This is a genomic window from Pseudomonas sp. FP2294 (assembly GCF_030687625.1).
Taxonomy (GTDB): domain Bacteria; phylum Pseudomonadota; class Gammaproteobacteria; order Pseudomonadales; family Pseudomonadaceae; genus Aquipseudomonas; species Aquipseudomonas shahriarae.
The window spans coordinates 1,997,330-2,112,672 of record NZ_CP117441.1 but is presented as its reverse complement, the minus strand read 5'-3'; the positions used below and the strand labels follow the sequence as shown (position 1 = coordinate 2,112,672).

Genomic DNA, 115,343 nt, shown 5'->3' with positions numbered 1-115,343 from the left:
CTGAGCCTTGAGGCATCCGATGAAATGCTGGGATTGTTTATCAACACCTTGCCGATCATTCAGACCCCACAGCCACAGCAGACCGTGACCGATTGGTTGCGAAAACTGCAAACCTACAACCTGGAAGTACGCGATCACGAACATGCATCGCTGGCCGACGTACAACGCTGGTCGGGACAAGGCGGCCAAGCGCTGTTCGACAGCATCATCGTGTTCGAGAACTACCCGGTGGATGAGCGCCTGCAAGAAGCCGAGCAGGATCACCTCAAATTCGGTGAAACCAGGACTCAGGGTGTTACCAACTTCGCCATGGACCTTGCGGTTAACCTGGGCGATCGCCTCACCGTTGAGTTCATGTACCTGCGCAACTGTTTCACCGCCGAGGCCACCGCGCAACTGCGCCGTAGCTTCGAAACTCTGCTGCTGGCCATGCTCGAAAATCCGACAGCCACCCTCGGCAGCCTATCCACGCTCAATGCCGGTGAGCAACGGGCCTTGCAGCAGGATAACGAACTGGTAGCCGAGGTTTATGACCTGCCCTTGCTCGTGACACAGATCCGCAACCATGCCGTGACCAACGCGGATGCCGTGGCAGTGATCTGTGACCAGGAGCAACTGACCTATGGCCAACTGGAGCAGCGCGCCAACCACCTGGCCCACTACCTGATCGCACAGGGCGTTGGGCCAGAGATCTTCGTTGGTGTCGCCCTGGAACGCTCAGTGGATGTGGTCGTCGCCTTCTACGCCGTGATGAAGACGGGCGGCGCTTACGTCCCGCTGGATATTGACTACCCGCAAGACCGAGTGAAGTGGATCGTCGAAGACTCGGCGATGGCAGTAATGCTCACCCAGGGCTCGTTGCGCGAGCGTTTCAGCCAGCCATGGGCGCCTGCACTGATCGAACTGGACACTCTGCCCCTGACAGCTCTGTCCGATCGCCACCCGCAAGCGCTGATGGATGCGGACAACCTCGCCTACCTGATTTACACCTCCGGCTCCACGGGCAAACCCAAGGGCGTGGCGGTCAGCCACGGGCAGATCCGCATGCACTGCCAGGCGATCGGCCAGCGCTATGAAATGGACAGCAGCACCCGCGAACTGTTGTTCATGTCGTTTGCTTTCGATGGGGCCCAAGAGCGCTGGCTGAGTACCTTGGCCCACGGAGGCCAGTTGGTGGTGCGCGAAAACCGCCTGTGGACCCCCGAGGAAACCTGGCACGCCTTGCATGCCCACCGGATCAGCATCGCCTGCTTCCCACCGGCCTATCTGCAACAGTTGGCAGAGTACGCCCGGGACTGCGGCAAGGCACCGCCTGCTGTGCGCATTTACTGCTTTGGTGGGGATGCGGTGGCCGAGGCCAACTTTGAGCTGGTCAAGCACACACTCAAACCTGTTTATTTGACCAATGGCTACGGCCCGACCGAAACCGTGGTCACGCCACTGCTATGGAAAGTCCCCGTCAGTGAAACCTGCGGCGCAGTATACGCACCGATTGGTACGCGGGTTGGCGAGCGCACGCTGTATGTTCTCGACGAACACCTCAACCCGTTACCCGAGGGTGTGGCCGGCGAGTTGTACATTGGCGGTGAAGGTGTGGCTCGGGGTTATCATCAGCGTCCGGGGCTGACGGCCGAACGGTTTGTGCTCGACCCATTTGCCGCCAACGGCTCGCGCCTGTACCGCACGGGTGATCTGGTACGCCAACGTCCCAATGGCGTAATCGATTACCTGGGACGCCTGGATAACCAGGTAAAGATTCGCGGATTCCGCATAGAGCTTGGTGAAATCGAATCCAGGTTGCGAGATATTCCGGGGGTACAGGATGCAGTGGTGGTCGCTCGTGAGGCGGGCGTCAGCAAACAGCTGATCGGCTATGTCGTCACCCCAACTGATGATGCGCCAGGAGAACGCTTGCGCGCCTTGCTCCAGGCTGACTTGCCTGACTATATGGTGCCCACGCAGATCATTCGCCTGGCCGCATTGCCGCTTAATCCCAACGGTAAGATCGACCGCAAGGCACTACCTGATCCCGACTTCAAGGGCCGTGAATTCGTAGCCCCTCGCAATGCTGTGGAACAAGCCCTGGCAATCATTTGGCAACAGGTTTTGGAGCTGGAAAGCGTGGGTGTGACCGACAATTTCTTCGAGTTGGGCGGCGATTCGCTGCGCATCCTCAAAGTGCTGTCCAAGGTCCGTAACCAGCCTGAGCTGGGGTTGGAACTGAAACTGCGGGACATGATCGGCAAACCGACCATTGCCGAACTGTCGGGCTTCGCCCCTGCCACCGACCTGGACCCTTTGCTGTTGCTCAATAGCCGCGTGCCCCATGTGCCGCCGCTGTTCTGCCTGCATGCCGGCTTTGGCACGGTGTTCGACTACGACACCCTCGCACGTCGCCTGGAAGGCCAGCGCAGCGTCTATGGCCTGCAATGTCGCATGCTGCTCGACCGCGACTGGCAGGACGAATCTCTGGCGTCCATGGCTATCGACTATGCCCAGTACATTCGCCAGAAACAGGCCCAGGGACCTTATCAACTAGTTGGTTGGTCGTTGGGGGGCACCCTCGCAGTACTGGTCGCTCAGGAACTGGAAAAGCAGGGCCAGGAAGTAGAGTTCCTGGGATTGGTAGACAGCTTTATCCCGTCCACCGTACCCGCTGCTCGCGATCTGGATTGGGGCGATGACTTGCGCGGTTTCCTTGCCGTGATCTTCGCTCAAGCCTGCGAGCACCTACCGGTAGTGGAACTCCCAGCCGACAGCCCCCAAGCGATGCTGGAACGGTCGATCACGGATATCCGCCAACAAGTCGCCGGCACTTCAGCGTTCAGCAACATCAGTGTCGAAGAGCTAGCCCATACGTTCATGGTCGCGATGAAACTCAAGGGCCTGTCCCTGGATCTGAAAACACTGCCGCAGACACGAGCGTCTGCCTGCTGCTGGTGGGCCTGCGACGCCAATTCACCGGACTTCACCAATCCGGTGGCGGGCAGCATTCTGGACGAGCGAATCGTCGCCGGGCATTACCAGATGCTTAACAACAGCCAGCTTCTGCACAGCCTGCTCCAGCAATTACCGCAGCGCGAAGCGGTCACCCGTTAATCCTGCCATCACCCCAGGCCTGTGGCCTGGGGCATTTTTGTTGGGCAACCACCTGATAAGGAACACGCAATGCCTCTGGACCCTGACCTCGAAGGTTTTCTGGAACTGGCCGAGATGGGCCGCCTAAGCGGCAAAAGCCAGCCGATGCACCAACTCACACCACAAGCCGCACGAGCCGAGTTCGACCTGACGTCGCAGATTCTCGACCCGAGCCCACCCGGCGCGATCAATGTCAGCGCATTACAGGTCCCCACTCGCGACGGTCAGCTACTGGCTGCCCGTCTCTACCGCAAGATCGGTACAGAGCAAAGCGTGCTGCCGGTGATCCTGTATTTCCATGGCGGCGGTTATGTCCTCGGCAGTCTCGACTCCCACGACTCGATCTGCCGGCGCCTGGCCGCCAGCGGGCGCCATGCGGTGCTGGCACCGGCGTATCGCCTGGCGCCCGAGCATCCATTTCCCGCGGCTGTGAATGATGCCGTGGACAGTGCGAATTGGCTCGCCCGTGAGGGTGCCGTGCTTCAACTGGACCCGCTCAAAGTGACGCTCGCCGGTGACAGCGCAGGCGCAACCCTGGCGACTGTTCTGGCTATCAGTGCCGTGCAACACCCTGAGGAGATGGTGCTTAAACCTCAGGCTCAGTTGCTGTTCTACCCGGTCGCTGATACCCAGCGTACTCGCCCTTCCCACCAGCGGTATGCCGAAGGTTTCCTACTGGAGAGCAAGACACTGCAATGGTTTTATCGACACTACACGCCTGACGCTGAGCAACGTGGCGACTGGCGTACCTCGCCATTGCTGACCCAGGGACTGACCGCCTTGGCACCGGCCTATATAAGCCTGGCCGAATATGACCCGCTTTATGACGAGGGCCTGGAATACGCCGATCTGCTAAAGAACACCGGAACCAGCGTGACCTTGCTCACCCAGAACGGCCTGACCCATGATTTCCTGCGCATGTCAGGAATTACTGGGGATATCGTAAATATTTACAGCGCCGTGGACAGTTGGTTAGCCCTGCATTGATCCAGATATAAGCGGTGCAAAAAAAAACCACCTCATATCGAGGTGGTTTTTTGTGCATCACGAAGCTCTAGAACGTGCCACGCACCGTCAGCATGTAGTTACGCGGTTCACCGTAGTAGTTGCCGTACTCAGAAGTTCTCAGCGTTTCGAAGTACTTGCGATCAAACAAGTTTTTGCCGCTAAGGGCAACAGTCCAGTTTTCATCGACCTTGTATTCAACCATGGCATCCCATACGGCGTAGCCGCCCTGAACCATATCAAAAGGCCGTTCATCGTAGACATCGTAGTAATTTTCCGTCGGGTTCTTTCTAACCCGATAGGCCGTCCCACTGGCATAGCTGGCACTCTGCACATTGACACCCCCGCCAATTTTCCAGTCAGATAGTCGATCTGGCAGCGTGTAGACAGTCCATAGCTTTGCCAGGTGCTTGGGCGTAACCGTGGTGAGGAAAGTGTCTTTAGTGCCATTGTCTATGATGTTTAGGGTGTACCCCCCCATCACCATCCATCCTGGCGTAATCTCACCACTGGCTTCAAGTTCGATACCTTTGCTGATGATCTCGCCTTGGGCAAGGAAGCAGCAACTGCCGCCATACAGGACTGACTCACGTGTATATCGGGGATCTTGGATCGCCTCTTTCTCCCGCTTGGTGTAGAACACTGCGGCCGACACATTCAGCGTCCCGTCATACAGTTCCCCTTTGATACCGGTCTCATAAGTCTTGCCAACCATGGGTTCCAGCCCCTTGCCGGAACTGCTTGGACCTTCCAGTTGCTGCGCCTGGGGCTTGAAGATTTCCGAATAACTGGCGTATACAGACCATTCGTCATCAAGGGCGTACACTAGGCCACCAAAGGGCACCACCTTGGTCGGCTCACGACGATCAGTGTCGGATTCAACTTTCCACACACCCTTCGCGTCATCATCAGTTGTGTAGACCTGTTCAAACTTATAACGCTGGGCCCTGGCACCAATGATCAGCTTGAGCGGATCAGTCAGTTGTAAACGCAAGGTGGAGTACAAACCATACTGCTTGCGGGTATTGGGGCTGTAATCACGTACAAGCCTATTGCCAATACTGTCAGCAGGCAGAGGCGTTGCGTCCGGGTTGTAGATATCAATGGGGTAGAACGCGGTCATGCCCTTCGTCGAGCGCCAACGGCTGGTCACTTTTTGGGCGTCGGCACCAATCAGTAGTTCATGCTCGCGATCAAATGCGGTGAATTTTCCAGACACGTTGGCATCGAACAGTGTCTGCTCACTGCGACTTTTAATGTAGCTGCCGCCCCAGGTAGCGCCCTCAAGGGTTACCGGGTCAGGAGAGCCATAAAGAAACGCACCCTTCGTTTCGGATTTATCGAAGGTGCTGGTCAAGGAGACGTTGAGCTTCCAGTCGTCAGCTAACTCCTGATCGTACTTGGCGAAGACTTCCTGGGAGCTGTTATCGCTGTAGGCCCAGTTCGGCGAGTACCAAGTGCTGCGCTTGAGCTTCAAGTCCTGCCCCGTGCTATAACGCGGCAAACCGTCGCCAGTCCCATTTTCATGAATTTTTTCGTAGCGCCCCCCGACGGTAATCCGGGCCGTGTCACTCACGTCGGCCTCCAGCACGCCATAGATAAAGGGCGTCTGGGTGCTGCGGTTATCCATGAAGTACTGACGGTCGGTATTGGCTACTACTACGCGCCCGCGCAGCTTGCCGTCAAAGGCCATCGGCCCCGTCACGTCGACTTCAGTACGGTAGTTATCCCAGGACCCTGCCGAAGTGTTGAACTTGAGTTGGAAGTAATCCAGCGGACGTTTACGCACGGCGTTGATGATACCGCCCGGGTCACCGGTGCCTCCGAACAAGCCGGACGCCCCTTTCAACACTTCGATATGGTCGAACTCGGCCAAGTCATAAGTTTTGTTGGCATAGAAGGTACCGATACCAGAACCGATGTCCATCGGCGAGGCGCCATCAATCTGGATGTTGTCGATACGAAAACCACGAGAGATGAACTGTGGCAGACGGTAGTTGGCGCTTTTAACGGTAATGCCCGGCGTGCGTCTCATCGCATCGGACAAGTCAACCATGCGCTGATCTTCAATAAGCTGTTGGGTGATAACAGAAACGGACTGTGGCGTGTCCTTCAGGCTGGTAGGGGTTTTTGAACCCGCACTGACCAGGCCGGTGGTATAGGAGCCGGAGTTTTCCGTCATCTGTCCCATACCCTGGCCCTGGATGGTGGTGGCGCCCAACTCCAGGGCTGAACTCGCGCCACTTTCAGGGCTGAGGATAACCGTATTGTTTTCAATCCGAAAACTCAGGCCTGCACCTTTGAGCAGCGCCTCAAGCGCAACTGCAGGTTCGAGGCTGCCATTGACGGCGGTGGACTTCTTGCCCGCGACCATATCCGGCCCGAAAAGCACTTGCAGGCCGGTCTGCTTGCCCAGTTCGGTCAGCGCCTTGTCCAGCGACTGGGCTGGTACATTCACCTGTATGGGTTGGGCAAACGCCCCGCCGCAGACACTGAGAGTCAACCCCAGGACCGCCATCGACACGCAACTGCGGCAGGAAGAGAGGGGAGCATTGAAGAGTTTTTGCCTGAACCTTTTACTCTCGCGTTTCATTGTTTGGTTTAGCCCCAGATATGTCATTAATGTCGAAGGCCTTCCACTCTTGGGGCGGAATGGCCTGAATATAGTTAAACCGTCCGGACTCCACTCCCTGTTGCAGAGGGAAGGTTTTGACTTGAATCGGTATCGAGCCATTAATGAACGTTCGGGATAAAAATAATTTAGACGGATTCTCAATCACTTTGTAACAGAAACAAAAAAGGACATCTCACGATGTCCCTTTTCATTTAAAGCCGTGCTTACCAGAAGGTACCGCGCAGGGTCAGCATGTGGTTGCGAGGGTCGCCGTACCAGTTACCGGAGTAGGAAGACCCCACAGCCGTGTAATAGGTTTTGTCGAATACGTTATTGAGGTTGTAGGCCAGCGTCCAGTTCTCGTCCAGGCGATACTCGGCCATCGCGTTCCAGACTGCATAGCCTGACTGCTTGTAATCAAAGGGAATGGATAGGTCTTTATCATCGGCATCCTTGACCGGATTCCCCATTTTATCCAGGACACCAGCAGATCCGCTGACGTAAGTGGCGCTTTGCAGATTGACCCCGCCTCCCAGCTTCACATCATTGAAAGCACCTGGCAGGCGGTAAGTGGACCAAAACTTGACCATATGCTTGGGGGTGATAGCGCTGAATGCAGCATTTTTCGTTCGGTCTTGATTGTTGTTATAGGTATAGCCGGCAATCAGCATCCAGTCAGGCATCACTTCACCCGACACCTCAATGTCGAGGCCTTTACTGACTACTTTGCCTTCTGCTAGATAACAGCAGTTGCCGCCGAACTGGACATCGGTCGATGGGTAACGGGAGTCACGTACCGCTTCGTTTTCCCGCTCGGTGTAGTAAATGGAGAAATTGGTGTTCACCGCCCCGCCAAGCAGTTCGCTCTTCAACCCAGCTTCATAGGCGCGGCCTTTCATTGCCTCAAGTGGCGAACCTGGTGCGGGGCCCTGTAATTTCAACTGCTGAGGCCTGTACTGCTCGGAATAGCTTGCGTAAGTCGACCACTCATCATTCAGGTCGTAGACCAGACCGCCATAGGGTGTGAGCTTGGTAGGCTCACGGGACGACACGTCGGATTCCGGCTTAAACCCGCTCCCATCCCAATCAGCCATATAGGTCTGGTTGTACTTAACACGTTGGACACGGGCACCAACAATCAGATGCAGAGGTTCGGCGAGTTGCAAACGCAAGGTTGAATACAACCCGTACTGAACTTGGTCATTGGGGTTGTAATCACGGAAAAAGTCCTTACGGGTTGCCGGCTGAGGCCAAGGTGTGGAGTCTGGATCAAACACATTCAGGTCACCACCTGCCCCTTCGCTTTGTCCCGTTCCGCGCCACCGACTGGTGATTCTCTGATGATCCATACCGAGCAAAAATTCATGCCGTAAACCGAACGCATCAAACTTCCCGGCAAGGTTGATATCTGCCGATCCCTGTTCGCTGCGATACGCAGTGGTATTACCGCCCCAATGAGTACCTTTGAACGTGATCGGATTGAGTCCATTGCTGGCAAAAGCGCTTTTCGAAAGCCCGGACTCCAGAGTCCTGGTGTAGGTCGCGTTTACTTTCCAATCGTTGTTGAACTCATGGTCGATCTTGGCAAACAGCTCTTGTGACCGGCCGTCCTGATAGGCCCAACCCTGTGTAAGACTCGTACGCCTGGATAAACCCAGGTCATCGCCGGTGATGTACCGCGGTAAACCAATGCCGGAGCCATTCACATGGATTCGCTCGGAGCGGCCGCCAAAAGTCACCCGGGTATCTGGCTGAATGTCAGCTTCCAGCACCCCATACACCGTTGGTTTCTCGTCGCTTATATGATCCTGGAAAGATCCATTGTTGCTGTAGGCCGCCACCAACCTGCCACGCAACTTACCGTCAAAGCCCATAGGCCCGGTTACGTCGAACTGGGTACGATAGTTGTCCCAGGAGCCTGCCGAAGTGTCGATCTTCAACTGGTAGGCATCCAATGGACGCTTGCGCACCAGGTTGATCATACCCCCCGGATCCCCCGTGCCGCCGAACAACCCTGACGCTCCGCGCAGCACCTCTACGTGGTCGAACTCCACCAGGTCGTAATTTTTGTTGGAGTAAAAACTTCCCGCCGAATTACCCAAGGCCATGGGCGCGGCGCCGTCAATCTGGATGTTCTGGATCATGAAGCCGCGAGAGTAAAAATCAGTGGTGCGAACACTGGTTTTTTTCAAGGTAATCCCAGGCGTCAGCTTCAACGCGTCGGTCAGGTCCACCCCCCTGCTATCCTGAATCGCCTGCGCTGTCACCACCGACACCGACTGCGGCGTCTGCCGTAACCGGGTCGGAGTCTTCGAACCGATACTGGTCAACCCCGTGGTATAGGACCCCGAATTCTCCGTCATCTCCCCCATCCCCTGCCCCTGAATGGTGGTAGCCCCCAACTCCAACGCCCCACCCTGTACCGGTGCCTTCTCAATCAAAATCACATCATCACTCAATCGGGCGACCAAGCCGCTGTTCAGCAACAACCGATCAAGCCCCTGCTGCACCGGGTAGTTCCCCCTCAACCCGTCCGACTGCTGACCGGCCACCAATTCGCTGACAACCATCAACCGCAACCCGGACTGCTCGGCAAAGCGCGTCAATACCTGGTCAAGTTGACCGGCCTCGATAGCGTAGGTCCGGCTGTCGCTCTTCTGCTGCTGCGCCGCCTGTGCCGGCAGGCTCATACCCACGGCACTGGCCGTGGCAAGTGCCAGGCTCAAGGCAGTGTGCCTGATCAGATGCTGCATAACGCTCCCCTTGCTGAAATCAGCCAAATAAAAATCAATCTCAACAAGAAAGACGCCAGCCCTCTGAACACCGACAGTGGCTATATGCATTTATTTTTGCCATAAATCGCTTTCACGGCGAATCGTCACATTCAGCCAAGACAACATCCGCACATATAAAAAGCCCGCAATCACGCGGGCTTATTTTTTATCTGCGACTTACCAGAAAGTACCGCGCAGGGTCAGCATGTGGTTGCGCTCATCGCCGTACCAGTTGCCCGAGGAAGGCGTCCCAAGTTTACTGTAGTAGTGCTTGTCGAACAGGTTATTGACGTTGTAGAGCACACTCCAGTTCTCATCCAATTGATACTCGGCCATGGCGTCCCAAACCGCGTATCCGGACTGGCTGTATTTAAAATCGTAATACCGCTGATGAGGGTCAAACCAGGTCGTCCCACTGACATCAGTAGCACTTTGTAGATTCACGCCGCCGCCCACGTTCAGGTCACTGAACAGACCTGGCAGACGGTAGGTAGACCAGAGTTTGACCTGATGCTTGGGTGTCACACTGCTGAACACTTTGGCTTGAGTGCGATTGCGGTTGTGGTTATAGGTGTAACCGGCCAGTACGTTCCAGTCCGGCAATACTTCGCCGGTGAACTCCATATCAACACCTTTGCTGGTCACTTCCCCTTGAGGCAGATAGCAGCAACTGCCACCGTGCAACACACTCATCTGTTCATAGCGTGGATCCAGGACCGCCTCGTTTTTGCGGGCGGTGTAGTAAAGCGCAAGCGATGTATTGACGGCCCCTCCCCACAACTCGCCCTTGAGCCCGGTCTCGTAGGTCTTGCCGGTCATGGGTTCGATTGAGCTGCCGGGATACGGACCCTGCAGTTTGGTTTGCTGCGGTTTGAAAATCTCGGAGTAACTGACGTAGCTCGACCATTCATCCGTGAGGTCATAGACGATACCGCCGTAAGGAACAACCTTGGTGGCTTCACGAACCGATATATCCGAGTCGGTTCCCCAGACGCCCTGCTTATCGCGGGACCGATAGAGCTGATCAAATTTATAACGTTGTGCCCGAGCGCCAACGATCAAGTGCAGCGGCTCGGCCAGTTGCAGACGCAGCGTCGAATACAGGCCGTACTGCACCTGGGTATTGGGACTGAATCGGTGGAAAAAATCTTTGTTGGTGTCGGGCTGTAGCCAGGGCGCAGGGTTAAATACATCGATTGGTACACCCGATCCAGTGGCCTGGGCAGTCCCCGCCCATGAACTGGTGATTTTCTGGTGATCCATCCCCATAAGGAGCTCATGCTGCAACCCGATTGCCTCGAATTTACCCGCAAGATTCACATCAAACAGCTTTTGATCGCTGCGGTATTTGTTGTTGGAGCCCCCGGTATTGGGCCCTGTCCTGGACTCAGGATCGACTGCACCAAAGGAAAAGGCGCTTTTCGAGAAGCCAGAATCCAGGGTCTGGGTGTAAGAAACGTTACCCTTCCAGTTATCGTTGAACTCATGGTCGATCTTGCCAAAGATTTCCTGGGATCGACCATCCAGGTAGGCCCAATTCTGCGTCAGGCTGGCGCTTCGCGAGAGCCCCAAGTCCCGGCCATCGAGGTAACGCGGCAAGCCCGTGCCTGAACCCGTCTCGTGGATACGCTCAGAGCGCCCGCCCAGGGTCAGGCGCGTGTCATCCGTGATATCCGCTTCCAACACCCCGTAGAAAATCGGCTTTTCCAGGCCTCGGTCATCCGCCATGTATTGACGATCCGTGTAGGCCGCCACCATTCGCCCACGCAACTTGCCGTCGAACCCCAAAGGCCCCGTGACATCCATCTGGGTACGGTAGTTGTCCCAGCTCCCCGCCGAGACATCGACCTTTAACTGGTAAACGTCCAACGGGCGCTTGCGCACCAGGTTGATCATGCCGCCAGGGTCACCTGTGCCGCCAAATAACCCGGACGCACCCCGCAAGACTTCGACGTGGTCGTACTCCACCAGGTCGTAGCTCTTGTTGGAATAGAAACTGCCCGACGTGGTGCCCAGGGCCATAGGAGCGGCACCGTCGATTTGAATGTTCTCGATGTTAAAGCCGCGAGAGGAGAAGTCTGACAACCGGAAGTTGTTGTTCGTAACCGTAATGCCTGGCGTCATTTTCATGGCTTCGGCCAGGTCGGTCATGCGCTTTTCTTCAATAACCTGCGCTGTCACCACCGACACCGACTGCGGCGTCTGCCGTAACCGGGTCGGAGTCTTCGAGCCGATACTGGTCAACCCCGTGGTATAGGACCCCGAATTCTCCGTCATCTCCCCCATCCCCTGCCCCTGAATGGTGGTAGCCCCCAACTCCAACGCACCACCCTGTACCGGTGCCTTCTCAATCAAAATCACATCATCACTCAATCGGGCGACCAAGCCGCTGTTCAGCAACAACCGATCAAGCCCCTGCTGCAGCGGGTAGTTCCCCCTCAACCCGTCCGACTGCTGACCAGCCACCAATTCGCTGACAACCATCAACCGCAACCCGGACTGCTCGGCAAAGCGCGTCAATACCTGGTCAAGTTGACCGGCCTCGATAGCGTAGGTCCGGCTGTCGCTCTTCTGCTGCTGCGCCGCCTGTGCCGGCAGGCTCATACCCACGGCACTGGCCGTGGCAAGTGCCAGGCTCAAGGCGGTGTGCCTGATCAGATGCTGCATAACGCTCCCCTTGCTGAAATCAGCCAAATAAAAATCAATCTCAACAGGAAAGACGTCAGTCCTCTGAAACCCGACAGCGGCGGCAAGTGTATTTTTTGCAAGCTGAGTTACTGTCGCGGCGAGTCGTCGCGCTCGATCACGGTCAGCCACGGCAGCAAGCGCACTCGCAGCGGCAAGGTGCGTTGCAGCAGTTTCAATTGGGCGTCGGTGTCGTCGGTGGCGATGATGCCGGTCACGGGCAGGTCGCGCAGGCCGCTGTCACGGACCCAGATTACGCCGCGATGGTAGCGGCCAAGTTGCTCCAGCACATCACCCAGGGGCTGGCGGTTGAACACCAGTTTGTCGCGGCGCCAGGCCGTGGCGGTGCCGACGTCGACTGGCTGGGTGCGCGAGAGACCTTCCGGGCCGTATTGCACGGCCTGACCGGCCTCGACATCGGTGGTCTGTGGATCGTCGTCCAATGTCACGCGCACCGTGTGTTCGGTGACGACCATCCGCACCTGCTCGCCTTCGCGCCGCACGTCGAAGCCGGTGCCCAGCGCACGCAGGCTGCCACGGCCGGCGCGTACTTCGAATGGGCGCTGGGCATCGGGGGCGACCTGGACAAAGAGCTCCCCGGTATAGAGATGCAGCACACGACGATTACCGTGCATTGCGATATCCACACGCGTGCGTGGCGCCAGTTCCAGGTGTGAGCCGTCGGCCAGTGTCACACGGCGGTGCTCACCCAGGCCGGTCACCTGGTCCGCCATCCAGCCTTGTTGCTCCGCCTGCCAGGACAAACCGCCTGCCAGGCTCAACGCCACGACAAGTCCCAGTTGCAGCAAGCGGCGTGACGACGCGGGCGGACGCTCCAGTGCGCTGCCCAGGCTCTCCCACAACCGCTCCGCCGCCTGGGCGGCGCGTTGGTGCTCCGCGGAGGTTTCGCACCACTGCAGGTAGGCGTCCCAAGACGGTGCCTCGGCACCGCCCGAATGCAGGTCGACCAGCCACTGCAACGCTTGCTCGGTCAGCAGCGGCGAAGGTTTACTCGGGGCAGGGTCGCGTGTCACTCGGTCATCCCGAGGCGACGGGCACAGTGCAGCACGGCACTCATGATGTATTTGCTGACCATGCTGGGGGAAACCCCAAGCTGCTGGGCGATGGCGGCATGGCCCAATCCATCGAGGCGATTGAGTAACAAGGCCTGGCGGCTGTTCTCGGACAATTCACTCAACGCCTGATGCAACAGTTGCAACTGCTGGCGCATTTCCACCAGTGCCGCAGGCCCCGGGCACGGATCCAGCAGTTCGTGCTGCACATCCTCCAGCGAGTCCATCGGCCCGCGCCGCGTACGGCTGCGCCCAAGGTCAATGATCAGGTTGCGCAACACGCGAATCAGGAAAAACCGTGGGTTGATGATCGTATGGGTGCGCTGCTGTCGATCCAGGCCAACGTAACGCACGAATGCGTCCTGAGCGAGATCGGCAGCCATCTCCCTGTCGCCCAGGCGACGGTAGGCAATCTGCTGCAGTTCGCGATGATAGAGGCGAAACAACCGGTCCAGATTATCCAACGCACACTCCATGAGCATCCGTGTGCAGGGCACACATAGGGGGCGCTAGACTACAATTTATGAGAATCGTTCGCAACAGCATAAAACTTGCGAGCGCTGACTGACTGGCAGCGCCCGCAACCGTTTTAGCTCTGCACCGCCGCCTGTTGGCGCGCCTTCTCCAGCAGCGCGGCCTTTTCCTCTGGACTCATTGCGTCCAGCCGCAAACGTGCCTGGGCCAGTTTCTCCAACTGGCCAGGGCTATCTTCCTGGGCACGCAAGGCCTGGGCCAGTGCGCCGGGACTTGGGTGATCGAACACGATGCCGGGGTGGACTTCGCAGTGCAGCAGTTTGCGAATCCCGGCGACCAGCTTGATCACCAGCAGCGAATGGCCACCGGCGGCGAAGAAGTCGCGGTCGCGGCTCAAGCGTTCGCGCCCCAGCAACTGGGCCATGCGACTGGCCAGCAAGGTTTCAAGGGCGTCCAGGGGCTCGATGAAGGTGTCGTCTTCTTCGACCAACTCCAGATTCTGCAAGGCCTGGCGGTCGACTTTGCCGTTGCCCAGGCGCGGCATGTGCTGCACCACCTGGTACTGGTGCGGCACCATCACCGCCGGCAAGCGCTCAGCCATTTGCTGCTTGAGGTTTTGCAGCCAATCCGCAGGCGCGTCCTGGCTCGGCAGTACAAAGGCGACCGGCTCATCGTGCGCCAGCAGCACCACGGCTTCGCTCACGCCTGGCACGCGCAGCAGTTGTTGTTCGATTTCTGCCAGTTCGATACGGAACCCGCGCACCTTAACCTGATGGTCACGCCGGCCATACAGCGCGATACCGCCTTGTGGCAGGTAGCGGGCCAGGTCGCCGCTGCGGTACAACCGTTCGCCAGGGTTAAACGGACTGTTGATAAACGCTGCATCGGTCTGCGCCGGGTCGTTCAGGTAGCCACGGCACAATTGCTGGCCGCCGATATACAGCTCACCCAGTTCGCCGCAGGCCACCAGTTGCAGGCCCTCGTTGAGGACGAACAACTGGTTGTTGGGCAATACCCGAGTCAGGGGAATGGCCAGGTGTTGCAAGTCGTCCGGGCTGATTGTATGCACGGCGACGCCAACGGTGGTTTCGGTGGGCCCGTAGTGATTGAACAGACGGCAATCGGCGCGCAGGTTGAAGATGCGCGCAACCGTCCCCTGGCCGATGGCTTCGCCGCCAAGGATCAGGGTGGCCGGCACCTTCGGCTGCGGTGCTTCGAGCAAGGCGGCAAGATGGGACGGCACGATTTTCAGGCAATCAATGCCCTGGGTGTCGATGAAGGCTGCGAAGGCTTCGGGATCCTGCATCGTCGCCTCGTCAACGATATGCAAGGTGGCGCCGTTGTACAGCGCACCAAACAGGCTGGTGTTACCCAGGTCCGCCGCGACAGTGGAGCCTTGGGCGAAGTGCCGGCAAGCAGCCAGCTCCAGCTCACTGCTGACGCCCGCGACGTAATTGAGCAATTGCCGATGCTCGACCACCACGCCCTTGGGCACCCCGGTGGTGCCGGAGGTAAACAGTACATAAGCGGCGTCCTGGCCTTGCAGGGTTGCACTAGGTCCTTGCGCCAGCGGTTGCTGCATCTTTTGATCGAGGTCCAGTACTGCGCAACCGACTCCATCCAAAGCCATACCCTGGGTGACCAGTAGTTGCGCGCCGGCCTGTTCCACCAGTTGGGCCTGGCGCGCCACTGGCCAGTTCGGGTCCAGCGGCAGATAGGCAGCGCCTGTGCGCCAGGTCGCAAGAATAGTCAGCACCTGGGCCACGCCGCGCGGCAAGGCCAGGGCGACGATGCTGCCCGGGGCTACACCCTTTTGACGCAGACGGCTGGATAATTGACGCACGCCGGCATCCAACTCGGCGTAGGTCAGCGACTGCTGCCCCGCGACCAATGCCAACGCGTCCGGGGTGATTTCGGCCCAATTGAGAATATGCTCAGGCAACAGCACCCGCTCTTCCAGCACTTGCGGCGCGGGATTGAACGCCAGCAGGCGTTGGCGTTCCGCCTCACCCAACAGGCTCAGGGTTGCGATGGCCGCGTCCGGCTGCTCCAGCAGACTGCCCAATAGCACTTGATACTGCGCCAGCAGCGTCTGCATCGTGGCCTGGCTATAAACGGCAGCGGCATAGTCCAGCGACAGACCGGTGACAGCGCCGCCCTCCTCCATATCGACATTCAGCGCCAGTTCAAACAGCGGCCGAAGATCAGCACTGTAGGCGCCGCTCCAGGTGCATGTCCCCACTGTGCGCGCTGCCGGTTGCTGGCGCACACCAAAGCCATGGGTCAGCGGCAGGCCGGCGTCGAGCGGCGCATATTCTTGCCAAGTGCCATGGGTCTCCAGCACACCGGTCAGCTCAGCCAACACACGCGTGAACGATGCTGTCGGCGCCAGGTTCAGGTTCAACGGCAGGGTTCTTTCCAGCAGGCCCACGGTGGGTGCGAAGAACTCATAGTCCTGGCGCGCGTCATGCCGCAGGCCCGCGACAAAACCTTCGCGCCCACTGACGCGCGCCAGCAGCACCCACCAGGCTGCTTGCAATAGCGTGGTCACCGGCGTGTTGTGCTGGGCTGCCAGTTGGCTCAGGCGCTCCAGCACACGTGGGTCGAGGGCGGCAGTCAGTGTCTGCCCACCGGCCTTGCCCGGCGCAGTGTCCGCGTAGCGCACCGGCAACTCCGGTGCCAGCACCCCAGTGCTCGGCAGGCAGGCTTGCCAATAGGCCTTGGCAGTATCGGCATCTTCGTCGAGCACTACTTCGGCATGCCACTCCAGGTACTGGGCAAACTGCCCCAGCTCCTCATCCACGGCGCAACTGCCCTGCTCATACGCCGTACACAGGTCTTGATAAAGAATCCCCAGGCTCGCCTGATCCCCCACAAAACCCGCCAAGCCCAGGGTCAATTGCCAGTGTTGCGCGTCGATACGCTGTAACAGACCCTCGAAAAACACCCCGGACGCCAGGCTCACCGGGCGTTGGCACCACTGCACCAAGACCTGCGCGGTGTCGCTGGACTCATCCACCGCCAATGCCACATTCGCCGCACCGGCCTCAAAGAACTGCCGCAGGCCACGATAACCGGGCGCCGTCGCCAATCGGGCGAGCAGCGCGGTGTGACGCTGGCTCAAACCGTTTAAAACCGCTTGCAGGCGTGAAACGTCGAGCGTGCCCTTGATCTGGATATGCAACAGGTGCGCGATATCACCCCAACTCGCACCGTCCTGTGCGTCCAGCACCCGCTGTTGTTGTTCCGGGAGCAGCGCCAGGCCTGCATCGTTAAGCGTACTCATGCCTCAGTCCCTTCAGTTTGCATACGTGTATAGGGCGTTACCGTTTCCAGGTCGCGCCGCTCGATCATTTCACCCATGGCCACGACGATTTTGCGTGGGCCTTCAAAGGGGTCGCGGGCGTGGGCGGCAAGCATGTTGTCCAGCAGGATCACATCGCCCTTGCGCCAATCAAAACGCACCGCACAGGCCTCGTAGAGTTCGCCCAGGAGTTGCATCACCGCGTCTTCAATCGGGCTGCCATCGCCGTAGTACACGTGGCGCGGCATCCGCTCGGGACCGAACAGGCCCAGCAGGTCGTCGCGCACGTCAGGGTCCAGGCAATAGATGTGGTGCAGTTGCACCTGGTTGAAGAAGGTTTTCTCGCCCGTGGTCGGGTGGGTGATGATCGCCGGGCACGGGGTGCGGATTTGCAGTTCGTCGTTGTCCAGCCAGGTCCATTGAATGCCAGCCAGCGCGCAGCGCTGCTCGACCTGGGCGCGGTCTTCGGTCTTGAAAAAATGCTGCCAGGACACGTCGAGCTTATCGGCGAAGGTGCGCACATACAGCAGGCCCTTGCTTTCGAATGTATCGCGCAACGCTTGCGGCAAACGCAGGTACATCTGCCGGCAATCGACCACCGGCGTGGCACCGCCCACGGGCGACGGTTGCTCGCAGAAGAACAGTTGCTTGCGCGGCCAGCGATCCTGATGCGAGCTCTCGTTGTGGAACAGGATCATTTTCTTTTCCGGGTACGGCGTAGAGCGGTAGGTGTTCTTGCCGCCCTCTTTCTTCGGCAAGTCGCCGTACTGGCCGTACAGGCCCGGCTGGACTGCTTCGGCAAAGGCCTCGAAATCGTGGATATCACGCATGGCAAAGCCTCGGAACAGGATCCCCGCATGCCGCGCCAACTTCTCCTCGACCAAGGCGCGATTGGCCTGGACCCACGTCACCAGGTCGAGCCCCGGATCATTGGGCTCCATCAGCAACGGGAACACCTGGTCGGCGTTCAACAGCGATTCACGCATCGCCGGCAGCGGGACCTTGGCCACCGGGCTCGACGGTTTCTTGAGGAACTTGCCCAGTTTGTCGGCCTTCGGGCTAACAGGTGCGGCAGGAGCAACAGCGGTATTCGACGGCATGATGATGTCCCCTAATCGGATGTCTGGATCCATGACAATCTGTTGAAGAATTCCCATCCAGGCGCTCACAAGCTCGGTAATGCGCTCTTGTTTGAATAAGTCATTGGCGTACTGCCAGGTGCCTTGCCACTGCCCGGCTTCTTCGTCGATGAACAACGCCATGTCGAACTTGGAATAGCCGCCCAGGCTGGGCACCACCTCCACGGCAATGTCCGCCAGGCCAGCGCTGTGCACCGGCAGGTTGTTCATCACAAACAGCACTTGCACCAAGGGGTTGAAGCCCCTGTGCCGGGGCACGTTGCTGGCTTCGGCGATCATGTCCAGGGGCAGGTCCTGATGCTCGAATGCCGTGAGGGAGGTTTCCCGCGCAGCAGCGAGGAAATCACTGAACCGGGCCTTTGCGTCGAAGCGCGAACGCAGGGGCAGGATATTCACGAAGAAACCAATCAAGCCTTCCAGCTCGGCATGCTGGCGCCCCGCGACATCAGCGCCCACCAGCAAGTCGTCGCTGGTGCCCAGGCGATGCAGCAACACCTGGAATGCCGCCAGCAAGGTGGTGTAAGGCGTAACGCCGTGGCGGCCGGACAAGCCTTTGAGTGCCTCGCCCAATGCCGGCGGCACGCTGAACGACTCGCTGGAGCCTTCAAAAGACGGTACTGGCGGCCGTGGAAAATCAGTGGGTAACAGGAGTTGGCCGGGATGACCGGCCAGGGCGTCCTTCCAGTAGTGGGCCTGTTGCTGCAAGACCCCGGCCTGCTCCAGCGCCAGTTGCCATTGGGCATAGTCGCTGTATTGCACCGGCAGCGGCGGCAAGTCGATGCCACGGCCGTGCTTGAGCGCGGCGTAGTGTTGCACCAGTTCACCCACCAGCACCGCCATCGACCAACCATCGGAAATGATGTGGTGCATCGAATACAGCAGCACATGCTCATGGGCACCCAGGCGCAGGATCTGCCCACGCAACAGCGGCGCTTGTGCCAGGTTGATCGGGTGTCGGGTGTTGTCCAGCGTGGCCTGGGCGACCTGGGCTTCCTGTTCGATACGGTCCAGGTGCGACAGGTCGACCAGGGCGAAGTCCAGTGCCACCTCTGGCGAAATCACCGCCAATGGATCGCCGTCATCGTCTGCGACATAGGCGGTGCGCAGCACTTCATGACGCTGCACCACGCACTTGAGGCTTTCGATCAGCAACGGCACCGAGACTTCGCCACGCAAGCGCAACGCCAGCGGCATGCCGTACGCGCCGTTGCCGGCCGAGAACTGTTCGGCCACCCACAAGCGGCGCTGGGCCAGGGACAAGGGCGCAGTGCTGCGCGGGCCATGGGCGCGCAAGGCGATCTGCGCCGGCTGCGCGGCCGAACGGCCCGCCAACACGGCGGCAAAGTCTTCCAACACCGGAGCATTGAACAGGTCCCGCAAGCCAGGGTCGCTGGCCAGGGTTTGCTTGAGCCGCGCAATCACCTGGGTGGCCAGCAGCGAGTGCCCGCCCAGTTCGAAGAAGTTGTCGCTCACCCCCACCTGCGCCAGACCCAGCACCTGTTGCCAGACCTCGGCAATCTGCTGCTCCAAGACATTGCGCGGCGCGATGTAGTGCTGCTGCAAGGCACTGGCATCCGGCGCCGGCAACGCCTTGCGATCGAGCTTGCCGTTGGGAGTCAGCGGCAGGCTGTCGAGGAAGACCCAATGGTTGGGCACCATATACTCCGGCAGGTCGCCCTTGAGCTGACGCTTAAACGCATCACGTAGAACTTGCTCATCGCTCACCCCTTGCGCTGCGACCACATACGCCACCAACTGCGGATGGCCAGCGACGTCCCGCACCACCACGGCGGCTTCGCGCACTTGCGGTTGCTCCAACAGCCGCGCCTCGATTTCCCCCAGTTCGATCCGCAATCCACGGATTTTTACCTGGTGATCCACGCGACCGATGTACTCGATCACCCCGTCCGCGCGGTAGCGCGCCAGGTCGCCGGTGCGGTACAGGCGCGTACCGGGAGCGCCAAATGGATCGGGCAGGAAGCGTTCGGCGGTGAGTGCCGGGCGCTGGAAATAACCCCGCGCCAGGCCATCGCCGCCAATCAACAATTCACCCGCCACCCCGACCGGCACCGGCGCCAGGTTATCGTCGAGGATATACAGGCTGGTATTGGCAATCGGCCCGCCCAGCCACGGCTGCGGCTGAGTTGGCGTGAGCGGGTACTGCGCCGACCAGATGGTGGTCTCGGTCGGCCCGTAGAGGTTCCACACCTGGGGCGAAAGCGCCAAAAGGCGGGTCGCCAGTTCCAGGGGCAGCGCCTCACCGCCGCACAGCAGTTTGCAGCCCTTGAGCTCATCGGCCTGCGGGTGATCGAGCAGCATGCGCCAGGTCGAGGGCGTGGCCTGCAACACGCTGATGCGCTGCTGTTTGACCAGGGCAAGCAAGGCTTGCGGGTCGAGGTTGATGTCCTGCCCGGTCAGCACCAGGGTTGCGCCAGCCAACAGTGGCCCATAGATTTCCAGGCCGAAAATATCGAACGAAAAGGTGGTCAGCGACAGCAGCCGGTCATTGGCATCCAGGCCCGGCTGGCGGGCCATGCTGCACACAAAGTTGGTCAGGGCGCCATGGCGCACCATCACGCCTTTGGGCTTGCCGGTGGAGCCGGAGGTGTAGATCACGTAGGCCAGGTGTTCGGCCGTGGTGCGCGGCAGCGGGTTTTCGCAGCTGTAGCCATCGAACCACGCATCCGTTTGGTCCAGGGCCAGGGCACTGACCCCGGCCGGGATCGGCAAGCGCGCCAGCAACGGTGCCTGGGTCAGCAGCAGGGCCAGGCCGCTGTCTTGCATCATGTAGGCTAGGCGATCCTCGGGGTACGCCGGGTCCAGCGGCACATAGGCGCCACCGGCCTTGAGAATCGCCAGCAGCCCGACCACCAGGTCAACGCTGCGTTGCACCGCAATTCCCACCAGTACATCAGGGCCGACACCGGCCGCGATCAGGCGATGGGCCAGGCGGTTGGCCTGCTGGTTGAGTCGGGCAAAGGTCAATGACTGGGTGTGGAAGACCAACGCCACGGCATCCGGGGTGCGAGCGGCCTGGGCTTCGATCAGGTGGTGGATGGCGCTGTCGCGAGGGTAGTCGGCAGTGCTGGCGTTCCAGGTTTGCAACGCCAGGCGCTGTTCAGTGGCGTTGAGCATCGGCAGTTGACCGATGCGCTGCCGTGGATCATCGACCATGCCCTGCAACAATCTCTGCCAATGCCGCGCCATGCGTTCGACGGTCGAGGCGTCAAAGATATCGGTGGCATAGGTGAGGACCGCCGACAGGCCATCAGGGCCGTCGAAGGTATTGAGGGTCAGGTCAAACGGCGCACTGAGGTTCTCCGAGTCGACTGGCGTGCACAGCAATCCGCCCAGGGGTTGGCCATCGGCAAACCGGCCAGTTTCCATCTGATGGTTGAACATCACCTGGAACAGCGGCGTGTGCAGGCTGTTGCGCTCGGGCTGCAGCGCCTCCACCAACTGCTCGAACGGCAGGTCTTGCCAGGTCTGGGCCTCGTGGGCCGCCGCCTTGACCGTCTGCACAAAGTCCGCAAAGGGCTGCTGGCTGTCGAGCGTGGCCTGCATCACCTGGGTATTGACGAAAAAGCCGATGACCCGCTCGGTCTCGGCCCGGTTGCGGTTGGCGGTGGGTACGCCGACGCGAATGTCAGACTGGCCGCTGTAGCGGTGCAACAGCACCTGGAACGACGCCAGCAACAACATGAACGGGCTCACCCCTTGCTGCTGCGCCAGGCCCTTGAGGCCGTCGCTCAAGGCACGATCCAACGCCAGCGGCAGCGTCGCCCCACGCTGGTCCGGTGGCCCCAGGCGTGGGCGATCCACCGGTAGTTCAAGCAAGACGTGCTCGCTGCCCAATTTACCGCGCCAGTAATCCAGTTGCCGGCGCCCTTCCCCGGCCTCCAGCCATTGCCGTTGCCAGGCGGCATAGTCAGCGTATTGAATGATCGGTGCCGGCAACGCGCAAGGCGTGCCCGTGACCTGGGCAATGTACAGCGCCAGCAGCTCATCGATCATGATCTGCATCGACCAGCCATCGGTGATGATGTGGTGCAACGTCAGTACCAACACGTGCTCATCGTCCGCCAGACGCAACACTGCGGCGCGCAGCAGCAGATCGTGTTCCAGATCGAACGGCTGGCTGCTCTGCACCTGGACAAACGCCTTGATTACGGACTCGGGATCGCCTGCCGGGGCAGCCTGCACCGCAAGCTCCACGGCTTCGATGGGCCGCATGATGCATCGCACCTGCTCGCCTTGCTGCACAAATCCGGCGCGCAGCCCTTCATGGCGCGCCAGCACCTGCGACAGGCTGCGTTGCAGCGCCTCGACATCCAGCTCCCCCTTCAAATGCAGCGCCGTACAGATGTTGTAGGCACTGCCCGTTGGGTCGAACTGCCAGAGAAACCATTGCCGCTGCTGGGCATACGACAGTTGCTGGGGCCCGGTTTCGCTAGCCGGCACAATCGGGAAACGCGCGACGTTGACGCCCTGCTGCTCCAGCTTGCGGAACAGTTGCGCACGCTTGGGTGCGCTCAAGTCCTTGATGCGCGCCACCAGTTCTGCGGTTTTGGCCCCGCCTTGCTTAAGCATTGGTTTCCTCCAGGTTTTCCTGCTCCAGTTCATCAAGGGCATCAAAGATCAGGTCAAAGTCATCATCCAGGCCATCGTCCCGGGTCGCATCGACCAGCGATTGGGCCAAGGCCCCGAGGCTGTCCTGCGCGTAAAAGTCCTTCACGGCCACGTCTACCCCAAGCACTGCCCGCACACGGGACAGCATCACCACCACTTGCAGGGAGTGCCCGCCCAGGTCGAAGAAGTTGTCGCCAAGCCCCACGCGCTCGACCTTGAGCACCTCTTGCCAGATCCCGGCCAGTTGCTGCTCAAGTTCCGAAACCGGCGCCACATAGGCTTTTTGCGTCTGGCTGACATCCGGTGCCGGCAAGGCCTTGCGGTCCAGTTTGCCGTTGGGGGTCAAGGGCATCTGCGCGACGAATACCAGGTGCGCAGGGATCATGTAGTCGGCCAGATGCTGCTTGAGCCCGGCCTTGATCGACTCGCGCAACGCCGTATGTTGCTCGGTGCTGTCCGTCGATTCGGCGAGCACTACGTAACCCACCAGTTGCGGGCCGCTGGGTCCATCGAGGGCCACCACGGCCGCTTCGCGCACAGCATCCTGGGCCTGGATGCGCGCTTCGATTTCCCCCAGTTCGATCCGGAAGCCGCGAATTTTCACCTGGTGGTCCAAGCGCCCGAGGTATTCGATCACCCCTTCGGCGCGATAGCGCGCCAGGTCGCCGGTGCGGTACAAGCGCTGGCCGGGCGCACCGAACGGGTCGGGCAGGAAACGTTCGGCAGTCAGGCCTGGGCGCTGGAAGTAGCCGCGCGCCAGGCCATCACCGCCAATCAACAGCTCGCCGGGCACGCCGACCGGGGCCAAGGCACCGTCCTGGCTGACGATGTACAGGCCGGTGTTGTCGATCGGCCGCCCCAGCCATGGCTGGCCGTCGAGACGATGGGCGGCTGACCAAATGGTGGTTTCGGTTGGCCCATAGAGGTTCCATACCGCTCCACCGAGGGCGAGCATGCGTGCCGCCAGTTCATCGGCCAGGGCTTCGCCACCGCAGAGCAAGGTGCAGCCCTGCAACGCCGCCACCTGCGGGCTGTCGAGCAACATGCGCCAGGTCGAGGGCGTGGCTTGCAGGGTGTTGACACGCTGGGTAGCCACGGTGGCGAGGATCGCGTCCGGGTCGAGGGTGGTGTCTTTGTCCACCAACACCGCACAGGCGCCAACGGTCAGCGGCAGGTAAATCTCCAGGCCGAAGATATCGAACGAGAAGGTGGTCAGAGACAGGATCCGCTCTCCCACCGCAAGCCCCGGCTGGCGGGCCATGCTCGCAATGAAGTTGCCCAGGGCGCCATGGGGCACCATTACCCCTTTGGGCTTGCCGGTTGAACCGGAGGTGTAGATTGCATAGGCGAGGTTGCCCGGTCCGGCCGATGGCTGCGGGTTGTGGCTCGGATAGCCCGCGAACCAGCCCGCCTCACCGTCCAGCACCAGCGCCTCAACACCGCCTGGAATTGGCAGCGCCCCCAGCAGCGGCGCCTGGGTAATCAGCAACCTCAGGCCGCTGTCTTGCATCATGTACGCCAGGCGATCAGCCGGGTATGCCGGGTCCAGCGGCACATAGGCGCCACCGGCCTTGAGGATCGCCAGCAGGCTGATGATCATCGGCAAGCCGCGCTCCACCGCGATCCCCACCAGACGATCCGGCCCGACACCTTCGGCCAGCAACCGATGCGCCAGTTGGTTGGCCTGTTCGTTGAGCTCGCGATAGGTCAGCGACTGCTGGCCGAACACCAGGGCGACGGCATCGGGAGCGCGCTCAGCCTGGGCCTCGAACAGTTGGTGGATGCATTGCCCGCGCGGGTAATCGACCGCCGCCGGGTTCCATTGCGCGACCATCTGTTGTTGCCGCGCAGCGCCTTGCATCGACAAATCACCCAGCGCCAGCTCGGGCTGATCGAGCATACCCAGCAGCAGGTGGCTGAAATGCCCGCTAAGTTCGCTGATGGTGTCGGCGCTAAAGTGCCCATGGCTATAGCGGTAATGCACACTCAGGGTCTGCCCCAGACTGACCGACAGGCTCAACGGATAATGGGTCTGTTCATGACTCTGCACTTCGCCGAACACCAAGCCTTGCGGCGCGCCGCGCTTGAGGGTTTCGGCCACCGGGTAGTTTTCAAATACCAGCAGGCTGTCGAACAGTGCGTCACCGCTCTGCCCGGCCCAACGCTGGATATCGAACAACGGCGTGTGCTCATGCTCGCGCAGGGCCAGGTTTTGCCCCTGCACGACCTGTAACCATTGGCTGACGGTTTGCTCGGCGCGCGGGCTGGCAACCACCGGCAAGGTATTGATGAACAGCCCAACCTGCTGCTCGATACCCGGCAAGTCAGCCGGGCGACCGGCGACCGTGGCACCAAACGCCACGCAGTCCTGCCCAGTGTAGCGCTGCAACAGCAACAGCCACGCGGCCTGCACCAAGGTGTTGGAGGTGACTTTTTGCTGGCGGGCAAACTCGCTCAGGCGGCGGGTTTGCTCCCCATCCAACATCAAGTGATGGTCGCCGTGACCGGCGGCGGCCTGCCCCTGGCCACTGACCGTCTGTGCCAGCAGGGTCGGCTCCTCCAGTGCCGTCAGATTGGCGCTCCAGAATTGTTCACTGGCCTGTTGATCCTGGCGTTGCAGCCAGGCGATGTAATCGCGATAGCGCCCAACGGACGGCCCCGGCGCCTGGCCGTCATAACGCTGCAGCACCTCACCCAGGAGTTGGGAGTTGCTCCAGCCGTCCATCAGGATGTGATGGTTGGTGTAAAGCAGTTCGCAACGACGGTCATCCAGGCGCACCAGTACCAGGCGTAATAGCCCAGGCCGGTTCAAGTCAAAACCCTGGGCCAGTTCGGCAGCAGCCAGCGCTTGCAGCGCAACTGATTGATCGTCGCGCGCGCGCCAGTCGAGCACGGTAAAGGGCACATCAAGCTGCTTGTGCACCACCTGCATCGGCTGCGGCAAACCGCCCTGCCAGGCAAAGGCCGTGCGCAGAATGGCGTGCCCATCGACCACCGCCTGCCACGCTGCGCGAAAGCGTTCTGGGTCCAGGCCGTCCACCGATACTTGCATCTGATTGACGTAATCGCCGCCGCTTTGCTCCAGCAAGCTGTGGAACAACATGCCTTGCTGCATGGCCGAGAGCGGGTAGATGTCTTCGATGGCTTCAGGCGCGCCGGCAAGCACATCCACGTGGGCCTGTGTCAACGCCGCCAGCGGGAAGTCGGACGGTGTCACGCCGTGATGACCGGTTGTGGTGCAGTGCTCAATCACAGCCTTGAGCTCTACAGCCAGGGCGTCGGCCAGTAGCTGGATGGTCGCTGCGTCGAACATCTGCTGGCTGAACGTCCAGCCCAGGCACAATTGGCCTTCAAATACCTGGCCGTTGAGGGTCAACCAGTTACCCAGTGGTGCGTCCGGATGCTGCTCAACCCCGGCATGCTCGCCACTGGGCAAAAACAACGCCGTTTGCTCGCCTTCAACGGTGCTGTCGAATTGGCCCAGATAGTTGAAGGTGATACGCGGCGCCGGCAGTGCCGCCAGGGTTTGCTGCACGGCAGCGTCACCCAGGTAACGCAAGACGCCAAAGCCTGCGCCCCGGTTGGGAATGGCGCGCAGTTGTTCCTTGACCTGCTTGATTGAATCTCCCAGCGCCTCGGCAGGCGCCAGACGCACCGGGAACAGGCTGGTGAACCAACCCACGGTGCGGGTCAGGTCCTGGTTGTCGAACAGCTCTTCACGGCCATGGCCTTCGAGCTGGATCAGCACCTCGCTGCGTCCCGTCCAGCGCGTGATGACTCGCGCCAGCGCGGTCAGCAGCAGATCGTTGACCTGGGTGCGGTAGGCCGCTGGCGCATCCTGCAACAGGCGCCGGGTCAGCTCGGCATTCAGGCGTGTATCAAGCGTGACGCCGTCGCGACTGCGCAAGCTGGCATCCGGCTTGGCGCCCGGCAGATGGTTGTCGGTTGCGCCCAGTGATTGCCAAAACGAAATCTCGGCTTGCAGCGCGGGACTGCGGGCAAGACCTTGCAGTTGCTCGGCCCAGGTTTTGAACGCGGTGGTCTTGGCCGGTAAGCCCAGGGCGGGCTGACGGTAAGCGTCCTGCAGATCTTGCAAGAGGATGCGCCATGACACGCCGTCGACTACCAGGTGGTGAATCGCCACCAGTAAGCGCTGGCTGCCATCGGCACGCTCAAACAACACCGCGCGCAGCAGCGGGCCTTGTTGCAGGTCCAGGCTGGCCTGGGCCTGATCGGCCACCGCCTGGAGCTGGGCTTCATCGTTGACCCGATGCTGCCACAGCAGCTCAGGGTTCGACGCCTCGCCATGGCTGGCGACCCACTGCTCGCCGTCGCGGTAGAAATTCAGGCGCAAGGCATCGTGATGGGCGACCAGCGCCTGCAAGGCCTGGGCGAGTCGTGCGCCGTCCAGGGGTTGCTGGGGCGCAAGCAGCACGGATTGGTTCCAGTGATGGCGCTGGGGAACATCCTCCTCGAAGAACGCCTGCTGCACCGCCAGCAACGGCATGACGCCGGCCACCGGCCCTTGGTCGATGGTCGGCACGCCTTCACCGCTGCGCGTTACGCTGGCCAAACCTTGAATCGTTTGCTGCTCGAACAACGCTTTGGCAGTGAAATGCAGCCCCGCCTGACGGGCGCGGCTGACCACCTGCATCGACAGGATCGAATCGCCTCCCAGCTCGAAGAAGTTGTCGTTCAAACCCACGCGCGGCAGGTTCAACACTGTTTGCCAGATATCGGCCAGTTGCTGTTGCAGTGCCGTGACCGGTGCCACGTAGTCCTGTTGCAACAGGCTGGCGTCCGGTGCCGGCAGGGCCTTGCGGTCGAGTTTGCCGTTGGAGGTCAGTGGCAAGTGGTCGAGCACCATCCAATAGGTCGGCACCATGTAGTCCGGCATGCTCGCCTTGAGACTGGCCTTGAGGCGCTCGCACAACGAGCGCTCGGCCTGCGCCGGCACGATATAGGCCACCAGTTGCTGGGTACTTGCGCCTTGATGGGCCAGGACCACCGCGTCACGCACACCGGATTGTTGCAACAGGCGCGATTCGATTTCGCCCAGTTCGATGCGAAAACCACGGATCTTCACCTGATGGTCGATCCGCCCGCAGTAATGCACCATGCCCGCCGCGTCGCGGCGCGCAAGATCGCCAGTGCGATACACGCGGCTGCCGGCCACGGCGGCTAAAGGATCGGGAATAAAACGCTCGGCGGTCAGTGCCGGACGCTGGTGATAACCCTGGGCCAAACCTTCACAGGCGGCGAGACACAACTCACCCACCACGTCATCGGGCACCGGGTTGGCGTCGCGGTCGAGCACATACAGCGCTCGCCCCGGTAAGGCACGACCAATCGGTACGCCATTGGCTTCATCGACATCCTCGAGCTGGCACAAGTGGGTGCTGGACACTACCGTGGCTTCGGTCGGGCCGTAGGTATTGAGCAAGCGCACGCCGCCAAGGCCTGCGGCGTGCCAGAGCTTGAGCCCCTCCACCGACATCGCCTCACCCCCCACGTGCACCTGGCGCAGTCGCCCGCGACTGCGCTGCGGGTCCGCCGCCCAGTCCTGGGCCAGCAGGAACCAATAGGCTGCCGGCAAGTCGGCCAAGGTCACGCCGTGTTCGATGATCTGCTCGTACAAGGTCGCCGTGTCCCAGGTTTCATCGCCGCGCAGCACCAGGCAGGCGCCTTCGCACAGCGGCGGGAAGCACTGTTCGACAAAACCGTCGAAGCTGAATGTTGCAAATTGCAGTACCCGATCCTGGGACGTGAGTTGTGAGTATTCGGCGGCTATCGTGCAGAATTCGCGCAGCGCGCCATGGGCGATGGACACGCCCTTGGGCTGCCCGGTGGAACCGGAGGTGTAGATCACATAGGCCAGATGCTCGGCCTGCGCCAGGTTGGCCAGGTTGGTGCGTGGGTAGTCGCGCTCCGAACCGTCGAGCAGCAGGCACGGCACGCGTGCATCGGCCAGGACGTCGTCGAGTACGCCGGGTTGGCGCAGCAGCAGGTCCATTGCGCTGTCATCAATCATGTAGGCCAGGCGCTGGGCTGGGTAATCGGGGTCCAGTGGCACGTAGGCGGCGCCTGCCTTGAGGATCGCCAACAGGCTGGCAATCATCGCCCCACCGCGACGCACCGCCAGCCCGACGCGCTGGCCGGGCATCACGCCCTGCTCGCGCAAGCGATGGGCCAGACGGTTGGCGCGCTGGTTGAGCTCGGCATAGGTCCAGCGCTCGTCACCGCTGATCAAGGCCAGGGCATCCGGGGTCGCTGCCGCGCGGCGTTCGATACGCTGGTGCGCCAGCAGCGGGTCGAGTGCCGGCTGTACTGCGGTTTGCTCCAGGGTTGGCTCGCGCAGGCTCAGGTTGCCCAGTGCTTGCTGGTTATCCTCAACAAACTGCGCAAGCAGTTGCAGCAGGCTTGTGCCGATAACGCGTATCTGCTGCGGGCTGAAATCGGCCCGGGCGTAGCTGAAGTCCAGGCTCAGGGTTTCACCCAACTCGATGCCCAGGGTCAGCGGATAGCTGGTCTGTTCATGGTTGTGCAGCCCGCTGAAGCTCAAGCCGGCCGGCGCACCGGCTTGCAGCGCCTGGGACACCGGATAGTTTTCAAACACCAGTAAGGTGTCGAACAGCGCACTACCAGGCTGCCCGGCCCAGCGTTGAATGTCGTACAACGGTGTGTGCTCATGCTCACGCAGGAGCACACTGTGCGCCTGCACGTGCTGCAGCCAGTTGGCGACGCTATGGGTGGCATCCGGGCTGCAAATGATCGGCAAGGTATTGATAAACAACCCGACCTGCTGCTCGATCCCGGCTAAATGAGCCGGACGCCCGGCCACTGTGGCGCCAAAGGCCACGCTCGACTGGCCGCAATAACGTTGCAGCAAAGCCGCCCATGCCGCTTGCAACAGGGTATTGAAGGTGACCTTGTTGTGCCGGGCAAACTCACCCAGGCGCGCGGTGGTGGTTGCGTCCAGCAGTACGTGGTGACTGGCATGGCCACTGCCCTCGCGCGGCGCCGGCAAGGCGTTGCCAAGCAAGGTCGGCGCGGGCAGCGCTTGCAGTTGCACGCGCCAGAATTGCTCGCTGGCGTCGGCGTCCTGCGCCAGCAGCCAGCCCACATAGTCGGCATAACGCCCGGTGGCCGGTGGCGGCACTTGTCCGGCGTACCGCTGCAAGACCTCCCCCAGCAGTTGGGCATTGCTCCAGCCATCCATCAGGATGTGGTGGCTGGTGTAGATCAGCTCATAACGCCGGGCCGCCAGCGGTACTAGCACCAGGCGCAACAACGGCGCCTGATGCAGGTCGAAGCCTTGTTCGCGCTGTTCAAGGGCCAAACGATCGAGGTCGTCAGGAGCGCTCTCCAGCACTGTCAGCGGCAATTGCACCGAGCGCTGGATCGCTTGCATCGCCTGCGCCTGGCCTTCCCAGATACATCGTGCGCGCAGCACTTCATGGCGCTCCAGCACCGCCTCCCAGCACTGGGCAAACCGCGCCACGTCCAGGCCTTCAATGGTCAGGCGCAGTTGATTGATGTAGGCGCCGGGCTCGGCATCGTAGGCGCTGTGGAACAGCATGCCCTGCTGCATCGGCGACAGCGGATAGAGGTCCTCGATCTGCGCCAATGGCAGGCCCAGGCCTTCCAGTTGTGCCTGGTCGAGGCTGACCAGCGGGAAGTCCGAAGGCGTCGCGCCGCCCTGTTGTGGATCGAGGCAGTGTTCAATCAGTTCGTGCAAGGTGCGCGCGCAGCTGTCCACCAGGGCCTGGATGGTGTCCCGACGAAAGACTTCGCCACTGAAGCTCCAGTCCAGTTCCAGTTCACCGGCGTAGACCCGCCCTTCCACACTCAGCCAGTTGGCCAAGGGCGTGTCCAGGCTCTGGGCCTGGCCGCCGCCTTCGCTGGCCGGTACGAACAACGCATCCTCACCAAATTGCTGGTCGAACTGTCCCAGGTAATTGAAGGTAATCCTTGGCTGGGCCAGGACCGCCAGTTCATTGGCCGCCGCGCCGTAGCGCAACACACCGTAGCCAATGCCCTTGTTGGGCACCTGGCGCAACTGTTCCTTGATCGCCTTGAGGGTGGCACCCAGCTCAACGCTTGGCGTCAGGCGCAACGGGTAGAGGCTGGTGAACCAGCCCACGGTGCGAGTCAGGTCGATGTCATCGAACAGCTCTTCACGACCGTGGCCTTCCAGCTGGATCAGCGCCGAAGGGTGTCCGGTCCATTGACAAATCGTGCGCGCCAGGGCCGCCAGCAACAGGTCGTTGACCTGAGTACGGTACGCCGCTGGCGCCTGTTGCAGCAGTTGACGGGTTTGCTCGCGGTCCAGGCGCCAGCGGATATGCTCAGCCACTGCCTGGGTTTGCCGGCCCTGCGGGTTATCCCGGGGCAAGTCGTTTGCCACGCCCTGCAATTGTTCGCGCCAGTACGCCAACTCAGCCAGCAGCGCCGGGCTGCGGCTGTAGTCGTCCAAGCGTACTGCCCACTGCTGGTAGGCGCTGGTCTTGTGCGCCGTGGTCAGCGGTTGGCCGGCCACGCCTTGGCCGTAGCCGCGCTGCAAGTCTTCCAGCAACACACGCCAGGACACCCCATCCACCACGAGGTGATGCAGCACCAGCAACAGGCGCTGGCTGCCGTCGGCCATGTCCACGAGCAAGGCCCGCATCAACGGGCCGTGCTCCAGGTCCAGGCTGGCCTGGGCGAGATCACAGTGCTCACGCAATTCCTCGACGCTGGCGGCCTGGCGCTGCCACAACTCCACAGTTGCCGACGGGGCATGAGTCTGTTCCCAGCCCTCCCCGCGCTCGACAAAGCGCAGACGCAAGGCATCGTGTTGCGCCACCAGCGCCTGCAACGCGCCAGCCAGTGCTGTGACGTCTACCGGCTGACGCGGAGTCAGCAGCAGCGACTGGTTCCAGTGCTGGCGTGTGGGAATATCCTCGGCAAAGAACCATTGCTGCACCGGGGTCAACAGCACCGGCCCCTGGACCGGGCCTTGCTCGATGGCCAGCGCCGACACTTCACGCGCGGCAGCGGCCAGGCTGCGTAGGGTCTGGTGGCGGAACAGGTCGCTGGGCGCCAGTTGCAAACCGGCCTGGCGGGCACGGCTGACCACCTGGATCGACACGATGGAGTCGCCGCCCAGTTCGAAAAAGTTGTCATCCAGGCCAATCTGCGACTGCCCAAGAATGTCTTGCCAGATCCCGGCAAGCAGCAGTTGCCGTGGATCCTGCGGCGCACTGAACGCCTGCACCTTGGCCTCACCGGCCCGCGGCAGCGCCTTGCGGTCCAGCTTGCCATTGGGGGTCGAGGGAAACTGTGCCAAGGCCATGGTCACCGTTGGCAGCATGTATTCAGGCAAAGTTTCGGCCAGGTACGCATGCAACGTTTGCGTGAATACCTCGTGATCCTGGGGCATTGCTGTCGGCACCACGTAAGCCACCAGCAAGCGTCCATCCTGGGCGATCACCAGTGCTTCCTTGATTTGCGGGTGACTGAGCAGGCGCGCTTCGACCTCCCCCAGCTCAATCCGCAGACCACGGATCTTCACTTGATGGTCGATCCGCCCGACGTACTCGATCACGCCATCGGCGCGATAGCGGGTCAGGTCGCCAGTGCGGTACAGCCGTTCGCCAGTACTGGAGAACGGGTTGGGTACGTATTTTTCGGCAGTCATCGCGGCCCGGCCCAGATAGCCCCGGGTGAGCCCGGCGCCGGCCAGGTGCAGCTCGGCAGCGACCCCGGTAGGCACCGGTTGCAGGTCGGCATCGAGGATATAACCCTGGGTGTTGCTCAACGGCCGGCCAATGGACGGCTGGCCCAAGGCTTCGCGAGGGGTCCAGGTGGAATAGGTGGTGTCTTCGGACGGGCCGTACAGATCAAAGACCTGCTTGATCGACGGTTGCTGATAGAGGCGGTCCACCAGGGATTGCTTGAGCGGCTCGCCGGCCAGGTTGATGATGCGCACACTCTCGGGGATCTGCCCGGCACGCTGCAAGGCATTGATGGCCGAGGGTACGGTGTTGATCAGGCGCACCTGGTCACGGGCCGGCAGCTCGGGCAGTTCCAGGGCATTGCGGGCAAGGATCAGCGAGCCGCCGTTGGCCAGGGTGACGAAAATCTCCCACACCGAGAGGTCGAAACACACCGAAGTGGAAGCCAGCACACCCTGGATATCTTCGCGACTGTAGACCTGCTGCGACCAGTGGATCAGTGCCAGTACGTTGCCATGGGCAATGGCTACGCCCTTGGGCTTGCCGGTGGAGCCGGAGGTGTAGATCACGTAGGCCAGGTTGTTGGGCGCAACCTGGGTGACCGGTGCGCTCAACGGGTAGCCAGCCAGTTGATCCATCTGCAACACCTGGGCCTGGGTCTGAGGCAAGTCGGCGAGCAGCTCGGCCTCGGTCAGCAGCACCTGAGCGCGACTGTCTTGCAGCATGTAGGCGACGCGGTCAGCCGGGTAATCCGGGTCCAGCGGCACATAGGCGCCGCCGGCCTTGAGCACGCCAAGCAAGGCAACGATCAAGGCGTCGGTGCGCTGCATGGCCACGCCAACGCGCACTTCGGGGCCAACGCCCAGCTCGATCAGCTTGTGCGCCAGTTGATTGGCCTGGCCGTCCAATTGGCGATAACTCAGAGTCTTGCTGCCAAAGGTCAGGGCCAGAGCGTCGGGCTGGCGCTCCACCTGCTCGGCGATCAGTCGATGGATGCTGCGCGCTTGCGGGTACTCAGAGGCGGTGGCGTTCCAGCCATGAATTTGCTGCTGATAGTCGCTGGCGTCGAGCATCGGCAACTCAGCCACGCGCTGCTGTACGTTGTCGATCATGCCGCCGAGCAAGTGGCTCCAGTGGCGGGCCATACGCTCGATGGTGGCGGGCGTGAACAGGTCGGTGGCGAAGGTCAATGCAGCGCGCAGGGTGCCGCCCTTTTCCCAGGTGTCGAGGCTGAGGTCGAACTGAGTGGTGCGGCTCTGCCACTCGACCAGGCTCAGGGAGAGTCCGGATTCCAGCACCAGCGCTTCTAGGTCTGCCACTTGTGGCTGGTGGTTGTAGAGCACCTGGAACAGTGGCGTGTGGCTCAGGCTGCGCTCCGGCTTGAGCGCCTCGACCAGGCGCTCGAACGGCAGGTCCTGGTGGGCCTGGGCGCCATTGACCACATCCTTGAGCCCCTGCAACAGGTCGCTGACCCGCGCCTGCCCATCAACGTGGGCAGCCATGACTTGAGTGTTGACGAACAGCCCGATCAGGCCCTCGGTTTCACCGCGATGCCGGTTGGCAATCGGCACGCCTACCCGCAGGTCAGTCTGGCCGGTGTAGCGAAACAGCAGGATCTTGAACGCTGCCAGCAGCACGGTGAACAACGATACGTTCTGCTGGCGAGCCAACAACCGCGCACCGTCGGCCAAGGCTGCCGGCAAGGCGAACTCATAGCGCTGGCCCTGATGGCTGGCCACGACTGGGCGTGCAAAGTCCGTTGGCAACTCCAGCACCGGGTGTTCATCGCCCAACTGTTCGCGCCAGTAATCCAGCTGCCGCGCCTGCTCCCCCGCCTCCAGCCAGCGGCGCTGCCACAAGGCGTAGTCGCTGTACTGGATCGGCAGGTCTGGCAGTTGTGGCGACTGGTTGCGTTCAAAGGCGTCATAGCATCGGATGAACTCGTCGATCAGCACGTTCATCGACCAGCCGTCCGAGACGATGTGATGCAGGGTCAGCAGCAACACATGCTCTTGCTCGGCGAGTTTGAGCAATTGCACGCGCAGCAAGGGGCCATTGGCCAGGTCGAAGGGTTGCAGCGATTGCGCGGTGGCGGCAGCCATCACCGCCTGTTCGCGCTCAGCCGGCGGCAAGTTGCCAAGATCCAGTGGTTCAATCGCTAACGCAGGCTGGCAGGGCACTTGCACCAGGCGCTCATCGGCCTGGCGCTGGAACACTGTGCGCAGGGTTTCATGCCGCGCGATCAGGCTGGCAAACGCCTGCTCGATGGCCGGCAGGCTCAAGGTGCCCTTTAGACGCACCGCTCCCGGCAGGTTATAGGCTGCGCTGGCAGGATCCAGTTGCCAGAGAAACCACATACGCTGCTGGGCGTAGGACAACGCCTGGCGATCCTCGGCCTCGACCTGGGCCGGAATCGGAAAACGCGAGAAGTCGATCCCTTCCTTTTGCAGCGCCTGGAGGAACAACTGGCGTTTTTCCAGGGGCAACCCGATAAACCGGCGAGCAAGTTTCAAGGAGTCTTCAGCGTTCATTTCTTGGGATCCGGAGCAATAGGCAGGAAGCACAAAGGCACGTCGTCCCTATAAAACGAATCCAGGCGGGAAAAATTAGCGCAGGCGATTGCAGTCATCGGGCGTTACATCAAACCCGGGAGAAGTCCGCGAAGCGGCCCTATCATTGACGGAGCACTGTATTTGCAACTACATTTAGTTACACGCAGGGAACGCCGTGTCCAAAAATGAAAAGCTGCTCGCCAAACTGCTTAACCTGCAGATGGCATTTACCTGGCCCGAGCTCGTGACATTGTTAGGCTGGCTGGGTTACCGACAAATCGAAGGGGCTGGGAGCCGCGTCAAGTTCGACATAGGCGACCCGAGTGCAATGATCACCTTGCACAAGCCCCACCCTGGCAATGAACTGAAGTACTACATTCGGCGCCAGATCATTGAACAGTTGGAATCAGGAGGCTTGATTCAGTGAGCAACCAGTTGAAACACAAAGGTTACATCGGCTCCATAGAAGCCAGCGTCGAGGACAATTGCCTGTTCGGCAAGCTGCTGTTTATCCGCGCCCTGGTCAGTTACGAAGGGCAGACCGTGGCCCAGTTGGAGGCCGCCTTTCGCGAGGCCGTGGAGGATTATCTGGCTACTTGCCAGACCCTGGGCCAGGCACCGGAAAAGCCCTGCAAAGGCTCCTTCAATGTACGGGTCGGCCATGATCTGCACCTGGCTGCGGCCCTGGCGGCGACGCAGAAAAAGGTCACGCTCAACGACCTGACACGCCAGGCGCTGAACGAGTTCCTGCGCCATCACCGTACAGACAGCCACCCCGCCCTGGGGTGACTCATCCCAGGCGGCGGTAGCCCAATAAAGCGGACACCAGCACCACTGCCCCGGCCATCAGCGCCACCCAGAACCCGCTGGCGGCGCCAAAGTGGTCGATCATCCAGCCGGAACTCGCGGCACCGATGGCCACGCCGATACTCAAGCCGGTGATCAGCCAGGTCATGCCTTCGGTCAGGCGGCTGGGTGGCACGACCTGCTCCACCAGCGCCATGGACACAATCAAGGTCGGGGCAAAAAACAGCCCGGACACAAACACCGCCAATGCCAGCCCGAGGATATCCCCCACCCACAGCAGTGGCAGGGTTGTCAGGGCAGTGGCCAGGCCACAGAGCAGGAACTGCCGGGGCAAGGGCATGTTCAGCTTCAGCGCACCGAAGGCCAGCCCCGCGAGGCACGAGCCGATGGCATACACCGACAGCACGATACTCGCGGCAGCCGGCTGGCCCTGGTGCTGGGCGAACGCCACGCTGACCACGTCTACCACCCCGACAATGGTGCCCATGGCCATCAGTAGGATTATCAACACCAGCACCGACGGCTGGGTGATCAACCAACTGCCCTGGTGCTCAAGTTGCGCGTGAATGGCAGGCTCGGTCTGTTTTTGCAGGACAAAGGCGGTCACGCCAACCGCCAACAGGATCGCCCCCACCAGCGGCCCCGCCTCGGGAAACAGCAGCACACACAATCCCACCGACAGCGGCGGGCCGAGGATAAAGCACACCTCGTCGAGCACCGATTCCAGGGCAAAGGCTGTTTGCAAACGTGGCTGGCCACGGTAGATCTCGGTCCAGCGCGCCCGCACCATGGCCGACATGTTGGGCATGCAACCGGCCAGGGCGGCAAAGATAAACAGGGTCCAGTCCGGCGCCTGCAAACGGGTACACAGCAACAGCAGCAACAACGCCCCACCGCCGATCATGGCTGCCACCGGCAAGACGCGGCCCTGGCCATAACGGTCTACCAGTCGCGAAACCTGCGGTGCGCAAAAGGCCGTGGCCAGGGCAAACGTTGCCGCCACCGCGCCCGCCAACCCATAACCGCCACGCAGTTGGGACAACATGGTGATCAGCCCGATACCGGTCATGGATATCGGCATGCGAGCGAGCATGCCGGCCGATACAAAAGCCCTGGAACCTGGCGCCTGGAACAGCTCGGCGTAGGGGTTTGCCATGGTGCGTGACCTCTTGCTGGGAACCCTGGAGCTTGCCATTCAATGCAATCCGGGGAAAAGATATACGGTGCGTATGTGACAAATCATGAGTAACATACGCGGCGTATGTCAACCACTCACCCACAACTAGCGAGCGTTTTCCATGAGCCGAGCCCGCGCCGAGATGATTGAAGAAACCCGCGCCCGCCTGTTGGCCAGCGCCCGCCATGCCTTTGCCACCCAAGGCTTTGCCAATACCTCGATGGATGATTTCACCGCCCGCGCCGGCCTTACCCGTGGGGCGTTGTACCATCACTTTGGCGACAAGAAAGGACTGCTGGCCGCGGTGGTCGCGCAACTCGACAGCGAAATGGATGACCGTCTGCAACAAATCAGCACTCAGGCCGACAACCCCTGGGACGGTTTTTGCGAGCGCTGTCGCGCCTACCTGCACATGGCCCAGGACCCCGAGATCCAGCGGATCGTGCTGCAAGATGCACCGGCGGTGCTGGGTGCAGACCTGGGGGCCCAGCAGCACTGCATCGAATCATTGCGTCGGCTGCTGGATGAATTGATGCAGGCCGGGCTTATCGAGCATGCCCCCAGCCTGGCACTGGCCCGGTTGATCAATGGCAGCCTGGTGGATACGGCGCAATGGATTGCCCATGCCGAACGCCCGGACGAATGCCTGGAGCAAGCGCTGCAAGGCCTGGAGTTGCTGCTGCGGGGGCTGAAACCCCATCGCTGAGTTGCTCGCCACAACACGAACCCGCGACAGCCATCAAGTGCGACGAAGCAGCAATGCCGCCACCGCACACAAGGTCAGCGCCACACACGCCAGGTAGAACGCGTCGCTGTAAGCCATCAAAAACGCCTGGTGCCGCACGCTCTGGTCGAGCAACCCCAGCACTTGCTGCTGCTCCGGCCATTGCTCCTGCAACAAGCCGCCGCCCGGCAAATGTTGCTGCAAAGCCGGTTCGAAAATGCTCAGCGATTCACCGATGCGCGCCGAATGCACCTGCTCGCGCACCACCACCAGTTGCGCCAGCAGGGCCGTGCCCACCGCGCCGCCCAGGTTGCGCAACATCGAGAACACTGCCGAGGCCGAGCCGGACTGTGCCTTGGCCAGCCCATGCACCGCCAGCACCGACAGCGCCACCATGATCAGCGGCTGGCCAATGCCGCGCACCACGATCGAGGGGATGATCACGTTGCTGGCGCTGTCTGCCGACAAGTGCGCGCCCATCCAGCAGCCCAGGGCCATGATCGCAAAACCGGAGGCCACGAGAATTTTTGCGCTCAACCACTTCATCAGTCGTGGCAGGAACGGCGCCAGCACCAGTTGCACCAGGCCATAGGCAATCAGGCTGACGCCAATTTCGCTGGCGTTGTAGCCCTGCATCTGTGACAGGTAATTGGGCACCAGGAATACCAGGCCGTACGTGCTGGCACCGAAGATAAACATCGCCACACTGGCCACGCCAAAGTTGTAGTGCGCCAACAGCCGCAGGTTGATAAAGCTTTTGCGGCCCCACAATTGTCGGCCGACAAAGCCCACCAGGCCCACCGCCGCCGCCAGGCTCATCCAGCCGATAAACGCCGAACCGAACCAATCCTTGCGCCCGCCCTCCTCCAGCACGATCTGCAACGCGCCCAGGCCCAGGACCATGCAGGCGATGCCCACCCAGTCGCCCTGGCGCAACAGCCCAAGGTTCATCGGCTGGCGGTCAATGGACCAGGCCACTGCCGCCAACAGCGCGATACCGGGAAACAGTTGCAGGTAGAAGATCCAGCGCCACGAATACACATCGGTCAGCCAGCCACCAATGGACGGCCCTGCGGCCTGGGCCACACTGTTGGCCAGGCTGAACAGGGCCATGCCCAGGGGGATCTTGCTGGCGGGCAGTTCGGTGATGATCAACTGAAACGATAACGGAATCAGCACCGCCCCCGCCGCCCCCTGAATGACCCGGATGATGATCATCACCGGCAGGTTCGGCGCCATCGAACAGGCCACCGAGGCCACCAGGAAAACCCCGGAGCCCCACAGCATCACCCGCCGCAACGAGAACACCTGCACCAGCCACGCGGTGAGCGGGATCATGATGATTTCCGCCACCAGATAGGCCGTGGAAATCCACGAGCCCTCCTCGAACGTGGCCCCCAGCGCACCTTCGATTTCCGGCAGGGCGGCGCTGGTGACATGCACATTCATGCCGGCCATGAAGCAGCCGAACAAACCACCGATCACCGCGACCCAGGCGCGAAACGAAACGTTCGAGGTGCGCCCATCAGCCTCCATGGGAACCGTCCTGCTGGCTGGCCGGGCGGGTGTCCACCGTGGCGATCACGGACATCCCCGGCAAGATCACGGGCGCATTCGTCTCGTCGGCCACCAGGCGGATCTTCACCGCAAAGCGCTGCACGATCTTGGTGAAATTGCCGGTGGCGTTGTCCGGGGGCAACAAGGCGAACACCGCGCCGGAACCGGGGGCGATGCTTTCGATCTGGCCGCGCCAGTGCTGGCCGGAAAAACTGTCCACCGCGATATCGACCGCCTGCCCCGGCGCCATGTGCTGCAACTGGGTTTCCTTGTAATTGGCGATCACATAGGCCTGTGCCACCGGCACCACCGCCAACAAAGGCAGACCCGGCATCACATACTGCTGGCGGCGGACCTTGCGCTGGCCCACTACGCCGTCGAACGGCGCGCGGATCGCTGTGTCATTCAAGGCATTCTGGGCCAGGGCCAGATTGGCCTGGGCCTCGCCCACCCGGGCCTGGGATTCGGCGATCCGCGCCTTCGCCTGCTGGCGGCGCGCCTGCAGCACCTGGCACTGGGCCTGCTGCCGGGCCACTTGGGCACGGGCTTCGGTCACCGCTGCCAATGCCTTGGCCCGCCCGGCGCTGGCGGTTTCCAGGCGCTCGCGGGTGGCGATCTGTTGATCCACCAGATCGCGGTAGCGCTGGAAGTCCAGGCGCGCACGATGGGCCTCGGCCTCGCTGCTATGCAGGGCAGCCTGGGCCTGGGCGATACGTTGCTGCTGCTCGTCGAGCCGTGCGTCGAGGGTGGTCAGGCTGGACTGGCGGGCATTCGCCGCCGCCCGGGCTTGCTGCAACCGCGCCTGGGTGCTGCGCAGCTGCTCGACAAAATCACGCTCATCCAGGCGCACCAGCACATCCCCGGCCTTGACCGGCTGGTTGTCCTCCACCAGCACCTGGGCCACGTAGCCGGCAATCCGCGGGCTGACGGCGACCCAATCGGCGCGCACGTAGGCGTCGTCGGTCTCTTCCAGAAATCGCCCCAACTGCCACCAATACGCGGCAAACAGCCCCGCCCCCAACAGCGTCACCAGTGATGCGCCCGTCAGCAGGGCGCGGCGATGGCGCTGCATCAAGCTGGGAGTGGATGGCAGGATCGCGGGTTCAACAGCCTGGTTCATGGCTTGGCTCCAAGGGCAGCAAGGGGTAAGGGTTGAGGTTGATCATTGCGTTGCCAGCCACCACCGAGCGCCTGGAACAGGTCGATCTGGCGGTTGATCAAGCGCAGGTCGGCCTGGGCCACGCGGGCCTGGAGGTTGACCAGGTTGCGCTCGCTGTCCAGCAGTTGCAGGGCATCAAGGGCTCCGGCCCGATAGCTGCGGGTGGCCAGCTCATGGGCCTGCTGGCTGTTGTCCAGCGCGGCCTGCAGGGCTTGGCGGCGCTGTTGTTCGCCCTGGTACAGCGCCAGGGCTTGTTCGACTTGTTTCAAGGCACGCAGTACCGTGCCGTCGAAACGCGCCTGGGCCTCGCGCGCCTGGGCCCGGCGCTGGCTCACTTGGGCCTGGGCAACGCCGCGCTGGGGAAAGCGCCAGGACAGCAACGGCCCCACGGAGTACACCAGCGCTTCACTGGTCCCCAGCTTGCCCAGGCTGCTCGCGGAGGACTCCAGCGCGGCACCGAAGGTCACCCGTGGATACAACTCGGCGCGAGCGACACCAATGGCCAGCGTGGCCGCTTGCAGCTGGCGCTCGGCACGGCGGATATCGGCCCGCCGCTGCACCAGCGCCCAGCCATCGCCCACGGGCAGCGGCGCCTGCAATTGTGGGCGCCGGGCACAGGTTTGCCGGGCCACCTCCAGGGGCGGCACGCCACTGAGCACCGCCAGCTCATACAGCGCCGCCTGATAGCGCGCAGTCAACATCGGCAGCGGCGCACGGGTTTCTTCCAGCAGGCCATTGAGGCGCGCCAGGTCCAGCGCCGTCGCCGCGCCGGCCTTCTGCAGTCTGCGAGTGACGTCGACACTGCGCTCCAACACCTGCACCGAATGAAGCTGCACCTGGCGGCTGAACGCATAGACACAGGCCTGGCCATAGGCCCGGGTGGTCTGCGCGGCCACGGTCACCCGCCATTCGTCTTCCAGCGCCCGCGCCGCATCTGCATCGGCACGGGCGGCGGCCAGGCGATAACGCACCTCGCCCCAGAGGTCGAGGGTGTAGCTCAGGGAAAATCCAGGGGCGTGGCTCCACTGGGTCTCGACCTGCTCATCGCGGGCCTGGGCCAGGGTCTGGTCGTCTCGGCTGCGGCCGTAACCGACGCCGTAGGTCAGAAGAGTCGAGGGTTGGCGTTCACCATCTACCTGCTCCAGGTGCGCCAATAGCGCGTCGACATGGGCGGCGGCGGCGGCAAGGTCCTGGTTATGGTTCAGGGCCTGCGCTACAAGCCGGTCCAATTGCGGGTCACGGTAAAGCTGCCACCAGCGCTCGGGCAGCGGTTGGGCCGCTGACCCGCTGGACAATTGCGGCGCCGCCCGGGCCGTCAACTGCGCTGCGGGCTCGTCGGGCAGGCCACGGCATCCGGCTAGCGCACCCAGCAGAAGCAGGGTCAGGACTGCCGGGGGGCGACTGCTGGTGGAGGGATGAACGACAAGGCTGGGCATCACAAAGCTCGCTGAGGAATGAGCTTTGCAGATTAGGCATGCGCCCTGGCGGATTCGCCCGCGCCAGGGCCATGTATCGTCGCCAAACGGACAATTGGGTTACATGAAGCAACATCAGGCCTGGGGACGAAAATGACTCGGCGGATAACCCAGCGAGCGGCGAAACATCGCGCTGAATGCACTCGGGCTCTGATAACCATGTTCCAGCGCCACCTCCAGGATCGAGGCGCCCTGGGCCAGCAGCTTCAGGCTCAGGGCCAGACGCGCACGCTTGCGCCATTCGCCAAAGCTCATGCCCAGTTCCCGCTGGAAAATCCGGCTCAGGGTGCGCGCACTCATGTTCAGGGTGTCGGCCCAGGATTCCAGGCTGCTGTCATCGGCCGGGTTGCGGATAAACCGGGTACACAACCTGGCCAGGCGGGCTTCGCCAGGCACCGGCACATGCATGGCCACCACCGGCGCGGCCAGCAGCTCCATACGGATCACTTCCACCATGGCCTGCAAGCGTGGGCTGTTGACTTCACCGGCGATCAGCGTCGCCGCCACGATCAGCTCGCGCAGCAGTGCCGAGACCTCGATCACCTGGCAGGTGCGGCCCAGGCTCGGCTCGACCTCGGGCATCAGGAACAGGGTGCGCATATGCACTTCGCCGGCCATGCGAATCTCGTGGGGCGTCCCGGCGGGTACCCACAACGCATGCCCGGAGGGCACCAGCCAACTGCCCTGGGCCGTACTGACCACCATCACCCCGGTGACGCCGTGGATCAATTGCGCCTGGGTATGACAATGGGGATGGACCACTTCGTCGTTGCGGTAGTTGTCGGCATAAGCCTCAAGCCAAGGCCGGTGCACAGTTGTCATGGGCTGCGTCTCACGTCGTTAAGCCACTGATTCTAACTAAAAGCCCGTTGGCGAAAACGATAGATATAGACAGCCATCGTCGCATTCCAGACAGGCCACTGAACTTGTGCCCCGCGCCGTCAGTCAGCTGAATGGACTTCTGGAATAAAGGCTGGATGGACAATGCGCATCTCGTTGGAACAACAAGTCGCCGTAGTCACCGGCGCCAGCTCCGGCATTGGCGCGGGGGCCGCCAGGGCGCTGGCTGCGGCCGGCGCGGCAGTCGTGGTGAACTACAACAGCCAGGCAGAACCCGCCCAGGCCCTGGCCGCGCAGATCAACCAGGCCGGTGGCCGGGCCCTGGCGATCGGCGCCGATGTGTCCAGGGAAGCCGATGTCGAACGCCTGTTCGCGCAGACCCTCGACGCCTTCGGCCACCTCGACATCCTGGTGGCCAACTCGGGCCTGCAAAAAGACGCCGCCATCAGCGACATGACCCTTGAGGAGTGGAACGCGGTGATTGGCGTCAACCTCACCGGCCAGTTCCTCTGCGCCCGCGCCGCCCTGCGTATTTTTAACCGCCAGGGCGTGCGAGCCGGCGTATCCCGGGCCGCCGGCAAGATCATCCATATGAGTTCGGTGCACCAGTTGATCCCCTGGGCCGGTCACGTCAATTACGCGGCCTCCAAGGGCGGCGTCGAGATGCTGATGCGCAGCCTCGCCCAGGAAGTCAGCCACCAACGGATCCGCATCAACGGCATCGCGCCGGGGGCGATCCGCACCGCCATCAACCGCGCTGCCACCGAGGGCGATGCCGAACAGCAGTTGCTGAAATTGATCCCCTATGGGCGCGTCGGCGACGTCGAAGATGTGGCCAACGCCGTGGTCTGGCTGGCCAGTGATGCCTCCGACTATGTGGTGGGCAGCACCTTGTTTATCGACGGCGGCATGAGTCTCTACCCGGAGTTCAAAGACAATGGTTGATCTGAAAAACGAAGCGCAAAGCGCCATCGACGCCCACGGCATTATCGGTGACATGCGCAGTGCGGCGCTGATCAACGATCAGGGCAGCATCGACTTTTTCTGCTGGCCGGAATTCGACAGCCCGTCGATCTTCTGCTCGCTCCTGGACTCCCCCGCCGCCGGGATTTTCCAGTTGACCCCGGACCTGCCCCAGGCGCGCCGGGAACAGATCTACCTGCCGGATACCAATGTCCTGCAAACCCGCTGGCTGAGTGATGAGGCCGTGGTGGAAATCACCGACCTGCTGAGCATCAGCGATGACGTTGATGACCTGCCCCTGCTGATCCGCCGGGTGCGCGTGGTGAGCGGCAAGGCCACCCTGCACCTGCGCTGCGCGGTGCGCCATGACTATGCCCGGGCTCCCACTCGGGCCACGGCCGATAACGCTGATGTGTGCTTCGAGGCGCCGGGCCTGCCTGGGTTGCGCCTGGCCAGCAGCGTGCCGTTGCAGATCGCAGATGACGCCGCCGTCGCCTGCTTTACCCTGGACCAGGACCAGGGGGCCGAATTTGTCCTCGGCGGCCGGGACGATATACGCGTGGCCAGCGACGTTACCGACCTGCACCTGCAGCACACCCTGAAATTCTGGCGCGGCTGGCTGGCCCAGTCCAACTACCGCGGCCGCTGGCGGGAAATGGTCAATCGCTCGGCCCTGGCCCTGAAGCTGCTGACCTCGCGCAAACACGGCGCGATCCTCGCAGCGGCCACCTTCGGCCTGCCGGAAGCCCCCGGCGGCGAACGCAATTGGGATTACCGCTACACCTGGATCCGCGACGCCTCGTTCACCGTCTACGCCTTTATGCGCCTGGGTTTTGTCCAGGAAGCCAATGACTACATGCGCTGGTTGCGCGGGCGCGTCAGCGACTGTTGCGGGCAACCGATGAAAATCAACATCCTGTATGGCATCGACGGCCGCCAGCAATTGCCGGAAACCGAGCTGAGCCACCTCAGCGGCCACGGCGGCGCGCAACCGGTGCGCATTGGCAACGAGGCCTTTGACCAGGTGCAGCTGGATATTTTTGGCGAACTGATGGACGCGGTGTACCTGGTCAACAAGTACGGCGAAGCCATCTCCCATGAGGGCTGGAAACACACCCTGGAAGTGGTGGACCAAGTGTGCGAAACCTGGAACCAGAAAGACGTCGGCATCTGGGAAATGCGTGGCGAGCAACATCACTTCCTGCATTCGCGGCTGATGTGCTGGGTGGCACTCGACCGCGCGATCCGCCTGGCCTCCAAGCGCTCGCTGCCGGCACCGTTCGCCCGCTGGGACCAGACCCGCCAGGCGATTTATGAAGATATCTGGAGCAACTTCTGGAACGCAGAACGCGGGCATTTCGTGCAGCACATCGGCAGCACTGCCCTGGATGGTTCGATGCTGTTGATGCCGCTGGTGCGTTTTGTGGCGGCCACCGACCCGCGCTGGTTATCGACCCTGGACGCCATCCAGAAAAGCCTGGTGCGCGATGGCATGGTCTACCGCTACCGCAATGACGACAGTCAAATTGACGGTTTGCAAGGCACAGAGGGGGCGTTTACCGCCTGTTCATTCTGGTACGTCGAATGCCTGGCCCGCGCGGGGCAAGTAGAAAAGGCCCATCTGGAATTCGAGCAACTGCTGCGCTATGCCAACCCGCTGGGGCTATATGCCGAGGAATTCGACAGCCAGGCGCGACATCTGGGGAATACACCGCAGGCATTGAGCCATTTGGCCTTGATCAGCGCGGCGACGTTTCTGGATCGCAAGTTGAGCGGGGAGAAAACCGTGTGGCAACCTTGAGAATCGAGCAGCGAAGTGAAACCCTTGTAGGCGCTATCAGGCAACTTCAACATTGGCTGTACTGACGTCATCGCAGCCTCGCTAACGCTCGACAGCTCCCACCTTTGATCTTTGCGACCTTGAGCGAGCTATCTGTCTGCCTCCTCCTGTATTCAAGGAACGAATATGAACCCGCCCCTGGCGCCCGAAAATGTTCAGTCGATACCTATGCCAACCGCACCACACCACGTGGATACTTTCCCCACCCTGCACACCGAACGCTTGCGGCTCCGGGAGTTGCCCCCCCACGACGCCCCGGCGCTGTTTGCGATCTATCGCGATGCCGAGGCCATGCCTTGGTTTGGCATCGACCCCATGACCGACATATCCCAGGCCCACGCCCTGATCGCCACCTTCGCCCACTGGCGAACCCAGGCCAATCCGGGCACGCGCTGGGGCCTGGAATACGCCGGTGAGTTGATGGGCACCTGCGGGCTGTTCAAATGGAATCGCCAGTGGAACAGCTGCGCCCTCGCCTGCGAACTGGCGCCGTCAGCCAGGGGCAGCGGATTGATGAGCGAGGCTTTGCGCAGCGTGCTCGACTGGGGCTTTGCGCAGATGCAACTGCACCGTGTCGAAGCGCTGGTCCATCCGCGTAACCTGCCGTCCCAGGCACTGCTGGGCCGGCTGGGCTTTACCCGCGAAGGCGTGCTGCGCGAGGCCGGGTTTTGGGCCGGTGGCTACCAGGATCTGCACGTGTTTTCGCTGCTGGCCCATGAACACGTAAAGGTTTCGCGCTAAAGTCCAGGCTCCCTGCTGTGACCCGAACGGAGTCCCAATGAGCCCCTCGATCGCGCTGCTGTATATCCGCACTCCCATGCTCGATATCGCCTACGAAGCCCATGACCCGGCCGACGGTGAAGTGGTGATTCTGCTGCACGGTTTTCCCTATGACCCTCGCGGCTACGATGCCATCGCGCCGGTGTTGGCCGAGGCTGGTTATCGCGTGCTGGTGCCTTACCTGCGCGGCTACGGCCCGACCCGGTTTGTGCACGCCCAGGTGATGCGCTCCGGCCAACAGGCGGCGCTGGCCAAGGATCTGCTGGACTTCATGGATGCCCTGGCCATCGACCAGGCCGCCCTCGCCGGTTATGACTGGGGTGGGCGCGCCGCGTGCATTGTCGCGGCGCTTTGGCCCGAGCGCGTGCGCTGCCTGGTCACTGGCGACGGTTACAACATCCAGGACATCGCAAAGTCCATCCAGCCCCGCGCGCCAGTCACCGAGCATCGGTTGTGGTACCAGTTCTACTTCCACACCCAACGGGGTATCGATGGCCTGACCGCCAACCGCCGCGAGTTGTGCGAACTGTTGTGGTCGCTCTGGTCGCCCTCCTGGGCTGCGGGGCCGAGCCTTTACCCGCAGACGGCACCCTCGTTTGATAACCCGGACTTTGTGGAGGTGGTGATCCACTCCTATCGCCATCGCTTCATGTATGCCGAGGGTGATCCGGCGCTGAAAGTGATTGAACAGGCGCTGGTGCAACCACCGCCGATTTCGGTGCCCACCATTTCGCTGTGCGGTGCCGACGACGGTGTCGGCCCGGCTCCCGAGGTGGATGACGACGTGGGTAATTTCAGCGGATTCTATCGGCGCCGGGTGCTCGCCGGGGTGGGCCACAATATTCCCCAGGAAGCACCGCAGGCCACGCTCGATGCACTGTTTGAACTGCTTGAACAGACTCAGGCCGGCGCCGAAAACCGCTCGCGATAAAGCTGCGGGGTGATCGACAAGGCGCGGATAAAACTGCGGCGCATGGTTTCTTCGCTGCCAAAGCCACATTGCGCGGCGATGCGTTTGATTGCCACGGCGCTGTCGGCCAGTTGCCGGCGTGCGGTTTCCACGCGGATCAGTTCCACCGCCCGGGCCGGGGTCTGGCCGGTTTCGGCGCGGTAATGGCGTACGAAGCTGCGTTCGCTCATGCCGCACGCGGCCGCCAGGGTCGCGATGTTCAAGTCCAGGTGCAGGTGCTCGGCAATCCACCCATGCAATTCGCTGAAGCGGCTGCCGCCCTTTTGCAGGGACAGGGTGACGCTGAACTGCGACTGGCCACCGGGGCGCTTGAGAAACACCACCAGGTGCCGCGCCACTTCCAGGGCCACCGCGCGGCCCAGGTCCTGTTCCACCAGGGCCAGGCACAAGTCGATGCCGGCCGTGACGCCCGCCGAGGTCCAGAGCGAGCCCTGCTGGATAAAGATCGGGTTGGCCTCGACCTGCAACCTGGGGTATTTGCGCGCCAGTTCCTCGCAGCGCGTCCAGTGGGTGGCGACCCGACAGCCATCGAGCAGGCCACTGGCGGCCAGCAGAAAGGCGCCGGTGCACACCGAAGTCATGCGCCGCGAGTGCCTGGCTTTTTGCCGGACCCACTCCACCAGTTGCGGATCCTCGGCCGCCCCATACACGCCCCAGCCGCCAGCAATCACCAGGGTGTCGCAGGGCGTGTCGGCGCCAGGCAACGGCTCGGCCACCAGGGCCAGGCCGGCGGAGGTCATCACCGGCTCGGCCTGGGCGGCAATCACGTTGACCGCATAGGGCAACGGCAAGCCTTGCTGGCGCGCCAGGTCGTTGGCCGAGGCAAACACTTGCAACGGTCCGGTGACGTCGAGCACCTGCACATTGGCGAAGGCGAGCACATGGATGATTTTCGGCATGATTGGCGTGATTAGTGGGCTCAATGGCGTATGCGCCAAAGCCTAGGCCACTAGAGTGAAGCCGTCCATCCCTCTTCCTGGAGTTTGACCATGACCTTGCAGATCGGCTTTGTGTTGTTCCCCGGTATTCAGCAACTGGACCTCACCGGCCCTTACGACGTGCTGGCGTCGTTGCCGGAGGTGCGACTGCATCTGATTTGCAAAGACCTGGCGCCGATCACTTCCAGCAGCGGGTTGGTGCTGTCGCCGACCACCACCTACGACGACTGCCCTACCCTGGATGTGATCTGCGTGCCGGGCGGCTCGGGGGTTGGGCCATTGATGGAAGATGAGCCGACCCTGGACTTTCTGCGGGCGCAATCCCAGACCGCACGTTATGTGACGTCGGTGTGTACCGGCTCGCTGGTGCTGGGCGCTGCGGGTTTGCTGCGCGGGCGGCGGGCCACCACGCATTGGGCCTACCACGACATGCTGGCCACCCTCGGCGCCACGCCGGTGCAGGAGCGCGTGGTGCGCGACGGCAACCTGTTTACCGGGGGAGGCATCACTGCGGGGATCGACTTTGCCCTGACCCTGGCCGCCGAGCTGTACAGCGAGGTGGCGGCGCAGTTGGTGCAGTTGCAGCTTGAATATGCGCCGGCCCCGCCTTTCAATGCCGGCCGCCCGGACACTGCACCACAGCAGGTACTGGACGAGGCGAATAAGCGCACCGCTGAATCACGCAAGACCCGGGGCGAAATTGCCGCACGGGCGGCGGCGCGACTGGGCTGAAGGCCGAACTATTTTCCCCTGTGGGAGATTCTATGGTTTTGGGGAAGCCCCCAAAACCGCTTTTGACTGGTATTCGCTCAGGTTTTTCATGAGCGAAAAGGCGATGCGCGCCAGCTTGCGGCCAATGATGACCAGGGCTTGAGTCGTTTTCAGGCCCCTGGCTAGATAACCCTCGTATAAAGGTTTCCAGGCTTCTGACCTGATACCTGCTGACGCCGCGTTATGCAGCAATCTGCGTATCTCTGAATCTCCCTTCTTGCTCAATGAGCGGCGTCCGCTCATTTGCCCAGAATCGGATACTCTCAAGTCCATTCCCAAGAACGCGATGTAAGCGTCAGCACTTTCAAATTCTCCTCGCTGAAACGCCATTACCAGGGCAACCGCTGTCAGAAAACCAATGCCCTCGACGGTTTGGCAGCGCTTGACCTGATGCAAAAGCCCCGCCTCAGTAACAGCATCTAATATCCTTTTCTCAATGAGCCCCTCATGCCTATCAAGACACGCTGAAATGCTCTTGGACGAGGCCTTGAGTGATGGCTCGCCCGCCCAGCTCTGATTCAGTGCAACACGCATTTTCACCAGTGCTGCGCGTCGACGCAGCAAGCTTTGAAGCTTGGTATAAATCTTCGGCGGCGGATTCCAAGCGCGTAAATCAGCCTGTTCATTCTTCAAGTAGCGAGCCAGCAACTGCGCATCACTGAAGTCTGTTTTAGCGCGACCACCTGTGCCTTTGCGGTAATGGCTAAGGCGATATCCATCAATCACGTAAACGATATGGCCCATCGAATGAGCCAAATTGACGGTATCCACGTGATAGATATTGGTGGCTTCAATTGCGATGGCGCTGCCCGCAGGCAAAGACTTCAGCCATGCCTTCAGCTCGTTTTTCTTGTTCGATACGATCTTTGTTTCAGCAGTTTCACTTTGATAAACAACTACTTCGGCTTTAGCGACATCCACTCCAATGATTGATTGCGAGACAGTCATTGCCATGAGAAAAGCTCCGGGTTAGGGTTTACGGGCTTGTCGGGGCTTCACCGTTGCGCTGGCTTGCTTCTATCGTCGGTCATGGCCGATGCATTCCTTATCGGCGCTTTGGTGAAGGGGTGGGACGAAGTCTCCCACGGTCTGTACTGGCTAGAGTCAGATGCTGGCTTTTAGTCCCACCACCCCTACAAGTCTAACCATACAAGCTGGCTTGCCTGCGATGGCGGTGTGTGAGCTAGCAGAAATGGTGCCTGAACTACCGCTATCGCGGGCAAGCCCGCTCCCACAGGGAGGGGCTCTGCCGGGCATAGAGTTTTGGCCATACCACAATGCGAATGTGGGAGCTGGCTTGCTCCCACCGGGGATAGTGGGCAGGTCTAGAAGTCGTACTTGACGCTGGTCATCAGGTTGCGCGGCGCACCATACATCCCATGGTTACCGGCATAGCTGAAATACTCACGGTCAAACAGGTTGTTGAGGTTGACCGACGTACTCAACTGCGGCGTCACGTCGTAGCGCAGCAGCAGGTTGGTGATGGCGTAGCTGCCCTGGCTGAATGTGTGCAGGTCCTCACCAACCTTGCTCTGCCAGTTCACCCCGCCGCCAACCGTCACTTTGTTCAAGGCCCCCGGCAGACGGTAAGTGGTGAAGGTTTTCAGGCTCTGGCGCGGCAAGGTGGTGACGATGCGTTTGTCGTCGGCATCGGTGCTGACCGCATAGGCGTAGCCCGCAGAGGCTTGCCAGCCTTCAGCCAACTCACCGTTGAGTTCCAGCTCGACGCCCTCGGTAGTGGTGCCCTTCTCGTTGCGATACGTATTGCCGCCCGGGGTGTCGATCCAGATCGCGAGGTTGTCCTGTTCCAGCTTGAACAGCGCCAGGCTGGTGTTGAGTTTTTCGTCGAAGAAACTGCCCTTCAATCCCAACTCGTAGCCCTTGCCTTCCATGGGCTCCAGGGCCTTGTTGTTGATATCGCGCACCCAACTGGCCTGGGGATTGAAGATCTTGGTGTAGCTGGCATAGGCCGACCAGTTGTCGGTCAGGTCATAGACCACGCCGGCATAGGGAATGTACACGCCGGTTTCCGACTCATCGGTGCGGGTGACGACGCCGCCGTAGGGGCTGTCTGCGGTTTCGCGCTTCCAGTCGATGACACGGCTGCCGAGGATCACGCTCAGGTCGTCGGTCATGCGCAGGCGGGTGCTCAGGTAAGCGGCGTATTGGCTTTCATCCACCGAGGATTTGCCGGTCACCGGGAAGTCCGGCTTGGCCGAGTGCCCGTCCCAGTTGAACAGGTTGTCGATGGCGCCCGCCGGGGAGCCGGAATACGCGTAGTTCCAGCCGCCATGGCTGGGCACGTTTTCCTTGTATTTGGACAGAGTCACGCCGGCGATCAACTCGTGCTCGCGGCCCAGCAGGTCGAACGGCCCGGTGGCGTACAGGTCGAGGTTGTCCTGGCGCGGCGTACCGGAGAAGCGCACCGGCAACTGCGTGGTGCCGCTGCCATCGCTGTCGAGGCTGCCGTTGACGTAGTTGAACACCTCATCGAACTTGTTTTGCGAATGGGTGAACTCGGCCTTGGCGCTCCAGCCGCTGTCGAACTTCTGCTCGATGGAGGTAAAGAAGCTGGTCTGCTCATGGTCGTTATAGGACCAGGCCGGCGCGGTATTCAGGGAGCGGCTGAGGTTGCTGCGCGAACCGTCGGTAAAGCGCGTAGGCAAACCGGAGCGCGCCGGGGCATCGACGTCGGTACGCAGGTAGCTGAAGCCCAGGGTCAGCAAGGTGTCTTCGGTCAGGTCGAATTCAGTGATGCCCTACAGCAATTGGGTCTGCTGCTTGTAGCGGTCGACCCAGGCATGTTCGGTCTTGTAGTCGGCCACCAGGCGCCCGCGCACGTTGCCGGTTTCGGTCAGCGGGCCGGACACGTCGAGGCCACTGCCGTAGCGGTCCCAGTTGCCCGCTTCAGCGGTGACACTGGCCCGCGCCTCGGCCGTCGGGCGCTTGCGGATCAGGTTGATGGTGGCCGAGGGGTTGCCCATGCCGCTGATCAAACCGGTGGCGCCGCGCACCACTTCCAACCGGTCGTACATCGCCATGCTCTGGGTGTAGTTGTCCATGCGCGCAACGGTAGGCACACCGTCGATTTCGAAGTTCTGGATCTGGAAACCACGGGAGAAATAGCTATCGCTTTCCGACCCCAGGCCATCACGCAACACGATGATGCCGGGGGTGGCATCCAGGGTATCCGACAGGTTGGTCAGGCGCTGGTCGGGGCTGTAATTCACATCGACAGCGGTGTCGGTATTGAGCTGGATTTCGCTGTTGTCCGCCAGTTCGATGCGCCATTGCTCACCGACCGAGGTGCTGAAATCGCTGGTCCAGGGTTGCAGCAGGCCGGCGTCCCTGGCGGTCCACGCCACACTGCCGGCCGCCAGCAACAGGGCTAGGTTTTTAATCACCCGACGCCGGGATATCGTCGGCAACAGGGTGGCGCTGACCAGCGCCTGATGTGCCGGGTCGCGCACCTCGTGCATACGCTGGAAAAATCGCTGGGAATGCTGCCAGACCTGCTCGTTGAGCGGATCCAATTGGCGCCACGCCAGCCACTGGGCGCGGGTCTGTTCGGTGACATCCGGCGCCTGCAACTCCAATTGCCCCGCCAGGGCTTGCAGGTAGGCCTTTTCCAGCTTTTGCCGACGAAAGTGATTGGACAACACGCTTTGTGCGACTTTCGCCAGAAAGCTGCGGGGCGCCTGGACTTCAAGGGGTTGGTTCTTGGCCAGCAAACGCAGGAACGTGTCCTGGGCCAGGTCGGCGGCGCTCTGCGAACAGTTCAGGCGACGCCACAGCCAGTGCTGCAGCCAGCGATGTTGCTGCTGATACAGCGTGGCCAGGTCAGTAGGGCTTGTCGCAGGGGTCGGGGGCATGGAGGGCGCGCGCAGAGGGCAAGCCGCAAATGATAACGGTTATCACATGCTTCATGACGCAATGCCCGCAAGTGCCACACGACTTGTAGGGTTCGCTGGCCCCTCCCCTGTAGGCGCCAGCGAGGAGCATCAATCTTCCAGCGGTTGCGGCGCGTGCTTGCCAGGCTTGCCCGCTGCCGGGGCGGCGGGTTCAGGCTCGGCGGGGGCGGCGGCTTCTTTTTCTGCCATGGGCATCTTGTCGACAGCCGCAAAGAACTCTGCAAGGTCAAGGGTATCGGGCGGCACGGTCTTTTCGACTTTCTTCTCGCCGTCCTTGCCCACCAGGATCACTTTGGTGCCGACACTGGCCCCCAGCTTCAAGGCGCGGATCAACGCGTTGGTGTCCTGGGCGCCGAGGTCCTTGCCGTCACGCTGGCCGACGGTGCCGATGCTCGTGTAGTTCACGGTGTAGAGCACCATGTTGCGCTCGGTGAACTTCTGTTTGTTCTCAGGCTGTTCAAGATCTTTCTTGAGCTGGACCTGAGTCGGGTCGATGGAGCTGGGTGCAATCACGATCAGCGGGCGGAATTTGCCTTGATCCTGTTCCAGCGGGCCTCGGTTATCCGCAGCCAACAACGGCCCCGTAAACGCCATCAAGGTAGCCAGGGTCAGCGACCGGACGAGCATGCGTACCTCCTTCCAATTCCATGCAGAGTTTTTGAGTTTCATGTCTGCGACAGTCAATTTCAAGGATGATTCCTACGCGACTATCAGAAAGAGTAGGCCAGGACGCCCGTGACGCAAGGGCTCGAGGTGCTTCGAGGCTCATTGTTTCTTCTGATTGCCAAGGCTCACTCCTCAGGCCAATCCGGCCAGTGCCGGGCGAACACCGGGGCCACCTGCGGGTCGGCGTCCACCTGCGCCAGGGCCTGGGCGCATGCAGGGTGGGAGTGTCGCAGGACGTCGCGTACACCCTCCCAGCGGGACACCGCCGCCGCCATGATACCCAGGGCATTGGGCAACCCCTGCGGGGTAAAGAGTTGCCCGGCAAATTGCTCGGCAAATACCTGCCAGGTCCGGTGCAGTTTCTGCTGGGTGCCCGCGATCAGTTGCGCCTGCACCGTCTCGTCGGCGTCGGCGAGAAAGCGTTGAGGGTAGTCGATGATGGTGATCGCCGAGTAGCAGTTGGCGGCGATATACACCAGGCCGCGAATGATCTGCGCACGGTGACCGGACAGCAAATCGCTGGCCGGATACGCCAGGCCCAGGTGAATCAGGATCGCCGCGCTTTCCGTCAACACGCTGCCGTCGGGCAGTTGCAGGGTGGGGATCTGCCGCAGCGGGTTGATCTGCCCAAGGGCCTCCATCCCCGCCCCGTCACCCCAGGGGCTGGCATCGACCTGCTGCCACGGCACGCCGCAGCGTTGCAGGGCGATTTCGATGATGCATGAACCAGAACTTTGCGTGCCGTAGAGCGTGTACATGGGCATTGCTCCTGGAGATTCAGCGTCCAGAGTGAAACGTTTTCCCAGGGTTAAAACAAGCCCATCTGACCACCGACCAGGGTGCTGAAATCATCATCGACAAACGGCAGGATCGCATCGGCCACCGGCTGTAATTGCCGGGTGACGTAGTGGTCGTAGTCAATTGGCGCCTGGCGCACTTCCAGGGGCTCGGGGCCGTTGACGGTGATCACGTAGCGAATCCAGCCACCGTTCTGATACTGGCGTGGGCGGCCCTGGCGGTCGTTGTATTCATCCGCCAGGCGCGCGGCCCGCACATGGGGCGGCACGTTGCGCTCGTAGTCGCCCAGTTGCCGGCGCAGGCGTTTGCGGTAGATCAGCAGCTCATCGAACTCGCCACTGAGGGTGCGGCGCACATAGTCACGCACATAATCCTGGTGGGGCTGGCGGTGGAAGATGCGCTGGTACAACTCCTGCTGGAATTGGCGGGCCAGGGGCGACCAGTCGCTACGCACAGTCTCCAGGCCTTTGTAGATCATCTCTTCACTGCCATCGGCACGGGTCACCAAACCGGCATACCGTTTCTTGCTGCCCTCCTCCGCCCCACGAATGGTCGGCATCAGGAAGCGGCTGAAGTGGGTTTCGTATTGCAGTTCAAGGGCGCTTTGCAGGCCGAATTCGTTGTGCAGGCGTTCGCGCCACCATTGGTTGACGTGTTGCACCAGGTCCTGGCCGATGCGCGTGGCATCCTCCTGGGAATGGGCACTGCCGAGCCAGACAAACGTAGAGTCGGTATCGCCATAGATCACTTCATAACCCTGGGCTTCGACCAGTTCGCGGGTCTGGCGCATGATCTGGTGGCCGCGCAGGGTGATCGACGACGCCAGCCGCGTATCGAAAAACCGACAGCCGCTGGAACCGAGCACGCCGTAGAAGGCATTCATGATGATCTTCAGGGCCTGGGACAACGGCGCGTTATGCTCGCGTTTGGCCACCTCGCGGCCTTCGGAAACCCGCGCCACAATCGACGGCAGGCAATGCCGGGTGCGGGAAAAGCGCGCACCGCGAAAGCCTTCCACCGACTCGTTGTCGTCGGGGTGGCGCAGGCCTTCGATGAGGCCCACGGGGTCGATCAGGAAGCTGCGGATGATCGACGGATACAGACTTTTGTAGTCCAGCACCAGCACCGACTCGTACAGCCCCGGCCGCGAGTCCATGACAAAACCGCCGGGGCTGGCCTGGGGCGGCTTGTCCCCCAGGTTGGGCGCGACAAAGCCCTGGCGATGCATCAGCGGCATGTACAAGTGGGTGAACGCCGCCACCGAACCACCGTTGCGATCCGCCGGCAGGCCGGTGACGCTGGCCCGCTCCAGAAGGAACTTGAGCAGCTCGGTCTTTGCGAAAATCCGCGTCACCAGCTCGCAGTCCTTGAGGTTATAGCGCGCCAGGGCGGGCTTGTCCTCGGCGAACATGCGGTTGATCTCGTCCATGCGCTGGTAGGGCGTTGCGATCGACTTGCCTTCCCCCAGCAGGGTCTGGGCGACATTTTCCAGGCTGAATGACTCAAAGGTCCAGGTCGCCGAACGCAGGGCCTCGATACCATCAATGATCAGCCGGCCGGCAGCGGCGGCGAAGTAATGGTTGCGGCTGCCGTGCTCGCGCCAGGCCATGGCCTCGCCGCCACGGCCGAGCAGCAATGGCACGTTAAGCCGTTGGGCATGCTCGTGGAGGACCCGCAGGTCGAACTGCACCAGGTTCCAGCCGATGATCGCGTCGGGGTCGTGTTGCGCCAGCCACTGGTTGAGGCGCTCCAGCAGTTGGGCGCGGCTGTCGCAGTATTCGAGCTTGAAATCCACCGCGCAGGTTTTGTTCGGCGGGCCGAGCATGTACACCTGGCGCTCGCCACAACCTTCCAGGGCGATGGAGTACAGCTCGCCGCGCGCGGTGGTTTCGATATCCAGCGACACCAGTTTCAATGCCGGGCGGTAGTCGGGCGCGGGCTTCATCTGCGCCTCCAGCAACATCCCGCCCTCGCCGGGGGTGCCGTCAAATGCCACCGGCGCGGTGATGAAGCGCTCCATCATATAGCGCTCGGGCGGGCGCACATCGCCTTCGTAGACATCCACGCCGGCCTGGCGCAGGCGTTTTTCCAGGTCCATCGCCTGGCGATGCTGACGGGTATAAAGGCCCAGGACCGGGCGGTGGTGGAAGTCACACAGTTGCAGCGGGCGCAGTTCCACGTCGCGCTCGCCCTTGAGCACCCGTTGCGCGTGCTCGCGGTGGGCCAGCGGAATAAACATCACCGAAGGCTGTACCGGTAGACGGATATACCGCGGCCCCTGGTCGGTCGCCAGCCAGAAGCTGACCTCCGTGCCCGCCGGGGTGTCGCGCCAATGCCGGGTCAGGACAAAACCCTGCTGTAAATCCACCTTGCCGCACCTCAGGAATCGCTTTCAGGGCGCGATTCTACTCGGCATCCGCCATCAGGCCTTAATAGAAATTTCTGGCCTTCAGATACGTCGTACCTCACGCACTAGTTTGTAAAGCGCCATTGAGCTGACCCAGGGCGATCCACGGGTGGCCAAGCTGTCGGCGAGCATCGAGTTCTAACCGGCACTTTACTCAAGGCAGCAAAGGTCAAAGGTGGGAGCTGTCGAGCCCCGGCGAGGCTGCGATGGCGGTGGGTCAGTCACCATCAATGCTGGCAGTGCCGCCGCCATCGCAGCCTCGCCGGGGCTCGACAGCTCCCACAAAGGATCGGCGGTGCCTCCAAAGTTGAGTCAACAGCATATGTCCAATGTGTGAGGGGCAGATGATTGGACAGTCCTGCCCCAACTGCGTAGTTTTCACAGACCGCGCACAAGGACTCTGGTATGGCCCCCGATCTCACTTCCATCGAGCTGTTCCTCAAGACGGTCAAGCTCGGTAGCCTGTCCCGGGCGGCCGAGCAGTCGCACCTCTCGCTGTCTGCGGCCAGCCGGCGCCTGTCGTTGCTGGAGCAACACTTCAAGGTCGCCCTGTTGCACCGCTCCTCCACCGGCGTCTCGCCCACGGCGGCCGGCGAGGTGTTGGCCGAGCATGGGTTGGCGATTTTGCGCGCAGTGGATGTGATGCACGCTGACCTCGCCGACTACGCCAAGGGCGCCACCGGCCGCGTGTGCCTGTATGCCAACAGTTCGGCGATGAGCCAGCAACTGCCCAGCCAATTGACCCAGTGGAACGCCCAACATCCCGGTATCCGCCTGGATATCCGCGAGGAGCGCAGCCGTGAAATCCTGCAGGCGGTGCGCGATGGCGTGGCCGATGTGGGCATCGTCACCACCCAACCGGGCGGCGAGGACTTGCGCTTTGCCCCTTACTGCCAGGACCGCCTGTGCCTGCTGGTGCCCGATGATCATCCGTTCAAGATGCGCCATGCGCGCTTTGCCGATTTGCTGGGCTATGACTTCGTCGGCCTGGAGGACAACGCCGCCATCACCGCACTGATCACCGAAGCCGCCGCCGCGATTGGCATGCCGTTGCGCCTGCGGATCCAGGTGCGCAGTTTTGAAGCCGTGTGCCGGCTGATTGCCGCCGGGCAAGGGGTTGGCGTGCTGCCCCAGGGCGCGGTGCAGATCTTTCGCAAGGAAATGGCCTTGCGCTTTATCGAAATTGACGACCCGTGGGCCGACCGCCAGATGTACCTGTGCATGCGCCAGGAACAGCCTTCTCCTACAAGCCTGGCATTATTCGACTACCTCGCTGCCCGCCACTGCGCCTAACCGCGAGCCTTCGAATTTTGCGAAGGCCACTTCCATAATCAGCAATTCCACCACCGTGGCACCTGTGCCAAGAATGTCCCCGCCTCACTGACAACAACAAAAACAGGAGACACGGCGTGTCCAATTCCACGACCAGCACCCCCCATCGGATTGCCGTGATTCCCGGCGACGGTATCGGCCGCGAGGTAGTGCCCGAAGGCCTGCGCGTACTGCAGGCGGTCAGTCGGCGCTTCGGCATTGCCTTTGAGTTCGATCACTTTGCCTGGTGCAGCGAACACTACTTGGCCCACGGCACCATGATGCCGGACGATTGGGCCGAGCAGATCGGTAGCCATGACGCGATCTTCTTCGGCGCCGTGGGCGCCCCGGACATCATCGCCGACCATACGGCGGTGTGGGAGTCGCTGCTGAAGATCCGCCGTCAGTTCGACCAATACGTCAACATTCGCCCGGTGCGCCTGATGCCCGGCGTGCCCTGCCCGCTCGCCGGCCGTGTGCCGGGGGATATCGACTTTATCGTGGTGCGCGAAAACACCGAGGGCGAATACTCCAGCGTCGGCGGGCGGATGTGGGAAGGCACGCCGCGTGAGATCGCAGTGCAGGAGTCGATCTTCTCCCGCGAAGGCGTGGACCGGGTGGTGGACTATGCCTTCAAACTGGCCCAGCAGCGACCGCGCAAGCACCTGGTGACCGCCACCAAATCCAACGGTATCTCCATCACCATGCCGTTCTGGGACGAGCGGGTGAACCTGATCGCCCAGCGCTACCCGGACGTCAAGACCGCCAAATTCCACATCGACATCCTCTGCGCACACTTTGTGCAGCACCCGGACTGGTTTGACGTGGTGGTGGCCTCCAACCTGTTTGGCGACATCCTCTCCGACCTCGGCCCGGCCTGCACCGGCACCATCGGCATTGCGCCGTCGGCCAACCTCAACCCCGAGCGGCGCTACCCGTCGCTGTTCGAGCCGGTACACGGTTCGGCACCGGACATTGCCGGGCTGGGCGTGGCCAACCCCATCGGACAGATCTGGTCGGCCGCATTGATGATCGAGCATCTGGGCAATGGCGACCCGCTTTACCAAGAGGCCGCAGCAGCCATTGTCTCAGCCATCGAGACGGTGCTTGCGCAAGGCCCGCGCACCCGGGAAATGGGCGGCAGCGCCAGTACGATTGAAGTGGGCGTGGCCATCGCCGAATGCATCGCCGGGAACAGGAGCTGAACATGATCAACGCACATTACATCGCCAACCAATGGCAAGCCTCGACATCCCTGGAAGACATCCCGGTGATCGACCCCAGCAGTGGCGAAAGCTACTCCAGCATCGCCCGTGGCACCGCTGCCGATATCGACGCCGCCGTCAGCGCCGCGCGCCTGGCCGTGGGCGAGACCTTCGACGGGCCATGGGGCTCGTTGTCGGCACTGGAGCGTAGCCGCCTGCTGGCCAGGCTGGGCGCAGCGGTGTTAGCGCATCACGAAGAGCTGGCGCAGATCGAAGCGCGGGACACTGGCAAGGCGCTGAAAGTGGCACGGGCCGATGCCACCGCCCTCGCCCGTTACTTCGAGTATTACGCCGGCGCGGCCGACAAGTTGCACGGCGAGACCCTGCCCTATCAAAACGGCTACACGGTGCTGACGGTGCGCGAGCCCCATGGGGTCACCGGGCATATCATCCCGTGGAACTACCCGATGCAGATCTTCGGGCGCAGCGTCGGTGCGTCCCTGGCGGCAGGCAATGCCTGTGTGGTCAAGCCGGCGGAGGATGCCAGCCTGTCGTTACTGCGCCTGGCGCAGATTGCCGCCGAGGTGGGCTTCCCGGCCGGCGCGATCAATGTGGTGACTGGCTACGGCTACGAGGCCGGAGCGGCGTTGTGCAGCCATCCGGGGATTGATCACATTTCGTTTACCGGTTCCACCATGACCGGCACGGCGGTGTCCAAGGCCGCTGCTGAGCGGCACTGCCCGGTGACCCTGGAGCTGGGCGGGAAATCGCCGCAACTGGTATTCGCCGATGCCGACCTGGACGAAGCCTTGCCGGTGCTGGTCAACGCCATTGTGCAGAACTGCGGGCAGACCTGTTCAGCGGGCAGCCGGTTGTTGGTGGAACGCAGTATCTATGAGGCCCTGGTGGAGCAACTCAGCCAGCGCTTTCGCGAACTGCGCACCGGGCCTTCGGCGCTGGACCTGGATATGGGCCCGCTGATCAACCAGAAGCAGCAACGCCAGGTGCGTGAGTTCGTGCGCGAGGCCGAACAGGCCGGGATCACCGTAGCCGCCCGCGGCCAGGTGGTGGCCGAAGCCGGCAGTGGCGGCTACTTCCAGGAAGCAGTGCTGTTTCGCGATGTGCCGCCCGACAGCCGCCTGGCCCGGGAGGAAGTCTTCGGCCCGGTGTTGGCCGTGATGCCCTTTGACGATGAAGCCGAGGCCATCCGCCTGGCCAACGGCACCGAATTCGGCCTGGTCGCCGGCGTGTGGACCCGCGATGGCGCCCGGCAGATGCGCCTGGCGCGCAAGCTGCGCTGCGGCCAGGTATTCATCAATAACTACGGGGCCGGCGGCGGGGTTGAACTGCCCTTCGGCGGCGTCAAGGCCAGCGGTTATGGCCGGGAAAAAGGCTTCGAGGCCCTGCTGGGCTTTACCACCTTGAAGACCATTGCGATCAAACACGGCTAAGCCATTACAACAACAAGAAAGGAGCACACTCCATGCGTCTAGCAAACAAAGTTGCCATCGTCACCGGCGCTGGCTCCGGGTTTGGCGAAGGCATCGCCAAGACCTTTGCCCAACAGGGTGCGCGGGTTATCGTCGCCGACATGAACGCAACCGGCGGCCAGCGGGTGGTCAATGAGATCGCCGCCAGCGGCGGCCATGCCCATTTCGTTGAGGTCAATGTGGCCAACGACGAAAGTGTGGGCGCGCTGCTGCGCGCCACCCTGGAGCAATTCGGCGGGCTGGATATCGTCATCAACAACGCCGGCACCACCCACCGCAACCGGCCGATGCTGGAAGTGGACGAGGCCGAGTTCGACCGAGTGTTCGCGGTCAACGTCAAAAGCATCTTCCTCAGCGCCAGGCATTTTGTGCCGCATTTTCGCGGCCAGGGCGGCGGCGTGTTCGTCAATATTGCCTCGACCGCAGCGATCCGCCCGCGCCCGGGACTGGTCTGGTATAACGGCAGCAAGGGTGCGGTGGTGGTCATGAGCAAAACCATGGCGGCGGAGCTGGGGCCGGACAATATCCGCGTCAATTGCGTGAACCCGGTGGTCGGCGCAACCGCGTTGCTCAGTGAGTTCATGGGCGTGCCGGACACCCCGGAAAACCGCCAGAAGTTCATGGCGACCATCCCCCTGGGACGTTTTTCCACCCCGCAGGACGTGGCCAATGCCTGCCTGTACCTGGCCTCGGACGAAGCGGCCTTTATCACCGGCACCTGCCTTGAAGTCGACGGTGGGCGCTGCGTGTAACTCAACGACCAAAGGGATCGGAGTCGATATGTGTGACTTACATAACAAGAACGAACCGAACACCAGGCAATTACTCGAAGGCCTGCCCAAGAACTGGGGCAAATGGGGACCGGACGATGAAGTCGGCGCCCTCAACTACCTGACCGAAGCCGAAGTACTGCGCGGTGTCGCTTCGGTGCGCCAGGGCAAGACCTTCACCCTGCAAGTGCAGATCGGCCATCCGGGCGGTGACCCGATGTGGCCGGCGCGCAACCCGTCGATGCGCTTCAATACCCTGGATCACAGCCACTATCACTTCGGCAAGCAACCCGAAATGACCGGCGGCGCGGCGTATTGCGACGATGTGATCTTCATGCAGTTGCAAGGCTCGACCCAGTACGACGCCCTCGGGCATGCCTGGTACGACAATCAACTGTGGAACGGCTACGACGCCATGAGCACCGTCGGCGGCATGGCCAAGGCCAGTGTGCTGGCGATTGCCGAGCGCGGCGTGGTCGGGCGTGCGGTGTTGATCGACATGGCCCGCCATCGCGGCAAGAAATACCTGGGCCGTGGCGAAACCTTCAACCACCTGGACTTGCTGGCCGCCGCCAAGGCCCAGGGGGTGACCATCGAAAAACGCGACATCCTGATCATCCGTACCGGCTCCATGGGCGCGTTCTACGAGTATGGCAAGACCGAGTTCTTCAAGGACCTGGTGGAACCTGGCCTGACCTACAGCCGGGAACTGGTGGAGTGGTTCCACGCCATGGAAATCCCCAACCTGGTGACCGACACCATCGCCAATGAGGTGATCACCGATCCGGTGTCGGGGGTGCAGATTCCATTGCATTGCGCGCTGATGCGCAACCTCGGCATCGCCTTTACCGAGATCGTGCTGCTGGAGGATCTGGCCGCCGATTGTGCCGACGACGGCCAGTGGAAGTTCCTCTACACCGCCGCGCCGTTGAAGATTGTCGGTGGCAGCGGCGCGCCGGTGAATCCGGTGGTGATCAAGTAGCTCACCAATCGTAGGACACGGCCAGGGACGCGGTGCGCTCCTGGCCGTAATAGCAACCAAAGGAGTAGTTGCAGGACGAAACGTACTCGCGGTCAAACAGGTTCTGCACGTTGAGGCTGGCTTCGGCCCCCTTGAATGTGGGGCTGACGCGGCTCAGGTCGTAGCTGACGGTGGCGTCAAAGACCACGAACGACGGGGTCTTGAAGGTGTTGGCCGAGTCGCCGTACTTCTTCCCGGTATACCGCGCACCACCGCCTACGGTCAGGCCGGCCAGGGCATCGCTGGCAAAGTGGTAGTCGGCCCAGGCACTGGCGCTCCACGGCGCCTGCGCCTCGCTGCGGTTGCCCTCGTCGCCGTAGTTGCTCTTGGTATAGATCGCGTCCAGGTACGACAGCGCACTGATCAACTCCACCTGGCCAAACCGGGCCTTGCCTTCAAATTCCACGCCCCGCGAGCGCACTTCGCCTTCCTGCAACTGGTATTCGCGATAGATCAGATCGCCGGTCAGGACGTTTTTCTGTTTGATCTGGAACACCGACAAGGTCAGCAGCGACTGGTCGTTGGGCTGGTATTTGAGGCCTGCCTCATACTGCTCGCCCTCCACCGGTTTATAGGCGCCGCCGCCACGCGCCGGGGCCAGCCGGCCGACGCTGGGCAGAAACGACTCGGCATAACTGACGTAGGGCGCCAGGCCGAAGTCGGTGAGGTAAGTCAGGCCGACGCGACGCGTGAGCTGCTTGTCTTTCTGCGACACCGTGCTGTGGTCCAGCAGGTCGCGATTGATTACTTCGGCCCAGTCTTCACGCAGGCCCATGGTGAGGATGAAACGGTCGAACTTGATCTGGTCCTGGGCATAGAGGCCGGTCTGCTTGACCGTGTTGTTCCACTTGGTGGTCAGTTGCGGCTGGCCAAAGGTGTGGTAGTTGGACGGCTGGTAGAGGTCGATGATTTCTGCGCCGTAAAGGTTGTAGCCCTGATATTTACGGGTGAACTCGCGGTGATCGAAGCCCACCAGCAAGGTGTGTTCCAGGGCACCGGTGGCGAACTTGGCCTGCAGGTTGTTATCGAGGGTGTAGGCGCTGTTGTGTTGGCGCCAGTCGAGCTTGGTGCGGCTGGCGCGGGTGTCGTCGGTGCTGCCATCGGGCAGCTCGACGAAGCGGTTCAGGTAGAAACCTTTGTAGCGGTCGTTGACGTCGGTAAATCGCGCGGTCTGGCGGTATTCCAGGTTGTCGTTGAAGGCATGGGAGAAGTCATAGCCCAGCACATACTGATCGCGAATATAGTTGTTCCAGTCGGAGTCGCCGAGGAAGGTATCGCGGTCGATATGCTGGCCTTTGGAGTTGCGGTACAGGGTGCCGATGGCCGGCAACGCCTGGTAGTCGGCCAGGGATTTGTCACGTTGGATCTGCGCATAGATCGTCAGGGCAGTGTCATCCGTGGGCGCCCAGGTCAGGCTGGGGGCCAGCAAGGTGCGGCTGTCGGTGGCATGGTCGACCATCTCGTTACCGTCGCGGACCAGGCCGATCAGACGGTAGCTCAAGGTTTTTGCCTCATCGAGGGGGCCGCTGAAATCGAGGGCGCCATTGACCCGGTCGTAACTGCCCACGCCAAACTTGACCTGGTGCCGGGCTTCAGTGGTGGGCCGCTTGGACACCAGATTGATCATGCCGCCCGGCTGGTTCTGCCCAAACAGCACTGAGGCCGGGCCCTTGAGCACTTCAATGCGTTCCAGGGTGTAGGGATCAATCTGTGGCGCACCACCGAGGCTGCCGGCGTAAGGCAGGTAAGCGCCATCGAGATACAACAAGGTGGGCGCGAAGCCACGGCTGGTCAGCTCGTCGGCGATGGTGTTGCGATCGGTGTAGCCGTTGGTGTCGACGCCTGGGGTGTAGCGCAGGGACTGGGTCAGGTTGCGTGCGCCCTGGACCTTGACCTGGTCGGCGGTGACCACGTTGACGGTCTGCGGGATCTCCAGGATCGGTGTATCGGTCTTGGTGGCCGTGGCGCTGCGAGTGGCCACATAGCCATCCACCTGGCCCCAGGCATCTTCCGCGACCAGGCCGGTGACGGTGGTGGCGCCAAGGTTCAAGGCGCCGCCTTCGGGCAGCAGGTACAGGCTCCAGGTGCCATTGTCGGTGACGGTCAGGCCCAGGCCGCTGCCGGTCAGCAAGTGTTGCGCGGCCTGTTCGGGGCTGTATTGGCCCTGCAACGCCGGCGCGCGGCGGCCTTGCAGCAAGGCCGGGCTGACCGACAGCGTGCGTCCGCTTTCCCGCGACAGCCGGCTCAGGCTATCGCCGAGGGCTGCAGCGGGCAGATTGAAATATTGCTGGGTGCTGGCGGCCGTATCGGCCAGGGCGGCCACGGGGTGGCCGACCACAGCCAGGGTTACGGCCAGGGTCAACAGGCAGGGACGGATCATCGAGGGTGCCATAGGGTGAGGATGCTCATTGTCAGGTTGGCGTTCCCTAACCTTGACTCGCGAGATCGGCGACCCCCTCACGCTGAGTGAAAATAATTCCCATTGGCTGCTCAGCGCACGTCAATCAGGGTCAACCAGGGGCCGTAGTGACTGATGCGCAGAGGGAAGGTCTGGGCCAGCGACTCCAGGGTTTGCTCCGGATCATCCAGTGGGTACACGCCATAGACGCGTACTTTTGCGGCTTGCTCACTGACCCGCAGCACGCCCCGGCGATACGGCCGCAGGGCGTCGATCAGCAGGCCCAGGGGTTCATCACGGATATCCACGCGACCGTCGCGCCAGTCCGTGCGGCTGCGTACCGAGAGCGGTACCGGGCGCACATCGACATCGCTGAACCACGCGGCCTCCCCCGCCTCTACACGGCGCTGGCTGCCGCCGAGCGTGGTGACCTGGACGCTGTGCAATTGCACCGAGGTCAGGCTGCCGGTGGCCTCCTGGCGCACCATGAATTGCGTGCCCAGGGCCTGGACTTCGCCCTGGGCGGTGGCGATCACAAACGGCCGGCGCGGGTCGGCGGCGACGTCCACGAACACTTGGCCCTCACGCAGGCGCACCAGGCGACGGCTGTCACTGAAGTGGATGTCCACCGAACTGCGGGCATTGAGACTCAGGCGGCTGCCATCGGCCAAAGCGAAAGTCTTGCGCTCACCGGTGGCGGTGTGGCGGTCGGCCCACAGGCCATTGAGCGGCTGGGCGCGATCAAAGATCGCCGCACCGCTGACACCGAACAACACCAGGGCCAGGCCACCGCGCAGCACCTTGCGCCGCGATTCGGAATCCGGCGTCGCCAGGGCCTGGGTAACGGCGCGCAATTGGCCGGGACTGCGGGCTTCGACGCGCTGCAAATCAGCAATCGGCTGCTGCAGCAAACTGCCCACACGCTGCCAGGCAACGGTGTGCTGGGGGTTGGCCCGCAGCCAGGTTTCGAAGGCTTGGCGCAGCACAGGGTCGTCATCCCCAGCCTCAAGGCGTAGCAGCCAATCCACGGCGGCGCGAGTGGTGGCGTCCACCTTGGGGTAACTCATGTCAGGTCCGCCGACTCGGCCAGGCAATGCAGGAAAGCCCGGCGCAGATCGCGCTCTACCGTGGCCAGCGACACGCTCAACTGCTGGGCGATGACGGGCTGCGACAAGCCTTCGAGGCGATTGAGCATAAAGATTTGCCGGACACGCGGCGGTAGGCCGTTGAGCAGGCGGTCGATGCTTTCCAACGCTTCGCGCACCAGGGCCAGGTCTTCTTCCGAAGGGGTATAGGCGTGCGGCAACTGCGCCAGGCTGTCGAGGTAGGTCTGCTCCAACCGCTTGCGCCGCCAGAAGCTGAACAACAAGCGGCGCGCCACGGTACTGAGAAACGCGCGGGGCTCATCGAGTTGATGGAGCTGGCGCGCGTCCAGAATGCGGATAAACGTGTCCTGGGTCAGGTCCGCCGCATCTTGCGGGCACTTGAGCTGACGATACAACCAGGCGCGCAACCAGCGATGGTTGTCGTCATAAAGCGTTGCCAGAAGGACCTTGGGATCGGTAGGAGTAGACACGCGGGCAGCCAAGCACGTTAATGATAATTCATCTCATTATCTGCGCAGACTGCGGCTAAATGCAATTGCTTATCTACCCAGCGAAACCTCGCCCAAGACAGCTTGACGATACTGGCGTTAGACACGAGGGTCGCCCGATGTCTTGGCCGGCGTGGCGTACTGCGGTTTCAGGTGGCCTTGTTGATCGAGCAACCAGGCATCCATGATCTGGCGCACCACCGGGCCTGCCACGCGGCCGCCCGCCTCGCCGTTTTCAATCATCACTGAAATCACGATCCTGGGGTGCTCGGCCGGGGCGAAACCGACGAACAATGCGTTGTCGCGGTTGCGCTCGCGGGTCTTCAGGCGGTTGTAGCGCTCGCCCTGCTTGATTGCCACCACCTGCGCGGTACCACTCTTGCCCGCGATCCGGTACTGCGCACCGGCGGCCGACGCCCGGGCAATCCCGCGCGGGTCGTGCATCACCATTTGCATGCCGTGGTTGACCTGATCCCAGTCGCGCGGGTTCTTGAGGACGATATTGGGCATAGGGTTTTCGTCCGCTGGCGGCACGCCATCGATGGTTTTAGCCAAGTGCGGGCGATTCCACACGCCCTTGTTGGCGATCAGCGCCGTGGCCTGGGCCAGTTGCAACGGAGTGACCTGCATGTAGCCTTGGCCGATGCCGAGAATCACGGTTTCACCCGGGAACCAGGGCTGGCGACGGGTTGCACGCTTCCAGGCCTGGGACGGCATCAGGCCGGCGGATTCTTCGAACATATCCAGGGAGACTTTCTGCCCGAGACCGAATTCGGCCATGTAGTCGTGCAGGCGATCGATCCCCAGCTTGTGGGCCAGGTCGTAGAAGTAGGTGTCGTTGGAACGCATGATGGCGGCGTCCATATCTACCCAGCCATCACCACTGTGGTTCCAGTTGCGGTATTTGTGATCAAAGTCCGGCAGTTGGTAGTAGCCAGGGTCGAAGACCCGGGTCTGGGCGGTGACCACGCCGCTGTCGAGACCGGCGATAGCCACTTCCGGCTTGATCGTCGAGCCCGGCGCATACAAACCGCGCAGCACCCGGTTGAACAAGGGGCGGTCGAGGGAATCATGCAACGCGGCATACTCCTTGAAACTGATGCCGGTGACGAACGAGTTGGGATCGAAGCTGGGTTTGCTGACCATCGCCAGGACTTCGCTGGTTTGCGGGTCGAGGGCCACGACTGAACCGCGACGATCACCCAGGGCTTCTTCGGCGGCTTCCTGGAGCTTGATATCCAGGCTCAGGACGATGTTTTTGCCGGGGACCGGGTCGGTATGCTTGAGCACCCGCAGGACTCGGCCCTGGGCATTGGTCTCGACCTCTTCATAACCCACATGGCCGTGCAACTGCGACTCATAGAAGCGCTCGATGCCGGTTTTACCAATCGACTGCGTGCCACGGTACTCGACCGAATCCAGCTCCTTGGACTCTTTCTCGTTGATGCGCCCCACGTAACCAATGGAATGCGCAAAATGTGCACCCAGTGGGTAGTGCCGCACGAATTGCGGCTCGACCTCCACGCCGGGCAGGCGGAATTCGTTGACGGCCAGTATGGCAATCTGCTTTTCAGTCAGCTCATAGAACAACGTCACGGGCACGAACGGGTGGCGCGCTTGCTTCAGGGCCTTGTCGAAGACGGCGCGGTCTTCGGCTGGCAGGTGCAGCAGAGCGATAATCGAGTCCAGCTCCCCTTTCAGGTCAGTAGCCCGTTCGCGGGTGATGGTCAGGTTGTAACTGGGACGGTTATCGGCCAGGACCACACCGTTACGGTCATAGATCAGTCCGCGGGTCGGAGTGATGGGCAGAACATGGACACGATTGTTTTCGGAGATGGTGGAGTGATAGTCGAACTCCACCACTTGCAGGAAATACATGCGGGCGACCAGGGCGCAGGTGATGGCAAGCACCAATATTGCGCAGGCCAGCAGGCGCTTGTTGACCAGACGGTGCTCTTTTTCGTGGTCTTTGATGGGTATGGCTTCGGGCATTTCTACAGCATCTCGTTGAATAAGGGCGATGCCGCATCCTGCGGTAGAAAAGTCGGTCCCTGGGAAAAGCTGCTGCACCATACCAAATATGACGAAACACTTTGTATTGAATTGACCGAAGGGTAATTGAGGTGGATAGCGGCAGAGTTGCGGGTTAGTTTTTACGCGCGCCTTTTCGACCGCCCAAAACAAAACCCCTGTTTGCGTTAGCAAACAGGGGTTTTGGAATTTAATCTTGACGATGACCTACTCTCACATGGGGAAACCCCACACTACCATCGGCGATGCATCGTTTCACTGCTGAGTTCGGGATGGGATCAGGTGGTTCCAATGCTCTATGGTCGTCAAGAAATTCGGGTACTGAGTCGTGACCAGATGGCCTCGCTTCAGCAAATTGGGTATGTGATAGCTTTCGGTGTTTTGTGAGATTCGAACTTTCGGTTCATTTCGTCTTCACACACCGCAATCTGATGCTTTTGCTTGTTTCCAAGTCAAGAGTAGTCAAATTGCTTGGGTGTTATATGGTCAAGCCTCACGGGCAATTAGTATTGGTTAGCTCAACGCCTCACAGCGCTTACACACCCAACCTATCAACGTCGTAGTCTTCGACGGCCCTTTAGGGAACTCAAGGTTCCAGTGAGATCTCATCTTGAGGCTAGTTTCCCGCTTAGATGCTTTCAGCGGTTATCTATTCCGAACATAGCTACCCGGCAATGCCACTGGCGTGACAACCGGAACACCAGAGGTTCGTCCACTCCGGTCCTCTCGTACTAGGAGCAGCCCCTCTCAAATCTCAAACGTCCACGGCAGATAGGGACCGAACTGTCTCACGACGTTCTAAACCCAGCTCGCGTACCACTTTAAATGGCGAACAGCCATACCCTTGGGACCGGCTTCAGCCCCAGGATGTGATGAGCCGACATCGAGGTGCCAAACACCGCCGTCGATATGAACTCTTGGGCGGTATCAGCCTGTTATCCCCGGAGTACCTTTTATCCGTTGAGCGATGGCCCTTCCATACAGAACCACCGGATCACTAAGACCTACTTTCGTACCTGCTCGACGTGTCTGTCTCGCAGTCAAGCGCGCTTTTGCCTTTATACTCTACGACCGATTTCCGACCGGTCTGAGCGCACCTTCGTACTCCTCCGTTACTCTTTAGGAGGAGACCGCCCCAGTCAAACTACCCACCATACACTGTCCTCGATCCGGATAACGGACCTGAGTTAGAACCTCAAAGTTGCCAGGGTGGTATTTCAAGGTTGGCTCCACGCGAACTGGCGTCCACGCTTCAAAGCCTCCCACCTATCCTACACAAGCAAATTCAAAGTCCAGTGCAAAGCTATAGTAAAGGTTCACGGGGTCTTTCCGTCTAGCCGCGGATACACTGCATCTTCACAGCGATTTCAATTTCACTGAGTCTCGGGTGGAGACAGCGCCGCCATCGTTACGCCATTCGTGCAGGTCGGAACTTACCCGACAAGGAATTTCGCTACCTTAGGACCGTTATAGTTACGGCCGCCGTTTACCGGGGCTTCGATCAAGAGCTTCGCGTTAGCTAACCCCATCAATTAACCTTCCGGCACCGGGCAGGCGTCACACCCTATACGTCCACTTTCGTGTTTGCAGAGTGCTGTGTTTTTAATAAACAGTCGCAGCGGCCTGGTATCTTCGACCGGCATGAGCTTACGGAGCAAGTCCTTCACCCTCACCGGCGCACCTTCTCCCGAAGTTACGGTGCCATTTTGCCTAGTTCCTTCACCCGAGTTCTCTCAAGCGCCTTGGTATTCTCTACCCAACCACCTGTGTCGGTTTGGGGTACGGTTCCTGGTTACCTGAAGCTTAGAAGCTTTTCTTGGAAGCATGGCATCAACCACTTCGTCATCTAAAAGATGACTCGTCATCAGCTCTCGGCCTTAGAATCCCGGATTTACCTAAGATTCCAGCCTACCACCTTAAACTTGGACAACCAACGCCAAGCTGGCCTAGCCTTCTCCGTCCCTCCATCGCAATAACCAGAAGTACAGGAATATTAACCTGTTTTCCATCGACTACGCTTTTCAGCCTCGCCTTAGGGACCGACTAACCCTGCGTCGATTAACGTTGCGCAGGAAACCTTGGTCTTTCGGCGTGGGTGTTTTTCACACCCATTGTCGTTACTCATGTCAGCATTCGCACTTCTGATACCTCCAGCAAGCTTCTCAACTCACCTTCACAGGCTTACAGAACGCTCCTCTACCGCATCATCCGAAGATGATACCCGTAGCTTCGGTGTATGGTTTGAGCCCCGTTACATCTTCCGCGCAGGCCGACTCGACTAGTGAGCTATTACGCTTTCTTTAAAGGGTGGCTGCTTCTAAGCCAACCTCCTAGCTGTCTAAGCCTTCCCACATCGTTTCCCACTTAACCATAACTTTGGGACCTTAGCTGACGGTCTGGGTTGTTTCCCTTTTCACGACGGACGTTAGCACCCGCCGTGTGTCTCCCATGCTCGGCACTTGTAGGTATTCGGAGTTTGCATCGGTTTGGTAAGTCGGGATGACCCCCTAGCCGAAACAGTGCTCTACCCCCTACAGTGATACATGAGGCGCTACCTAAATAGCTTTCGAGGAGAACCAGCTATCTCCGAGCTTGATTAGCCTTTCACTCCGATCCACAGGTCATCCGCTAACTTTTCAACGGTAGTCGGTTCGGTCCTCCAGTTAGTGTTACCCAACCTTCAACCTGCCCATGGATAGATCGCCCGGTTTCGGGTCTATTCCCAGCGACTAGACGCCCTATTAAGACTCGCTTTCGCTACGCCTCCCCTATTCGGTTAAGCTCGCCACTGAAAATAAGTCGCTGACCCATTATACAAAAGGTACGCAGTCACCCAACAAAGTGGGCTCCCACTGCTTGTACGCATACGGTTTCAGGATCTATTTCACTCCCCTCTCCGGGGTTCTTTTCGCCTTTCCCTCACGGTACTAGTTCACTATCGGTCAGTCAGTAGTATTTAGCCTTGGAGGATGGTCCCCCCATATTCAGACAAAGTTTCTCGTGCTCCGTCCTACTCGATTTCATGACTAAGAGATTTTCGCGTACAGGGCTATCACCCACTATGGCCGCACTTTCCAGAGCGTTCCGCTAATCTCAAAGCCACTTAAGGGCTAGTCCCCGTTCGCTCGCCACTACTAAGGGAATCTCGGTTGATTTCTTTTCCTCAGGGTACTTAGATGTTTCAGTTCCCCTGGTTCGCCTCTTAAGCCTATGTATTCAGCTTAAGATAACCATCTTATGATGGCTGGGTTCCCCCATTCAGACATCTCCGGATCAAAGTCTGTTTGCCGACTCCCCGAAGCTTTTCGCAGGCTACCACGTCTTTCATCGCCTCTGACTGCCAAGGCATCCACCGTATGCGCTTCTTCACTTGACCATATAACCCCAAGCAATCTGGTTATACTGTGAAGACGACATTCGCCGAAAATTCGATAATACTCAATTTGAGTAACTCACAAATTTTACCTTAGCCTGATCCGTTACCAGTGAAAGTAACGTTCAGTCTATCTTTCTATCACATACCCAAATTTTTAAAGAACGAACTAGTCAAAGACTAGAAATCAACATTCACCATCGCATGGATGGAATGCTCATTTCTAAGCTTTATACAAACAGAAGCAGTAGTGGTGGAGCCAAGCGGGATCGAACCGCTGACCTCCTGCGTGCAAGGCAGGCGCTCTCCCAGCTGAGCTATGGCCCCGTATTTCTACAGGCGTTTCCCACACAAAATTGGTGGGTCTGGGCAGATTCGAACTGCCGACCTCACCCTTATCAGGGGTGCGCTCTAACCAACTGAGCTACAGACCCAATTTCGGGCTGCTTCTTTCGTCTTCTTCAATGAATCAAGCAATTCGTGTGGGAACTTATGGAGCAGCTGATGTCGTCGATTAAGGAGGTGATCCAGCCGCAGGTTCCCCTACGGCTACCTTGTTACGACTTCACCCCAGTCATGAATCACACCGTGGTAACCGTCCCCCCGAAGGTTAGACTAGCTACTTCTGGTGCAACCCACTCCCATGGTGTGACGGGCGGTGTGTACAAGGCCCGGGAACGTATTCACCGCGACATTCTGATTCGCGATTACTAGCGATTCCGACTTCACGCAGTCGAGTTGCAGACTGCGATCCGGACTACGATCGGTTTTGTGGGATTAGCTCCACCTCGCGGCTTGGCAACCCTCTGTACCGACCATTGTAGCACGTGTGTAGCCCAGGCCGTAAGGGCCATGATGACTTGACGTCATCCCCACCTTCCTCCGGTTTGTCACCGGCAGTCTCCTTAGAGTGCCCACCATTACGTGCTGGTAACTAAGGACAAGGGTTGCGCTCGTTACGGGACTTAACCCAACATCTCACGACACGAGCTGACGACAGCCATGCAGCACCTGTCTCAATGTTCCCGAAGGCACCAATCTATCTCTAGAAAGTTCATTGGATGTCAAGGCCTGGTAAGGTTCTTCGCGTTGCTTCGAATTAAACCACATGCTCCACCGCTTGTGCGGGCCCCCGTCAATTCATTTGAGTTTTAACCTTGCGGCCGTACTCCCCAGGCGGTCAACTTAATGCGTTAGCTGCGCCACTAAGAGCTCAAGGCTCCCAACGGCTAGTTGACATCGTTTACGGCGTGGACTACCAGGGTATCTAATCCTGTTTGCTCCCCACGCTTTCGCACCTCAGTGTCAGTATCAGTCCAGGTGGTCGCCTTCGCCACTGGTGTTCCTTCCTATATCTACGCATTTCACCGCTACACAGGAAATTCCACCACCCTCTACCATACTCTAGTCAGTCAGTTTTGAATGCAGTTCCCAGGTTGAGCCCGGGGATTTCACATCCAACTTAACTAACCACCTACGCGCGCTTTACGCCCAGTAATTCCGATTAACGCTTGCACCCTCTGTATTACCGCGGCTGCTGGCACAGAGTTAGCCGGTGCTTATTCTGTCGGTAACGTCAAAATTGCAGAGTATTAATCTACAACCCTTCCTCCCAACTTAAAGTGCTTTACAATCCGAAGACCTTCTTCACACACGCGGCATGGCTGGATCAGGCTTTCGCCCATTGTCCAATATTCCCCACTGCTGCCTCCCGTAGGAGTCTGGACCGTGTCTCAGTTCCAGTGTGACTGATCATCCTCTCAGACCAGTTACGGATCGTCGCCTTGGTGAGCCATTACCCCACCAACTAGCTAATCCGACCTAGGCTCATCTGATAGCGCAAGGCCCGAAGGTCCCCTGCTTTCTCCCGTAGGACGTATGCGGTATTAGCGTCCGTTTCCGAACGTTATCCCCCACTACCAGGCAGATTCCTAGGCATTACTCACCCGTCCGCCGCTCTCAAGAGAAGCAAGCTTCTCTCTACCGCTCGACTTGCATGTGTTAGGCCTGCCGCCAGCGTTCAATCTGAGCCATGATCAAACTCTTCAGTTCAAACATCTTTGGGCTTTTAAGAAACCCTAAACTTGGCTCAGCAATCGTTGGCTACATCTTTGATTTCTCGCGGAGTAACTTGTGATGCTGATAATCTTGTTGACTATCAGTCTGACTCCACAAGCACCCACACGAATTGCTTGATTCAGTTGTTAAAGAGCGGTTGGTTAAGATCTTTCGTCTCAACCGAGGCGCGCATTCTACAGCAGCCTCATTTGCTGTCAAGTGATTATTTTCAGAAGTTTTCGAGGATTTCCTCAACAACTTCAACCACTTGCGCTTCCGATCTCTCGTTAGCGGGAGGCGAATTCTACAGCGTTACACGCTGCTGTCAACACCTCTTTTTCTCCGCTTTCGACCGAGAGGATCGAAACGTTAATAGAGCCAAACAACACTGCTCTACCAACTCCTTCTGGGCTTCGATGAACTGAAGCAACTCGCTGTCGAATTCTGCGTAACTCTTTGTTTACCAAGGAGTTTTCCGTTTCGACTGCGCCGGAAGTGGGGCGAATTATAGACTTCCAGAATCTGCCGTCAACCTTTAATTTCATTTTTCTATCGAAGAGCCCAGCAACTCTCAAAAACCTCGCCTTCTATATAGAAGGCCCAAGAAATTGAGCAATATATTGCTCAATTGCCAGCAGTTGATCATCATAGTGCCCTCTGCCTCTATATGAACCTGGACAAACACCCCCAATGACCACCTCATCCCGCAGCCTGGGCTCGGCGCTGTTTCCTGTCGGCCTACTGCTGATTGCCATGGCCTCTATACAGTCGGGCGCTTCACTGGCCAAAAGCATGTTCCCGATTGTGGGCGCCCAAGGCACCACCACCCTGCGCCTGGTTTTCGCCAGCATCATAATGCTGCTGTTGCTGCGCCCCTGGCGCGCCAAACTCACCGCCAGGTCACTGCGTACCGTCATCGTGTACGGCATGGCGCTGGGCGGCATGAACTTCCTCTTCTATATGTCATTGCGCACCGTGCCCCTGGGTATTGCGGTAGCCCTGGAATTCACCGGCCCACTAGCCGTTGCCATCTATGCTTCCCGGCGTGCCGTCGACTTCCTGTGGATAGCCCTGGCCATTATCGGCCTGCTGCTATTAATACCCGTCGGTGAAGCAAGCCAAGGCATCGACCTGACCGGCGCCGCCTACGCATTGGGTGCGGGGATCTGCTGGGCCCTCTATATTCTGTTCGGCCAGAAGGCTGGCGCGGACAATGGCGTGCAAACCGCGGCTCTCGGCGTAATGATCGCCGCACTGTTCGTCGCCCCCATCGGTATCGTCCATGCCGGTAGCGCGCTGCTGACACCCGCGCTGATTCCGATCGCCATTGGCGTGGCGATTCTTTCCACCGCCCTCCCCTACACCCTGGAGATGGTCGCCCTGACCCGCCTGCCCGCGCGCACCTTCGGCACGCTGATGAGTATCGAGCCCGCGTTCGGTGCGCTTTCCGGGCTGTTTTTCCTCCAGGAATACCTGTCCCTGGCGCAATGGCTGGCGATCGCCTGCATTATCCTGGCCTCCGTGGGCGCAACGCTGACCATGCGTAGCCAGTCAAAGCCAATCATCGCGGCAGATTGAGACAGGATTTAACGAAGCTCTGGCATTTGCCGCTCAATTAGGCCATGTTTAGGCTGTAACTCAGTGTCAGTCATGGAGATTTTCGAATAAGGACATCCACCGACCCTACACTTGAGAGCGAGCAAAGCCAGCATCGGGCATTCCAACGGCGCGGCTATTAAGGATGGTAATGAAGCGAATTTTGATACTGCTTGTCGTCATCGCCTTGGCTGGGTGTGCCGCAACCACCAAGACAGAAGTCAAACGCGGAAAGAAAGGGCTGCATATCAACTGCTCTGGCCTGTCCTCCTCTTGGGACCAGTGCTACACCAGCGCAGCCAACTCGTGCGGCAAGAAAGGCTACAGAGTGATCGCCAAATCCGGCGACAACAGCGAGGAGCCGGGTGACTACCCCTTCGGCATCAACCCGGCCGGCTATACCAGCCGTAGCATGATCGTGCTCTGCAAGTAAGCGCTCATTCCTGCGAAATTCTCTGACTGAGCTCTTCATAGCTCGATGCAAGTACCTGCGCCTGAACCTGCGGGTCGACCATCATCCTGGCCACCACCAGTGCACCCACACACTGGGATAAGATCGCCCAGGCCAGGCTTTCGCTCTCCAAGGTCCGCGCCCAATTGGCCTGCAGCCGGCAAATCCACTCCTGGGCGTGTTGGCGTACCGCGATATCCGCACGGGCAATTTCCGCGCCCATGCTCGGCAAGGCGCAACCGTCTTGCACTTGCTCCACATGGGCCATGCTCAGATAGAACTTGAGGCAGCGCTGCAGGCGCTCCCGACTCTGCACCTCGCCCACACTCAAACGCTCCAGGCTTTGGCTCAACTCATGCTCGACGATGGAGCTGAACAGCGCGTCCTTGGACGAAAAGTGGCTATAAAAAGCCCCGCCACTCAGGCCAATGGCTTTCATCAGCCCATCTACGCCAACGCTGGCAAACCCTTCTTTTTTCGCCAGGGCCGCACTGCTGTGCAGGAGCTTGTCCCTGGTTTGCTGCTTGTGACTGACTGAATAGCGCATCGCCTCTCCCCTTGAAGACACCACCTTGACGCCTGCCGAATCGTAGCATAACGTTCGTTTAGTTAACGATCGTTTAACCAAGGACTTGCCATGACTGAGAATAAGAAAATCGTACTGGTCGTCGGCGCAGGCGACGCTACAGGCGGCGCCATTGCCAAGCGTTTTGCCCGCGAAGGTTATGTGGCCTGCGTCACCCGACGCAGTGCCGACAAGCTGCAACCCCTGGTGGACAGTATCCAGGCTGCGGGCGGCGAGGCTCACGGCTTTGCCTGCGATGCACGCAAGGAGGACGAGGTGATCGCGCTGATCGAGCAGATCGAAAGCGAGCTGGGTCCGATTGAGGCATTCGTGTTTAACATCGGCGCCAACGTGCCGTGCAGCATCCTCGAAGAAACCGCCCGCAAATATTTCAAGATCTGGGAGATGGCCTGCTTCTCAGGCTTCCTCAATGCCCGTGAAGTGGCCAAGCGCATGGTGACCCGCCAGCGCGGGACGATTCTGTTTACCGGGGCCACCGCCGGGTTACGCGGTGCCGCAGGCTTTGCCGCCTTTGCCGGGGCCAAACACGGTATTCGCGCCCTGGCCCAAAGTATGGCCCGCGAGCTGGGCCCGATGAACATCCATGTGGCCCACGTGGTCGTGGATGGCGCCATCGACACGGACTTCATCCGCGACAACTTCCCAAGCAAATACGCGCTCAAGGACCAGGACGGCATTCTGGATCCCGAGCATATCGCCGACAACTATTGGCACCTGCACCGCCAGCCACGGGATGCCTGGACCTTCGAACTGGACCTGCGCCCCTGGAACGAAACCTGGTAAGCACGCCAACATAACAATAAGCAGCGAGCATCCAACATGAGCAAAACCCTGGAATTTTTCTTCGACCTCGGCAGCCCCACCACCTACCTGGCCTACACCCAACTGCCCGGAATCTGTGCCGAAACCGGCAGCCAACTGGTGTATCAGCCCATCCTGCTGGGCGGCATCTTCAAGGCCACCGGCAATGCCTCGCCCGTCACCATCCCGGCCAAGGGCCGCTACCTGCTGCAAGACCTGGCACGCTACGCCAAGCGTTACGGGGTCCCCCTCAAGTTCAATCCGCACTTCCCCATCAATACCCTGACCCTGATGCGCGCCGTCACCGGCATTCAACTACGCCAGCCAGAACGCTTTATCGACTTCATCGACTGCCTGTTCCGGGCGATATGGGTGGAAGGGCGCAACATGGGGGATCCGGCAGTCGTAGCGGCGGTGCTGGCGCAACACCACTTCGACCCTGCCCAGGTGCTGGAGCTGACCCAGGATGAGGAGGTCAAGGACGCCCTCAAGCACAAGACCGAAGAGGCGATTGCCCGTGGCATGTTTGGGGCGCCTGCCATGTTTGTCGGCCAGCAACTGTTCTTCGGCCAGGATCGCCTTGACTTTGTCCGCGAAGCCTTGAGTTAAGCCTGCAAGCCGCTCGCCGGCCCACGCCTGCGAGCGGCCAGGCCTTATATAGCTGCCGTGCGCAACTGCAACCATTCCAGCGCGGCGCCGCTGAGCAACGGGCTCAAGCGTTGACGCACCTCGGCATGGTAGTCGTTGAACCACTGTCGCTCCTCGATCGTCAGCAGGGACGGTACCAGGCAACGGGTATCAATCGGGCACAGTGTCAGGGTTTCGAACTTGAGGAACTCGCCGAACTCGGTCTTGCCCGCCTCCCGGTTCAACACCAGGTTCTCGATACGCACCCCCCAACGCCCTGGGCGGTAGGTACCCGGTTCAATGGAGGTGATCATGCCCGGCTGCATCGCAGTTTGCGGCGCGGCCGCCGCCTGGTAGGCAATCACCTGCGGGCCTTCATGGACATTAAGGAAGTAGCCCACCCCGTGACCGGTGCCGTGACCATAATCCACGCCTTCGGCCCAGATCGGTGCGCGGGCGATGGCGTCCAGCAATGGCGAGAGGATGCCCTTGGGAAACTGCGCGCGCGACAAGGCAATCACGCCCTTGAGCACCCGCGTGCAATCGCGCTTTTGTTCCTCGCTCGGCGTGCCGATGGGCACCATCCGCGTGATATCTGTGGTGCCGCCCAGGTACTGGCCGCCCGAATCAATCAGCAGCAGGCCATCGCCTTCGATCACCGCGTGTTCTTCTTCGGTGGCATGGTAATGGGGCATCGCGCCATTGCCATTGAACGCGGCGATGGTATTGAAGCTCAACGACACATAATCCGGGCGACGGGTACGCGCGGCCGTCAGGTGTTCATCAATGGTCAGCTCAGTGATGCGCTCGCGGCCCAAGGCCGAGTCCAGCCAGGCGAAAAACTCGCACAACGCCGCGCCATCCTGCTCCATGGCCCGGCGGATATGCTCGGCATCCGCCAGGCTTTTACGGGACTTGGCCAATGTGGTCGGGTTGAGGCCTTCGACCAGCTTCACGCCACTGGCCAGATTCTCCAGCAGCCCCGCCGTCACGCGTGCAGGGTCCACCTGCAGGCTGGCCCCGTCCGGCACTTCAGCCAGGGCCGCGGCCACTTCACTGTAGTCGCGCAGCGTCACGCCATCCTGTTCCAGCACCCCACGCAACTGGGCATCGACCTTGCCGAGGGCAACAAACAGCGTGGCCTGCTGTTGGTTGATCAGGGCGAACGAGACAAACACCGGGTTGAACGAAACATCTGCGCCGCGCAGGTTAAACAGCCAGGCGATGTCATCCAGGGTGGCAATAAAATGCCAATCCGCGCCCTTTTCCTTCAGGCTGGCGCGCAGTGCCGCGAGCTTTTCGCCTCGGCTGACGGTGGCCTGGGGCGGCAAGTGCTGGTAGATCGGCTGGTTGGGCAGCGCTGGGCGGTCGGTCCAGACCTCGCTCAACAAATCAATATCGGTACGCAGGCGCGCGCCCCGCTCAGCCAACTTGCCGCCCAGGGTACGGGCCGACGCAACAGCCATCACCGCGCCATCCACTGCCACCACTCCGCCTTCCGGGGTTTGCTCCCCCAGCCACTCCAGCGGACCGGGCTGCCCCGGTTGCAACTTCACCAACTCAATGCCGCTGCCGTTGAGTTCCTTGGTCGCCTGCTCCCAGTAACGGCTGTCTGCCCAGACGCCGGCGAAATCAGCCGTGACAATCAGCGTGCCGACCGAGCCATGAAACCCCGACAACCATTGCCGGCCCTGCCAGTAGCCCGGCAAGTATTCGGACAGGTGCGGGTCGGCCGATGGCACCAGCAGGGCATCAATGCCCTCCCGCTTCATCAACTCGCGGGTGCGCGCCAGGCGCTGGGGAACCGTTCCATGGGGCAAAGGCTGCGTACTCATCATCTCTCCTGCTAAGCACTCATAATTGTTATGTATTTCAAACCGCCCAAAAGGCCGGTGCGCTGGCCAACGAGTTCTTGATCAATTGCACCGCCTGATCGATATCCTGCCCGGTGGTAAACCGCCCCAGGCTCAAGCGAATGGTGCGACCGGCACTGCGCGCATCATGCCCCAGGGCAAGCAGTACATGGGAGGGCGCATTGCTGGCTGAATTGCAGGCAGAGGTCGCCGAAAAAGCGATCCCGGCGCTCAAGGCCGCCGAATTGAACTCGCCTTCGCTGAAGGTCAGGCTCAAGGTGTGGGGGATCCGCTGGGTGGCGCTGCCGTTCAGGCGCACGCCGGGAATGTCCAGCAATTGCTCAAGCAAACGCTGGCGCAGGGCGACAATACCTGCCGACTCTTCGGCAAAGGATTGCGCGGCCAACGCGAAGGCACTGCCCATGCCTGCAATCTGGTGAGTCGCCAGGGTTCCCGAGCGCAGCCCGCCTTCGTGACCACCGCCGTGGATCTGCGCCGTGACGTTCTGCTGCGCCCGCGGCCCGACATACAGCGCACCGATGCCTTTGGGGCCATACAGTTTATGCGCCGAAAACGACATCAGGTCCACCGGCCAGTGCGCCAGGTCGATCTCGACTTTGCCCGCCCCTTGCGCCGCGTCCACATGCAGCAGCGCACCATGATCACGCACCCGCGCACCAATGGCCGGGATGTCGTTGAGCGTGCCCAACTCATTGTTGACCAGCATCAACGACACCAAAAACGTGTCTTCGCGCAGCGCCTGGCTGACCGCCTCGACGGTAATCAGGCCATCGGCATCCGGCACCAGGTAGGTCACGGCAATCCCGGCTTGCTGCAATTGGCGGGCGGCGTCCAGCGTTGCCTTGTGCTCGATCTGACTGGTGATGATATGGCCACCGGCCACGCCCCGCGCCTGGGTCACACCCTTGAGCGCAAGGTTGTTGGATTCGGTAGCACCCGAGGTCCAGACGATCTGCTCGGCCTGGGCGCCGACCAACTCCGCCACCTGACGGCGCGCTTGCTCGACCGTGTGCCGGGCCTGTTGGCCAAACGCATGGGAGCTGGACGCAGGGTTACCGAAATTGGCGTTGAAACCCAGGCACTCGACCATGACCTGGATGACCCGCTCATCCACCGGGGTGGTGGCGGCGTAGTCAAAATACAGAGGACGTTTATTCATGACGTTTAGAGACCCGCAGAGCATGTTCCCGAGATCAGCGTCTCAGGGGCAGCGACCAGTACAGAGTTCGTCAGGTTAACCTGATCGGATGCCGTTAAAGAAAGACCACTTTATTTAAAAGTGCGTAGGAACGCTCCTGAAATTGAGCTTAACAGGCTCGACGAAAAGGATGGAAAACAAAAAGCCCGAAGTTCCTGTACGGAACCTCGGGCTCTGGGACACCGCAGTTTGTCTCAGCTCGGACGGTCATGCAGGGTGACGTTGCGCTCGGCATTCATTGCACCCTGGCGATCAAAGCCCATTGGCGCCTGTGGCCGGGCTGCGAGTTCAGTTTTCTTCTGTTGATATTCATCAAACGACAAACCCCGCCGGTTCAGCCCTTCCATTGCCAATTGCCGGCTCTCCTCGGCGGAGTACGGGCGCAATTCAGGCGCCGGATGGCTCGCACAACCAGCAAGAAAAGAGGCGACCAGCAACAAGGCAACAGAAAGTGAATGGTTCATGACGAAGGTCCTGCGAATTGGGCGTTGAGGCAATGGACACAGGCTACTCCCGCCTTTTCATCGGGAAAAATCATCCTCTGTGATAGTCGCTATCAGTCAATCCTTCATATTTCTTTTTGTTCTATAAATATACAAACACATTTGTTTACGGAATAAAAAAGACCCTCTATAACAGACTCCCAGCGTCGCAACTGCCTCCACGAGCCGCTCGGCCTCGCCACTGAACGCCTGCAAGCGGCGCAGGCCTGGTACGAGGTGGCGCACCGCGTTGGGCCAGCCCCTGCCGACATCCACGTCCTATTCCTTGAGGTGCCCATGCAGCTTTTAACCCTTGCGCCCTCGCCCGCACTCGCCACGTCGATTCGCGCCACCGCGCAAGTCTTCGAAGACCCCAAATCCCGGGCCTTGCTCGCGCATATCCAGCAAGTGGCGCCCAGCGAAGCCAGCGTGCTGATCATCGGCGAAACCGGCACCGGCAAAGAGCTGGTGGCCCGCCATATCCATAACCTCAGCGCCAGGCGCAACCGACCGTTCGTGGCGGTGAATTGTGGGGCGTTTTCCGAATCCCTGGTGGAAGCGGAGTTGTTCGGCCATGAAAAAGGCGCGTTCACCGGCGCTCTCGGCGCCAAGGCTGGCTGGTTCGAGGAGGCCGACGGCGGCACCCTTTTCCTCGATGAGATCGGTGATCTGCCCATGGCCATCCAGGTCAAGCTGCTGCGCGTCCTGCAAGAACGCGAAGTGGTGCGCCTGGGCTCACGCAAGAGCATTCCGATTGATGTGCGGGTGCTGGCGGCGACCAATGTGCAACTGGAAAAAGCCATCAATGCCGGGCATTTCCGTGAAGACCTGTACTACCGCCTGGACGTGGTCAGCCTGGAACTGAGCCCCTTGCGCGAACGCCCCGGCGATATCCTGCCCCTGACCCGGCACTTTATCGACACCTACAGCCAGCGCCTGGGCTACGGCCCCATCACCCTCAGCCCCGAAGCCGAGCACAAGCTCAAGGGCTACAGTTGGCCGGGCAATATCCGCGAGCTGGAAAACGTCATTCATCACACCTTGCTGATTTGCCGCAATGGCCTGATTGAACGCGATGACCTGCGCCTGTCGAACATGCGCATCGAGCGCCAGGATGATAGCCAGCACAGCCTCGACCACAGTGCCGAAGCCTTGCTGGAGCGTGCCTTCCAGAAACTGTTTGACGAACAGGCCGGTGCCTTGCATGAGAAAGTCGAGGACGCATTGCTACGCGCCGCCTACCGCTTCAGCCACTACAACCAGGTACACACCGCCAACCTGCTGGGCCTGAGCCGCAATATCACGCGTACGCGCCTGATCAAGATCGGCGAACTGGCGGTCAACAAGCGCCGCCCAGAGGGAAGCCTGCAAGGTGAGCGCATGCTGCATCTATCGATATAGGCTGCACGCCAACGCGTTGTCGGCGCTGCGCTCGATACTGCGCAGCACCTGGAATGAACCGAAGGTCACGGCAGTAGCCTGATGGGCACGAATCAATGCCCAGAAGTTCTCGCCCTCGCTCTCCAGCCGCTGGAACGCCGTGGCACCGTCTTCGCGGGCCTGCCATTGCAGGTAGTTGAGCACCCGCCGCCCGTCATCACTGACCAGCACACTGGCACTCAGAAACCCCTCATGGCCTTGGGCCAGGCGCTCGCTCTGCTCGGACAGCGCCAACACCAGCGCGGACTGCTGCCGGGGCTCGATCTGAAACTCGATCACTTGGGTAAAACCATGACTTTTCACTGAAGCTTGCATGACAAATCCCCTTTAGCTGTAGGTGCCACGCAGGGTAAAACCTCTAGTTAAGTTAAGGTCAAGCCTCTGTTTGAGAAACTGTTGAATGCACCTTTACAGGGCAGTCGTCGGTTGCCCGCAGGCCACGAATGGCCTGACCTATAGTGAAAAGACCGGAAGACCCGGCCCCTCCCCCCCTCAAGGAGAGCGAAATGAGCGTTAAACCCATTCCCGATGGCTACCACAGCATCACGCCCTACCTGGGCATCGACAAGGCAGCTGAAGCCATCGAGTTCTACCAAAAAGCCTTCGATGCCACCGTTTTCATGCGCCTGGACATGCCAGACGGCAAGGTCGGCCATGCCGAACTGCGCATTGGCGATTCGCCGATTATGCTGGCCTCGCCCTGTGATGAAATGGCCTTCGGCAGCCCTGGAGCGCACCCCACCAGCGTTGGCCTGCATCTGTATGTGAAGGACGTCGACGCGCAGTACAAACAGGCGATCGCGGCAGGCGGCACGGCGATTTCCGAACCCAAGGATCAACTCTACGGCGACCGCTCCGGCACGTTGAGGGATCCCTTCGGGCACGTCTGGTTCCTCGCCACTCATATAGAAGAGCTGACCGAGGAACAGATTCACAAGCGCGCCAAAGAGCTGTTTGCATAAGCCCCGATCCCCTAAAGCCCGCGCGGGGCTGCGTAGCGGCCCCGACCAGCAAGACCACCTGACTCTTGCAGAAACATCGAGTAGCCAGGTTTTGGGGCTGCTGCGCAGCCCAACGCGGGCAAGCCCCCTCGCCACACTTTTTTGTGCTGACTAACTGAACAGCAATGAGCCCCAACAGGGGGTTCCCGCGCACCTGAAACATTTGCTTTCATTTGCGCCTTAGGGTTTTGCGATTCTCATCCGTCTTAACTTAGATACAGCCCGTCGCGTAAGCAAAAGCTACGACCGGCCTTTCCCGGGCCTTTTCTGCCCTCCTCCGATCAAGACCCCCATAGACATGTCGAAGAAGTCACGCTCCAAACTCTGGTTTCTCGTCCACAGCTGGCTGGCATTGCCCATCTGGTTCTTCGTACTGATCGTCTGCGTCACCGGGACCTTGGCGGTGGTCAGCCAGGAAATCGTCTGGCTGGCCAACCCGGAAATGCGCGCCAGCAAGCCATCGGACGATGCCGAACTGCTCACTTACGACCAGATCCTCGCCGCGATCAAGCAGGCCGAGCCAAAGGCCATTGTCGAGTCCATCGTCCGTCCGGACGAATCGCATTTTGCGCTCGACGTCGACATCAGCTACCCCGACGGCCGCTCCGTGGCGGTCTACGTCAACCCGTACACGGGGGTCATCCAGGGCATCAGCCCATCGTTCAACTTCCGCCAGTTCACCCGCGCCTTGCATGGCTGGTGGCTGGTGCCGTTTACCAATGGCTTCAGTTGGGGCTGGTACCTGGTGTCGTTCCTCGGGCTGCCGATGCTCGCCTCGCTGGTCACAGGCCTGGTGGTGTACAAACGGTTCTGGAAAGGGTTCTTCAAGCCAACCCTGCGCTTCAAGCATGGGGCGCGGATTTTCTGGGGCGACTTCCACCGCCTGAGCGGCATCTGGTCGATCTGGTTTATCGCGGTGATTTCCATCACCGGCACCTGGTTCTTGATCCAGGCGCTTCTCGCGGACAACCAGATCACCATCTCCAGCCAGCCGATCGTGCCGGTGATCTCCCGGGACAAGGTGCCGCTGTCGGCCCCCGGTGTACCGGCACCGATGATCGCCCTGGACGATGCCATCAACATTGCTACCCAGCGTATCCCCGGCTTCGACGTCAGCTTCGTCGGCTTGCCAAGCAATGCCTACAGTCACTTGAGCATCGGCGGCCGCGGCTGGTACCCGCTGATGTTCCAGACGGCCGACATCAACCCCTACAACGGTGAAATCGCCGCCACGCACCTGCTGTCCGACCGCTCGGGCCTGGAGTTCGTCACCGAGTCCATGCGCCCGCTGCACACCGGCGACTTTGGCGGGATCTGGATCAAGCTTGTCTGGTTCTTCTTCGGCCTGTTGCTGAGCATGATGGTCCTCAGCGGTCTGTTGATCTGGAGCAAGCGCACGGCCCTGGCCACGCTGCACGCGCTCAAGCGCAGCACCAAGGCCACGCGCAATACGGCGCCGGCCAACCCCATCGGCGCCATGCAGGCTGAAACCTCGGAGGGCAAATAATGAGCAAGGCCACCACCGTTCAAGCGCCCTCGCCACTGCGCGCCTTCTGGCTCAAATGGCGCTTTCACATCAATATCCTGCTGTTGCTGGTGCCCCTGGGCTTTATGCCCAAGTACTTTGCCGACGTCGCACTGTTTCGCGGCGACGCCGGCCTGGGCGAGCGCGAGGTCGGTGAAGTGCAGGTCGGCCCGTGGAGCATTACCCTCGCCGAGTTGCGCAATGAAGCGCCCCGCCCCGACCCGGCCGGCCCGATGAAATCCTTCAACGCCGCCCTGTGCGCCACCTGTGGCGACCAGGTCAAGGCCACCTACCTGCGCATCGGCAAGCCCCGCAGCCTGCGGGCCGCCGGGGTGATTTTCTTCGGCACCCCATACCGCATGGGCGCTGTGCTGCCGATCCCGGAACGCACCCCGCCCGACGCCGAACTGTGGATCACCATGGAAGGCTGGGACGGCAGCATGCAGCAGGCCTCCATTCCCTTGAGTCAGGCTTCGCCTGCCACCGTCGCCTGGTTGAACAAGCAAGGAGTTAAACCATGACTTTACTGCGCCTGACCCGCGCCTGCGCCGTGCTGATCCTCAGCCTGGGTGCAAGCAACTACGCCCTGGCCCACAACCCGATGTGCGAATGCAAGGAGATACCCGGCGAACAGATCCAGTGCACCGGTGGTTTTTCCGACGGCAGCGGCGCGCCCGGCGTGACCCTGGATGTGATCGGCTACGACGAGACCATCCTGGTGCCCGGCAAACTGGGGCCCGACTCGACGTTGACCTTCAAAAAACCTGCCGCTGAATTCTATGTACTGTTTGACGCCGGTCCCGGCCACGTTGTCGAGATCGACCAAGCGGATATCCAGGCGCCATGACCCCCATGACCCCAGGCAGCACCCAGGTGGTCCGGCCCGCCGGTGCCGGGCACGAAACCCTCTACGTCCTGCTGCTGTGCCTGATCATCCTGGCGGTCGCCGGCACGGTGGTGTCCCTGCACGGCGAAACCCAGGCCGTCGAGGCCGTGGCCAGCCACCAGTTGGACGCCCGCCGCGACCTGAGCGCGGCCGAGCAAGGCATCTATGCCGACCTGCGGGTGACCCTGGATGAAATCCAGTTGCTGGCGCAGGAACAAAGCACCCTGCCGACGCCGGCGCAACTGGCCGAAGAAGGCTTCGCGCCCTTCGCCCAGGACGCCAGTTCGGTCAGCCGTGGCGACCACCACTGGCAATTGCTGGCACCAGCGGCGTACCTGGGCCTGAGCCAGGCCAACGACACCAGCGGTTCACTGCTGATGCGCGTCAACGGCGCCGAGCCGGATATCTGGCTCAACCGCAGCGCCAACCTGGCCGCCCCCACCGACCTGAGCGACCAGGGGCTGATCGCCGCAGGCTGGCAGCAGGTCGTTGCGCAATTCGACGCTGGCGTCACCCGCCAGCATCGCCACTGAATTCATGCTGTCTCCGAGAGAAGATCGATTACCCATGTCTATGTCATCTCCCTTGCTCCGCCTGCTGCTGGTGGGCCTGTTCAGCGTGTTGCTGAGCCCCCTGGCCAATGCCGAGGCGGCCAAGCGCCTGCGTATCGGTATCACCCTGCACCCTTACTACAGCTACGTGGCAAATATCGTCGGCGACAAGGCCGAAGTGGTGCCGCTGATTCCGGCCGGCTTCAACCCCCATGCCTACGAACCGCGCGCCGAAGACATCAAGCGCATTGGCACCCTGGACGTGATCGTGCTCAATGGCGTCGGCCATGACGATTTTGCCGACCGCATGATCGCCACCAGCGAGCGTCCGGACATCCCGGTGATCGAGGCCAACGCCAATGTGCCGCTGCTGGCCGCCACCGGCAACGCGGCCCGCGGCGCCGGCAAGGTGGTCAACCCGCACACCTTCCTGTCCATCAGCGCGTCCATCGCCCAGGTCAACAACATCGCCCGGGAACTGGGCAAGCTCGACCCGGACAACGCCAAGGCCTATACCCAGAACGCCCGTGCCTACGGCAAGCGCCTGCGCCAGATGCGCGCCGACGCCCTGGCCAAGCTCACCAGCGCGCCCAACGCCGATCTGCGGGTGGCCACGGTGCACGCCGCCTACGACTACCTGTTGCGCGAGTTCGGCCTCGAAGTGACCGCCGTGGTCGAACCGGCCCACGGCATCGAGCCAAGCCCGAGCCAATTGAAGAAAACCATCGACCAACTGCGCGAGCTGGACGTCAAGGTGATCTTCTCGGAGATGGATTTCCCGTCCTCCTACGTCGATACCATCCAGCGTGAGTCGGGGGTCAAACTGTACCCGCTGTCGCATATTTCCTACGGTGAATACAGCGCCGAGAAGTACGAAGTGGAAATGACCGGCAACCTCAATACCGTGGTCCGGGCGATCCAGGAGTCGGGGGCATGACCGCGGCTGAACACCTGAATGTGGCCAGCATCGGCCCGACGATTGAGTTCGATAACGTCTCGCTGACCCTGGGCCGTACCGCGATCCTCGATAGCGTCAGCTTCCAGGTACAACCGGGCAGCATCCACGCCCTGGTCGGCCCCAACGGCGGCGGCAAGAGCTCGCTGATCAAGACCCTGCTGGGGCAGACGCCACACCAGGGCCAATTGAGCCTGCACTGGCCGAACACTCCCGGCACCATCGGCTACGTGCCCCAGGCCCTGGAGTTCGACCGTGGCCTGCCGATGACCGTCGACGACTTCATGGCTGCCATGTGCCAGCGGCGCCCGGCGTTTCTCGGCTTGTCCCGGCATTACGCCGGGGCGATTGGCGAGGCGCTGGAGCGCGTGGGCATGCAAGACAAGCGCAAGCGCCGCATGGGTGCGCTGTCCGGCGGCGAGCGCCAGCGTGTGCTGCTGGCCCAGGGTTTGATCCCGGCGCCGCAACTGCTGGTACTCGATGAACCGATGTCGGCCCTCGACGAAGCCGGGATCCAGGTGTTCGAACGCCTGCTGGGCGACTGGCGCCAGGCCGGGATTACCGTGCTGTGGATCGAACACGACCTGGAGGCCGTGGGCCGCCTGGCGGATCGCGTCACCGGCCTGAACCGCCGCCTGCTGTTTGATGCCACGCCCAAGGAGGCACTGACCCCGGAACGCCTGCTGACGCTGTTTTCCACTCACCCACGGAGCGCAGCCCAATGAGCTACGAAGCCTTTCGCTTGATGGTCCAGGGCTGGGCTTCCTCCGGCTACTTGCCGGAAGCCCTGGCCTATGGGTTTGTGGTCAATGCCTTGCTCGCCGGCCTGTTGATCGGCCCGGTACTCGGTGGCCTGGGCACGCTGGTGGTGGTCAAGCGCTTTGCGTTTTTCTCCGAAGCCGTCGGCCATGCTGCACTGACCGGCGTGGCCGTGGGCATTCTGCTGGGGGAACCCTACACCGGGCCTTACGGCAGCCTGTTCGGCTACTGCCTGTTGTTCGGCATCCTGCTCAATTACCTGCGCAACCGCACCGGCCTGGCCCCCGATACGCTGATCGGCGTGTTCCTCTCGGTGTCCCTGGCCCTGGGCGCGAGCCTGTTGCTGATCCTGGCGGGCAAGATCAACGTGCATATCCTGGAAAACGTGCTGTTTGGTTCGGTCCTGACCGTCAACGGCAATGACCTGGCGGTGCTGGCGGTGGTCGGCTCACTGGTGATGGCCCTGGCGTTGCCGCTGTACAACCGCATCATGCTCGCCAGCTTCAACCCGCAACTGGCTGCCGTGCGTGGCGTGGCGGTGAAGACCCTGGACTACCTGTTCGTGATCCTGGTGACGTTGATCACGGTGGCGGCGGTCAAGGTCATCGGTGCGATCCTGGTAGGCGCACTGCTGGTGATCCCGGCCGCCGCGGCTCGGCTGTTGAGCCAGTCACTCAAGGGCTTATTCTGGATCTCGGTGGTGATTGCCACGCTCAGCACCCTATGCGGGATTCTGTTGCCGATCATCTTCGACCTGCCTATCCCGTCCGGTGCCGCGATCATCCTCGTCGCCGGCATCGCCTTCGCCCTGGCCGCCATCGCGCGCGGCACGGTCCCCAGCCTGAAAGGGAATCTCGGATAATGCGCCCCGTTCTACGCCCCCTCGCCCTGGCCATCGCCTGCCTGATCAGCACCCCGCTACTGGCAGCCGAAACGACCAAACCCCTGCCGGTCGCCGCCCACGCCGCCAAACCGGTCAAAGTCCTCGCGGCCTTGCCCGTGACCTACGGCCTGGCCGCCACCCTGCTCAAGGGCACTGCGGTCAAGCTGGAGCGTGCGGCACCGGCCAACCTGCCGGGTTCGCGCCAGACCTCGTACTTTACCGGGCGTGGCGCGCCAGCCTTGCATAGCCTGGCGCTGGACGCCGATGCGGCGATCGGCCTGCGCTCGCTGTGGCCGGATGACCCGCTGTACCCAGTGGCCCGGCGCAGCAATATCCGCATTGTCGAAGTGGACGCGGCGCGCCCGGTAGACGGCGGTCTGCCAGGCGTGGCCCTGCAACCGGGGACTGTGGATGGCCTCAATAGCCAGCCGTGGCAGTCGAGCAACAACCTGGGGCGCATGGCCGATGTCATGGCTGCCGACCTGAGCAGGCTGGCGCCCGGCGCCAAGGCCCAGATCGACGGCAACCTGGCCAGCCTCAAGCAACGCCTGCTCAAGCTGACTGCCGACAGCGAGGCCCGCCTGGCCCAGGCCGATAACCTGAGTGTGGTCAGCCTGAGTGATCATTTTGCTTATCTGATAAGTGGATTGAATCTGGAGTTGGTCAGCACCGATCCGCGGCCGGATGCCGAGTGGTCTGCGCAGGCGCTACAAATGCTGACGACCAGCCTGAAGGACAACGACGTGGCGTTAGTGCTGCACCATCGCCAACCGGCTGAGGCGGTGAAAGCGGCTATCAGTGCAGGGGGGTCGAAGTTGCTGGTGCTGGGTACTGACGGTGCGGACCCGGTAGCGGAATTGGAAGGGAATGTGGATCAGGTGATCAAGGCCTTGGTGCCCTGAAAGCAAGGCAATACCCCTGTGTGTGTGCGAGCTTATGTGGGAGCGGGGTTGTGTGGGAGCGGGCTTGCCCGCGATGGCGGTGTATCAGTCAACTAATGTATCGACTGACACTTAGCCATCGCGGCATAGGTATCTACACAACTCTTTTATCTAGTGCTTATTGGGTTTGTTTACATATCCGTTGCTGCGGTCACGGCCACTTAGGGTTCCGCCCTTACGGCGGGTCACTTTTGGAAAAGAGCCCGGAGTGCCGGCCCAGCCAAAAGTAACCAAAAGGGCTCCTGCCCCACCACTCGGTGCCTCGCCTAGGCTCGGCATGCCCGCAGTCAGGCATTGCTCCGTGGGCCCGCCGCGATCGGCCATCCATGGCCGTGTCGCGGCTACCCCGGCATCCATGCCGGGGTGCCCACTGCGCAATACCTGCCTGCGGCCATCGTGGTTTAACGGGGCGCCTGAGATCAAGATCAAAAGCCAGATCAAAAGCGGAGCAACAGCAAAGCCGGGGTGCGAAGCTGCATTCCCCTGTGGGAGCTGGCTTGCCTGCGATGGCGGTGTATCAGTCGATAAATGTATTGGCTGGTACACCGCCATCGCAGGCAAGCCAGCTCCCACAGGTACACGCTCACGCCTCGACGATCAGGTCGGCTGTCAGGCCGCCTCGCTTTGCTTGTGATTTTGATCTTAGGCGCCCCGTTAAACCACGCTGGCCGTCATCCGATTTTGATTTGGGGGGTAACCCGGCAGGACGCCGGGTTAGCCGCGCTGGGCCATGGATGGCCCATCGCGGCGGCCCCCCAAATCAATGTCGGATGGCGGGCACACCGAGCCTGGGCGAGGTGCCGAGTGGTGGGGTAAGAGCCCTTTTGGTTACTTTTGGCTGGGCCGGCACTCCGGGCTCTTTTCCAAAAGTGACCCGCCGTAAGGGCGGAACCAATAGCCGCCATAACCGCAACAACGGATATGTACACAAACCCAGAAGATTGTGTAGCTACCTATGCCCATCGCAGGCAAGCCCGCTCCCACATTTGCTTGTGTTCAGCCAGCAACAACCTGCGCATCCATCTTCTGGCGCAAGCTCAGCGGGCGCATATCAGTCCAGACTTCTTCGATGTAAGCCAGGCACTCTTTCTTCATCCCGCTTTTACCCACGGTGCGCCAGCCCTCTGGCACGGCCTTGTAGTCGGGCCAGATGGAATACTGTTCTTCATGGTTGACCACCACCTGGAACAGGATGTCTTCGCGGTCAAATACTGAGGTCATTGCGGTTCTCCGTCACTCAAAGGCTGCCACGCACTGCGCGTGGCTGATGTATGTAGGAACGTATAGCGGCGCAGGAAAATTAGAGGCTGGCTACGGCCGCCGCCAAAGCCCGGCCGAAGATCTCTGCCACGCGGTCGATTTCTGCGGCGGTGATGACCAGCGGCGGCAGGAAACGCACCACGCTGCCATGGCGCCCGCCCAGCTCCAGAATCAACCCGCGCTTGAGGCACTCGCGCTGTACCAGCGGCGCCAATTGTCGATGGACCGGCGGGTGCCCCTGGACATCCGGCGTGCCGCTCGGGTTCACCAGTTCCACGCCCAGCATCAGGCCGCGCCCGCGGATATCCCCCAGTTGTGGAAAGTCCCGCTGCAGGATGCGCAGATGTTCACTCAAGCGCTCACCCATGGCGGCGGCGTGGTCGGCCACGTTGTGCTCCTTGAGGTAGCGCATCACCGCCGACCCCGCCGCCATGGCCATCTGATTGCCCCGGAAGGTGCCGGCATGGGCGCCCGGCAGCCAGGTGTCGAGCCACTCGCGATAGACCACCACCGCCAGCGGCAGGCTGCCGCCAATGGCTTTGGACAACACCACCACATCCGGAACAATGCCGGCATGTTCAAAGGCAAACATCTTGCCGGTGCGCCCGAAACCGCTCTGGATCTCATCCACGATCAGCGCCACCCCGGCCTGCTCGGTAATCCGCCGCAGGCCGCGCAGCCAGTCGAGGTCGGCCGGGATTACGCCGCCCTCGCCCTGCACCACTTCGACGATCACCGCCGCCGGTAGCAATACGCCGGCCTCCGGGTCGTTGAGCAGGTTTTCCAGGTAATGCAGGTTGACCTTGACCCCCTCTGCCCCACCCAGGCCGAACGGGCACCGGTAGTCATAGGGGAATGGCAGGAACTGCACGCCGTTGGCCAGCAAGGCACCCAATGGCTTTTTCGGCCCCAGACAGCCCATCAGGCTCAACGCGCCCTGGCTCATGCCGTGATAACCGCCCTGGAACGACAACACCGTGCTGCGCCCCGTGGCGGTGCGTACCAGCTTCAGCGCGGCTTCCACTGCATCGGTGCCGGTGGGCCCGCAAAACTGGATCTTCGCCTCCCGCGCCAGTTCCGCAGGCAGCAGGCCGAACAGATCCTGCACAAACTGATCCTTGACCGGCGTGGTCAAGTCCAGGGTATGCAGAGGCAACTCGTCCTGCAGCACCTGCTGGATCGCCTCGATCACCACCGGGTGGTTATGCCCCAGTGCCAACGTACCGGCCCCGGCCAGGCAGTCGATAAAACTGCGCCCCTCGACGTCCTCGACATAAATGCCCTTGGCCCGCTTGAGTGCCAGGGGGATACGCCGTGGGTAACTGCGGGCATTGGACTCCTGCAGGCGCTGGCGGGCCAGCAGCGGTGATTCATCGAACTGGTAAAGCGTTTCCGCCGGCGTCGGGCTGGCCGACACCTGCAAATCGTCAATGCGACTGGTAGCGACTGACATCTCTAGATCCCTCAATACGCGGATGATGGTGACCAAACTGCCAACCCGTTGACGTCTGGCCCCCAAAGGGCATGCGCACGGATTTCCTGTTCTGGAAACGCTTCAGCGGCGTGAGGATTTACACCTGGGTCGTTGAAAAAACGGCGAATGGCTCACTCGCCGGCACTGCTGTACCTTTCGTTCAACGCATAGAGAATCGCGCAGGTGTCGATATCCAGTTGCCCACGATAGTCGGCTGGCCGGAAGTGCATCTGGAACGCACGCACCCGTTGCTGGAACGCCTGGCGGTTTCGTGCCGGGGCGTAGCCGTAGCGCTGAAAGGCCCGTTCGATCTCCACCTCCTGGGGCAAGCCCATGCGAAAGCGGCGCACATAGGCGTTTTTGACCTCTTCATCGAACCAGGCGCCAATGCCCGCCTCGAACAAGCCGTGCCAGGGCAGCCGTGGACCCGGGTCACTTTTGCGCCAGAACGCCACATCCGAATGGCCGACGATATCGGTGGCGCCGATCTGCGGATGACGGGCGCAAATGTCGTGGATCAGCGCGATCAGTACCTCGATTTGCTCCGCCCCGTAGGCAGGAAAGGTAAAAACCCCACCATCGTCGCGAGCCAGATTGACGATCTCGATGCCGATGGAGCGCGTGTTGACGTTATCGCGGCCCGCCCAATGACTGGCCCCCGCATGCCAGGCGCGCTGATGTTCATCCACCAGTTGAAATACCCGCAACTCGTCGTAGCCGGCGTCTCGATAACCCGCCTCGAGGGGGTCGGGCAGCAGGTAATGGGCACTGACACCCTGCTGCGTCAGGGTGCGCAGGGAAGAGGCGAAGGGCGCGGCGGTGTAATGCACCACCAACTGGCGCACGGCTTCGCCATTGCGTTGATTAAAATCCTGGGCGGGATAAGTGGAGTCGATGACCAACATAGGCGCTGTCCTTTTCAATACAGGCTGAGTCATTCAGCCGGCAAACCTGCAAACACAAAAATTAACGCCATCCTGAAGCACCGGGCCTGAGGATGGCGGTAGTTATGTGGGTGCAAGGAAAGATCAGCGTCGCAGCGGCATCCCCAGGTCGACCCGCAGGCCGTCGGGCTGGCTGTCGAAGGCCAGGGAACAGGAACAGCGCTGGACAATCGCCTGCACGATGGCCAGGCCCAGGCCACAACCACCGCTGTTGCCATTGCGCCAGAAACGTTGAGTCAGATGTTGCAGGTCTTCGCTGGAGATCGGCGCGCCGTGGTCGCGCACGCGGAACACCACCTGATTGCCCTGGGTAAACACACTCAATTCCACCCGCGTATCGGCCGGGGTATGGCTCAGGGCGTTATCCAGCAGGTTGCGCAAGGCGGCAACCGCCAGGCCCACGGGCATTTCCACCGGATTATCGGGCAGGTTGTCCGGCAAGATCAGGTCGATGCGCCGGTTGTCGCCGGCGTTGGCGTCCTGGATCGCCAGGCGCGCCACCTGCTCGGCGCTGGACTGCAAGCCGTCATCAAACGACAGGCTGCCCTCGACCCGCGCCAGCAGCAGCAATTGCTCAAGGGTGCGATGCAGGCGGTCGGCGCCCTCCTCGGCATGGGCCAGGGATTGGTCGCGGGCCGCGCCGTCGGTCATGCGTGCCACTTGCAGGTGGGTCTTGATCGCCGTAAGGGGGCTGCGCAGTTCGTGGGCGGCATCGCCCGTCAGCCGGCGCTCGCGCTCAATGGCCTTGGCGATGCGTTGCAACAGCTGGTTCTGAGTGTCGAGCAACGGCTTGAGCTCGCTGGGCAACGGGTGAATCTGCAAGGGCTCGAGGGAGTCGGCGCTGCGGCGCATCAAGGCATCGCGCATACGGTTGAGTGGCACCAGGCTCTGGCCGATCCCCAGCCACAACAGGCACAGGCAGCCCAGCAGAGCCACGCCCACCGGCACCGAGGCCGCCAGCAGGATCGACATATTCAGCGCCTCGCGCTCCACCTGGCGGTCGGCGGTGGTGATAAACAAATCGCCCCGGGCCAGGGTAAAGCTGCGCCAGGCGGCGCCGTCGATGATCTGGTCGCGAAAGCCACTCTGCCGGGATTCCAGGCCCTGATCCGGGGTGGTATGGCTGCGCGCCAGGACTTCGCCACGCAGCGAACTGACCTGGCACGCCATGCCCCCCGGCACATTCAATTGCTCGGCGCCAAAGCGTTTGCCCTCGCCCACACTGGCCAGGCCGGGCATCTGCTCCATCAGCCCGGCCACCATGCGCGCCGACGCCACCAGCCGCTGATCCAGGGAAAACATCATCTGGTTACGCAGGTCGTTGAGCATCCAGGTCGCTGCCAGCACCCAGATCAGCACAAAAGCGGCGCCCAGCTTGAACGTCAGGCGCAGACGCAGACTCATCACGAAGCGTCCTCTCCACCGTCCGCCGGGCCCAGGCGGTAGCCCAGGCCACGCACGGTCTCGACAATGCCATTGCCCAATTTGCGGCGCAGGTGGTGGATATGCACGTTGAGGGCGTTGCTTTCCAACTCGTCGTTAAAGCCGTAGACGCTGTCTTTGAGCTGCTCGCTGGACAGCACCCGGCCACGGTTGTGCAGCAGTGCCTGCAACAACGCCTGTTCACGGCGGGACAAGTCCACCGATTGGCCGCCCAACAGGGTTTCCCGGCTGCTGGGGTTGTAGGTCAGCCGGCCATGCTCGATCAGGTTGACGCTACGCCCGGCCACCCGGCGCAGCAGGGTTTGCAGGCGGGCCGCCAGTTCACGCAAGTCGAAGGGCTTGAGCAGGTAATCGTCGGCGCCGGCCTGCAGGCCGTCGACCCGATTGGTCACCGAATCCCGCGCGGTGAGGATCAGCACCGGAATCTCCAGGCCTGCACTGCGCTGTTGTTGCAGCAGTTTCAGGCCGTCTTCATCCGGCAGGCCGAGGTCGAGCACCATGATGTCAAACTCCGCCGCCTTGAGCATCGCCCGCGCGGCTGCGGCCGTGGCTACGCGCTCGACCGTAAAGCCCTGGGCGCCGAGACCGGCAACGATGCCACTGGCAATCAGGTCATCGTCTTCACAGACCAGTACGTGCATGCTGAACCCTTTGCAAAAATGCTGATTTAAAGGAGGGCGGATTAAGCGCGCATTATGCCGGCAAAAGAGGCGCGCCTCGAAAATCCCTACACTCTAGAATAGCCCGGTTAATCATCGGTTAATCAGCACCCCACATTGTGTGCCCCACTTGCATCGAACTAAGGCTTGACCATGCGGCATCTGTTTATCTTCCTGTTGGTGTTGTTCAGCGGATTGGCCCAGGCCGCGCCTGGCAACAATCCGTTCGAGACCAAGGCCGAGTTCCTCCCGGTAGGCAAGGCCTTCACCTTTACCTCCGAGCGCCTGGCTTCCGGTGAAACCCAGCTGTATTGGCAGATTGCCGACGGTTATTACCTGTACCAGCAACGCATGAAATTCGAAGGCCTGGCCGAACAGCCCGTGCTGCCCCAGGGCGAAGCCCATAGCGACGAGTTCTTCGGCGAGCAACAGGTGTACCGCCAGGGTCTGGAAGTGAAGCTTCCGGCCGGTGCCACCGGCAAGGTCAAGCTGGGCTGGCAGGGCTGTGCCGATGCCGGCCTGTGCTACCCACCGCAATCGCTCACCGTGGACCTGGGTGGTAACCCCGCCGTGGCCGCCACCGCCGAGGCCCAGGATGAAAGCCTGGCCAGTGGCCTGCAGCAACGCAGCCTGGGCTGGAGCCTGTTGGTGTTCTTCGGCCTGGGCCTGCTGCTGGCGTTCGCCCCGTGCTCGCTGCCGATGCTGCCAATCCTTGCTGGCCTGGTGGTAGGCAGCGGTGCCAGCCCACGCCGTGGTTTTGCCCTGGCCAGCAGTTATGTGGTGTGCATGGCCCTGGTGTATGCCGCCCTCGGCGTGCTGGCCGCGCTGGCCGGCAGCAACCTCGCCGCGCTGCTGCAAACCCCGTGGATCCTCGGCAGTTTCGCCGGGTTGTTTGTGATCCTCGCCCTGCCGATGTTCGGCTTCTTTGAACTGCAACTGCCGGCCTTCCTGCGCGATCGCCTGGATAACGCCAGCCGCCAGCAAAACGGCGGCAGCCTGGTCGGCGCCGGGGTGCTCGGCGCCTTGTCCGGCCTGCTGGTGGGCCCGTGCATGACCGCGCCCCTGGCCGGCGCCCTGCTGTATATCGCGCAAAGCGGCAATGCCCTGCACGGCGGCCTGATCCTGTTTGCCATGGGCATCGGTATCGGTGTGCCCTTGCTATTGCTGGTGACCGTGGGCAATCGCTTCCTGCCCAAGCCGGGCACCTGGATGAACGTGCTGAAGGGCGTGTTTGGCTTCCTGTTCCTCGCGACCGCCGTGTTGATGATTCGCCCGGTCGTCGACGAAAGCCTGTGGCTCGGCCTGTGGGGTGTACTGGCGCTGGTCATGGCCTACTGCGGCTGGAGCCTGGCCCGTGAGTACGGGCTGATCGCCAAGGCACTGGGTGCCGGCTCCCTGGTCCTGGGGCTGTGGGGCGCGATCCTGGTGATCGGCGCCGCCGGTGGCAGCGACGACCTGTGGCAGCCGCTCAAGGTCTTCGGTGGCTCGACGGTGGCCGGCGCGCCGACTGCCCATGACAGCTTTATCACCCTCAACGACCCGGTAGCCCTGCAAGCCCAGCTCGACAGCGCCAAGGCCCAGGGCCAATGGGTGCTGCTGGACTACTACGCCGACTGGTGTGTGTCGTGCAAAATCATGGAAAAACAGGTGTTCGGCAAACCCGAAGTGATGGACGCCCTGAAGGACGTGCGCCTGCTGCGCCTGGACGTCACCGCCGACAACGCCGCCAGCCGTGAGTTGCTGGGTCGCTACAAAGTCCCTGGCCCACCGAGCTTCGTCTGGATCGGCCCCGACGGTGCAGAGCGCCGCGCCCAACGCATCACCGGCGAAGTGGATGCCGCAGCCTTCCTGCAACGCTGGACCCAGACCCGGGAAGCACTCTGATGCTGACCTTGACCATCGGCACCTTTGCCATTGCCTTGAACCATCTGCTGCTGATCAGTGCGCTGATCCTCGCCACAGTCGTGGGCTGGCGCGTGGCCAAGCGGGGCGGCGAGAACCCCGAATCGGTGCTGTTCAGCCTGTTCCTGCTGGGCATGCTCAGTGCGCGTATCGGCTTTGTCTTGATGTACTGGTCGTACTACCGCGACGACCCGTTGCAGATCGTCGACCTGCGCGACGGCGGTTTCCTGGCCTGGCCTGGGGTGATCGTGCTGATCATCGCCGCCCTGCTGTGGAGCTGGCGCCGCCCGGCCCTGCGCAAACCGCTTAGCGCCGGTGTGGTCAGCGGCCTGGCCTTCTGGGCACTGGCCAGTTTCTCGTTGAACATCTACGAAAAAGGTACGCGCCTGCCGGACATCGCCCTGCGCAATGCCGATGGCGAAACCGTGCAACTGGCTGACTACCAGGGCGGCCCGCTGGTGATCAACCTCTGGGCCACCTGGTGCCCGCCCTGCCGGCGGGAAATGCCGGTACTGGAAAACGCCCAGAAGCAGCGGCCGGACGTGACCTTCCTGTTCGTCAACCAGGCCGAAAGCATGCAAAGCGTCAGCACCTACCTGGCTACCCAGGGCCTGAACCTGGACAACGTGCTGTTCGACGCCAGTGGCCGCCTGGGCCAGGCCGTGGGGTCCATGGCCCTGCCGACCACCCTCTTCTATCAAGCCGATGGCCGGCTGATCAACAGCCACCTGGGCGAACTGTCCCAGGCCAGCCTGGCCCGCGCCATGGAATATTTCGACCCCATGGACAAGACTGCCGCCAAGACGGCCCCTGCAAGGAAACCCTTATGCCCCGCCTCCGCCACCTGCTAACCCTGCTGCCCCTGACCCTGGCTGCCAGCCTCGCCCACGCCGAAGAATGGCCGGCGCCGATCAAACAGATCGAAGCCAAGGGCGCCAAGATCATCGGCAGCTTCGACGCGCCGGGCGGGCTCAAGGGCTATGCCGCGCAATACCAGAACCGCGGCATGGCGCTGTACCTGACCGCCGACGGCCAACACGTGATCGCCGGCAATCTGTATGACGCCAAGGGCAATGACCTGAGCACCGCGCCCCTGGAAAAACTGGTCTACGCCCCAATGGCCAAGGAAATCTGGGCCAAGATGGAACAGAGCAGCTGGATCCAGGACGGCGATAAAAACGCGCCGCGCACCGTCTACCTGTTCAGCGACCCCAACTGCCCGTACTGCAACATGTTCTGGGAACAGGCACGGCCCTGGGTCAAGGCGGGCAAGGTACAGTTGCGCCACATCATGGTCGGGATTATTCGCGAAGACAGCCCGGGCAAATCGGCGGCGCTGCTGGCAAGCAAGGACACAGCCCAGGCCCTGGAAGAACATGAGTCTGCCGGCAAAGCCAGCAAGCTCAAGGCCCTGACCAAGATTCCGGCCCAGATCCAGGCCAAGCTCGATGCCAATATGAAGTTGATGGAAGAGCTGGAGTTGTCGGCCACGCCGGCGATTTTCTATCTGGATGACAAGGGCCAGTTGCAGCAACAGCAGGGGGCGCCGTCGCCGGATAAGTTGGGGAAAATCCTCGGGCCCAAGTGACTCGGATTAACCCCACGCCACTTACAAGAATGCCCGCACAAAGCGGGCATTCTTGTATCTCGTTGGTCCAATACCTAACGGCCGACCCCGAGCGTTTGCTCACCCCTTTTCTGCAGGGCGGGCATTAGCTCAATGACGATAAGTCTCGCCACCATGCCAGATGGTTAGCGAATCAATCGCCCCATGCACCAGACACAAAACGTCAATACGGACTATTTTTGCTCCGTTTTCAGCCTCGAAATCGACCCAGGCCCTAGTCGCTGCCTCACGAGTCCCAAGTAGCTGATTATTCTCACCAAAGAACTTGAACGTCGCGATATCGGTGCCGGTATTTGCATAACCGAATCTCACCCGCGCGCATCTGAACTTAAACTTCAGACGTGATAGCTGCATTGTATTAGCGCTACCGCAGCGCACTGCCAATGCCTTGCCCTCAATCATTCCCGGCACCAGTTCTCCGGCAGTTCTGACTGGATGAAGCCCAATTCCAGGGGGAGATGAGGCTGGTAATTCAAAGTCCAATAAGCGCGTATTGATGATAGTCCCTGCCCCCAGATACTCCTGGCTCGGATAACTCTCAAAATCATCAAAATCGGTTAAGAAATTGGCCCGGATAATCAGCTCCAGAATCGGAAACACCAGCGCTTCACTTTCATGGGTACTGCCATCGGCGGTCACCTTACAGGTAAACATCAGGCGGCTGAGGTCCTTCAAGAGCTCAAGTTCGAAACGCTGTAGCACCTTTTTCAAACCTGTACTCGCTTCACCTGCTGTCACCCCCTGCCCCAAGTAAACGTTGATCGTATAAGGGTTGCCATTCTTTTGGGTACCGACGCCCCGCAACCATACTTTCTGGTCCGGCAAGATAAACCACCAGGGTTCAACGGTGATATCCGGGTTCCCATTAAAGGTGCGCAAGTCCAGAATATTGTTGGTTGCCTGCGGCACCACCGGCGCTGGCAAACGTACCGGCACACTGATTTGCAGATCGAAGTCCGGGGAAGTCGCCACTTTGCACAGGCTGGTAACGGTGTAGTTGATCTTCACCGTCTTGCCAATCCCACGAATCACCGCCTCCCGGGGGATATGGAAATCCACGTAATCCGGGTCATTGCTGCCAGGCTTCGAGGTCAGCGGCAGGCAGGTACCGTCTGCGCGTTTCCAGCACACGCTGATTGCATGGCCGGGGCTGATCAGGTCATAGGCCACTCGCACCGTCACGCCATCGCGGCCGTTGTATACCGTGAGCTGCGAGCCTACCGCTTCGCGCACCGTGGGCGCTTCGAGTACCAGGTCCTCCTGGGCGATTTCGAGGGTCAGCGATGCAAATTCCTTGGCGCTGGCCTTGTCGGACTCACCATTGAAGTTCACCGCGAAATGCACTTCAAAGGCACTGCAATCCGCCAGTTTTTGCAGTTCGTTGCGCGCCAGTGCCGCGGTGACGCCACCGGCCAGCCATTCCTCGGTTACCGCCTGACCTTCCAGCACCTCAAAACGGTAGGGGCTGCCATCCTCCAACTCACCCGTCACCCACAGCCAGCAAGGTTGGCCCAGGGCCAGATAGAACCAGGTAGCCACCATCGCCGTGGCATCGCCCCCGAAGGTATTAAGGTCCAACGTGCTGCCCGTGGCCTGTTCCACCGCAGGCGCGGGCAGGCCGCTGAGATCCAGGACCTGCACCTCTTTCACCGGCGACTCCCAGAAGCCACCGCAGGCACGCGACACATTGTAAGAAACCGATATTTTCTGACACAGGTTGGCGCTGATCGCAGAGGCCGGAATCGGGAACACCATGTTTCGCTCATCTACACCGACAGTACGACACTCCAACGCCGGCGAACCGAGCCCTGGTGTGCCGGTAAACGTCGGGCACACCCAATCCCCCGGACACATATGCCCGTACGCCACCTGAAGATGCGCGCCCTCCACCGTGTTCACCGGGTTGAGTAGCCAGCCGTCGGCGCCGCAGTCTACGGACTCGACAAGATGGGGGGCCGTCAACTCCAAGTGGGGCTCGGTGAGCAGATTCACCAGCAGTGAAGGAAAAGACCTGTAGACCGGCCTTGAATCCTTACGCGGAAGAAACTCGACACTAAAGAGAACATACAACTGGCTGTCATGTTTGAGCGCCGCCAGTTGGGCCCGAGACAAGGTTCTGGTCCAACCGCTACGCACGTCTTCTTCAGTAATCGGCGCCTCATCAAAAGGGAGCAGCCGGGCTTTCGAGCCATCCGGGTAAACACCACCGATAAACAACTGAATAACCTGGCTGGTGCCGATAAACGGCCAAGGCGCGACATGAACAGTCACCGGGTCATCACAGCACATCCCTCCAAGGTCCAGGGTGTTGAACGGCGCTTCGAAAATCTGCGGCTGGGGCAGGTTGGCCGGCAGTGGGATCCTGACCACACCTTCAGGCGACGTGTGCGGCTCCCCATCCCGGGTCACGGTATAGGAGAAATGCGCGAAGTTATCCAGGCGCATGCCCACGTATTCCGGCGGCACATGGAAGTCGATGCACCCCTCCTCTACGCCATACTGCGGTGCAATCGGCGCGCAATCACCGAAGGTGGATTCCCAGCACAGGGCAATATGGTCCGTGCTCTGCATATCCTCGTAACAAACACGTACCGTGGCCCCCTCCAACAACTTGAGGGGATCAACCTGGCCCTGGCCTTGCGCCTCGACCAATGTCGGGGCTTGCAAATGCAGGGAGGTATCGACAAACAACAGCGCCGTGTTGCGAGGATGAAACTCGTGGGCGTTTTCGGGCAGTCGGGTTTCGTAGATCGGATCGACCGGTACCGGCGGCTTGGGATCGGTGCCATCAAAGATCACGGCGATATGAAGGGTCAGTGCCGAATAGTCTTCCCGTCGCGCCATCCAGCCCCGTGACAGCTTGAACTCAAAGACATGATCGTCATGGGCTTCGGCCTCCATGACCACATGGTCCCGCGCCACCCAGTTAAACGCGAACGGCGGCTTGTGCTGATCACCGGCCACATTGATAAACAGGCGCTGCCCGGCCTGAATCATCGGCCAGGCGTTAAGGCGGATGGTCTCATCGCCCCTGAATGTCTTCATATCCAGTTGCCAGGTGCTATGGACATACTGGGCATGCTCAAACTTCGGCAGCGACTCCTTGAGGTCCGCCTCCCTGATCTGCTGGACCTCCAACTCCAGCACCAGCGATTCCTTCAACTGGCCTGCCACCCGCGCGGTGTACCAGACCAAAACCGTATGCCCAATGCTGGTGCTGACCGATTGCCAGGGAACCTGAATATCAATACTGCCGCTGGTACTGCCCGGTTGCACAACAGGTTCAAACACCGGCTCGTCCTGGCCCTTGATCGCCCAGTACAAGGTGATAGGACCCGTGCCCATCCCCGTAAAAGCGACGGTCGCGACAGTGCCGTTTTTCGCCTTGATGGGGTCCAGGGTGTTGTTATTGACGGCGTAGCGAATCTGCGGATAGGGCAATTCGACAGCAACCTCGGCAGGTGCCTGGGTAGCCGCCAACGGTGGGCTTTGGGGGGTGGTTTTTTTGACCATGATGCGACCTCCTGTCTGGGAAAGATAACCAGCAAGCCTGCTGGGCAGGCCCAAATCTGCAGGTATCTAGCCCCGGAAACAGGAGGTTTGCCTACTGTCAGAATTGACAGTTCGCACCCCAAAAATGTGCAAAACCGACCAATGGCGTGCCGCCTGTGTGGCGGCCCGTTCGCCGACTCAAAGCCCCTCCAGCTCCGCCATCAAATCGCTCAGGCGGTCCACCGTGCCGGCACTGATGTCACTGGCCGCCAAGCCCTCGATGTACGTCGCCAACTCCGCTACCGTGTTGCATTCGAACATCGCCCGCAGCGGCACATCCCGTTGCAGGCTCTTTTGCACCCGCGAGGCGATTTGCGTGGCCAGCAACGAATGCCCGCCCAGCTCGAAGAAGTTATCCAGCACGCCCACCTGCTCGACCTTCAGCACCTCGGCCCAGATTGTGGCCAGGGTCTGCTCCAGCTCGCTGCGCGGCGCCAGGTAATCCTGGCTGTGCAACTGACCGATCTCCAGAGCCGGCAAGGCCTTGCGGTCGAGCTTGCCGTTGGCATTCAACGGCAGGCGCTCCAGCCACAGCCAGTGCAACGGCACCATGTACTCCGGCAGTTCGCTGCGCAGGCGCTGCTTGATGCGGTCCAGGCGTTCGCCAGGGTTAAGGCTGGCATCGCTCGCCACCAGGTAACCCACCAAGTGCTTGCCATTCACGCCCTCCTGCACACCCACCGCCGCGTCGCGCACCTCGGGCTGCTCGTGCAGGCGCGCCTCGATTTCACCGAGTTCGATGCGGTAACCGCGGATCTTCACCTGATGGTCGATGCGCCCGACGTACTCCAGCACCCCATCGCTGCGCCGCCGCGCCAGGTCGCCGGTGCGATACAGGCGTTCTCCCGGCGCACCAAATGGATCCGCCACAAACACTTGCGCAGTACGCAGCGGGTCGCTGACGTACCCGCGCCCTACCCCGGTGCCCGCCACACACAACTCACCCACCGCCCCTTGCGGCACCAACTCCAGCGCGCCGTCGAGCAGATACAAACGGTTGTTGTCGGTCGGCGTGCCGATCGGCAGGTAGGTGCCACGGGTCGAGGCCAGGTCGACGCAAAAGAACGCCACGTCATCCGAGCATTCCGCCGGGCCATAGGCGTTGACCAGGCCGATATCCGGGTAACGCAGCAGCCATTGGTGCGCCAGCTCTGGCGGCATGGCCTCCCCCGTCGGCAGCATCCAGCGCAGGCCCTGCAGGCTGATACGCTCCTGGGCAAGCATGCCCTGGATCAGCGACGGCACGCTTTCCAGCACCGTGATGCCCTGGGCCTGGACATGGGCCAGCAGGCCCTGCGGATCATGGGCAATGGTGTTGGGCACAATGTCCACCCGTGCGCCAAACAACGGCGCGGCGAGGAATTGCCACACCGAAATATCGAAGCTTTGCGACGCGGTCTGGGCGATCACATCCTGCTCGCTCAACTGCAGGTACGGCACCTTGCTCAACTGGTTATTGAGCATGCCGCGCTGCTCGACCATCACGCCCTTGGGCAGCCCGGTGGAGCCGGAGGTGTAGATCACATAGGCGAGGTTGTCCGGGGCACTGTAGATCCCCGGATTGCTATCCGCGCCCGCCAACTCCTCCCACACCAGCAGCTTCGGCCGCGCGCCGCAGGCAAAGTCTTCGAGCAACACCTGCGCCTGTTCAAGGCAGGCTGCCGTGCACACCAGCAGCGGCGTGCGGCTCAGGTCGATGATCCGGCTCAGGCGCTGGGCCGGCAGGCCGGGATCCAGCGGCAAATAACCGGCACCGGCCTTGAAGCTGCCGATGATCATGCCCAGCAGTTCCAGGCCGCGCTCGGCCAGCAGCGCCACCGGCTGATCCAGGCCGACACCTGCCGCGACCAGGGCATGGCCCAGGCGGTTGCTGTGCTGGTTCAGCTCGGCATAGCTCCATTGCCGGTCCAGGCAACTGGCGGCAATGCGCTGCCCATGCTGCGCCACCTGCGCTTCAAACAGTTCAACGTAGCTGCTTTGCAGCGGGTAGTCGTGGGCGCTCTGGTTGCAAGCGTGCACCAGGAACTCACGCTCCTGCTCGCCAATCAGCGGCAGGTCGGCCATATCGCCATGGAAGCCCTGCACCAGCGCCAGCAGCAGGCGCTTGAACTCAGCAAGCATGCCCTGCACGGTGCTTTCATCGAAATAACGCTGGTCGTAGGACAGGTGCAGGCCCAGGTCATCCCCCGGGTAACACACGGCGGTCAGCGGGAAGTTGGTGTGGGTACGGCCCGAGTCCGAGGTGGCGTTCAGGCTTTGCGCACGGTCCAGCACCGAGACTTCCACCGGAGCGTTTTCAAATACAAACAGGCTGTCGAACAGCGGCTGGCCCTTGGGCAGTTCGCTGTGTTCCTGGATTGTCACCAGCGGCAGGTATTCGTACTCGCGCAGCTGCATATTGCTGTCGAGCAAGGCGCTCAACCAGTGGCGCACGCTGCACGGCTGATCGTCCTCGGGCAACTTGACCCGCAGGGCGATGCTGTTGATAAACAGGCCGACCGTGCGCTGCATGTGCGGCATGTCCACCGGGCGCCCGGCCACCGTGACGCCGAACAACACGTCACGCTCGCCGCTCAAGCGCCGCAGCACCAAGGCCCACGCCGCCTGGGCGAAGGTATTGACGGTCAGTTGATGAGCCTGGGCCAGCTCGCGCAATTGCGCACCGTCACGGGCATCCAGACGGGTATAGCAATCCCCCACCACCATGCCGCCACTGTGGCCGGCGTGTTCACGCAGGAATGGCCGGTCGCTGGGGATCGGCGTGGTGCGCTCAAACCCTTGCAGGTTCTGCTGCCACCACTGCCGCGCCTCCGCCAGGTTCTGACGTTGCAGCCAGGCGATGTAATCGCGATAGCGTGGCGGCGCGGCCAGTTGTGCTTCTCGACCTTCACCCAGGGCGGTGTAGATATCGAAAAAATCATTCATCAACAACGAACGGCACCAGGCATCAATCAGGATGTGGTGGTTGCTCATCATGAACCAGTAGCGGGCCTCGCCGACGCGGATCAGGCGCAGGTGGAACGGCGCCTGATTGAGCAGATCGAAACCGGCCTCGCGCTCGCTTTTGAGCAGCGCTTGCAGGCGCGGCTCCTGTTGCTCGGCCGGGGTGCCGGTCCAGTCCAGGTATTCGATCGGCGTGCTGCCGGGCTTGTGGATCACCTGCAACATCGCTTCGCCGACGTTCCAGCAGAACGACGCACGCAAGGCTTCATGCCGGGCGATCACGGCTTTCCAGGCCAGGGCAAAGCGCTCGGGGTTGAGCTCGCTGTTGATGCGGTAGCGGTCCTGCATGTAATAGAGGCCGGTGCCCGGCTCCAGCAGGGTATGCAACAGCAGGCCTTCCTGCATGGGCGTCAGCGGATATACATCCTCGATGGCGCTGGCCGGCACCGGCAACGCGTCCAGTTGCACCTGGGTCAGGTGCGCCAGGGGGAAGTCGGACGGTGTCAGGCCGCCGGCATCATCGCGCAGGCAATGGGCGATCAGGCTCTGCAACTCGCCCAGGTAGGCCTCGGCCAGCTCGCTGATGGTCTGGTGGTCGTGGCGCTCGCGGCTGAAGGTCCAGCGCAGCAGCAGTTCGCCGCCGTACACCTGGCTGTCCACACTCAAGGCGTTGGGCAGTGGCGCATCCGGGTCATGGGCCGGGCCGGCAGACACGTCCAGCGGGTGGAACAGCGCCTGGCTGTCGAAGCTCTGGTCGAACTGCCCGAGGTAGTTGAAGGTAATCGAGGCGTTCGGCAACGCCGCCATGGCCTGGCGACAGGTACTGTCGGTCAGGTAGCGCAGCACGCCATAGCCCAGGCCTTTGTGCGGCACCGCGCGCAGTTGCTCCTTGATCGCCTTGATCGACGCGCCCTGGCCGCTGGCCTCCTCGATATCCAACGGGGTCAGGCGCAGCGGGTAAGCGCTGGTGAACCAACCGACACTGCGGGTCAGGTCGATCTCATCAAACAGGCTTTCGCGGCCGTGGCCTTCCAGCTGGATCAGGGTCGATGCGTGGCCGCTCCAACGGCACAGCACGCGGGCCAGTGCAGTCAGCAACAGGTCGTTGACCTGGGTGCGGTAGGCGCTCGGTGCCTGTTGCAGCAACTGCCGGGTGCGCTCGGCATCCAGGCGCACACTGACAGTCTCGGCGTCGCGGTTGCGCAGGCTGCCGTCCGCCCGGTCCACCGGCAGTTCAACCGGCGGGCCAGCCAACTGTTGCTGCCACAGGCTCAGTTCTTCACGCAGGGATTCGCTAGTGGCATAGGCCTGCAAACGCGCGGCCCAGTCGCGCAGGGCGCTGGTCTTGGCCGGCAGGCTGACGGCCTGGCCGTCGCTCAATTGGCGATAGACGTTTTGCAGGTCTTCGAGCAATACGCGCCAGGACACGCCATCCACCACCAGGTGATGGATGGCGATCAGCAAGCGTTGCTGGCCGAGCGGCCCGTCCACCAGCAAGGCGCGCAGCAGCGGGCCGCGCTCCAGGTCGAGGCTGCTCTGGGCATCGGCGAACAGCGCCTCGCACTGCGCCATATCCGCCACCTGGGCCAGCCACAACACGCCACCTTCCGGCACGGCCAGATGCTCGGCGTGCCATTGCGCGTCGCGCTGGGTGAAGCTCAGGCGCAAGGCGTCGTGGTGTTCCAGTACGGCCAGCAGCGCCTGTTCCAGGCGGTGCGGGTCCAGGGCCTGCACCGGCGCCAGCACCAATGCCTGGTTCCAGTGCTGACGCGCCGGGATCTCACTGTCGAAGAACCAATGCTGGATCGGCGTCATGCCCGAGGGGCCGGTCAACAGCCCTTGCTCGGCAGTGACCTGCTCACTGCACGTGGCCACTGCGGCCAGGGCCTGCACGGTCTGGTGCTGGAACAGGTCGCGGGGGCTGAAGTGAATCCCCGCCTGCCGCGCCCGGCTGACCACCTGGATCGACAGGATCGAGTCGCCACCCAGTTCGAAGAAGTTATCGTGCAGCCCGACCTGCTGCACATTGAGCACCGCACACCAGATCGCGGCCAGGCTCAGTTCCAGCGCATTGCTCGGCGCCACGTACTGCTGCCGATTGGCCTCGGGGTCCGGTTGCGGCAAGGCGCGGCGGTCGAGCTTGCCGTTGGCGGTCAGCGGCATGCTGTCGAGCACTATCAAGTGCGCCGGCACCATGTAGTCCGGCAGTTGCGCCTTGAGGTGGGTCTTGAGCGCCTCGCGCAAGGCGGCGTGATCGCGGGCATCGCTGACCAGGTACGCCGCCAGTTGCTTGCCACTCGGCGCATCCAGGGCCAGGACCACCGCTTCGCGGACCGCCTCATGCTCAAGCAGGCGGGTTTCGATCTCGCCCAGTTCGATACGGAAACCACGGATTTTCACCTGATGGTCGATCCGCCCCAGGTACTCCACCAGGCCATCGGCACGCTGGCGCACCAGGTCGCCGGTACGATAGAGCCGCCCGCCATCGGCATACGGGTCGGCCACAAAACGTTCGGCGGTCATGCCCGCACGCTGGTGATAACCCTGGGCCAGGCCGGCACCGCCCACGTACAGCTCGCCAGTCGCGCCTTGGGGCACCAGCGCCAGGTCGGCATCCAGAATATAGGCGACCCGCGCGCCGATGATGCTGCCGATCGGCACGCTGCCGGCGCCCTCCTCCAACACCTCAGGGGCCAGGCTGGCCAGGGGCATGACCACCGTTTCGGTCGGCCCATAGGCATTGAAGAACAGCGCCGGCTGGAACGCTGCGCGGATGCGCTGCAGGTGCTCGCCAGTCAGCGCCTCGCCGCCAGTGATGCACATACGCACCGGCAGGGTCTGGTTTTGCGTGGCCAGCCATTGCGCCAACTGGCTGCCATAGCTAGGGGTGAAGCCGAGGATATTGATCCGATGCTCACGGATCAGCCCGCAGATTTCTTCGGCATCCCATTGCCCCTGGGCGCGCAACACCACCTGCGCACCACTGAGCAGCGGCACCAGCAGGCGCTCGGTGGCGGCGTCGAAATTGATCGAATAGAAGTGCAGCTCGCAATCGTCGGGGCGCATGCCAAAGCGCTCGATCACCGCCTGGCAATGCATGGCGATTTCACCGTGGGACACCACCACCCCCTTGGGCTTGCCGGTGGAGCCGGAGGTGTAGATCAGGTACGCCTGATGCTGCGCCAGGCTGATCGCCGGCAGGTCACTGGCCGGGTAGTTGGCGAGCACCGGCAAGTCATCTTCCAGGCACCAGCAACTGACGCTGGCGGGTAACTCACCAAGGGCGTCGAACATCGCCGCATCGCTGAGCAACAGGCCGATGCCGCTGTCTTCGATCATGTAGTGCAGACGGTCCAGCGGGTATTCCGGGTCCAACGGCACATAGGCGCCACCGGCCTTGAGGATCGCCAGCAGGCCGATGACCATTTCCAGTGAGCGTGGCAGCGCCAGGCCGACCCGCACCTGTGGGCCCACCCCACGCTCGCGCAGCATCCAGGCCAGGCGGTTGGCGCGGCTGTCCAGCTCGCGGTAACTCAGGGTTTGCCCGGCGAAGGTCAGCGCGGGCGCATCCGCACGGGCCTGCACCTGGGCGCTGAACAGCGAATGGATGCACTGGTCGAGACGGTGCTCGCCGGCCTCGATACCGAGGCCGTCTTGCAGGGCGCGTTGCTCATGTGCCTGGAGCATCGCCAACTCGCTCAAGCGCTGTTGCGGATCGGCGATCAGCGCCTCCAGCAGGTTGCGCCAATGGGTGGCCATGCGCGCAATGCGCGGCTCGTCGAACAAGTCGGTGCTGTAGGTCAGGCAGCAACCCAGGCGATGATCGAGGTCGGTGACTTCCAGGTTGAGGTCGAACTTGGTGGCACGCGCATCGTTGGCCAGGTACTCGACGGTCATCCCGGCCAGTTGCCGGCTTTGCTGGAATTCCCAGCGCTGCACGTTGCACATCACCTGGAACAGCGGGTTATACGCAGCACTGCGCGGCGGCTGCAGGGCTTCCACCAAGTGGTCGAACGGCAGGTCCTGATGGGACTGGCCTTCGATTACGGTGTGGCGCACGTGCTCAAACAGCTCAGCAACGCGCATCTGCCCGTCGAGCTGGCAACGCAGCACCTGGGTGTTGAGGAACGCGCCGATCAGCCCTTCGCTTTCCGGGCGGATGCGGTTGGCCACCGGCGCACCGATGCGCAGGTCGGTCTGGCCGCTGTAGCGGTAGAGCAGCGTCGCCAGGGTCGCAGTCATGGTCATGAACAGGGTCAGGCCATGTTCGGCATTGAAGGCGCGCACCTTGGCGGCGAGTTCATCGCCAAGGTCAAAACGGTACAGCTCGCCCTGATGACTTTGCACCGCCGGGCGTGGCCGGTCGCTGGGCAATTCCAGCAGCGGATGCTCGTTGCCCAATTGCGTGGTCCAGTAGTCGAGCTGGCGCTGGCGTTCACCGGCCTCCAGCCATTGGCGCTGCCACACGCTGTAGTCCAGGTACTGCACCGGCAACGGTTCCAGGGGCGATTCGCGCTCGTCGATAAAGGCTTCGTACAGCGCGCTGAGTTCACGGGCAAAGATGTCCATGGCCCAGCCTTCGGTGACGATGTGGTGCAGGGTCAGCACCAGGTAGTGTTCCTGCTCGCCGGCCTTGACCAGACAGGCGCGCAGCAACGGTCCGGTTTCCAGGTTGAACGGGCGGTGGGCTTCCTGGTCGGCCAATTGCTGCACGCGCAGTTGGCGCTCGGCTTCGGTAAACGCCGAGAAATCCTGCCAGTTCATGCGCACGCTGCTTTGCGCGGCGACGTTCTGCCGGGCCACACCATCGACACTCGGGAAGGTGGTGCGCAGGGTTTCGTGGCGCATGATCAAGACTTGCAACGCCGCCTCGAAACGCCCCACATCCAGCACCCCGCGCAAGCGCGCCATGCCACCGACGTTATAGGCCGGGCTGTCCGGCTCCATTTGCCAGAGGAACCACATGCGCTGCTGGGAATAGGACAGCGGCACCGGCTGGCGGCGATCCACCTTGCCGATCGCGCTCTGTTGGTTGCGTTGGCCGCTGGCCTGGATCAGGCGCACCTGTTCGGCAAACGCCCCCAGCTCACTGGCTTCGAACAAGGTACGCAGGGGCAGCTCCACATCACAGGCCTGGCGTGTGCGGGAGATAATTTGCGTGGCCAGCAGTGAATGGCCGCCAAGGGCGAAGAAGTCGTCGCGCAGGCCGACACGCGGCAGGCCCAGCACTGTGCGCCAGATCGCGGCGATCTGCTGTTCCAGGGCGGTGTGCGGCTCGACATGCTCACGCACCTGCCACACCGGCTCCGGCAAGGCGCGGCGGTCGACTTTGCCGCTGGGGCTCAGGGGCATGACATCTAGGCGGATCAGTTGCGCCGGCACCATGTACTCCGGCAACTCGGCGGCCAGTGCGGCTTTCACGTCCAGCTCATCCAGCTCGCCGCTGGCCGTGTAGTAACCGATCAACTGCGCACCGCCGGCGGTCTCGCGAATCAACACCAGCGCCTGGGCGATGCCCTCCTGGGCCAGCAGCCGCGCCTGGATTTCTTCCGGCTCGACCCGAAACCCGCGCAGCTTGACCTGCTGATCCAGGCGCCCGAGGTACTCCAGCACGCCATCAGCCGTCCAGCGCACGCGGTCGCCGGTGCGGTACAAACGGGCGCCCGCCGCGCCCAGTGGGTCGGCGACAAAACGTTCGGCGGTCAGCCCGGCACGCCCCAGATAACCACGGGCCAGGCCAATCCCGCCGATGCACAGCTCACCCGGCACCCCTGCGGGCAGCAGGTTGAACTGCTCGTCCAGCACCCGGCAAAGCACGTTGCCCAATGGGCGGCCAATCGGCGAGCGCTCGCCGTCGGTGCGCTGACAGTGCCAATGGGTGACGTTGATTGCCGTTTCGGTCGGGCCATAACGGTTGTGCAACTGCACCGCCGGCAATTGCGCGAGGAGCCGATTGCGCAACTCGGCGGGCAAGGCTTCGCCCCCGGAAAACACCCGGCGCAGGCTGATGCATTCGGCCGCCAGCGGTTCATCGACAAACAGCTGCAGTAGCGGCGGCACAAAATGCAGGGTGGTCACGCCATGCTCCTGCACCAACTGTGCAATGCGATGGGGGTCGCGATGCTCGCCGGGGCCGGCCAGTACCAGGCGGCAACCGCTGATCAGTGGCCAGAAACACTCCCACACCGACACGTCAAAACTGATCGGTGCCTTTTGCATCAGCACATCGCTTTCATCCAGCTGGTAAGTGGCCTGCATCCACTGCAAGCGCTCGGCCAGGGCGCCATGGGTATTACCCACGCCCTTGGGCTGGCCGGTGGAGCCGGAGGTGTAAATCACATAGGCGAGGTTGTCGGCATTCAAGTGCAGGCCCGGCGCCTGGGTCGGCCAGCTGTCAAGCTTGAGGCTGTCCATGGCGATCACCGAAACGCCCTCGGCCACCGGCAGCTGTTGCAGCAGATGGGTCTGGGTCAGCAACAATTGCACGCCACTGTCGGCCAGCATGTAGGCCAGGCGGTCGGCGGGATAGTCCGGGTCCAGTGGCACATAGGCGCCGCCGGCCTTGAGGATCGCCAGTAAGCCGATCAGCAGTTGCGGCGAACGCTCGGCGGCAATCGCCACGCACACGTCCGGGCCGACGCCTTTGTCGCGCAGGTAATGGGCCAGGCGGTTGGCCTGGGTGTGCAGTTGGCCGAAGGTCAGGCTGGCGCCCTGCCAGACCAGGGCGGTGCGCTCGTCGCTGTGTTGGTTGAGTCGTTCCGGCACCAGGCGCTGCGCCGGGGCGCACGGGGCCTCGCTCCAGTTGCATTGCTCGGTGTGCTCGTCGGCCTGCAGCAGCGCAAGGTCGCCCACCGCTTGGTGCGGTTGCGCACAGGCCGCTTGCAACAGGTTGATCAAATGCGTGGCCAGGCGCGCGATGGTGCTGGCGTCGAACAGCTCGTCAGCGTAGTCGAATGACAGGCTCAGGCGCCCGTTGCGGTCTTCTTCGCTGTGCAGTTGCAGGTCGAACTTGGCTTCGCGGCTGTGCCACGGCAGCTCTTCGGCCAGCAGGCCCGGCAGGCGGCGCAAGGCACTCAGGTCACGCTGCTGGTGGTTGAACATGACCTGGAACAGGCCTTGTTCCCGGGCTTGGGGGAAGGCTTCCAGCAGCTGTTCGAAGGGTAAGTCCTGATGGGCCTGGGCCTCGGTGGCGGCCAGGCGCGTCGCCGCCAGCAGCTCGCTGAAGGGCAGGCGCGCATCCACCTCGGCGCGCATCACCAGGGTATTGATAAAGAAGCCGATCAGGCCCTGGGTTTCGTGGCGTGTACGGTTGGCGTTGGGCACACCGATGCGGATATCGCGCTGGCCGCTGTAGCGGTACAGCAGGCTCTGGAACGCCGCCAGCAACAGCATGAACGGCGTGGCCTGGTGCGCTTGGGCGGTCTGGCGGATCGCTTCGCCCAGGCTGGCGTCCAGGCGCACGCTGTAGCGTGAAGCGCTGCGCCGTTGCTGGGCCGAGCGCGGGTGGTCGGTGGCCAGGCTCAAGATGGGATGTTCGTCACCCAGTTGCTGCTGCCAGTAGGCCAACTGGCGCTGGCCCTCGCCTGCGGCCAGCCATTGGCGCTGCCAACTGCCGTAGTCGGCGTACTGTACAGCCAGGGCCGGCAACTCGAGGCGCTGGCCCTGGGACGCAGCAGCGTAGAGGCGCGAGAACTCGTCGATCAATACAGTCAGCGACCAGCCATCGGCGATGATGTGGTGCAGGGTCACCAGCAACTGGTGATCTTCATCGTCCAGGCGCAACAGCGTGACCCACAACAACGGGCCTTGCTCCAGATCGAACTGGGTGCGTGCCTCGTCCTCGCGGATCTGCGCGGCGCGGGCTTCACGCTCGGCCAGCGGCAGGTCGCGCAGGTCGATGACTTGCACGGCAAACTCACGCTGTGCATCCACGCGCTGGTAGCCCTGGCCGTCGCGCTCATAGAACCGCGTACGCAGCGCTTCGTGGCGCTGGATCAGTTGCGCGAAGCTTGCGTGCAGCGCGTCTTCATCCAGCTCGCCGCGCAGGCGCAGGGCACCGGGGATGGTGTAGGCACTGCTCTGCGGGTCCAGTTGCCAGGTGATCCACAGGCGATTTTGCGCCAGGGATTGCGGCATATCCTGCTGGCGTGACAAGGCGCTGATTGCGCCCTGGGCCACGCCCCCCTCCGCCTGCAATTGGCCGACACTGGCGGCGAATTCGGCCAGCACCGGCGCCTCGAACAGCAGGCGCAGATTGAGTTCCAGGCCCAGGGTTTCGCGCAGGCGGGCAACCACTTGGGTGGCGCTGATGGAGTTGCCGCCGAGCAAGAAGAAGTGATCATCGCCAGCCACCTGCGCCACCTGCAACTGTTCGCACCAGATCGCGGCGATCTGCTGTTGCAGGTCTGACGCCAGTGCCCCATCGCCCGCCTGCGCGCGCTGATCGGGGAACTGCGCGTAGCTGTCGAGGCTGCCATCGGCCAGGCGGGTGCGGCAGGCCGAACGCTGGACCTTGCCACTGGAGGTTTTCGGCAACGCGCCGGGGTTGAGCAGCACCACCGCGCAGGGCGCTTCTTGATAGGCCTCGGCCACTGCCTGGCGAATGGCTTTGATGAGGGCTTCCGGCGGCAGGATCTTCTGCACGCTGCGGCTGATTTCTGCGGCGATGCCGATGCCTTCCAGGCCCTGGTCATTCACCGCAAATGCCGCGACACGCCCCTTGCGCACCACTTCCACTTCGCGTTCGACGGTTTGCTCGATGTCCTGCGGGTACAGGTTGTGCCCGCGCACGATCAGCAGGTCTTTCAGGCGCCCGGTGATAAACACCTCGCCGTCGCGGATAAAGC

The 115,343-nt window shown here is 61.6% G+C and carries 68 protein-coding genes, 2 tRNA genes and 3 rRNA genes (2 of these 73 running past the window's edge); 32 read left to right on the top strand and 41 right to left on the bottom strand.

Features of this window, described 5'->3' with window-relative positions:
• A protein-coding gene (locus tag PSH73_RS09415; protein WP_169990630.1) for a non-ribosomal peptide synthetase crosses the window boundary here: on the top strand, nucleotides 1–3,099 show its 3' end. The gene continues 5,487 nt to the left of window position 1, outside the view; only the last 3,099 of its 8,586 coding nucleotides appear in the window; its start codon lies off the left edge, out of view; its stop codon occupies nucleotides 3,097–3,099.
• 69 nt (nucleotides 3,100–3,168) lie between these two features.
• The gene (locus PSH73_RS09410; RefSeq protein ID WP_169990631.1) at nucleotides 3,169–4,125 is read left to right on the top strand and encodes an alpha/beta hydrolase; all 957 of its coding nucleotides are present in this window, start codon (nucleotides 3,169–3,171) and stop codon (nucleotides 4,123–4,125) included.
• Between the two features lie 67 nt (nucleotides 4,126–4,192).
• On the opposite strand, the gene PSH73_RS09405 is transcribed toward PSH73_RS09410, so the two are convergent.
• The 8 genes from PSH73_RS09405 to PSH73_RS09370 all read right to left on the bottom strand — a co-directional run bounded on the left by PSH73_RS09405 (nucleotide 4,193) and on the right by PSH73_RS09370 (nucleotide 35,082).
• Nucleotides 4,193–6,736 (bottom strand): TonB-dependent siderophore receptor, encoded by a 2,544-nt coding sequence (locus tag PSH73_RS09405; protein WP_169990632.1) that lies wholly within the window; start codon nucleotides 6,734–6,736, stop codon nucleotides 4,193–4,195.
• A 245-nt stretch (nucleotides 6,737–6,981) separates the two neighbouring features.
• Complete coding sequence (locus PSH73_RS09400; RefSeq protein WP_170045246.1) at nucleotides 6,982–9,510, bottom strand: TonB-dependent siderophore receptor; 2,529 nt, start codon at nucleotides 9,508–9,510, stop codon at nucleotides 6,982–6,984.
• 198 nt (nucleotides 9,511–9,708) lie between these two features.
• Nucleotides 9,709–12,198 carry a TonB-dependent siderophore receptor gene (locus PSH73_RS09395; RefSeq protein WP_305462320.1) on the bottom strand — a complete coding sequence of 830 codons (2,490 nt, stop codon included), beginning with the start codon at nucleotides 12,196–12,198 and terminating at the stop codon, nucleotides 9,709–9,711.
• A gap of 107 nt (nucleotides 12,199–12,305) precedes the next feature.
• Nucleotides 12,306–13,250 (bottom strand): FecR family protein, encoded by a 945-nt coding sequence (locus PSH73_RS09390; protein ID WP_305462318.1) that lies wholly within the window; start codon nucleotides 13,248–13,250, stop codon nucleotides 12,306–12,308.
• Complete coding sequence (locus PSH73_RS09385; protein WP_225923851.1) at nucleotides 13,247–13,753, bottom strand: RNA polymerase sigma factor; 507 nt, start codon at nucleotides 13,751–13,753, stop codon at nucleotides 13,247–13,249. Before PSH73_RS09385 ends, PSH73_RS09390 begins: the two co-directional genes overlap by 4 nt.
• 125 nt (nucleotides 13,754–13,878) lie before the next feature.
• Entirely contained in the window at nucleotides 13,879–17,049 is a 3,171-nt protein-coding gene (locus PSH73_RS09380; RefSeq protein WP_305462316.1) for an amino acid adenylation domain-containing protein, read from the bottom strand.
• On the bottom strand, nucleotides 17,046–22,796 hold the full coding sequence (locus PSH73_RS09375) for a non-ribosomal peptide synthetase (RefSeq protein WP_305462314.1): 5,751 nt from the start codon (nucleotides 22,794–22,796) through the stop codon (nucleotides 17,046–17,048). The genes PSH73_RS09380 and PSH73_RS09375 overlap by 4 nt, the downstream gene beginning before the upstream one ends.
• The gene (locus PSH73_RS09370) at nucleotides 22,789–35,082 is read right to left on the bottom strand and encodes a non-ribosomal peptide synthase/polyketide synthase (protein ID WP_305462312.1); all 12,294 of its coding nucleotides are present in this window, start codon (nucleotides 35,080–35,082) and stop codon (nucleotides 22,789–22,791) included. Before PSH73_RS09370 ends, PSH73_RS09375 begins: the two co-directional genes overlap by 8 nt.
• A gap of 196 nt (nucleotides 35,083–35,278) precedes the next feature.
• Here PSH73_RS09370 and PSH73_RS09365 point away from each other — a divergent pair, with 196 nt between their 5' ends.
• Both PSH73_RS09365 and PSH73_RS09360 read left to right on the top strand, forming a co-directional pair.
• Nucleotides 35,279–35,530 carry a type II toxin-antitoxin system HicA family toxin gene (locus PSH73_RS09365; RefSeq protein WP_057439099.1) on the top strand — a complete coding sequence of 84 codons (252 nt, stop codon included), beginning with the start codon at nucleotides 35,279–35,281 and terminating at the stop codon, nucleotides 35,528–35,530.
• Nucleotides 35,527–35,892 carry a type II toxin-antitoxin system HicB family antitoxin gene (locus tag PSH73_RS09360; protein WP_128593664.1) on the top strand — a complete coding sequence of 122 codons (366 nt, stop codon included), beginning with the start codon at nucleotides 35,527–35,529 and terminating at the stop codon, nucleotides 35,890–35,892. The genes PSH73_RS09365 and PSH73_RS09360 overlap by 4 nt, the downstream gene beginning before the upstream one ends.
• Before the next feature lies 1 nt (nucleotide 35,893).
• On the opposite strand, the gene PSH73_RS09355 is transcribed toward PSH73_RS09360, so the two are convergent.
• Complete coding sequence (locus PSH73_RS09355) at nucleotides 35,894–37,066, bottom strand: MFS transporter (protein ID WP_115127923.1); 1,173 nt, start codon at nucleotides 37,064–37,066, stop codon at nucleotides 35,894–35,896.
• Between the two features lie 142 nt (nucleotides 37,067–37,208).
• Between PSH73_RS09355 and PSH73_RS09350 the strand changes: the two genes are divergently transcribed.
• Entirely contained in the window at nucleotides 37,209–37,793 is a 585-nt protein-coding gene (locus tag PSH73_RS09350; RefSeq protein ID WP_305462310.1) for a TetR/AcrR family transcriptional regulator, read from the top strand.
• A gap of 33 nt (nucleotides 37,794–37,826) precedes the next feature.
• Here the strand turns inward: PSH73_RS09350 and PSH73_RS09345 are convergent, their stop codons facing one another.
• From PSH73_RS09345 to PSH73_RS09330, 4 genes are all read right to left on the bottom strand, one after another.
• Nucleotides 37,827–39,347: an MDR family MFS transporter gene (locus PSH73_RS09345; protein WP_305462308.1), complete on the bottom strand. Its 1,521-nt coding sequence runs from the start codon at nucleotides 39,345–39,347 to the stop codon at nucleotides 37,827–37,829.
• Entirely contained in the window at nucleotides 39,337–40,488 is a 1,152-nt protein-coding gene (locus tag PSH73_RS09340) for an HlyD family secretion protein (RefSeq protein WP_057439103.1), read from the bottom strand. Before PSH73_RS09340 ends, PSH73_RS09345 begins: the two co-directional genes overlap by 11 nt.
• Nucleotides 40,485–41,963, bottom strand: a complete 1,479-nt coding sequence (locus PSH73_RS09335) for an efflux transporter outer membrane subunit (protein WP_305462306.1) — start codon at nucleotides 41,961–41,963, stop codon at nucleotides 40,485–40,487. The genes PSH73_RS09340 and PSH73_RS09335 overlap by 4 nt, the downstream gene beginning before the upstream one ends.
• 114 nt (nucleotides 41,964–42,077) lie before the next feature.
• Nucleotides 42,078–42,824, bottom strand: coding sequence for a helix-turn-helix transcriptional regulator (locus PSH73_RS09330; RefSeq protein ID WP_057439104.1), 747 nt, complete (start codon nucleotides 42,822–42,824; stop codon nucleotides 42,078–42,080).
• Between the two features lie 162 nt (nucleotides 42,825–42,986).
• Between PSH73_RS09330 and PSH73_RS09325 the strand changes: the two genes are divergently transcribed.
• The 4 genes from PSH73_RS09325 to PSH73_RS09310 all read left to right on the top strand — a co-directional run bounded on the left by PSH73_RS09325 (nucleotide 42,987) and on the right by PSH73_RS09310 (nucleotide 47,356).
• On the top strand, nucleotides 42,987–43,787 hold the full coding sequence (locus tag PSH73_RS09325) for a glucose 1-dehydrogenase (RefSeq protein WP_057439105.1): 801 nt from the start codon (nucleotides 42,987–42,989) through the stop codon (nucleotides 43,785–43,787).
• Nucleotides 43,780–45,606 (top strand): glycoside hydrolase family 15 protein, encoded by a 1,827-nt coding sequence (locus PSH73_RS09320; protein ID WP_115127918.1) that lies wholly within the window; start codon nucleotides 43,780–43,782, stop codon nucleotides 45,604–45,606. The genes PSH73_RS09325 and PSH73_RS09320 overlap by 8 nt, the downstream gene beginning before the upstream one ends.
• A gap of 207 nt (nucleotides 45,607–45,813) precedes the next feature.
• A complete protein-coding gene (locus tag PSH73_RS09315) occupies nucleotides 45,814–46,386 on the top strand; it encodes a GNAT family N-acetyltransferase (RefSeq protein ID WP_305462304.1) in 573 nt (190 codons plus the stop codon).
• 37 nt (nucleotides 46,387–46,423) lie between these two features.
• Complete coding sequence (locus tag PSH73_RS09310; protein WP_305462302.1) at nucleotides 46,424–47,356, top strand: alpha/beta fold hydrolase; 933 nt, start codon at nucleotides 46,424–46,426, stop codon at nucleotides 47,354–47,356.
• Here the strand turns inward: PSH73_RS09310 and PSH73_RS09305 are convergent.
• A complete protein-coding gene (locus tag PSH73_RS09305) occupies nucleotides 47,326–48,294 on the bottom strand; it encodes a GlxA family transcriptional regulator (protein WP_115127916.1) in 969 nt (322 codons plus the stop codon). The genes PSH73_RS09310 and PSH73_RS09305 overlap by 31 nt on opposite strands.
• Nucleotides 48,295–48,384: 90 nt before the next feature.
• On the opposite strand from PSH73_RS09305, the gene inhA reads away from it, so the two are divergent.
• Complete coding sequence (inhA, locus tag PSH73_RS09300; RefSeq protein ID WP_198792345.1) at nucleotides 48,385–49,065, top strand: isonitrile hydratase; 681 nt, start codon at nucleotides 48,385–48,387, stop codon at nucleotides 49,063–49,065.
• A 30-nt stretch (nucleotides 49,066–49,095) separates the two neighbouring features.
• On the opposite strand, the gene PSH73_RS09295 is transcribed toward inhA, so the two are convergent.
• The 6 genes from PSH73_RS09295 to PSH73_RS09270 all read right to left on the bottom strand — a co-directional run bounded on the left by PSH73_RS09295 (nucleotide 49,096) and on the right by PSH73_RS09270 (nucleotide 56,847).
• Nucleotides 49,096–50,058 carry an IS110 family transposase gene (locus PSH73_RS09295; protein ID WP_305460755.1) on the bottom strand — a complete coding sequence of 321 codons (963 nt, stop codon included), beginning with the start codon at nucleotides 50,056–50,058 and terminating at the stop codon, nucleotides 49,096–49,098.
• 371 nt (nucleotides 50,059–50,429) lie between these two features.
• Complete coding sequence (locus PSH73_RS09290) at nucleotides 50,430–51,830, bottom strand: TonB-dependent siderophore receptor (RefSeq protein WP_305462297.1); 1,401 nt, start codon at nucleotides 51,828–51,830, stop codon at nucleotides 50,430–50,432.
• A gap of 33 nt (nucleotides 51,831–51,863) precedes the next feature.
• The gene (locus tag PSH73_RS09285) at nucleotides 51,864–52,976 is read right to left on the bottom strand and encodes a TonB-dependent receptor plug domain-containing protein (RefSeq protein WP_305462296.1); all 1,113 of its coding nucleotides are present in this window, start codon (nucleotides 52,974–52,976) and stop codon (nucleotides 51,864–51,866) included.
• Between the two features lie 129 nt (nucleotides 52,977–53,105).
• A complete protein-coding gene (locus PSH73_RS09280; RefSeq protein WP_057959053.1) occupies nucleotides 53,106–53,642 on the bottom strand; it encodes a DUF4174 domain-containing protein in 537 nt (178 codons plus the stop codon).
• A gap of 164 nt (nucleotides 53,643–53,806) precedes the next feature.
• Complete coding sequence (locus tag PSH73_RS09275; protein WP_305462293.1) at nucleotides 53,807–54,439, bottom strand: glutathione S-transferase; 633 nt, start codon at nucleotides 54,437–54,439, stop codon at nucleotides 53,807–53,809.
• Nucleotides 54,440–54,489: 50 nt separating this feature from the next.
• A complete protein-coding gene (locus PSH73_RS09270) occupies nucleotides 54,490–56,847 on the bottom strand; it encodes a DNA polymerase II (protein WP_057959051.1) in 2,358 nt (785 codons plus the stop codon).
• A gap of 444 nt (nucleotides 56,848–57,291) precedes the next feature.
• Between PSH73_RS09270 and PSH73_RS09265 the strand changes: the two genes are divergently transcribed.
• From PSH73_RS09265 to PSH73_RS09245, 5 genes are all read left to right on the top strand, one after another.
• Nucleotides 57,292–58,179, top strand: a complete 888-nt coding sequence (locus PSH73_RS09265; RefSeq protein ID WP_057959050.1) for a LysR family transcriptional regulator — start codon at nucleotides 57,292–57,294, stop codon at nucleotides 58,177–58,179.
• Nucleotides 58,180–58,295: 116 nt separating this feature from the next.
• Nucleotides 58,296–59,402, top strand: coding sequence for a tartrate dehydrogenase (locus PSH73_RS09260; RefSeq protein WP_305462290.1), 1,107 nt, complete (start codon nucleotides 58,296–58,298; stop codon nucleotides 59,400–59,402).
• A 2-nt stretch (nucleotides 59,403–59,404) separates the two neighbouring features.
• Nucleotides 59,405–60,853, top strand: coding sequence for an aldehyde dehydrogenase family protein (locus PSH73_RS09255; RefSeq protein WP_120732451.1), 1,449 nt, complete (start codon nucleotides 59,405–59,407; stop codon nucleotides 60,851–60,853).
• Between the two features lie 32 nt (nucleotides 60,854–60,885).
• Nucleotides 60,886–61,644 carry an SDR family oxidoreductase gene (locus PSH73_RS09250; protein WP_120732449.1) on the top strand — a complete coding sequence of 253 codons (759 nt, stop codon included), beginning with the start codon at nucleotides 60,886–60,888 and terminating at the stop codon, nucleotides 61,642–61,644.
• A 28-nt stretch (nucleotides 61,645–61,672) separates the two neighbouring features.
• Nucleotides 61,673–62,644, top strand: coding sequence for a cyclase family protein (locus PSH73_RS09245; protein ID WP_057439132.1), 972 nt, complete (start codon nucleotides 61,673–61,675; stop codon nucleotides 62,642–62,644).
• A 1-nt stretch (nucleotide 62,645) separates the two neighbouring features.
• Here PSH73_RS09245 and PSH73_RS09240 read toward each other — a convergent pair whose 3' ends face one another.
• From PSH73_RS09240 to PSH73_RS09200, 9 genes are all read right to left on the bottom strand, one after another.
• Entirely contained in the window at nucleotides 62,646–65,063 is a 2,418-nt protein-coding gene (locus PSH73_RS09240) for a TonB-dependent siderophore receptor (protein WP_370693723.1), read from the bottom strand.
• Between the two features lie 110 nt (nucleotides 65,064–65,173).
• On the bottom strand, nucleotides 65,174–66,148 hold the full coding sequence (locus tag PSH73_RS09235) for a FecR family protein (RefSeq protein WP_057959047.1): 975 nt from the start codon (nucleotides 66,146–66,148) through the stop codon (nucleotides 65,174–65,176).
• Nucleotides 66,145–66,657, bottom strand: a complete 513-nt coding sequence (locus tag PSH73_RS09230; RefSeq protein WP_057439140.1) for a sigma-70 family RNA polymerase sigma factor — start codon at nucleotides 66,655–66,657, stop codon at nucleotides 66,145–66,147. The genes PSH73_RS09235 and PSH73_RS09230 overlap by 4 nt, the downstream gene beginning before the upstream one ends.
• A gap of 117 nt (nucleotides 66,658–66,774) precedes the next feature.
• Entirely contained in the window at nucleotides 66,775–68,667 is a 1,893-nt protein-coding gene (gene mrdA / locus PSH73_RS09225) for a penicillin-binding protein 2 (RefSeq protein ID WP_305462287.1), read from the bottom strand.
• 233 nt (nucleotides 68,668–68,900) lie between these two features.
• Nucleotides 68,901–69,016, bottom strand: a 5S ribosomal RNA gene (gene rrf, locus PSH73_RS09220).
• A 172-nt stretch (nucleotides 69,017–69,188) separates the two neighbouring features.
• Nucleotides 69,189–72,082 (bottom strand): 23S ribosomal RNA (locus tag PSH73_RS09215).
• 248 nt (nucleotides 72,083–72,330) lie between these two features.
• Nucleotides 72,331–72,406, bottom strand: a tRNA-Ala gene (locus PSH73_RS09210).
• Nucleotides 72,407–72,436: 30 nt separating this feature from the next.
• Nucleotides 72,437–72,513: transfer RNA gene (locus PSH73_RS09205), tRNA-Ile, on the bottom strand.
• Between the two features lie 81 nt (nucleotides 72,514–72,594).
• Nucleotides 72,595–74,131, bottom strand: a 16S ribosomal RNA gene (locus PSH73_RS09200).
• Together the 16S, 23S and 5S rRNA genes with 2 tRNA genes alongside form the textbook arrangement of a ribosomal RNA operon.
• Nucleotides 74,132–74,827: 696 nt before the next feature.
• Between PSH73_RS09200 and rhtA the strand changes: the two genes are divergently transcribed.
• Together rhtA and PSH73_RS09190 are read left to right on the top strand one after the other, a co-directional pair.
• Complete coding sequence (gene rhtA, locus PSH73_RS09195) at nucleotides 74,828–75,715, top strand: threonine/homoserine exporter RhtA (RefSeq protein ID WP_057441473.1); 888 nt, start codon at nucleotides 74,828–74,830, stop codon at nucleotides 75,713–75,715.
• 169 nt (nucleotides 75,716–75,884) lie between these two features.
• Nucleotides 75,885–76,166 carry a hypothetical protein gene (locus tag PSH73_RS09190; protein WP_057445083.1) on the top strand — a complete coding sequence of 94 codons (282 nt, stop codon included), beginning with the start codon at nucleotides 75,885–75,887 and terminating at the stop codon, nucleotides 76,164–76,166.
• 4 nt (nucleotides 76,167–76,170) lie between these two features.
• On the opposite strand, the gene PSH73_RS09185 is transcribed toward PSH73_RS09190, so the two are convergent.
• Nucleotides 76,171–76,731: a TetR/AcrR family transcriptional regulator gene (locus tag PSH73_RS09185; RefSeq protein WP_057441472.1), complete on the bottom strand. Its 561-nt coding sequence runs from the start codon at nucleotides 76,729–76,731 to the stop codon at nucleotides 76,171–76,173.
• Between the two features lie 90 nt (nucleotides 76,732–76,821).
• Between PSH73_RS09185 and PSH73_RS09180 the strand changes: the two genes are divergently transcribed.
• Nucleotides 76,822–77,553 (top strand): SDR family oxidoreductase, encoded by a 732-nt coding sequence (locus PSH73_RS09180; protein WP_057441470.1) that lies wholly within the window; start codon nucleotides 76,822–76,824, stop codon nucleotides 77,551–77,553.
• Between the two features lie 36 nt (nucleotides 77,554–77,589).
• The gene (locus PSH73_RS09175) at nucleotides 77,590–78,180 is read left to right on the top strand and encodes a 2-hydroxychromene-2-carboxylate isomerase (protein ID WP_057441468.1); all 591 of its coding nucleotides are present in this window, start codon (nucleotides 77,590–77,592) and stop codon (nucleotides 78,178–78,180) included.
• 44 nt (nucleotides 78,181–78,224) lie between these two features.
• Here PSH73_RS09175 and PSH73_RS09170 read toward each other — a convergent pair whose 3' ends face one another.
• From PSH73_RS09170 to PSH73_RS09160, 3 genes are all read right to left on the bottom strand, one after another.
• Nucleotides 78,225–80,033, bottom strand: coding sequence for an aminopeptidase P family protein (locus tag PSH73_RS09170; protein WP_057960202.1), 1,809 nt, complete (start codon nucleotides 80,031–80,033; stop codon nucleotides 78,225–78,227).
• 37 nt (nucleotides 80,034–80,070) lie between these two features.
• Complete coding sequence (locus tag PSH73_RS09165) at nucleotides 80,071–81,231, bottom strand: cysteine desulfurase family protein (RefSeq protein ID WP_305462285.1); 1,161 nt, start codon at nucleotides 81,229–81,231, stop codon at nucleotides 80,071–80,073.
• 233 nt (nucleotides 81,232–81,464) lie between these two features.
• On the bottom strand, nucleotides 81,465–81,734 hold the full coding sequence (locus tag PSH73_RS09160) for a hypothetical protein (RefSeq protein WP_128593913.1): 270 nt from the start codon (nucleotides 81,732–81,734) through the stop codon (nucleotides 81,465–81,467).
• 315 nt (nucleotides 81,735–82,049) lie between these two features.
• On the opposite strand from PSH73_RS09160, the gene PSH73_RS09155 reads away from it, so the two are divergent.
• Nucleotides 82,050–83,153 (top strand): sigma-54-dependent Fis family transcriptional regulator, encoded by a 1,104-nt coding sequence (locus PSH73_RS09155; protein WP_128593912.1) that lies wholly within the window; start codon nucleotides 82,050–82,052, stop codon nucleotides 83,151–83,153.
• Here the strand turns inward: PSH73_RS09155 and PSH73_RS09150 are convergent.
• The gene (locus PSH73_RS09150; RefSeq protein ID WP_169990667.1) at nucleotides 83,142–83,507 is read right to left on the bottom strand and encodes an antibiotic biosynthesis monooxygenase; all 366 of its coding nucleotides are present in this window, start codon (nucleotides 83,505–83,507) and stop codon (nucleotides 83,142–83,144) included. The genes PSH73_RS09155 and PSH73_RS09150 overlap by 12 nt on opposite strands.
• A 191-nt stretch (nucleotides 83,508–83,698) precedes the next feature.
• Between PSH73_RS09150 and PSH73_RS09145 the strand changes: the two genes are divergently transcribed.
• The 9 genes from PSH73_RS09145 (at nucleotide 83,699) to PSH73_RS09105 (ending at nucleotide 90,654) form a co-directional block, all read left to right on the top strand.
• Nucleotides 83,699–84,154, top strand: a complete 456-nt coding sequence (locus PSH73_RS09145) for a VOC family protein (protein ID WP_200660791.1) — start codon at nucleotides 83,699–83,701, stop codon at nucleotides 84,152–84,154.
• A gap of 337 nt (nucleotides 84,155–84,491) precedes the next feature.
• Entirely contained in the window at nucleotides 84,492–85,700 is a 1,209-nt protein-coding gene (locus tag PSH73_RS09140; protein WP_057960207.1) for a PepSY domain-containing protein, read from the top strand.
• Nucleotides 85,700–86,239, top strand: coding sequence for a hypothetical protein (locus PSH73_RS09135; protein ID WP_057441455.1), 540 nt, complete (start codon nucleotides 85,700–85,702; stop codon nucleotides 86,237–86,239). Before PSH73_RS09140 ends, PSH73_RS09135 begins: the two co-directional genes overlap by 1 nt.
• A complete protein-coding gene (locus PSH73_RS09130; RefSeq protein WP_057441453.1) occupies nucleotides 86,236–86,565 on the top strand; it encodes a hypothetical protein in 330 nt (109 codons plus the stop codon). Before PSH73_RS09135 ends, PSH73_RS09130 begins: the two co-directional genes overlap by 4 nt.
• 5 nt (nucleotides 86,566–86,570) lie before the next feature.
• Nucleotides 86,571–87,137: a DUF6162 family protein gene (locus PSH73_RS09125; RefSeq protein WP_057960208.1), complete on the top strand. Its 567-nt coding sequence runs from the start codon at nucleotides 86,571–86,573 to the stop codon at nucleotides 87,135–87,137.
• 34 nt (nucleotides 87,138–87,171) lie between these two features.
• The gene (locus PSH73_RS09120) at nucleotides 87,172–88,092 is read left to right on the top strand and encodes a metal ABC transporter substrate-binding protein (RefSeq protein ID WP_057960209.1); all 921 of its coding nucleotides are present in this window, start codon (nucleotides 87,172–87,174) and stop codon (nucleotides 88,090–88,092) included.
• A complete protein-coding gene (locus PSH73_RS09115) occupies nucleotides 88,089–88,835 on the top strand; it encodes a metal ABC transporter ATP-binding protein (protein ID WP_057441447.1) in 747 nt (248 codons plus the stop codon). The genes PSH73_RS09120 and PSH73_RS09115 overlap by 4 nt, the downstream gene beginning before the upstream one ends.
• Nucleotides 88,832–89,731: a metal ABC transporter permease gene (locus tag PSH73_RS09110; protein ID WP_305462280.1), complete on the top strand. Its 900-nt coding sequence runs from the start codon at nucleotides 88,832–88,834 to the stop codon at nucleotides 89,729–89,731. Before PSH73_RS09115 ends, PSH73_RS09110 begins: the two co-directional genes overlap by 4 nt.
• Nucleotides 89,731–90,654, top strand: coding sequence for a metal ABC transporter solute-binding protein, Zn/Mn family (locus PSH73_RS09105; RefSeq protein ID WP_305462278.1), 924 nt, complete (start codon nucleotides 89,731–89,733; stop codon nucleotides 90,652–90,654). Before PSH73_RS09110 ends, PSH73_RS09105 begins: the two co-directional genes overlap by 1 nt.
• A gap of 1,035 nt (nucleotides 90,655–91,689) precedes the next feature.
• Here PSH73_RS09105 and PSH73_RS09100 read toward each other — a convergent pair.
• The 5 genes from PSH73_RS09100 to PSH73_RS09080 all read right to left on the bottom strand — a co-directional run bounded on the left by PSH73_RS09100 (nucleotide 91,690) and on the right by PSH73_RS09080 (nucleotide 96,455).
• A complete protein-coding gene (locus PSH73_RS09100; RefSeq protein WP_032862749.1) occupies nucleotides 91,690–91,914 on the bottom strand; it encodes an MbtH family protein in 225 nt (74 codons plus the stop codon).
• A gap of 79 nt (nucleotides 91,915–91,993) precedes the next feature.
• Nucleotides 91,994–93,406 (bottom strand): aspartate aminotransferase family protein, encoded by a 1,413-nt coding sequence (locus tag PSH73_RS09095; RefSeq protein WP_057960211.1) that lies wholly within the window; start codon nucleotides 93,404–93,406, stop codon nucleotides 91,994–91,996.
• A 152-nt stretch (nucleotides 93,407–93,558) separates the two neighbouring features.
• Nucleotides 93,559–94,332, bottom strand: coding sequence for an N-acetylmuramoyl-L-alanine amidase (locus PSH73_RS09090; protein ID WP_057439142.1), 774 nt, complete (start codon nucleotides 94,330–94,332; stop codon nucleotides 93,559–93,561).
• 123 nt (nucleotides 94,333–94,455) lie between these two features.
• A complete protein-coding gene (locus PSH73_RS09085; RefSeq protein WP_057960212.1) occupies nucleotides 94,456–95,775 on the bottom strand; it encodes an ATP-binding protein in 1,320 nt (439 codons plus the stop codon).
• Nucleotides 95,775–96,455: a response regulator transcription factor gene (locus tag PSH73_RS09080; protein ID WP_057439143.1), complete on the bottom strand. Its 681-nt coding sequence runs from the start codon at nucleotides 96,453–96,455 to the stop codon at nucleotides 95,775–95,777. Before PSH73_RS09080 ends, PSH73_RS09085 begins: the two co-directional genes overlap by 1 nt.
• 171 nt (nucleotides 96,456–96,626) lie before the next feature.
• Here PSH73_RS09080 and dsbD point away from each other — a divergent pair, with 171 nt between their 5' ends.
• Genes dsbD through dsbG form a run of 3 tightly spaced genes read left to right on the top strand, consistent with a single transcriptional unit; the run spans nucleotide 96,627 to nucleotide 99,963 of the window.
• Nucleotides 96,627–98,357, top strand: a complete 1,731-nt coding sequence (gene dsbD, locus PSH73_RS09075) for a protein-disulfide reductase DsbD (RefSeq protein ID WP_200660789.1) — start codon at nucleotides 96,627–96,629, stop codon at nucleotides 98,355–98,357.
• Nucleotides 98,357–99,226 carry a TlpA disulfide reductase family protein gene (locus PSH73_RS09070; protein WP_057960214.1) on the top strand — a complete coding sequence of 290 codons (870 nt, stop codon included), beginning with the start codon at nucleotides 98,357–98,359 and terminating at the stop codon, nucleotides 99,224–99,226. Before dsbD ends, PSH73_RS09070 begins: the two co-directional genes overlap by 1 nt.
• Nucleotides 99,202–99,963, top strand: coding sequence for a thiol:disulfide interchange protein DsbG (gene dsbG / locus PSH73_RS09065; protein WP_198792397.1), 762 nt, complete (start codon nucleotides 99,202–99,204; stop codon nucleotides 99,961–99,963). The genes PSH73_RS09070 and dsbG overlap by 25 nt, the downstream gene beginning before the upstream one ends.
• A 129-nt stretch (nucleotides 99,964–100,092) precedes the next feature.
• Here dsbG and PSH73_RS09060 read toward each other — a convergent pair whose 3' ends face one another.
• Nucleotides 100,093–103,515 (bottom strand): hypothetical protein, encoded by a 3,423-nt coding sequence (locus tag PSH73_RS09060; protein ID WP_305462273.1) that lies wholly within the window; start codon nucleotides 103,513–103,515, stop codon nucleotides 100,093–100,095.
• 177 nt (nucleotides 103,516–103,692) lie between these two features.
• Nucleotides 103,693–115,343: the 3' portion of a non-ribosomal peptide synthetase gene (locus PSH73_RS09055; protein WP_305462271.1), read on the bottom strand. 1,294 nt of this gene lie beyond the right edge of the window; the window shows 11,651 of its 12,945 coding nt (coding positions 1,295–12,945); the start codon falls outside the window, past its right edge — the gene reads right to left on this strand; the stop codon is at nucleotides 103,693–103,695.

Coding starts and splice junctions, on each gene's coding strand:
- PSH73_RS09410 (WP_169990631.1), top strand. CDS start 3,169: ATGCCTCTGGACCCTGACCTCGAAGGTTTTCTGGAACTGGCCGAGATG.
- PSH73_RS09405 (WP_169990632.1), bottom strand. CDS start 6,736: ATGAAACGCGAGAGTAAAAGGTTCAGGCAAAAACTCTTCAATGCTCCC.
- PSH73_RS09400 (WP_170045246.1), bottom strand. CDS start 9,510: ATGCAGCATCTGATCAGGCACACTGCCTTGAGCCTGGCACTTGCCACG.
- PSH73_RS09395 (WP_305462320.1), bottom strand. CDS start 12,198: ATGCAGCATCTGATCAGGCACACCGCCTTGAGCCTGGCACTTGCCACG.
- PSH73_RS09380 (WP_305462316.1), bottom strand. CDS start 17,049: ATGAGTACGCTTAACGATGCAGGCCTGGCGCTGCTCCCGGAACAACAA.
- PSH73_RS09375 (WP_305462314.1), bottom strand. CDS start 22,796: ATGCTTAAGCAAGGCGGGGCCAAAACCGCAGAACTGGTGGCGCGCATC.
- PSH73_RS09370 (WP_305462312.1), bottom strand. CDS start 35,082: ATGAACGCTGAAGACTCCTTGAAACTTGCTCGCCGGTTTATCGGGTTG.
- PSH73_RS09355 (WP_115127923.1), bottom strand. CDS start 37,066: ATGGCAAACCCCTACGCCGAGCTGTTCCAGGCGCCAGGTTCCAGGGCT.
- PSH73_RS09350 (WP_305462310.1), top strand. CDS start 37,209: ATGAGCCGAGCCCGCGCCGAGATGATTGAAGAAACCCGCGCCCGCCTG.
- PSH73_RS09345 (WP_305462308.1), bottom strand. CDS start 39,347: ATGGAGGCTGATGGGCGCACCTCGAACGTTTCGTTTCGCGCCTGGGTC.
- PSH73_RS09340 (WP_057439103.1), bottom strand. CDS start 40,488: ATGAACCAGGCTGTTGAACCCGCGATCCTGCCATCCACTCCCAGCTTG.
- PSH73_RS09335 (WP_305462306.1), bottom strand. CDS start 41,963: ATGCCCAGCCTTGTCGTTCATCCCTCCACCAGCAGTCGCCCCCCGGCA.
- PSH73_RS09330 (WP_057439104.1), bottom strand. CDS start 42,824: ATGACAACTGTGCACCGGCCTTGGCTTGAGGCTTATGCCGACAACTAC.
- PSH73_RS09325 (WP_057439105.1), top strand. CDS start 42,987: ATGCGCATCTCGTTGGAACAACAAGTCGCCGTAGTCACCGGCGCCAGC.
- PSH73_RS09320 (WP_115127918.1), top strand. CDS start 43,780: ATGGTTGATCTGAAAAACGAAGCGCAAAGCGCCATCGACGCCCACGGC.
- PSH73_RS09315 (WP_305462304.1), top strand. CDS start 45,814: ATGCCAACCGCACCACACCACGTGGATACTTTCCCCACCCTGCACACC.
- PSH73_RS09310 (WP_305462302.1), top strand. CDS start 46,424: ATGAGCCCCTCGATCGCGCTGCTGTATATCCGCACTCCCATGCTCGAT.
- PSH73_RS09305 (WP_115127916.1), bottom strand. CDS start 48,294: ATGCCGAAAATCATCCATGTGCTCGCCTTCGCCAATGTGCAGGTGCTC.
- inhA (WP_198792345.1), top strand. CDS start 48,385: ATGACCTTGCAGATCGGCTTTGTGTTGTTCCCCGGTATTCAGCAACTG.
- PSH73_RS09295 (WP_305460755.1), bottom strand. CDS start 50,058: ATGGCAATGACTGTCTCGCAATCAATCATTGGAGTGGATGTCGCTAAA.
- PSH73_RS09285 (WP_305462296.1), bottom strand. CDS start 52,976: ATGCCCCCGACCCCTGCGACAAGCCCTACTGACCTGGCCACGCTGTAT.
- PSH73_RS09280 (WP_057959053.1), bottom strand. CDS start 53,642: ATGCTCGTCCGGTCGCTGACCCTGGCTACCTTGATGGCGTTTACGGGG.
- PSH73_RS09275 (WP_305462293.1), bottom strand. CDS start 54,439: ATGTACACGCTCTACGGCACGCAAAGTTCTGGTTCATGCATCATCGAA.
- PSH73_RS09265 (WP_057959050.1), top strand. CDS start 57,292: ATGGCCCCCGATCTCACTTCCATCGAGCTGTTCCTCAAGACGGTCAAG.
- PSH73_RS09255 (WP_120732451.1), top strand. CDS start 59,405: ATGATCAACGCACATTACATCGCCAACCAATGGCAAGCCTCGACATCC.
- PSH73_RS09250 (WP_120732449.1), top strand. CDS start 60,886: ATGCGTCTAGCAAACAAAGTTGCCATCGTCACCGGCGCTGGCTCCGGG.
- PSH73_RS09245 (WP_057439132.1), top strand. CDS start 61,673: ATGTGTGACTTACATAACAAGAACGAACCGAACACCAGGCAATTACTC.
- PSH73_RS09240 (WP_370693723.1), bottom strand. CDS start 65,063: ATGATCCGTCCCTGCCTGTTGACCCTGGCCGTAACCCTGGCTGTGGTC.
- PSH73_RS09235 (WP_057959047.1), bottom strand. CDS start 66,148: ATGAGTTACCCCAAGGTGGACGCCACCACTCGCGCCGCCGTGGATTGG.
- mrdA (WP_305462287.1), bottom strand. CDS start 68,667: ATGCCCGAAGCCATACCCATCAAAGACCACGAAAAAGAGCACCGTCTG.
- rhtA (WP_057441473.1), top strand. CDS start 74,828: ATGACCACCTCATCCCGCAGCCTGGGCTCGGCGCTGTTTCCTGTCGGC.
- PSH73_RS09190 (WP_057445083.1), top strand. CDS start 75,885: ATGAAGCGAATTTTGATACTGCTTGTCGTCATCGCCTTGGCTGGGTGT.
- PSH73_RS09185 (WP_057441472.1), bottom strand. CDS start 76,731: ATGCGCTATTCAGTCAGTCACAAGCAGCAAACCAGGGACAAGCTCCTG.
- PSH73_RS09180 (WP_057441470.1), top strand. CDS start 76,822: ATGACTGAGAATAAGAAAATCGTACTGGTCGTCGGCGCAGGCGACGCT.
- PSH73_RS09175 (WP_057441468.1), top strand. CDS start 77,590: ATGAGCAAAACCCTGGAATTTTTCTTCGACCTCGGCAGCCCCACCACC.
- PSH73_RS09170 (WP_057960202.1), bottom strand. CDS start 80,033: ATGAGTACGCAGCCTTTGCCCCATGGAACGGTTCCCCAGCGCCTGGCG.
- PSH73_RS09165 (WP_305462285.1), bottom strand. CDS start 81,231: ATGAATAAACGTCCTCTGTATTTTGACTACGCCGCCACCACCCCGGTG.
- PSH73_RS09160 (WP_128593913.1), bottom strand. CDS start 81,734: ATGAACCATTCACTTTCTGTTGCCTTGTTGCTGGTCGCCTCTTTTCTT.
- PSH73_RS09155 (WP_128593912.1), top strand. CDS start 82,050: ATGCAGCTTTTAACCCTTGCGCCCTCGCCCGCACTCGCCACGTCGATT.
- PSH73_RS09150 (WP_169990667.1), bottom strand. CDS start 83,507: ATGCAAGCTTCAGTGAAAAGTCATGGTTTTACCCAAGTGATCGAGTTT.
- PSH73_RS09145 (WP_200660791.1), top strand. CDS start 83,699: ATGAGCGTTAAACCCATTCCCGATGGCTACCACAGCATCACGCCCTAC.
- PSH73_RS09140 (WP_057960207.1), top strand. CDS start 84,492: ATGTCGAAGAAGTCACGCTCCAAACTCTGGTTTCTCGTCCACAGCTGG.
- PSH73_RS09135 (WP_057441455.1), top strand. CDS start 85,700: ATGAGCAAGGCCACCACCGTTCAAGCGCCCTCGCCACTGCGCGCCTTC.
- PSH73_RS09130 (WP_057441453.1), top strand. CDS start 86,236: ATGACTTTACTGCGCCTGACCCGCGCCTGCGCCGTGCTGATCCTCAGC.
- PSH73_RS09125 (WP_057960208.1), top strand. CDS start 86,571: ATGACCCCAGGCAGCACCCAGGTGGTCCGGCCCGCCGGTGCCGGGCAC.
- PSH73_RS09120 (WP_057960209.1), top strand. CDS start 87,172: ATGTCTATGTCATCTCCCTTGCTCCGCCTGCTGCTGGTGGGCCTGTTC.
- PSH73_RS09115 (WP_057441447.1), top strand. CDS start 88,089: ATGACCGCGGCTGAACACCTGAATGTGGCCAGCATCGGCCCGACGATT.
- PSH73_RS09110 (WP_305462280.1), top strand. CDS start 88,832: ATGAGCTACGAAGCCTTTCGCTTGATGGTCCAGGGCTGGGCTTCCTCC.
- PSH73_RS09105 (WP_305462278.1), top strand. CDS start 89,731: ATGCGCCCCGTTCTACGCCCCCTCGCCCTGGCCATCGCCTGCCTGATC.
- PSH73_RS09100 (WP_032862749.1), bottom strand. CDS start 91,914: ATGACCTCAGTATTTGACCGCGAAGACATCCTGTTCCAGGTGGTGGTC.
- PSH73_RS09095 (WP_057960211.1), bottom strand. CDS start 93,406: ATGTCAGTCGCTACCAGTCGCATTGACGATTTGCAGGTGTCGGCCAGC.
- PSH73_RS09090 (WP_057439142.1), bottom strand. CDS start 94,332: ATGTTGGTCATCGACTCCACTTATCCCGCCCAGGATTTTAATCAACGC.
- PSH73_RS09085 (WP_057960212.1), bottom strand. CDS start 95,775: ATGAGTCTGCGTCTGCGCCTGACGTTCAAGCTGGGCGCCGCTTTTGTG.
- PSH73_RS09080 (WP_057439143.1), bottom strand. CDS start 96,455: ATGCACGTACTGGTCTGTGAAGACGATGACCTGATTGCCAGTGGCATC.
- dsbD (WP_200660789.1), top strand. CDS start 96,627: ATGCGGCATCTGTTTATCTTCCTGTTGGTGTTGTTCAGCGGATTGGCC.
- PSH73_RS09070 (WP_057960214.1), top strand. CDS start 98,357: ATGCTGACCTTGACCATCGGCACCTTTGCCATTGCCTTGAACCATCTG.
- dsbG (WP_198792397.1), top strand. CDS start 99,202: ATGCCCCGCCTCCGCCACCTGCTAACCCTGCTGCCCCTGACCCTGGCT.
- PSH73_RS09060 (WP_305462273.1), bottom strand. CDS start 103,515: ATGGTCAAAAAAACCACCCCCCAAAGCCCACCGTTGGCGGCTACCCAG.